Source organism: Psychrobacter sp. PSi21 (assembly GCF_054960615.1).
The window spans coordinates 230,686-346,028 of sequence record NZ_JBHNYR010000001.1 but is presented as its reverse complement, the minus strand read 5'-3'; the positions used below and the strand labels follow the sequence as shown (position 1 = coordinate 346,028).

98 protein-coding genes and 5 tRNA genes (2 of these 103 only partly in view) are annotated in these 115,343 nt (G+C 47.1%); 57 read left to right on the top strand and 46 right to left on the bottom strand.

What is annotated here, in order from left to right; translation table 11 throughout:
• The 6 genes from ACFI32_RS01490 to ACFI32_RS01465 form a co-directional block, all read right to left on the bottom strand.
• Window positions 1-35 (bottom strand) — tRNA-Gln (locus ACFI32_RS01490); it reaches 41 nt to the left of the window's first position.
• Window positions 36-246: 211 nt separating this feature from the next.
• Window positions 247-322 (bottom strand) — tRNA-Gln (locus ACFI32_RS01485).
• 214 nt (window positions 323-536) lie between these two features.
• A complete protein-coding gene (locus tag ACFI32_RS01480) occupies window positions 537-1,022 on the bottom strand; it encodes a hypothetical protein (protein WP_462624716.1) in 486 nt (161 codons plus the stop codon).
• Window positions 1,023-1,099: 77 nt separating this feature from the next.
• Window positions 1,100-2,047: a 4-(cytidine 5'-diphospho)-2-C-methyl-D-erythritol kinase gene (gene ispE / locus ACFI32_RS01475; protein WP_462624715.1), complete on the bottom strand. Its 948-nt coding sequence runs from the start codon at window positions 2,045-2,047 to the stop codon at window positions 1,100-1,102.
• Window positions 2,048-2,160: 113 nt separating this feature from the next.
• A complete protein-coding gene (lolB, locus tag ACFI32_RS01470) occupies window positions 2,161-2,733 on the bottom strand; it encodes a lipoprotein insertase outer membrane protein LolB (protein WP_462624828.1) in 573 nt (190 codons plus the stop codon).
• Window positions 2,734-3,136: 403 nt separating this feature from the next.
• On the bottom strand, window positions 3,137-4,834 hold the full coding sequence (locus tag ACFI32_RS01465; RefSeq protein ID WP_462624714.1) for a tetratricopeptide repeat protein: 1,698 nt from the start codon (window positions 4,832-4,834) through the stop codon (window positions 3,137-3,139).
• A gap of 750 nt (window positions 4,835-5,584) precedes the next feature.
• Here ACFI32_RS01465 and hemA point away from each other — a divergent pair.
• The 5 genes from hemA to ACFI32_RS01440 all read left to right on the top strand — a co-directional run bounded on the left by hemA (window position 5,585) and on the right by ACFI32_RS01440 (window position 12,112).
• On the top strand, window positions 5,585-6,928 hold the full coding sequence (hemA, locus tag ACFI32_RS01460; RefSeq protein ID WP_462624712.1) for a glutamyl-tRNA reductase: 1,344 nt from the start codon (window positions 5,585-5,587) through the stop codon (window positions 6,926-6,928).
• Window positions 6,929-7,272: 344 nt separating this feature from the next.
• Window positions 7,273-8,421 carry an aminotransferase class V-fold PLP-dependent enzyme gene (locus ACFI32_RS01455; RefSeq protein ID WP_462624711.1) on the top strand — a complete coding sequence of 383 codons (1,149 nt, stop codon included), beginning with the start codon at window positions 7,273-7,275 and terminating at the stop codon, window positions 8,419-8,421.
• Between the two features lie 246 nt (window positions 8,422-8,667).
• On the top strand, window positions 8,668-9,105 hold the full coding sequence (locus ACFI32_RS01450) for a YeeE/YedE family protein (RefSeq protein ID WP_462624710.1): 438 nt from the start codon (window positions 8,668-8,670) through the stop codon (window positions 9,103-9,105).
• Window positions 9,106-9,187: 82 nt separating this feature from the next.
• Window positions 9,188-9,607 carry a DUF6691 family protein gene (locus ACFI32_RS01445; RefSeq protein WP_462624709.1) on the top strand — a complete coding sequence of 140 codons (420 nt, stop codon included), beginning with the start codon at window positions 9,188-9,190 and terminating at the stop codon, window positions 9,605-9,607.
• 264 nt (window positions 9,608-9,871) lie between these two features.
• The gene (locus ACFI32_RS01440; protein ID WP_462624708.1) at window positions 9,872-12,112 is read left to right on the top strand and encodes a 2,4-dienoyl-CoA reductase FMN-binding domain-containing protein; all 2,241 of its coding nucleotides are present in this window, start codon (window positions 9,872-9,874) and stop codon (window positions 12,110-12,112) included.
• Between the two features lie 102 nt (window positions 12,113-12,214).
• On the opposite strand, the gene ACFI32_RS01435 is transcribed toward ACFI32_RS01440, so the two are convergent.
• Entirely contained in the window at window positions 12,215-12,607 is a 393-nt protein-coding gene (locus ACFI32_RS01435; protein WP_462624707.1) for a MerR family transcriptional regulator, read from the bottom strand.
• 129 nt (window positions 12,608-12,736) lie between these two features.
• On the opposite strand from ACFI32_RS01435, the gene ACFI32_RS01430 reads away from it, so the two are divergent.
• Entirely contained in the window at window positions 12,737-13,549 is an 813-nt protein-coding gene (locus ACFI32_RS01430) for a sulfite exporter TauE/SafE family protein (RefSeq protein WP_462624706.1), read from the top strand.
• Window positions 13,550-13,791: 242 nt separating this feature from the next.
• Here the strand turns inward: ACFI32_RS01430 and ACFI32_RS01425 are convergent, their stop codons facing one another.
• Both ACFI32_RS01425 and ACFI32_RS01420 read right to left on the bottom strand, forming a co-directional pair.
• Complete coding sequence (locus ACFI32_RS01425; protein ID WP_462624705.1) at window positions 13,792-14,808, bottom strand: lipoate--protein ligase; 1,017 nt, start codon at window positions 14,806-14,808, stop codon at window positions 13,792-13,794.
• Between the two features lie 221 nt (window positions 14,809-15,029).
• The gene (locus ACFI32_RS01420; protein ID WP_462624704.1) at window positions 15,030-15,443 is read right to left on the bottom strand and encodes a hypothetical protein; all 414 of its coding nucleotides are present in this window, start codon (window positions 15,441-15,443) and stop codon (window positions 15,030-15,032) included.
• A gap of 402 nt (window positions 15,444-15,845) precedes the next feature.
• On the opposite strand from ACFI32_RS01420, the gene nemA reads away from it, so the two are divergent.
• On the top strand, window positions 15,846-16,949 hold the full coding sequence (gene nemA / locus ACFI32_RS01415) for an N-ethylmaleimide reductase (RefSeq protein WP_462624703.1): 1,104 nt from the start codon (window positions 15,846-15,848) through the stop codon (window positions 16,947-16,949).
• 111 nt (window positions 16,950-17,060) lie between these two features.
• Here the strand turns inward: nemA and ACFI32_RS01410 are convergent, their stop codons facing one another.
• Entirely contained in the window at window positions 17,061-18,068 is a 1,008-nt protein-coding gene (locus ACFI32_RS01410) for a pirin family protein (RefSeq protein ID WP_462624702.1), read from the bottom strand.
• Between the two features lie 239 nt (window positions 18,069-18,307).
• Window positions 18,308-19,576, bottom strand: a complete 1,269-nt coding sequence (locus tag ACFI32_RS01405) for a BaiN/RdsA family NAD(P)/FAD-dependent oxidoreductase (protein WP_462624701.1) — start codon at window positions 19,574-19,576, stop codon at window positions 18,308-18,310.
• A 536-nt stretch (window positions 19,577-20,112) separates the two neighbouring features.
• On the opposite strand from ACFI32_RS01405, the gene acs reads away from it, so the two are divergent.
• Together acs and ACFI32_RS01395 are read left to right on the top strand one after the other, a co-directional pair.
• Entirely contained in the window at window positions 20,113-22,086 is a 1,974-nt protein-coding gene (gene acs, locus ACFI32_RS01400; RefSeq protein WP_462624700.1) for an acetate--CoA ligase, read from the top strand.
• 436 nt (window positions 22,087-22,522) lie between these two features.
• On the top strand, window positions 22,523-23,800 hold the full coding sequence (locus ACFI32_RS01395) for an NAD(P)/FAD-dependent oxidoreductase (protein ID WP_462624699.1): 1,278 nt from the start codon (window positions 22,523-22,525) through the stop codon (window positions 23,798-23,800).
• Between the two features lie 86 nt (window positions 23,801-23,886).
• On the opposite strand, the gene ACFI32_RS01390 is transcribed toward ACFI32_RS01395, so the two are convergent.
• The gene (locus ACFI32_RS01390; RefSeq protein WP_462624698.1) at window positions 23,887-24,183 is read right to left on the bottom strand and encodes a hypothetical protein; all 297 of its coding nucleotides are present in this window, start codon (window positions 24,181-24,183) and stop codon (window positions 23,887-23,889) included.
• A gap of 645 nt (window positions 24,184-24,828) precedes the next feature.
• Between ACFI32_RS01390 and pgsA the strand changes: the two genes are divergently transcribed.
• On the top strand, window positions 24,829-25,473 hold the full coding sequence (pgsA, locus tag ACFI32_RS01385; RefSeq protein ID WP_462624827.1) for a CDP-diacylglycerol--glycerol-3-phosphate 3-phosphatidyltransferase: 645 nt from the start codon (window positions 24,829-24,831) through the stop codon (window positions 25,471-25,473).
• A gap of 216 nt (window positions 25,474-25,689) precedes the next feature.
• The gene (locus ACFI32_RS01380) at window positions 25,690-26,436 is read left to right on the top strand and encodes a hypothetical protein (RefSeq protein ID WP_462624697.1); all 747 of its coding nucleotides are present in this window, start codon (window positions 25,690-25,692) and stop codon (window positions 26,434-26,436) included.
• 78 nt (window positions 26,437-26,514) lie between these two features.
• Here the strand turns inward: ACFI32_RS01380 and ACFI32_RS01375 are convergent, their stop codons facing one another.
• Window positions 26,515-27,009 (bottom strand): pyridoxamine 5'-phosphate oxidase family protein, encoded by a 495-nt coding sequence (locus ACFI32_RS01375; RefSeq protein WP_462624696.1) that lies wholly within the window; start codon window positions 27,007-27,009, stop codon window positions 26,515-26,517.
• A gap of 102 nt (window positions 27,010-27,111) precedes the next feature.
• The gene (locus ACFI32_RS01370) at window positions 27,112-27,606 is read right to left on the bottom strand and encodes a pyridoxamine 5'-phosphate oxidase family protein (RefSeq protein ID WP_462624695.1); all 495 of its coding nucleotides are present in this window, start codon (window positions 27,604-27,606) and stop codon (window positions 27,112-27,114) included.
• 481 nt (window positions 27,607-28,087) lie between these two features.
• On the opposite strand from ACFI32_RS01370, the gene purL reads away from it, so the two are divergent.
• On the top strand, window positions 28,088-32,080 hold the full coding sequence (gene purL / locus ACFI32_RS01365; protein WP_462624694.1) for a phosphoribosylformylglycinamidine synthase: 3,993 nt from the start codon (window positions 28,088-28,090) through the stop codon (window positions 32,078-32,080).
• Window positions 32,081-32,272: 192 nt separating this feature from the next.
• The gene (locus ACFI32_RS01360; RefSeq protein WP_462624693.1) at window positions 32,273-34,174 is read left to right on the top strand and encodes a P-loop NTPase fold protein; all 1,902 of its coding nucleotides are present in this window, start codon (window positions 32,273-32,275) and stop codon (window positions 34,172-34,174) included.
• Window positions 34,175-34,349: 175 nt separating this feature from the next.
• On the opposite strand, the gene ACFI32_RS01355 is transcribed toward ACFI32_RS01360, so the two are convergent.
• Window positions 34,350-34,970 (bottom strand): glutathione S-transferase family protein, encoded by a 621-nt coding sequence (locus ACFI32_RS01355; protein ID WP_462624692.1) that lies wholly within the window; start codon window positions 34,968-34,970, stop codon window positions 34,350-34,352.
• An 86-nt stretch (window positions 34,971-35,056) separates the two neighbouring features.
• On the opposite strand from ACFI32_RS01355, the gene ACFI32_RS01350 reads away from it, so the two are divergent.
• Window positions 35,057-35,455: an ACT domain-containing protein gene (locus tag ACFI32_RS01350; protein WP_462624691.1), complete on the top strand. Its 399-nt coding sequence runs from the start codon at window positions 35,057-35,059 to the stop codon at window positions 35,453-35,455.
• 3 nt (window positions 35,456-35,458) lie between these two features.
• Here the strand turns inward: ACFI32_RS01350 and ACFI32_RS01345 are convergent, their stop codons facing one another.
• From ACFI32_RS01345 to ACFI32_RS01295, 11 genes are all read right to left on the bottom strand, one after another.
• On the bottom strand, window positions 35,459-36,004 hold the full coding sequence (locus ACFI32_RS01345) for a DinB family protein (protein WP_462624690.1): 546 nt from the start codon (window positions 36,002-36,004) through the stop codon (window positions 35,459-35,461).
• 46 nt (window positions 36,005-36,050) lie between these two features.
• Window positions 36,051-36,926 carry an N-acetylmuramoyl-L-alanine amidase gene (locus tag ACFI32_RS01340; protein ID WP_462624689.1) on the bottom strand — a complete coding sequence of 292 codons (876 nt, stop codon included), beginning with the start codon at window positions 36,924-36,926 and terminating at the stop codon, window positions 36,051-36,053.
• A 161-nt stretch (window positions 36,927-37,087) separates the two neighbouring features.
• Window positions 37,088-37,804 (bottom strand): transglutaminase-like domain-containing protein, encoded by a 717-nt coding sequence (locus ACFI32_RS01335; RefSeq protein ID WP_462624688.1) that lies wholly within the window; start codon window positions 37,802-37,804, stop codon window positions 37,088-37,090.
• A gap of 39 nt (window positions 37,805-37,843) precedes the next feature.
• Window positions 37,844-38,581 carry a helix-turn-helix transcriptional regulator gene (locus ACFI32_RS01330; RefSeq protein WP_462624687.1) on the bottom strand — a complete coding sequence of 246 codons (738 nt, stop codon included), beginning with the start codon at window positions 38,579-38,581 and terminating at the stop codon, window positions 37,844-37,846.
• Window positions 38,582-38,617: 36 nt separating this feature from the next.
• Window positions 38,618-39,355 (bottom strand): MOSC domain-containing protein, encoded by a 738-nt coding sequence (locus tag ACFI32_RS01325; RefSeq protein WP_462624686.1) that lies wholly within the window; start codon window positions 39,353-39,355, stop codon window positions 38,618-38,620.
• A 199-nt stretch (window positions 39,356-39,554) separates the two neighbouring features.
• Window positions 39,555-40,292, bottom strand: coding sequence for an AraC family transcriptional regulator (locus ACFI32_RS01320; protein ID WP_462624685.1), 738 nt, complete (start codon window positions 40,290-40,292; stop codon window positions 39,555-39,557).
• Window positions 40,282-40,731, bottom strand: coding sequence for a carboxymuconolactone decarboxylase family protein (locus tag ACFI32_RS01315; RefSeq protein WP_462624684.1), 450 nt, complete (start codon window positions 40,729-40,731; stop codon window positions 40,282-40,284). Before ACFI32_RS01315 ends, ACFI32_RS01320 begins: the two co-directional genes overlap by 11 nt.
• A 521-nt stretch (window positions 40,732-41,252) precedes the next feature.
• Window positions 41,253-41,648: a ribosome silencing factor gene (rsfS, locus tag ACFI32_RS01310; protein ID WP_462624683.1), complete on the bottom strand. Its 396-nt coding sequence runs from the start codon at window positions 41,646-41,648 to the stop codon at window positions 41,253-41,255.
• Window positions 41,649-41,774: 126 nt separating this feature from the next.
• Window positions 41,775-42,722 carry a nicotinate-nicotinamide nucleotide adenylyltransferase gene (locus ACFI32_RS01305; protein ID WP_462624682.1) on the bottom strand — a complete coding sequence of 316 codons (948 nt, stop codon included), beginning with the start codon at window positions 42,720-42,722 and terminating at the stop codon, window positions 41,775-41,777.
• Between the two features lie 266 nt (window positions 42,723-42,988).
• Complete coding sequence (gene pta / locus ACFI32_RS01300; RefSeq protein ID WP_462624681.1) at window positions 42,989-45,136, bottom strand: phosphate acetyltransferase; 2,148 nt, start codon at window positions 45,134-45,136, stop codon at window positions 42,989-42,991.
• 62 nt (window positions 45,137-45,198) lie between these two features.
• Entirely contained in the window at window positions 45,199-46,431 is a 1,233-nt protein-coding gene (locus ACFI32_RS01295; protein WP_462624679.1) for an acetate/propionate family kinase, read from the bottom strand.
• A gap of 890 nt (window positions 46,432-47,321) precedes the next feature.
• Between ACFI32_RS01295 and ACFI32_RS01290 the strand changes: the two genes are divergently transcribed.
• The 4 genes from ACFI32_RS01290 (at window position 47,322) to ACFI32_RS01275 (ending at window position 51,202) form a co-directional block, all read left to right on the top strand.
• Window positions 47,322-47,612, top strand: a complete 291-nt coding sequence (locus tag ACFI32_RS01290) for an LptM family lipoprotein (protein WP_462624678.1) — start codon at window positions 47,322-47,324, stop codon at window positions 47,610-47,612.
• Window positions 47,613-47,725: 113 nt separating this feature from the next.
• On the top strand, window positions 47,726-49,069 hold the full coding sequence (gene lysA / locus ACFI32_RS01285) for a diaminopimelate decarboxylase (protein WP_462624677.1): 1,344 nt from the start codon (window positions 47,726-47,728) through the stop codon (window positions 49,067-49,069).
• 225 nt (window positions 49,070-49,294) lie between these two features.
• Window positions 49,295-50,188 carry a diaminopimelate epimerase gene (gene dapF, locus ACFI32_RS01280; protein WP_462624676.1) on the top strand — a complete coding sequence of 298 codons (894 nt, stop codon included), beginning with the start codon at window positions 49,295-49,297 and terminating at the stop codon, window positions 50,186-50,188.
• A gap of 60 nt (window positions 50,189-50,248) precedes the next feature.
• Window positions 50,249-51,202 (top strand): tyrosine recombinase XerC, encoded by a 954-nt coding sequence (locus tag ACFI32_RS01275; RefSeq protein WP_462624675.1) that lies wholly within the window; start codon window positions 50,249-50,251, stop codon window positions 51,200-51,202.
• 66 nt (window positions 51,203-51,268) lie between these two features.
• On the opposite strand, the gene ACFI32_RS01270 is transcribed toward ACFI32_RS01275, so the two are convergent.
• On the bottom strand, window positions 51,269-52,144 hold the full coding sequence (locus ACFI32_RS01270) for a nitrilase-related carbon-nitrogen hydrolase (RefSeq protein WP_462624674.1): 876 nt from the start codon (window positions 52,142-52,144) through the stop codon (window positions 51,269-51,271).
• Between the two features lie 298 nt (window positions 52,145-52,442).
• Here ACFI32_RS01270 and rpoN point away from each other — a divergent pair, with 298 nt between their 5' ends.
• On the top strand, window positions 52,443-54,065 hold the full coding sequence (gene rpoN / locus ACFI32_RS01265) for an RNA polymerase factor sigma-54 (protein ID WP_462624673.1): 1,623 nt from the start codon (window positions 52,443-52,445) through the stop codon (window positions 54,063-54,065).
• Between the two features lie 367 nt (window positions 54,066-54,432).
• A complete protein-coding gene (hpf, locus tag ACFI32_RS01260) occupies window positions 54,433-54,807 on the top strand; it encodes a ribosome hibernation-promoting factor, HPF/YfiA family (protein ID WP_462624672.1) in 375 nt (124 codons plus the stop codon).
• Between the two features lie 375 nt (window positions 54,808-55,182).
• Here hpf and thiS read toward each other — a convergent pair whose 3' ends face one another.
• The 4 genes from thiS to ACFI32_RS01240 form a co-directional block, all read right to left on the bottom strand.
• A complete protein-coding gene (gene thiS, locus ACFI32_RS01255; protein ID WP_462624671.1) occupies window positions 55,183-55,383 on the bottom strand; it encodes a sulfur carrier protein ThiS in 201 nt (66 codons plus the stop codon).
• 70 nt (window positions 55,384-55,453) lie between these two features.
• Window positions 55,454-55,825: a DUF423 domain-containing protein gene (locus tag ACFI32_RS01250; protein ID WP_462624670.1), complete on the bottom strand. Its 372-nt coding sequence runs from the start codon at window positions 55,823-55,825 to the stop codon at window positions 55,454-55,456.
• Between the two features lie 74 nt (window positions 55,826-55,899).
• Window positions 55,900-56,790: an RNA polymerase sigma factor RpoH gene (gene rpoH, locus ACFI32_RS01245; protein ID WP_462624826.1), complete on the bottom strand. Its 891-nt coding sequence runs from the start codon at window positions 56,788-56,790 to the stop codon at window positions 55,900-55,902.
• 224 nt (window positions 56,791-57,014) lie between these two features.
• A complete protein-coding gene (locus tag ACFI32_RS01240; protein WP_462624669.1) occupies window positions 57,015-57,488 on the bottom strand; it encodes a sulfurtransferase TusA family protein in 474 nt (157 codons plus the stop codon).
• Between the two features lie 311 nt (window positions 57,489-57,799).
• Here ACFI32_RS01240 and ACFI32_RS01235 point away from each other — a divergent pair, with 311 nt between their 5' ends.
• Window positions 57,800-59,446 (top strand): M48 family metalloprotease, encoded by a 1,647-nt coding sequence (locus ACFI32_RS01235; RefSeq protein WP_462624668.1) that lies wholly within the window; start codon window positions 57,800-57,802, stop codon window positions 59,444-59,446.
• A 51-nt stretch (window positions 59,447-59,497) separates the two neighbouring features.
• On the opposite strand, the gene ACFI32_RS01230 is transcribed toward ACFI32_RS01235, so the two are convergent.
• Together ACFI32_RS01230 and rpsU are read right to left on the bottom strand one after the other, a co-directional pair.
• Complete coding sequence (locus ACFI32_RS01230) at window positions 59,498-59,947, bottom strand: GatB/YqeY domain-containing protein (protein ID WP_462624666.1); 450 nt, start codon at window positions 59,945-59,947, stop codon at window positions 59,498-59,500.
• A gap of 254 nt (window positions 59,948-60,201) precedes the next feature.
• On the bottom strand, window positions 60,202-60,417 hold the full coding sequence (rpsU, locus tag ACFI32_RS01225) for a 30S ribosomal protein S21 (protein WP_199508379.1): 216 nt from the start codon (window positions 60,415-60,417) through the stop codon (window positions 60,202-60,204).
• A 365-nt stretch (window positions 60,418-60,782) separates the two neighbouring features.
• Between rpsU and ACFI32_RS01220 the strand changes: the two genes are divergently transcribed.
• The 4 genes from ACFI32_RS01220 (at window position 60,783) to ACFI32_RS01205 (ending at window position 63,378) form a co-directional block, all read left to right on the top strand.
• Window positions 60,783-61,205, top strand: a complete 423-nt coding sequence (locus ACFI32_RS01220) for a hypothetical protein (RefSeq protein ID WP_462624665.1) — start codon at window positions 60,783-60,785, stop codon at window positions 61,203-61,205.
• 41 nt (window positions 61,206-61,246) lie between these two features.
• Entirely contained in the window at window positions 61,247-61,819 is a 573-nt protein-coding gene (locus ACFI32_RS01215) for a c-type cytochrome (protein ID WP_462624664.1), read from the top strand.
• 124 nt (window positions 61,820-61,943) lie between these two features.
• Window positions 61,944-63,005 (top strand): tRNA (adenosine(37)-N6)-threonylcarbamoyltransferase complex transferase subunit TsaD, encoded by a 1,062-nt coding sequence (gene tsaD / locus ACFI32_RS01210; RefSeq protein WP_462624663.1) that lies wholly within the window; start codon window positions 61,944-61,946, stop codon window positions 63,003-63,005.
• 1 nt (window position 63,006) lies between these two features.
• Entirely contained in the window at window positions 63,007-63,378 is a 372-nt protein-coding gene (locus ACFI32_RS01205) for a CrcB family protein (protein WP_462624662.1), read from the top strand.
• Between the two features lie 142 nt (window positions 63,379-63,520).
• Here the strand turns inward: ACFI32_RS01205 and ACFI32_RS01200 are convergent, their stop codons facing one another.
• The 5 genes from ACFI32_RS01200 to potA all read right to left on the bottom strand — a co-directional run bounded on the left by ACFI32_RS01200 (window position 63,521) and on the right by potA (window position 69,562).
• The gene (locus tag ACFI32_RS01200; protein ID WP_462624661.1) at window positions 63,521-65,398 is read right to left on the bottom strand and encodes a TPR end-of-group domain-containing protein; all 1,878 of its coding nucleotides are present in this window, start codon (window positions 65,396-65,398) and stop codon (window positions 63,521-63,523) included.
• 251 nt (window positions 65,399-65,649) lie between these two features.
• A complete protein-coding gene (locus ACFI32_RS01195) occupies window positions 65,650-66,540 on the bottom strand; it encodes a LysR family transcriptional regulator (RefSeq protein ID WP_462624660.1) in 891 nt (296 codons plus the stop codon).
• An 82-nt stretch (window positions 66,541-66,622) separates the two neighbouring features.
• Window positions 66,623-67,438: a spermidine/putrescine ABC transporter permease PotC gene (potC, locus tag ACFI32_RS01190; RefSeq protein ID WP_462624825.1), complete on the bottom strand. Its 816-nt coding sequence runs from the start codon at window positions 67,436-67,438 to the stop codon at window positions 66,623-66,625.
• A gap of 8 nt (window positions 67,439-67,446) precedes the next feature.
• Window positions 67,447-68,325, bottom strand: coding sequence for a spermidine/putrescine ABC transporter permease PotB (potB, locus tag ACFI32_RS01185; RefSeq protein ID WP_462624659.1), 879 nt, complete (start codon window positions 68,323-68,325; stop codon window positions 67,447-67,449).
• 4 nt (window positions 68,326-68,329) lie between these two features.
• The gene (potA, locus tag ACFI32_RS01180) at window positions 68,330-69,562 is read right to left on the bottom strand and encodes a spermidine/putrescine ABC transporter ATP-binding protein PotA (RefSeq protein WP_462624658.1); all 1,233 of its coding nucleotides are present in this window, start codon (window positions 69,560-69,562) and stop codon (window positions 68,330-68,332) included.
• Between the two features lie 576 nt (window positions 69,563-70,138).
• On the opposite strand from potA, the gene ACFI32_RS01175 reads away from it, so the two are divergent.
• The 3 genes from ACFI32_RS01175 to ACFI32_RS01165 all read left to right on the top strand — a co-directional run bounded on the left by ACFI32_RS01175 (window position 70,139) and on the right by ACFI32_RS01165 (window position 72,698).
• A complete protein-coding gene (locus ACFI32_RS01175; protein WP_462624656.1) occupies window positions 70,139-70,777 on the top strand; it encodes a carbonic anhydrase in 639 nt (212 codons plus the stop codon).
• A 305-nt stretch (window positions 70,778-71,082) separates the two neighbouring features.
• Window positions 71,083-71,649 (top strand): lactoylglutathione lyase, encoded by a 567-nt coding sequence (gloA, locus tag ACFI32_RS01170; protein WP_462624655.1) that lies wholly within the window; start codon window positions 71,083-71,085, stop codon window positions 71,647-71,649.
• Between the two features lie 77 nt (window positions 71,650-71,726).
• Window positions 71,727-72,698, top strand: a complete 972-nt coding sequence (locus tag ACFI32_RS01165; RefSeq protein WP_462624654.1) for a mechanosensitive ion channel family protein — start codon at window positions 71,727-71,729, stop codon at window positions 72,696-72,698.
• Window positions 72,699-72,794: 96 nt separating this feature from the next.
• Here the strand turns inward: ACFI32_RS01165 and ACFI32_RS01160 are convergent, their stop codons facing one another.
• The 3 genes from ACFI32_RS01160 to ribA form a co-directional block, all read right to left on the bottom strand.
• Window positions 72,795-73,262: a c-type cytochrome gene (locus ACFI32_RS01160; RefSeq protein ID WP_462624653.1), complete on the bottom strand. Its 468-nt coding sequence runs from the start codon at window positions 73,260-73,262 to the stop codon at window positions 72,795-72,797.
• Window positions 73,263-73,719: 457 nt separating this feature from the next.
• Window positions 73,720-74,742 carry an oxygen-dependent coproporphyrinogen oxidase gene (gene hemF / locus ACFI32_RS01155; RefSeq protein WP_462624652.1) on the bottom strand — a complete coding sequence of 341 codons (1,023 nt, stop codon included), beginning with the start codon at window positions 74,740-74,742 and terminating at the stop codon, window positions 73,720-73,722.
• A 93-nt stretch (window positions 74,743-74,835) separates the two neighbouring features.
• Window positions 74,836-75,474 (bottom strand): GTP cyclohydrolase II, encoded by a 639-nt coding sequence (gene ribA / locus ACFI32_RS01150; RefSeq protein WP_462624651.1) that lies wholly within the window; start codon window positions 75,472-75,474, stop codon window positions 74,836-74,838.
• Window positions 75,475-75,895: 421 nt separating this feature from the next.
• Between ribA and dxs the strand changes: the two genes are divergently transcribed.
• Together dxs and ACFI32_RS01140 are read left to right on the top strand one after the other, a co-directional pair.
• Entirely contained in the window at window positions 75,896-77,950 is a 2,055-nt protein-coding gene (dxs, locus tag ACFI32_RS01145; RefSeq protein WP_462624650.1) for a 1-deoxy-D-xylulose-5-phosphate synthase, read from the top strand.
• Between the two features lie 283 nt (window positions 77,951-78,233).
• Entirely contained in the window at window positions 78,234-79,061 is an 828-nt protein-coding gene (locus tag ACFI32_RS01140; RefSeq protein WP_462624649.1) for an inositol monophosphatase family protein, read from the top strand.
• Between the two features lie 93 nt (window positions 79,062-79,154).
• On the opposite strand, the gene ACFI32_RS01135 is transcribed toward ACFI32_RS01140, so the two are convergent.
• Together ACFI32_RS01135 and ACFI32_RS01130 are read right to left on the bottom strand one after the other, a co-directional pair.
• Complete coding sequence (locus ACFI32_RS01135) at window positions 79,155-80,558, bottom strand: WS/DGAT/MGAT family O-acyltransferase (RefSeq protein ID WP_462624648.1); 1,404 nt, start codon at window positions 80,556-80,558, stop codon at window positions 79,155-79,157.
• A gap of 146 nt (window positions 80,559-80,704) precedes the next feature.
• Window positions 80,705-81,526, bottom strand: coding sequence for a thiazole synthase (locus tag ACFI32_RS01130; protein WP_462624647.1), 822 nt, complete (start codon window positions 81,524-81,526; stop codon window positions 80,705-80,707).
• On the opposite strand from ACFI32_RS01130, the gene ACFI32_RS01125 reads away from it, so the two are divergent.
• Together ACFI32_RS01125 and gspE are read left to right on the top strand one after the other, a co-directional pair.
• Window positions 81,525-81,671, top strand: a complete 147-nt coding sequence (locus ACFI32_RS01125; RefSeq protein ID WP_462624646.1) for a hypothetical protein — start codon at window positions 81,525-81,527, stop codon at window positions 81,669-81,671. The two genes, ACFI32_RS01130 and ACFI32_RS01125, sit on opposite strands and share 2 nt — an antisense overlap.
• 104 nt (window positions 81,672-81,775) lie before the next feature.
• A complete protein-coding gene (gspE, locus tag ACFI32_RS01120; RefSeq protein WP_462624645.1) occupies window positions 81,776-83,308 on the top strand; it encodes a type II secretion system ATPase GspE in 1,533 nt (510 codons plus the stop codon).
• Window positions 83,309-83,365: 57 nt separating this feature from the next.
• Here gspE and ACFI32_RS01115 read toward each other — a convergent pair whose 3' ends face one another.
• Entirely contained in the window at window positions 83,366-84,064 is a 699-nt protein-coding gene (locus tag ACFI32_RS01115; protein WP_462624644.1) for a DUF4442 domain-containing protein, read from the bottom strand.
• Window positions 84,065-84,340: 276 nt separating this feature from the next.
• Here ACFI32_RS01115 and ACFI32_RS01110 point away from each other — a divergent pair, with 276 nt between their 5' ends.
• The 24 genes from ACFI32_RS01110 (at window position 84,341) to ACFI32_RS00995 (ending at window position 109,922) form a co-directional block, all read left to right on the top strand.
• Window positions 84,341-85,747 carry an McrB family protein gene (locus tag ACFI32_RS01110; protein WP_462624643.1) on the top strand — a complete coding sequence of 469 codons (1,407 nt, stop codon included), beginning with the start codon at window positions 84,341-84,343 and terminating at the stop codon, window positions 85,745-85,747.
• On the top strand, window positions 85,747-87,225 hold the full coding sequence (locus ACFI32_RS01105) for a 5-methylcytosine restriction system specificity protein McrC (protein ID WP_462624642.1): 1,479 nt from the start codon (window positions 85,747-85,749) through the stop codon (window positions 87,223-87,225). The genes ACFI32_RS01110 and ACFI32_RS01105 overlap by 1 nt, the downstream gene beginning before the upstream one ends.
• Window positions 87,226-87,434: 209 nt before the next feature.
• Window positions 87,435-87,511 (top strand) — tRNA-Pro (locus ACFI32_RS01100).
• 93 nt (window positions 87,512-87,604) lie between these two features.
• Window positions 87,605-87,681: transfer RNA gene (locus tag ACFI32_RS01095), tRNA-Arg, on the top strand.
• A 39-nt stretch (window positions 87,682-87,720) separates the two neighbouring features.
• Window positions 87,721-87,796, top strand: a tRNA-His gene (locus ACFI32_RS01090).
• Between the two features lie 293 nt (window positions 87,797-88,089).
• Window positions 88,090-89,025: a helix-turn-helix transcriptional regulator gene (locus ACFI32_RS01085; protein WP_462624641.1), complete on the top strand. Its 936-nt coding sequence runs from the start codon at window positions 88,090-88,092 to the stop codon at window positions 89,023-89,025.
• A gap of 265 nt (window positions 89,026-89,290) precedes the next feature.
• Window positions 89,291-90,199, top strand: coding sequence for a hypothetical protein (locus tag ACFI32_RS01080; RefSeq protein ID WP_462624640.1), 909 nt, complete (start codon window positions 89,291-89,293; stop codon window positions 90,197-90,199).
• A gap of 53 nt (window positions 90,200-90,252) precedes the next feature.
• Entirely contained in the window at window positions 90,253-91,455 is a 1,203-nt protein-coding gene (gspF, locus tag ACFI32_RS01075) for a type II secretion system inner membrane protein GspF (protein WP_462624639.1), read from the top strand.
• Between the two features lie 238 nt (window positions 91,456-91,693).
• Window positions 91,694-92,194 (top strand): type II secretion system major pseudopilin GspG, encoded by a 501-nt coding sequence (gene gspG, locus ACFI32_RS01070; protein WP_462624638.1) that lies wholly within the window; start codon window positions 91,694-91,696, stop codon window positions 92,192-92,194.
• Between the two features lie 200 nt (window positions 92,195-92,394).
• Window positions 92,395-94,701: a protein-disulfide reductase DsbD gene (gene dsbD, locus ACFI32_RS01065; protein ID WP_462624637.1), complete on the top strand. Its 2,307-nt coding sequence runs from the start codon at window positions 92,395-92,397 to the stop codon at window positions 94,699-94,701.
• Between the two features lie 129 nt (window positions 94,702-94,830).
• Window positions 94,831-95,370, top strand: a complete 540-nt coding sequence (locus ACFI32_RS01060; RefSeq protein WP_462624636.1) for a DUF3465 domain-containing protein — start codon at window positions 94,831-94,833, stop codon at window positions 95,368-95,370.
• A 249-nt stretch (window positions 95,371-95,619) separates the two neighbouring features.
• The gene (locus ACFI32_RS01055; RefSeq protein WP_462624635.1) at window positions 95,620-96,996 is read left to right on the top strand and encodes a phospholipase A; all 1,377 of its coding nucleotides are present in this window, start codon (window positions 95,620-95,622) and stop codon (window positions 96,994-96,996) included.
• 76 nt (window positions 96,997-97,072) lie between these two features.
• Window positions 97,073-97,783 carry a ComF family protein gene (locus ACFI32_RS01050; protein WP_462624634.1) on the top strand — a complete coding sequence of 237 codons (711 nt, stop codon included), beginning with the start codon at window positions 97,073-97,075 and terminating at the stop codon, window positions 97,781-97,783.
• Between the two features lie 343 nt (window positions 97,784-98,126).
• Window positions 98,127-98,609 carry a pilus assembly FimT family protein gene (locus tag ACFI32_RS01045; protein ID WP_462624633.1) on the top strand — a complete coding sequence of 161 codons (483 nt, stop codon included), beginning with the start codon at window positions 98,127-98,129 and terminating at the stop codon, window positions 98,607-98,609.
• On the top strand, window positions 98,609-99,169 hold the full coding sequence (pilV, locus tag ACFI32_RS01040; RefSeq protein ID WP_462624632.1) for a type IV pilus modification protein PilV: 561 nt from the start codon (window positions 98,609-98,611) through the stop codon (window positions 99,167-99,169). The genes ACFI32_RS01045 and pilV overlap by 1 nt, the downstream gene beginning before the upstream one ends.
• A complete protein-coding gene (locus ACFI32_RS01035) occupies window positions 99,169-100,149 on the top strand; it encodes a PilW family protein (RefSeq protein ID WP_462624631.1) in 981 nt (326 codons plus the stop codon). Before pilV ends, ACFI32_RS01035 begins: the two co-directional genes overlap by 1 nt.
• Before the next feature lie 33 nt (window positions 100,150-100,182).
• Window positions 100,183-101,043 (top strand): pilus assembly protein PilX, encoded by an 861-nt coding sequence (locus ACFI32_RS01030; protein ID WP_462624630.1) that lies wholly within the window; start codon window positions 100,183-100,185, stop codon window positions 101,041-101,043.
• Between the two features lie 33 nt (window positions 101,044-101,076).
• Entirely contained in the window at window positions 101,077-105,000 is a 3,924-nt protein-coding gene (locus tag ACFI32_RS01025) for a pilus assembly protein (protein ID WP_462624629.1), read from the top strand.
• 18 nt (window positions 105,001-105,018) lie between these two features.
• Window positions 105,019-105,561, top strand: coding sequence for a type IV pilin protein (locus tag ACFI32_RS01020; protein WP_462624628.1), 543 nt, complete (start codon window positions 105,019-105,021; stop codon window positions 105,559-105,561).
• Between the two features lies 1 nt (window position 105,562).
• A complete protein-coding gene (locus ACFI32_RS01015; RefSeq protein WP_462624627.1) occupies window positions 105,563-105,982 on the top strand; it encodes a type IV pilin protein in 420 nt (139 codons plus the stop codon).
• A gap of 391 nt (window positions 105,983-106,373) precedes the next feature.
• Complete coding sequence (locus ACFI32_RS01010; protein ID WP_462624626.1) at window positions 106,374-106,814, top strand: pilin; 441 nt, start codon at window positions 106,374-106,376, stop codon at window positions 106,812-106,814.
• 4 nt (window positions 106,815-106,818) lie between these two features.
• Window positions 106,819-108,102: an O-antigen ligase family protein gene (locus ACFI32_RS01005; protein WP_462624625.1), complete on the top strand. Its 1,284-nt coding sequence runs from the start codon at window positions 106,819-106,821 to the stop codon at window positions 108,100-108,102.
• Between the two features lie 27 nt (window positions 108,103-108,129).
• Window positions 108,130-109,323, top strand: coding sequence for a serine hydrolase domain-containing protein (locus ACFI32_RS01000; RefSeq protein WP_462624624.1), 1,194 nt, complete (start codon window positions 108,130-108,132; stop codon window positions 109,321-109,323).
• 98 nt (window positions 109,324-109,421) lie between these two features.
• A complete protein-coding gene (locus tag ACFI32_RS00995; RefSeq protein ID WP_462624623.1) occupies window positions 109,422-109,922 on the top strand; it encodes a pilin in 501 nt (166 codons plus the stop codon).
• Window positions 109,923-109,987: 65 nt separating this feature from the next.
• On the opposite strand, the gene fdxA is transcribed toward ACFI32_RS00995, so the two are convergent.
• Window positions 109,988-110,311 (bottom strand): ferredoxin FdxA, encoded by a 324-nt coding sequence (fdxA, locus tag ACFI32_RS00990; protein WP_462624622.1) that lies wholly within the window; start codon window positions 110,309-110,311, stop codon window positions 109,988-109,990.
• A gap of 80 nt (window positions 110,312-110,391) precedes the next feature.
• Complete coding sequence (mutS, locus tag ACFI32_RS00985; protein ID WP_462624621.1) at window positions 110,392-113,367, bottom strand: DNA mismatch repair protein MutS; 2,976 nt, start codon at window positions 113,365-113,367, stop codon at window positions 110,392-110,394.
• A gap of 456 nt (window positions 113,368-113,823) precedes the next feature.
• Between mutS and secA the strand changes: the two genes are divergently transcribed.
• A protein-coding gene (gene secA, locus ACFI32_RS00980) for a preprotein translocase subunit SecA (RefSeq protein ID WP_462624620.1) crosses the window boundary here: on the top strand, window positions 113,824-115,343 show its 5' portion. It continues 1,282 nt past the right edge of the window; only the first 1,520 of its 2,802 coding nucleotides appear in the window; its start codon is at window positions 113,824-113,826; its stop codon lies beyond the right edge, outside the window.

The following is a 115,343-nucleotide window of genomic DNA, read 5'->3' as shown; positions in this document are numbered from 1 at the left end:
AAAACCTGATGCCTTACCAACTTGGCTATACCCCTGTAATGTCTAGGCGATCTTGCCTGTGCTGGCTGATAAGAGATATCAACATCACACAGTGCCTATAAACCGTCAAAGTTAGACGGTGTTCCCTAACGGTGTTCGTTGCGAACTATACCGAAACTGGGAGGGTGTTGTCAATTGATATCAGATAAGTAACCTTATAATGCGGTCGCTTATCCTATGATGATCAATAAACACAAACTGAAAATATGGCAGGGGTAGCTGGACTCGAACCAACGGATGTCAGGATCAAAACCTGATGCCTTACCAACTTGGCTATACCCCTATTGTGGCGACCTATTATAAGTAAAATTTCAGATTTTGCAAGCCATTTTTGCTTTTTTCTGGGATTTATTCTTAATTTATCAAGGACGGTATGATTTCGATAGGTATATGGTGAAAGTTGGTGATAAGGATTGATATCTTACTTATATTCTCTTGTAGGGCTATATGAGTGAGCTTGAGACTAGTGTGTCTGGCAAGAGATTTCCAAAATAGTCTTATATGTTCCGAGGAGTAGCGTAAGGCTCCACTGTATGCAACAGCTTGAGCAATGTAGCTAAGAACTCACTTTTCTTTATTTTTGAAGTGATAGTATTATTACCATCAAAAAATTTCCCAAAAAATATCAGATATTCATCTTCTTGGTAAACGTAAAATAGAGATTTGTTAGTAGATAAGTCGTAGAACAAAAAGTTATCTCTCTCACTACTGCTATCGTAAACTCCAGTTTCAGTTTCAGTTTCATAAAAAATATCGTGTAGCTTGCTTAGTGGTGTATTGATCAAGCTTTTATTCAGGTGAAATTCGCCATCAGTAATCAGCTCTATTTCTTTCTTAATATTGTTAACAAGTGGAAACGCATAATAATTATTGTCTTGATAACTGATGTTTACTGAGTTCACAATAATATCCATCACTATGAATGGCTTTTCCATTTCGTGTATTTTAAAAGCAATAGTTTCTGTATTTCCGAGAGTAATCATATTTTGCTCTTAAATGTTTTAGGCTTGGTAGTATTTGCGGCGCTTATCTTTTCACCTATCTATCAAAACTTGCGCTGCTACAAACTCCCCACCACATATCCTGCACAAGGCGCATCGACAATCCACTTTGCCAACAGTGCCTTATCACAGGCAACGCTCGCATCCAACGGCAAGAATACGGCGCTACCAGAGCCGGTCATCCGTGCTGTGCTCATTGCTTGCGTCTCTAGCGCTTGTAAATAATGTAAGGCCTCTGCAACCGCAGGGGCAAGGCTCACCACCACTGGGGTAAAGACATTATGATAGGGCGTGGTGAGCGTTTGTACATAGTCTACGTACTGATTTTGAATAGTATCAATCGACAAAGGAGCGATATCTCGCTGTAGCTTAGGATGGGCGAATAGCTCGGTAGTATTGACATGCGCATCAGGGGTTAAGATTAAATACTGCTGGTCAGGCAGGTCAATGGTAGTCAAATCTTCACCAATGCCCATCGCGATGGCATCTTGTCCAAAGATAAATATAGGCACGTCCGCACCGACCTTTGCACCAATTTTTATCAGCGCATTGCAAGTGAGGTTAAGCTGCCAAAGCTTATTGAGTGCCAGCATAGTTGTTGCGGCGTTGGACGAGCCGCCACCCAAGCCTGCCCCCATTGGCAAATGCTTGTCTAACGTGATAGTGACTGGTGCTAACTGCTTAGGTAGGGCGTCTGACTGTATGGCAAACGCGAGCAATGCGCGCGCCGCCTTAAAGATTAAGTTATCTTCTGTATTAGCTGTGATCGTCTCAGCACCCTCTAGTACCAGTAGCTGATGACAAAGCTGATTGGCATCTAGCTTATTATCTACAGTAGAAATTACGGCATCGTCGCTGAGCGAAAAATGCAAATAATCGCCCCAATCGAGCAGGCGAAATACGGTTTGCAAATCATGATAGCCGTCAGCGCGTTTGCCTGTGATATGCAAAAATAGGTTGATCTTTGCAGGTGAAAGGCGGGTGAGGCGTGCGCTGGCAGTCGTCATACGTGCGGTTGTCCTAAACGTTACTAAAAATATATCATGGAAAAAATGATTTGAAACATCAAATAAGCGCAGCTTGGTGATCTGCGCTGATAAGAAAGTATGACCGCTTATATCTAGCGGTCTTGATGGTTGATGGTCATGACCACTTTTTGCCCTTGCGCTTGTACTGCTTTGATTTTGCTGGGCAGTTTGTCATTGCCTTTGTAGCTGAAACTGCCATGCCACGCCCCATTGACTGAGCTGACCAAACGACCTTGGTCATCGAGCGTTGGGCTGCTGTCTGATGGGGCTGGACGACCAGAAATCCAATAAGGCATCTGTGAGATCGGCGCTTGCCACCCTGTGGCTTTTTGCAATAGTGATTCAGGATCATCAGCGGTGAGCGTGCCTGTTTTTTCACTGACCAGCGTGGCGGTTTGACCATTGTATTCAATGTTGGTTTTGCCGATACCCAGCGCCCCAATCAATTCAATGGCAAAGCGATCATTTTCTTGCGCCCATGCATAAAACGCACTGCCTCCTTGGGCGTTGCTGCCTGTGCTGCTGTCAGCAGGGACAGTGACACCGATCTTACCATTGATGCTAAAGTTATCCAGCTTTTTGGCTTGTACCATATTGCTTGGCGTATTGGTGCTGCTGCCACTGTGCATGGATTGACAGCCACTGAGCACCAGCGCCGCTGCCATAGCACAAGCCGCCACTTTGCTGATATTAAAGGGGTTGATACCAGTGGCTTGTTGTACGTGCGATTGATCCGTTAAGGTCGGATTGCCAGTTGACGATGATTTCATGGGGTGTCCTCAAAAAGATACAGCGGCCAAATTGTTACGGCGGGCAGTGACTATGGATGCTATAGATGCACCGCGCGCGCCTATGGTCAGCCAATAGTGGTTATATATGGTTTTTTATATCAAGGTTATGCGCATTGCCAGAGCTATGTGTGATGACAGCAGTCACCAATAGATTCAGCACACGAGACGCCAACAAGCCACAGCATAGCTTGGTTAGATTACCCGTTGTTTGTTATCCAGTTGCCATTTGTTGCTGGGCGCAATCAATATAGCGATATAGCGAGGGCAGCTGCACTGATTAATACAGCTGCACGCGGTCATTGACATTATGCTGACCAAATGAGAAACGCTGCTGTAAATCGCTCAGTAAGCGGTTCACCTTGGCATTATCGCCCAGCCCTTGATAGGCGCGTAGTAGCAGAGTGCCTGATCGCAAGGTTGGCAGCACGTCATAAGGGGTTTGTAAGTAATCGATGACCTGCGTGTAATCGCCATTATTGAGCGCGTTACTGGCCAAAATATTGAGTGCCTGAAGGTGCAGTTCATTGTCATAACGGGGGTCATCGTAGCGAATATCAATGACTGCTTGTGCCAGTGCTAGACCCTGCGCAGGGTCGCGCTCATTAGCAACCAACAGCTGGGCATAGTCGAGCTGATAGGCAATGTTGCTGGGATCAAGTGCCTGTAGGTGATTGAGCAGCGTGCGCTTGACGACATAGTCTGTTTTGTCATTCAGGAGCTGGACACGAGCAAAGAGGATCATCTCGCTATCAGGATATTTACGGCTGGCTTGAGTCAGTAGGTTTAGCGCTGTGTCCGCACTGTTTTGCTGCCATAAAATATCGGCCTGCATGACATAGGTATCAGGCGCAAATACTTCAAATTGCTGGCGCAGTTTGAGCAACGTGGCAATGGCGGCATCAATATTGTCATCCATCAGCTCAAGTGCAACCACTTTTTGTCGTGCGGTCAGCACCAAGTCCTCTTGCATCACCCCATTCAGGTAGTATTTGGCCTGCGCAAAGCGCTGCTGCCGCTCGGCGCTGATACCCAAATAATAATACGCTTGATCGAGATAGTTCGGGTTTTGTGCCAATGCATTGAGCAACTGATCGGCGCGGCGGTATTCCTCAATGTCTAGACTGACCAAGGCTGCCAGCAAAGTAATTTCAGCATCATCATCGAAGCGCTCATGTGCCTCAATAAGCAACGCCCACGCCTCTTGGCTTTGTTTTAGATCAAGCAAATAGCGAATTTCATATAGGTATAGACTTTTGCTACTGGGGTTACGCAGGCGTGCTTGATTGACATAATTGACCACGGTATCAGCCGGCTCAATTTTGCGCAAGATATCGGCTCTTAAGGTAATAAAGGGCACATAATCAGGCTGACGACTCAGCGCGCGGTCGATATGGAATAAAGCGGCTTCAGGCTCATTAAACTGATATAACAGTCCCGCTTTTAGCACCGATAAGGACGCATTTTGCTGACTGTCAATGGGCTGCAATGCCGCCAAAAGCGCGCGCTGGTCGCTGTCAGTATTGGGGTAAATACCGATTAAAATCTCACTCAGGTCCGCTCTGGGATCATAGCGTAAAATGCGGTTTAGGGTTTTGCCAGCCAGTTCATAGTCGTGCGCTTTTAGTGCCAAATGCGCGACATAAAACCACGCTGGCACGTGGTCAGGATTTTGGTCTTGCCACGTCTTAGCAAACTGTAATGAGCTGTCGACATTCTCATTTTTAAGTGACAGCGTCAGGGCGCGCTCAAATACGGCGGTGGCATCTTCTTTAAATGATTGCTGCTTATAAAGCGTCAATGCCCGCCGAGAATCACCGCGATCGGCGGCAAATTCAGCATCAAGCAGCGCATATAGGCTGGGCTCGTTAGGTTCTAGCACGGACTGCGAGGGTAGGCTGTTGATATCATCAACCGACCCTGCAGGCGTGGTTTCTTCTGTGACGATTACCGTGTTATGGTCATTGTCTCTGGTCAAAAAATTCGTAAAAAAATTGGCATGGGCCGGCATTCCCAGACACAGACAAGCGGCCAACAATAAGATTGGCTTAAAGCGCAGATGACCAACAATGGTCAAAGACAACGCGCATGTGCGATAAGCAGGCAGCTGATCGTCAGATATCGGCGCTGGATGACATAAAGACCCAAGAAAAATCATAAGTAGCGTTCTTTACCCATAAAAAGCATCGGAATCTGCTTATTATAAAAGTGAATAATATCAGTAAACAATGGTACTCATGTTACACAGAATCGAGGTCGCCGTAAGTGATAAAAGCGTGAATAGTAAAGAAAACTAACCCGCCTACCATGAGCGGTAAAGATAACTCGCTCAGTATGGCTCCGTACTGATGATGGCCTATAAGACGCATTTAGCATCAGCATCCACCGATTGAACAGGGCAGTCGCGGTTATGTCGTTGATTTGTGTCGCAGCTGTCCATATACCTGCTATTGCCCCTTACGCGCGCGCCGAGTATTAAATAAACTCAGCAACAGTGATATAATAGCCAGCTTTATATGTGTCATCGCAAGCCAGATCAGGCTTTTTTTATCTGTCGGTAGGTGATCGGTGACGCCTAATAAACAGGGTTGGTGCGGTAAGGTGAATGAACGTACTGACCTGCGCGTATGGCTTTTGGGCCAATCGATGCGGCAGTGATATCTGACTGCTGGGTTCGGATGGGCGCTGGGTCAGCAACAATGAGCGTTATATTTATGGTTAATCAATAATGAGATTAGTGGTCATCGGTGTCAATCATAAAACCGCCCCAGTCGCTCTGCGTGAGCGCTTGGCCTTTGTGGGTGACGATGTGACCGCCGCGCAGCGTCAGCTCAAAGAGTTTACCGATGGCAGCGTTATCGTCTCAACCTGCAATCGCACCGAGATTTATGCCCTCATTCCGCAAGCAGAACACGGCACCCAAGCCCGTGACGCCAAAACCAGTAGCGCCTCAGTCAGCGCCACTACCATGCAGGCATATATCACCCGCATCAAAACATGGTTGGCGACTTTTAAAGGCTTGCCTGCGCATGAGGTTGAGCCTTATCTTTATGTCTATCAAGACACGCATGCATTGACGCACTGGTTACGCGTAGCATCGGGGCTTGACTCTATGATCTTGGGTGAGCCGCAAATCCTTGGTCAAATCAAAAAGTCCGTGCAACTGGCGCAAACCGAACAGGTCCTGAGCAATCAGTTAAGCTGGGTGATAGATCAAATCTTTGCCGCCGCCAAGCGGGTACGTAACGAAACCAACGTCGGCGCACAAGCGGTATCACTGGGCTTTGCCGCCGCCAAACTGGTGACGCAAATCTTTGATGACTTGGCCAGTCGTACCCTACTCGTGGTGGCTGCAGGTGAGATGAACCGCTTGGTGGCGACACACATTGCCGGTCTTGGGGTTGGCCGCATCATCATCTGTAACCGCAACCCTGAGCGCGCCGAAGCGCTCGCCGCTGAGCTGCGCCAACCCAACCGCCGCATCGATGTGCGCCCTTTAAGCGAGCTACCAGACGTACTGGCGGATGCCGATATCGTCAGCAGTTGTAGTGGCAGTATAGACATGCTGATTAATAAAACCATGACCGTACAGGCGCTTAAACGCCGCCGCTATCAGCCAATATTGATGATTGATTTGGCCGTGCCGCGTGATATCGACCCGAGCATCAGCCGCATTGATGATGTGTATTTATATTCCGTCGATGACCTGCAACATGTGATTGCGGGTAATATCGAGCAGCGCCGCCAAGCAGCCGTCGATGCTGAGCTGTTGGTCAGTCACTTGGTGGTCGAGATGGAGCGCAGCTTTCAGGTGCGTCAAGTGGGCAAAGACATTCAGCAATATCGCAGCCGCACCCACAGCCAAGTTGAAGCCATATTGACCGACTCAATCGCCCAGTTTGAGCGCGGCGATGCCAACGCTGAAGAGATCGTTACTGAACTATCACGGCGCTTGACCCAAACCTTGAGCCACGCCCCATCCAAACTGATGCGCAAGGCTGCCCGTGAAGGCGACAGTGAGCTGCTCGACTTTGTGGTGTCAGGGCTACATGATGCTTATCGTCGCCGCTAAGCGCTTGCTGGCTGTGTCTTTGTCTCCAGAGGCGGCGCAAAATATCCTTTAGTTTCGCTGTAGCGCTTTTATAAAGAACAGACTGTATTTACTGCGCCGCCAGCGCTGCGTTTTTTCGCTTAGCCATATCTACTGCTGACAACATTCTCTAGTCACGCTGCGTCCAATTGTCAACCGCTATGATCGGTGCTACTATCAAGCGGTCTGATGGTATTGTTTGGCTGTCTTTAGGCCGTTTTGGTCTGGCTTGATAACAAACATACTCACAATAATAACTGCCGTAGCAGGCGGTCTTTGTCGTCTTTGCTGCTGTCCTATTTATATTAATGAACAAGGAGTGTCTCATGTCCGCCCTACGTCACGATGTCGATCCCGATGGCCTATTAGAATATTCAGTGGTTTATACCGACCGCGCGCTCAATCACATGTCAAAAGTGTTTCAGCAAGTCATGATTGACTTATCGAGCAGTTTAAAATCGGTCTATCAAGCCGATGCGGTGGCCATCGTCCCCGGCTCAGGAACCTATGGTATGGAGGCAGTGGCGCGGCAGCTGGCACAAGAAGCAGACTGCTTGATCATCCGTAATGGTTGGTTTAGCTATCGCTGGACCCAAATTTTGGAAAAAGGGCGCATCGCCAAGTCGACCACCGTACTTACCGCAGACCGCGAGGCAGACGCAGACACGGGTACGCCCAAGCCTTTTGCCCCTGTAGATATCGACGTGGCTGTGGCGAAAATCAAAGAAACCAAACCTGCCGTTGTCTTTGCACCGCACGTAGAAACCTCAGCGGGTCTTATTTTGCCAGACGACTATATCAAAGCGCTAGGCGAGGCTGTGCATAGTGTCGGCGGCTTGTTGGTTATTGATTGTATCGCCTCAGGGTGCGTGTGGCTGGATATGCAAGCGCTTGGCATTGATGTGCTGATCAGTGCGCCACAAAAAGGCTGGAGCAGCACCCCTTGCGCAGGGCTTGTGATGTTAAGCGAGCGCGCCGTTGCTAAAGTAGACAGCACCGAATCGGATAGCTTTAGCCTTGATCTCAAGCAGTGGCTCAACATCATGCGCGCTTATGAAAACGGCGGTCATGCCTACCATGCAACCATGCCCACCGATGCCTTGCGCCAGTTCCGCGATACCGTCAAAGAAGCACAAGCCATTGGTTTTGATACCCTTTGCGAGGCGCAGTGGACGCTGGGTGACCGTATTCGTAGCGTTTGCGATGACAAAGGCATTCAAAGCGTGGCCGCTGATGGCTTTAAAGCGCCTGGCGTGGTGGTGCTTTATACCGACCGTGATGACATGCACAAGGGCAGCGCCTTTGCTGAGCAGGGCATGCAGATTGCCTCTGGTGTGCCACTCAAATGTGGTGAGCCTGAGAGCTTTAAGACCTTCCGTTTAGGGCTGTTCGGCCTTGATAAACTGACCGATGTCGATGGTGCGGTGCAGTGTTTTGAGACCGCATTGACGCACGTGTTAGCACAGTCTAATTAAAATGATGATAAAAAAGACGATCAGGTGAGTGTTGTTTGTTAGCAAGGTCACGAGCCAACGGTTATACTTTTGCTCATCAATGAGCATACTGGTTTAACGATAAAAATACTGAGCAATCACGTTCGGTATTTTTTTACCTATTTATTATACTTTATAATATAATGTATTATTATAAATAGTAAGCAATGATTATGACATTTGAAACATCATAGTCTATTCACAAAGTAGCAGCGCGAGGGTGACAGCATGAGCATACAGATAGACTGGCAAGCGTTTACGCCCATCTCTTTGCTGGGTGGTTTGATATTGGGGGCGGCGACGGTGCTTTTGTTATTGGGTATTGGACGCATCGCGGGTATCAGCGGCATCAGTGCCAGTTTGTTACGACCAAAACGGGTAGAGTGGTGGCAAGTGTTGTTTGTGCTTGGTTTGGTTGTCTCACCACTGCTGTACCAGCTGATACTGCCACTACCGACCGCAAATGTGAGCAGCTCAGTGCCCTTGTTGTTGGCGGCAGGATTAATCGTAGGCTTTGGTACGCGCTTAGGTTCAGGCTGTACCAGTGGTCATGGAATCTGCGGTAACGCAAGGCTATCAAAACGCTCGCTGGTCGCTACCGTGACCTTTATGGTATTTGGCATTCTCACCGTTTATATCGGGCGGCAAGTGCTGGGTTTGATTTAGCAGCGAGCCTATAACAGACGCGATAGAAGTAAAAATAGAAGAGACAAGCACTGACATATAAACGGCACAATAGGGGAGCGTTATGCTAAAAAATATCATTGGTTTGCTGGCAGGGTTGCTATTTGGATGTGGTCTGTTGCTATCAGGCATGACGGATCCTGCTAAAGTGCAAGGGTTTTTGGACATCTTTGGTGCGTGGGATATTTCTTTGGCGCTGGTGATGGGCGGCGGTTTACTGGTGGCCTTTATCGGGGTACAAATCGCCAAACGTCAAAGCAAAAGCTGGATAGGCACACCCATCGATATGCCCACAAAAACCGTCATCAGCAAAAAACTGTTAACAGGGGCGATGTTATTTGGTATCGGTTGGGGATTGGTGGGTATTTGCCCAGGCCCCGCGCTAGTGCTACTGGGTACAGGGCAATGGCAGGCGTTTGTCTTTGTGCCTGCCATGCTGCTTGGGATGCTGATCTACCAATGGCTTGAGCCAAAACTGGGCTGAGACAATCGTGTGATGGTTATTTTCATTTTTTTAAGCTCAGCCAGTTGAAGTGGCCTACTTCGTTACCTTTGCCGCCTCGTGTGCCAACGATTTGACGACCTAACGCTGTCAAAAAAACGTGCTGTTATCATTGGCAAGCTGGCAGAATGAGATAGTGCTCACTCATCAGTCGTTTGTCTACATAGCTGATATTTCAAGCGCTGTGTTACGATAGAACTGATATTCAGTTTTGCTTTTTACCCATTGATGCATAAGGATAATGACATGAGCGCCAGCAAGGATACGACTCCAGAGCAAGCGGCAACCAGCAGTGATAGCAATGATGATAACAACCACCGTAGCAATGACAATCATCACCACCAAAGTAGCCCGCCAGATCGCCGCACGCCAACGCAGATCACGGTGGCCGACGCTGATGCCCCTTATCCGCATCTATTCACCCCGCTGGACTTGGGTTTTACCACCCTAAAAAACCGCGTGATCATGGGCTCGATGCACACAGGGCTTGAAGACCGTTTTTATAACTATGGCAAGCTTGCCGCTTATTTTGCCGAGCGTGCCCGTGGCGGCGTCGCCATGATGATTACAGGCGGTATTTCACCCAATCGCGCAGGCTGGTTGTTGCCTGCTGGCGGCACGATGAATACCAAAGCGGACGTCATCAACCATCAACGCGTCACCCGCGCCGCGCACAAATACGACAGCAAAATCATCATGCAAGTTTTGCATAGTGGTCGCTATGGTTATCATCCGTTTGTGGTGTCTGCCAGCCCGATCAAGTCGCCCATCTCGCCATTTAAGCCGCGTAAGATGAGCGTTAAAAACATCGAGCAAACCATCAAAGACTACGCCCAATCTGCCCGCCTTGCCAAGCAAGCAGGCTATGATGGTGTGGAAATTATGGGTTCTGAAGGCTACTTGCTCAATCAGTTTTTATCACGCCACGTCAACAAACGCAGTGATGCCTATGGCGGCGACATTGAGGGGCGAATGAAGTTTTCCGTTGATGTGGTCAAAGCGGTACGCGAGGCGGCAGGCGAGGACTTTATCATCCTGTTTCGCTTGTCGATGATCGACTTGGTCAAAGATGGCAATACGATGGACGAGGTCATTACGGTCGCCAAAGCACTTGAAGCCGCAGGCGTCACCATCATCAACACCGGTATTGGCTGGCATGAAGCACGCGTGCCGACCATCGTCACCAGTGTCCCGCGCGCCAGCTTTGTTGATTTTACCGCTGAAGTCAAAAAACACGTCAGTATCCCCGTAATGGCGGCCAACCGCATCAACATGCCTGATATGGCTGAGCGCATCTTGGCGGAGGGACAAGCGGACTTGATCCAAATGGCACGGCCATTTTTGGCCGATCCGAACTGGGTGAATAAAGCCAAAAACGATGAGGCCGACCGCATCAATACCTGTATTGCCTGCAACCAAGCCTGCCTTGATCATACCTTTGAGCACAAGCGCTCCACCTGTCTGGTCAACCCACAAGCGTGCTATGAGACAGAACTGGTCTATAAAAAAGCCAAACGTGCCAAAAAAGTCGCCGTCGTCGGTGGAGGGGTCGCAGGCATGTCAGCCGCACATATTGCTGCTAAACGCGGGCATGAAGTCACGCTCTTTGAAGCGCGAGATATCTTGGGCGGACAGTTTAATTACGCCAAAGTCATTCCGGGTAAAGAGGAGTTTTTTGAGACCATTCGTTATTACGTCAATGAGCTCACGCACTTGGGCGTCACCGTCAAGCTCAATACCGAAGTTGATAAAGCCATGCTAGAGGCGGGCGGCTATCATCATGTGATTATCGCCACAGGCGTGGTGCCGCGCAGTTTGGCAGGCAAGCTTGAGGGCGCTGATCTGCCACAAGTCATGAGCTACGCTGAGCTACTCTCGGGTCAAAAATCAGTCGGCGATACCGTCGCTGTCATCGGCGCGGGGGGGATTGGTTTTGATGTCAGTGAATACCTCACCGCGCAGCATGGGCAAGCGCTGGATGAGCTTGGCGCAGCGGTGCTCAAAGACCCAAGCTATCGCCCCTCGCCGCAACCGAACAGCGAATGGCGTGAGGAGTGGGGCGTAACCGATGAGCCTGACTACCAAACCGAAGGCGGCCTGATCAAACCCGAGGGCATTACCCCAAAACGTCAAGTCTATCTCATGCAGCGTACCAAAGGCCGCTTGGGCAAAGGACTGAACAAAACCACAGGCTGGGTACATCGCGCCCATATCAAATCGCACGGCGTCATCCAAGTATCGGGTGTGCAATACGAAAAAATCACCAGTGAAGGTATTTGGATCACCAATTCACAAGGTCAGAGCCAGCTGCTCCGTGTCGATAGCGTGGTCGTTTGCGCGGGTCAAGAGTCAGTCGCCAGTCTAATGCCCAATGTCGGCGATGCACCAGACGCACAGTATCATCTGATCGGCGGCGCAAAACTGGCCGCTGAGCTAGATGCTAAGCGTGCCATTCGTGATGGCGCAGAGGTTGCAGCAGGGATTTAGAAGTTAGATGGACATTAATGATAATAGTGACAAAGCGGCAGGGATATTATTTCCTGCTGTTTTTTTCTGTAATGTGCCACTTGGGCTGTATTTAAGCTTGACTCATCCATTCGTTTTAAGCACTTGTTGGGTGGATTGGTCTAGCAGTTGCCGAAAATTTGAGCATTTAAAATGATCCTGCTTGGGGCAGTGGGCGATGTGTGTCAGAGTATTGCAAATAGCATCAAGTGCTTTAATGGTTTGCTGCAACTCTGCTGTTTTTTGTAGCAAATACTGCCTATCAACCTGTGTTTGCGTCAGCATCTGCTTGATCTCCATCAATGAAAAAGCGTTGTTTTTTAGTAGTACGATCAACTGCAATTTTTGCACGACATCATTGGCAAATACTCTGCGTAAACCATGCCGCCCAGTAGACTGAATCAGTCCTATTTTTTCATAATATCTGAGGGTGGCAGCAGTTAATCCTGTTTGTTTGGCAACTTCTCCGATATCCATAGTAAGACACTCACTTGGTTAGACCATAAAACTGCACTATAAAAAGCACTTGACTTAAAGTTTACTTTAAGTCGTATAATCAAAAAAGTCCAGAATTTATAAATAATTGCAACCAGTAAGGGGCTTATGATGGATATACATATTGTGATCTATGCCATGATGTACATGGGGTTGGGGGCAGTAGTAGGGTTTTTGTCGGGGTTGTTGGGTGTGGGCGGCGGCGGTATCTTAGTGCCGCTGCTGGTATCTATTTTTACCTATCAAGGCATGAGTGATGCCAATATTGTACAGATGGCACTAGGTACATCGTTGGCGTGTTCGCTACCGACTACTGCCACAAGCGCTTATACTCACCATCAGAGAGGCGCGGTGTTATGGCCATTTGTCAAACTTGTCAGTCCAACTTTGATATTTGGATCGGTGCTCGGTATCTTGGTAGCCACCAATATAGAAGGCAAATATTTGGCTTTGCTATTTTCATTGTTTATGGTCATTGTAGCGCTCAAGATGTTTACAAACTGGCAGCCAACACCGCGACCACACCCAAATCTTATGATATCGTCTATCGTAAGTGGATTGGGGATTGGTCTGCTGTCAGCGCTGATTTCTGTTGGAGGGGCATTTGTGACCTTGCTCTATCTAACTTACAACAACATTGAGTTAAAAAAAGCGATCGGTACATCCTCTGCAGTTGGGTTGATCGCAGTCACAGTGGCGACGTTAGGATACCTGTTATCAAGCGACAATCAAATGACTGAACCTTTGAGCTATAGTTTAGGATACGTGTATCTGCCAGCGCTGGGTTTGATTACATTATGCAGTGTGCTGATGGTGCCTATTGGTACGAAAGTCTCACATAGACTGCCAAATAAACAACTAAAACAGATTTTGGGTGTCGTATGTGTGCTGTTGAGTGTTAAGCTATTTTATTCAATGCTATAGATATGATCTATCGCAGTATCACTGTGTTTCTGTTTGTAAAGACTGCTTGAGTAGTTGGTTCTGTACCTGATAAAGAGACGTTATAACAGTGGTTTTTCTAAAGGTTTTATAAGAATAACTATACATAATGTATTACGATTTATAATCTATAAATAGCTTATATAATTCATACATAACCAATATGCAATAGGATAAATCATAGCACATGATATTTTACGTGAAACGCGAGTTTATAGTACGTATTAGCTCACCATCTCCCCACTCAGCCATCTCTTAAAATCCGACACTTGCGCTGCGATATCAGGCTGGGTGCGTTCAAGTGCACTCAGGCAGTTGACGATACTGTTTTTACGGTAAGCCGTGCCAAGTAAGTGCATTTTGAGCGTATCAATCAATTCAACGTTGAGTGCATCAGAAAAGATAACCACATCGGTAATCAGCGCTTGCTTAACGTCTAAGTGCATATCTATCAAACCCCAATCAAAACGCGTCTCAAGGTGATGGCTAAACTCAGGGGTTTTGCCAAAACGCCAGTCCCAGTTTGCCATTTGCTGATAGTAGGCGTTCAGATGCGGCTTTTTGGCAAGGCTGGATTCATCCAGTGCTACCACAGGCACGCTTTGGCCATGATAGTCACAAAATGCCTGAACAATAGCCGCAGATAAGCTATCGTGAGTGATGGTGTCATTGAACGTTGTCAAGTTGGCCACACGAGCGCGTACTGATTTGATGCCTTTTGCCTTCAGTTTTAGCGGGTGTGGATTGAGGTAGTCACCGAGCTTTTGCATATTGGCGTTGACCAATAGCGTACCGTGATGAAAACTACGATTGGCATCGTGTTTAAAGGCGCTGCCTGATATCTTACGTGTCCCTACTTGCATGTCGTTGCGCCCTGACAGCTCAGCATCGATCCCTAGCGACTTTAGGGCGTTAAGGATAATGGTGAAGTTTGCCGCTTGATCGTAGTCGGCTTTGGGAGATAAAAAGGTAAAGTTGGTGTTACCAAGATCGTGAAACACCGCGCCGCCGCCACTTTGTCGCCGTGCTAAAAATACCTCATCTTCCGCCATTTTATCAATTTTGCATTCGACCCACGGATTTTGTGCGCGTCCGATGACCACGGTCTCGCTATTGCGCCACAAAAACAACGTATGTGTGCTTGGCTCGGCGGTCTCACCCAATGTATGAAACAGCCAGTCTTCGGTGGCGAGGTTAAACCAAGGGTTAGTCACATCAGACTTTAAAATACGTAGGGTCATTATTTATTTCTTTCCTAAAGATATTCTGTAGATTGAGGAGGATAGGCAAAGGCTAATATTTTACTGATGAGAGAGCTATGTGTAATAGATGTCTGTTCGGTGCTTTGGAGCTTACCTTGTCAGAAGGTTTTAATGGACATTTACAATAGGCAACACATCAGCGCGAGCTGTCGTTATCAGACGGAGTAACACCCTCAGTTTTATGACGATAAAAAACTTCCTCATTCAGCGCATATTTCCCACTGTGATTTGGTACTCAGATAACACTGCATGACCGTTTTGGCAGACTGCGCATAGGCATCACTGACAATGCGCCCATTGGTTGGCAAGCGATATCTGATGATGGCAGGCTCATCATTGACGGTGGTTGTCCAGCCAGTCATTTCATTACGGTCATTATAGTTTGCACTGGTAGAGGTCGCCATCGTACCAAATCCTGGTAGGGTATAGGTCGCTTGTCTAAACGAATACGTCATCGCGGCACCTTCAGCACCTTCGTATTGACAGTTGAGCCTTTTTTGTAGCTTGTTTTGTTTATAGATATAGCAAGTGGTGGTATCTTCGAATTGACCAACGCCGCAAAATCCTGCCGTGGCGAATGATAGGCTGCCTATCAATAACATCATTTTTTTCATTGCTGCTCCTCAAACAAGGTGATGGTCGTGCTGTGGTTTAACTGGCTCATTGCTCGCATGGCAGGCAACAGAACCTTGCTTCCCAGATAGTAGATATCTAGTGAACAGATGTCAAAATATTTTAAATACAAGTGAGAGGATCGACGTAATCTAAGCACCTGATAATGCGGCTTATGTGAACAAAATTTAAAGTCTAATAAACGGTCTTGGTAGTAACCAATCACAAAGCCAAAAAATAGGCGAGTATTGCTGTATCTGTTTGTAAATACTGCTTGAATAACCTCAGGGGTGCCCTATAAAGGTAAGCGATAAACGTAGATTTACTAATGATAGTATAAGTATTTCTAAACAGAATTTGATAGTACCGACCATAACGACAGACAATAACGAATAGGAAAAATTATGGCACATGATATTTTATTTGAACCCATAGAGATGGGTACTCAAACCCTAAAAAACCGTATCATGATGGCACCATTGACACGTTTGCGTGCGGTTGAGCCAGGCGATATCCCCATCACGTGGGCGGCAGAATATTACTCTCAGCGTGCGGGGGCTGGGTTGGTTATTACCGAAGCGACGCAAATCTCATTTCAAGCAAAAGGCTATGCAGGCGCGCCAGGGCTACATACCCAAGACCAAGTCACCGCATGGAAAGCCATCGTGGACAATGTCCACGCCAAAGGCGGCAAGATCGTTGTACAGTTATGGCACACGGGTCTAGTCGCGCACAAAAGCGTACAACCTGAGCGCCAAGCGCCGATTTCTGCCTCGGCACTTGATACGGGCGCTCGCACCTCGCTGCGTGACAGTGACAATCAAGCGATTCGTGTTGAAGCGACGCCATCACGTGCTGCCAGTGTGGACGAGATTCAGCAGGTGATTGCTGATTTTGCCCATGCAACCAAGTGCGCGCAAGAAGCGGGCTTTGATGGGATTGAGATTCATGGCGCGCATGGCTATTTGCTGCATCAGTTTTGGGTTGCCAATAACAATCAGCGCGATGATCAGTATGGCGGTAGCCGTGACAACCGTGCACGCTTGACCTTAGAGGTGATTGATGCGTGTGTGGAGGCGTGGGACGCTGAGCACGTCGGCATTCGTCTCTCGCCCCTTGGCAAGTTCAATAGTATTGACGCAGGCTACGAGGAAGATGAGAACATTTGGCTGATCGAGCAAATCAATAAGCGCGGTCTGATGTATTTGCATTTATCAGAGCCAGACTGGGCAGGCGGTACGCCATATAGCGACGAGTTCCGTCAGCGTGTGCGCGATGCGTTTGGTCAGCTGATTATTGCGGCAGGTGGCTATGATGCGGACAAAGCGGAAAAAAATGTTAAAGCAGGGTACATTGATGCCGTCGCTTTTGGTCGTGATTACATTGCCAATCCTGATTTGGCTGAGCGTATCCAAAAAGGCGCAACGCTCAATGAGCAGCATCCTGAAAGTTTTTATGGTGGTAGCACGGTCGGCTATACCGATTATCCGTTTATGGCTGACGTGTAAGCCTACCGCCACTCCAGTCATGCCCATGCCGAACAACCACAAAAAAAGCCGTCTGAATCACAGACGGCTTTTTTATGCACTGGCAGCAGCACCCACAAGCATTGTCGGCCTTTATTCACCAAAAATGCCATTATTATAATCATGAAACGTTTGTTTAAGCTCAGCGTCCGTGTTCATCACAAATGGCCCATATCCTGCCACTGGCTCACCGATAGGCTCGCCACTTAACAGTAAAACTTTAATGGATTTGCCTTTTTCGGGCACAAGCTCTGGTGGACAAGTGATGGTCACTTGGTCAGTGACAGCACCATTGTTTGCTTGCGTGCTGTCTCTTACCGCGTCGTTGGAATCGGTGCAGATAGGAGGCTCAAACTGGATCAATTCGCTGGCATGCACCTTGGTATCATTGATTAATACCTCGCCTTCTTGCATCAAAATCAGCAAATTATGGTTATTGGGGACAGTGAGCGTCGTCACTCCAGCAGCCCATAGCTCAACATCCCAGACATTGACAGGGGTAAAGGTATCGGTCAGTCCTGTTTTGTCCTGCCATGTACCTGCAATCAAAGTGACTTTACCGATTGCCATCTCGTTGCTGGCTGGTATGTCATTGCCCATATCAGAGGTGTCAAACAGTGTGATCACTGGCATATCGCTGCGTCTGATGGTTTGGTATTTGGGGTCGGTCAGCTTATGTTTTTTGGGCAAATTGACCCACATCTGCACCATGCTAAACACGCCGCCCTGTTCACCAAAATCTGGCGAGTGAAACTCTTCGTGCAAAATACCGCGCCCTGCGGTCATCCACTGTACATCGCCACCTGACAAGGTGGCATGACCACCTGTCGAATCCACATGACTGATCTCGCCTTGATAGGCGACAGTGACGGTTTCAAAGCCTTTGTGCGGATGAAGACCGATACCGTGCGGCGTGTCATTATAGGTGGGGTTTGGGGCAAAAGTGGTTGGCTCGCCATAATCGAGTAACAAAAAGGGATCGGTATGGGTGTAATCAAATTCAGGCTTGGGACACAAGTGATTGATCACAGTTTTGACATAAAAGCCATCACCAACCCAGTGATTGGGCTCATCGTTATGGACTTTTTTGATTGCACGCATGGGGATTACCTCGCCAGATGACAGCGGTGACATATAACAGTGCCGCGTCATATTAAACATGACTTATGAGCGGCGGCATACAGATATAAACAGATGGACTGACCATCATTACGGTGGTATTCAGTCACCAGATATAGAACAGATGCCGATGGTTGCTAAATATAACAAAAATCGAGTGTAAAAGGGACATCTAATCTGCCTAGTCATCCATACTATTTGGTTTCTTATCGCTGCTGGGCTTAGGCCACGCTGCCGCACACAAAGCCGCTCGCCCATGCCCACTGAAAGTTATAGCCGCCAAGCCAGCCTGTGACATCAAGCACCTCACCGACAAAATAAAGCCCATTTTGCTGTTTACTTTGCATGGTCTTTGAGGAGACTTCGTCAGTACGTACACCGCCACGAGTGACCTCAGCGGTACGGTAGCCTTCAGTACCTGAGGGTTTGAGCTGCCAGTCATTGATTGCTGCACCAAGCATTGCTAGACGCTCATCTTTAATATTGGCAAGCTCAGTGTCCTTGATATCCGCCCACAAATGATCCTGCAAGGCGCTGAGCAATTTTTTTGGCAACGTATTGTCCGTATGATCGGCGAGCACAGTGCGTATCCGCTGTTTTGGATGGGCGCTTTTGTGCGCCAGCAGTAGCGCCGTGACATCGGTATCGGGCAATAGGTTGATATTGATATATTCTCCTGTCTGCCAATAGTTAGATAGCTGCAGCATGGCAGGGCCAGACAACCCGCGATGGGTAAACAATAGCGGCAGACGAAAGGCGATGCGCGCATTACTAGCAACCACAGGGAGACTAATACCTGCCAGTGAGCGAATCAACGCGCCATTATGATCGGTAAAGGTAAAAGGCACCAAGCTTGCATCTGTGGGTATGAGCGTGTGCCCAAACTGCTGCGCCAGCTCATAGCCAAGACCGCTTGCGCCCATCGTGGGAATAGATAAGCCACCTGTTGCTACCACCAGTGACTCGCAGTGGTACTGGGTTTTTGGTGTTTGCGCCGCCTCATTTGTCGCTTCTTTTTTAGATTTGACAGCGGTGGTGGTTAGACAAAATTGATCGCCGCGCTCTGTATTTGCTTGGACACGCTCAATATTGGTACTTAGTTTGATTTGTACGCCAACGGCGCGGCATTCTGCCAGTAGCATGGCGAGAATATCTTGCGCAGAATCATCACAAAACAGCTGTCCATGCTCACGCTCATGATAGGCAATTTGGTGCTGCTCAACCATAGCGATAAACTCCCAGCTGGGATAGCGGCTCAGTGCTGATTTACAAAAATGCGGATTGCTACCGATAAAATGTTCAGGTTCCACAAAGTAATTGGTAAAGTTGCAGCGCCCGCCGCCTGACATCAAAATCTTCTTGCCAGCCTTATTGGCGTGATCCAGTACCAATACTCGTCTGCCGCGCCGTCCTGCAGTCAACGCGCAGTACAGCCCTGAAGCGCCAGCACCAATGATAATGAGGTCGTAACGATTAGGGGGATGATTCATAGCAGATACTCATGGCAGAATAAAGAAAAAAGGGGCACGGTTTGTAGTGCCCAAGAATGCGGGCAAAATAATACACACAGTGCATCTCTTATAAGATGGTAATAGACAGTCTTATCAAGTGGCTATTGTCCACATTTATACCGTGGTTACAAGGGCAAACTCAGTCTTTACTGACAACCCTATCTCTCATCAGTATAAATGGTGGTATTGATCCTTATGCGTGTTGATGAGCAACCCTGCCAATAACCGTCAGCCGCTGCTAAATGCGTAATACTTAAATGTACTCTGGTGATAACGGTATAGTGTTATTGTTGCAATTATAGTGCAGCGTCTTGCATCACCTGTGCTTATTTGTCAAACTACAGTTGAGTTGCTAGCCTTTAAGGAGCAAAGGCTGAGCTAGAAGTAAGGTGTTTATAAGGGCAAGAAGAGACGGCTCAAGGAGTCACCATGATCTGGCTGGTCGTCCCCTCATCTTAGTGCGCACCGCTTATATTTTGTCGCCACAAAGAATCACTAAAAAAAGGAATTTGACCATGACTCAGAAGACTTTTCCCACCCCACCTGAATTTGCAGCCACGGCTAATACCAGTCCTGAGCAATATGCCCAGCAGTATCAATACTCTGTGGCCTCCCATCAGGATAATGATCAATTCTGGGCGCAGCGTGCTGAGCTGATTGATTGGATGAAAAAACCCACTATTATCAGCAATGTCAGTTATGACTTGGATGATTTTCGAATCAAATGGTTTGAAGATGGCGAGCTTAATATCTCCGTCAACTGTTTAGATCGCCATTTAAAAACACAGCCCTATAAGCCTGCCATCATTTGGGAAGGCGACCACCCCTCATTGCACAAAATCATCTCTTTTAAAGAGCTGCATGCTGAGGTATGCCGTTTGGGTAACGCCATGCGCAAGCTGGGCGTTGAGAAGGGTGATCGCGTGACGTTATATATGCCAATGATCCCAGAGGCAATGATAGCCATGCTGGCATGTACGCGTATAGGTGCCGTACATTCTGTGGTTTTTGGTGGGTTTTCAGCTGAAAGCCTAGGCAACCGCATTGTAGACAGTCAGTCCAAATTGGTCATCACTGCTGATGAAGGCATGCGCGGCAACAAGCGTACGCCGCTTAAGGTCAATGTCGATCACGCTTTAGATATGGATGGGACAGACTGCGTCAAAAAAGTCATCGTCGTCCACCGTACAGGCAACTCGATCCCGATGAGTGGTTTTCGTGATGCTTGGTATCACACATTGCTTGCCAGTGAAAAAAAACAGTGCGACCCTGAGCCAATGAATGCTGAAGATCCTCTGTTTTTGCTCTATACCTCAGGCTCTACAGGTAAACCCAAAGGCGTGCTACACACCACAGGCGGTTATATTACTTACGCGCTATCCACCTTTCGTGATGTCTTTGATGTCAAAGAGGATGACGTGTATTGGTGTACGGCCGATGTGGGCTGGATTACAGGGCACACTTACTCGACCTATGCACCGCTAGCGAATGGGACAACGACGGTAATGTTTGAAGGTGTGCCAGAATACCCCACATGGGCGCGGGTCGGTCACATCATTGACAAACACAATATCAGTATTCTATACACAGCGCCGACGGCCATTCGCGCCATGATGAAAGAAGGCAATGCGTTTGTTACGGAGTCTGACCGTTCAAGCTTGCGTCTACTTGGCAGTGTGGGAGAACCCATCAATCCAGAAGCATGGGATTGGTATTACCGTGTGGTCGGTGACAGTCGCTGCCCAATCGTAGACACATGGTGGCAGACTGAAACAGGCGGCATCCTCATGGCGCCGATACCCAATAGCGCGGATTTAAAACCAGGCGCCGCCATGAATCCTATGTACGGCATCACTCCCAATATTGTAGATGAAGATGGTGTTGTTTTAGAGGGTGCGGCTGAAGGCAATTTAATCATCAGTCACAGCTGGCCTGGGCAAATGCGCAGTATCTATAATGATCATAAGCGCTTTTTAGAGACCTATTTTAGTACCTATAAAGGCAGCTATTTTACAGGGGATGGCGCGCAGCGTGATGAGGATGGACACTACTGGATCACAGGCCGCGTTGATGATGTACTCAATGTCTCAGGGCACAGACTAGGCACTGCTGAGATCGAAAGCTCTGTGGTGGCGCATCCAGCAACGGCAGAGGCGGCCATCGTCGGTATGCCGCATGAGATCAGAGGTGAAGGGATCTGCGCCTTTATTATCCTAAAAAACGGCGAAACCGCCAGCGAGGATTTTAAGAAAGCGCTCAATCGACACGTCCGTGCTGAGATTGGCCCCATCGCCAATTTAGATGCCATTTATATTGTTGAAGCTCTGCCCAAGACCCGCTCTGGCAAAATCATGCGCCGTATCCTGCGCAGCCTTGCAGCAGGACAGTATGTGGGACTTGGCGACTTATCCACACTCGCTGACAGCTCCGTTATTAATAAGCTGGTTGATGTGGTCAAAAAAGAGCGCAAAGCCAAGGAGTGTTACTAAGCTTACGTGCAGCCTGTCGGGTCTGCAATGACGTTGGTTATCACCTCGTCACAATAAGCGCCCACTAAAAGTAAGTGACCATAAAGCCATGCTGTTTAAAATAGCATGGCTTTATTTAGGTTTGTCACTATTTAAACGTACCATTATTCAAATTTCTCACGGTAACAGAGTCTAAATAGCAAAGTGTAACTATAGTCAATCCTAAATAAGAAAGGCACGCCTATTATCACGCGCTACTGAAAAAAATTTTCTTGCTTGCCGTGCCTACATTGATAGAGACTTTGAAAAGTATCTCTTAGAAAATGTCTCTTATAAAGTATTGTGAATTTTGATAGATCATTTTTATATTGAACACGCTATATATCATGCATATATTCTATTTATATGTGCATATCTTATTTGTATCAACGCACCATCTAATTTAAGGCCAAACCCCATGAGTAGCCCTACGTATGACCCTACAACCATACCCTCAGCACCTGCTAAAAAACGGCCAGTACCTAATATAGCCATTATTGGCGGTGGACTGACAGGGTTACTAACAGCGACCTTGCTTGAGCGCGCCTTTGCACAGCAGACAGATGTGAGTACACCGTACACGGCCTCTATACTGCCTAACATAACCATTTTTGAGAAATCACGCAGCGTCGGACGCTTAGCGACGCGCTACCGTACCGAGCCGCACAGTCAGCAGCAATGGCAGTGGGCTTTTGGCGCGCAATTTTTTACAGCAAAATCTACTACCTTTAAAACATTCTTAGCACCATGGCTGCAGTCAGGTTTACTGCAGCCATGGCACGCGCAGGTGGTGTCTTTGGTTACGCATACGGCTCAGCCGCCGACACTCATGGCAAAAGAGCAATGGGACAGTGAGCATGCCCGCTATATCAGCACCCCCAAGATGACCAGCTGGGGCCGCAAGCTTGCAGACGAATTGCAGCAAACACGCCTACAGTTTAAAACACGCGTGGCCCCGCTACGCTCGCAAGACATGATTGATGATGGGGACATCGCAAACCCTCATTCAGACGTTACGCCGCAGACAACCTTGTTCGATGAAGCAGGTGCGTATCTGGGCAAGTTCGATTGGGTTATCTGTACTGCACCCAATGGGCAGGCAGCTGAGCTGATGGCAGAGAGCAGTTTTGCGTGTGCTGACGACATTTTGACCGTGCAAATGCAAGCCTGTTATACGCTTATGCTTGGCTGGGATAGTCAGGCCGACATGCCAAAAATGCTGCGCCATGCAGCGGATAATGATGCCTTGCCAGTATGGGATGTGGCCTATATAAACGATGCGGTATTGGATCGCGCCTTTATTGAACATCATAAGCCTGAGCGCACATCACTACTGCCCAGCGTCACCATTCATGCACGCAATGACTGGTCACAAATGCATGTAGATGATGATATAGAAACCGTTAAAGCACAGCTGCTACACGCAGCAAAGCAGGCATTGAATTGGGATGAGGCTACTGAGCCTACTCAAATAGACTGTCATCGCTGGCGTTATGCAGCAACCGTTACAGATAATCAAGACCATACCGCCCAAAAACATGACAGGTCAAATCAGCAAAGCCATCACGGCATATTGATAGATACTAAGCAGCAATGGATTGTCAGCGGTGACTGGTGCGCGCAGGGCAATATCGAAAGCTGCTATCACGCCGCTGCCGATACCGTCCGCACTATTATGGCAGGCTATGCCGTTTGATGTTATCAGGCCACCATAAAGCCAGCGCTGTCTTAGGGTGGCTTTATGTGGTTTTATATACATAATCAATGGTACATGATAAGCGATTATACCGTCATCATGCCTTGGCTATTCATGATCATCATCGCCACGATGCCCAACGCTAAAATCAGTACCAGCGACAGCCAATAACGCTTGAAAGCGCTGCGTTCTGGTAGGCTCAGTTGGTCTTTGCTGGTGACATAAAAAATGATCTGGGTGATCGGTGCCACAAAAAAGCCCAATATCCCGACCAGCACGTTTTGCCGCCCCATAATCATCAGCGTACGAATAAAATACCAAAAAAACATAACATACAGCACAGTGATGATCAGCCCTGTGCCCAGCAGTGCCAAACTATTCATTTTTCCACCTATGGTCAGTCAGCATACCGTCAATATCGCCACACATGTAGTATGGGTATAACCACTGAGTATACGCCTGTAGCAGACAATTATCTATCGTCACGTATGCCCTATTGGTAGTCCGTAATGTAGCAAGTCATAGAGCAGTCAAATAATCTAAGTAGTATAGACAAACCGCAAAAATTTGGACAAAAAAAAGCCCGCAGAGGAGGAGCTGCGGGCGGAGGAAAAGCAATATTTGGTGGCAAAGTTATCGCCTTGTTAGCAAGTCGTAAGTGGCTCATTATCAAATAAAAAATCGACTTATCAGGCGTCTTTACTATGGATTTATAGTAGTATAAAAATGCAGATATGAACAGAAAAAAAAGTCTTTTGTCATCTTTGCTTACATCTTTTAGTGTACAGGTGTACCTATCGATAAAAAAGCCGCCCTATCATAAAAAATATATCGCTAAGGCTACCCAGATGGTGCTGAACTGAGCTAAAAACAGGCTCCACTTATAGGGTGGCCATCGTGTTGGTATTCGATAGCTGTCCACACTTGAATAATACGTAGATGGCATGACCTAGTGCGCGAAAAGTGCTAAGCTAACAGCCATAATTATGTCAATACAAAACTGGGTTACTATGACCGAGAGCTCACGCCTGACTACGCCCAAATCGCAAAGTATTTTTAATTTGCCAAACAACTTGACCATTGCGCGCATTTTGATGATCCCGCTGTTTATTGCCATCGCTTATTGGCCGCCAGCACTGGGTATTGGGATGCCACTGATACCTGATAACGTCATCGCGCGCATGGGTATGAACGAGTTTAGTGACAGCCTACTGCGCCATGTGATATTGACCGCCATTTTTATATTAGCAGCCATCACCGATTGGCTCGATGGCTATTTTGCGCGCAAGATGAACGTCACTTCTGCTTTTGGGCAGTTTTTAGACCCAGTGGCGGACAAGCTGATGGTCGCCGCCGCACTGATTATCTTGGTGCAATGGCATCCCAACATCATCATGGCCATCGCAGCCATTGTCATCATCTCACGAGAAATCGCAGTTTCTGCGCTGCGCGAGTGGATGGCAGAGCTTGGCAATCGTACCAGTGTGGCAGTCTCATACGTGGGCAAACTCAAGACCACCTTTCAAATGATTGCCATTACTGTCCTACTGCTCAATTGGGAGTCGCTTGAGTTGATTGGCTATGCGTTGATGGTGGCAGCGGTGGTGCTGACCTTATGGTCGATGATCATTTATCTAAAAGCAGCATGGCCGTATCTCAAGCAGAGCGGATAATGCCAAAGAACAGTAATCATCTACTGCAAAAAAAGTGTAAAAAAGCGCCAGTAAGCATCATGCTACTGGCGTTTTTTGTTTGATCGTCTTTTCAATCGCGATCCATCATTTTTACACTTTGCCCATTTGATTTATTCATATATACTTGATAATAGTGAACAAAAGACAAACTTTGAAGTTGAATATATGCCATACACATTCAGATTGGAAAAGAAGATGATGTTAGATAAAAAACAGTCGTTGGCAGGTCTCTTTTGTCTGGCGCTATTGACAGGCTGCTCATCAGGAAGCTCGTTGAATGATGCCGCCGCGCCCAGTGTGCAAGAAGAGACGAGCATGAACGACGACGTGGCTGAGTCAGAACGTCTGGGCACAGAGTGGGGCGATGACGTCAGATCGACCGTACATATGGTCGATTTGCGCCGTGTCAGTAGTGAGCCAATTGGACAAATGCAAATAAACTATGCGGCCAAAAGCTACTCAGGACGCGCCATCAATAGCAAATCATTGTTGGCGGGTAAGATTGATTTTTCTGTCGCTGATGATAGGGGTGTTTTGCCGATTTATCGTGATAACCGCCAGTACTATTTACAAGGCCAAAACGGACAAGCGTATCGTTTGATCTATCATAACAACAGTGCCGACACGTATGAGATCGTGGCCAGTGTTGATGGCCTCAATGTCATGAATGGTAGCGCCGCCAGCCGTTATGACAGTGGTTATGTGCTTAACCCCTATTCAGACCTTGTGATTGAAGGCTTTCGTAAGAGTAATAGTAGTGTTGCCTCCTTTATTTTTAGTCAGCCAGATGATGCGTACGCTGCAAATACCAGCCAAGGCTCTATCAATAATACGGGTGTGATTGGTACAGCGATTTATGAGCTCTATGATCCCTCAAAGCCGCAGCCGCGCCAGCCGCAGGCTTATCCAGCAGATAATGGTTATGCCGCGCCGCCACAATAAAGCCGATGATAAAGGCACAAAAAAACGCCAGTCGCATCAGCTACTGGCGTTTTTTTGTGGATCTGGTTAAATGCGCTGTTAAAAGGCGACTGAGCTGTTTTCACCCAAGTCATTGGCTTTTTTGCCATCTTGTACTGCCGCGGCGGTCATTTTAAACATGTTGACGACTGAGCTACCGCTGATCCAGTATTCTGCGCCATGAGGCACTACTTTGATAAGCTGGACGTTGCTGTCATCTTTACCGTGCTCAAAAAAGGCGCTATAAACAGGTGACCATAGCTCGTCGAGCTTGTCTTGATCTTCAACCAACTCAGCTTTGCCAGTGATAGAGACATAGTCTTTATCATCTTGGCTGACATAGGCAAGGTTCACCTGTGACTGCTTTTGAATGTCTTTAACGGTTTCGGTTGTCTTGTCGCCGATAAACCAAATCTCTCTGGCACCAATGCTGGTTTCAGATGTGGTCATTGGGCATGAATGCAAATGGTCTTCAAAGGTACGCGTGGTCATCATGGCGTATTTTACGTCTTTGATGATCTCTTGAATCTTGTCGATATGTTCTTGCTTACTCATGGGTATATCCTTATAGCGTGTTGTTATACATTTTGATGGTTATGTTTGTACCATTGACATAATAATGGCCAGATATGAGCTCTGACCATCGTGTTAACAGTATTACAGCGTGATTGAGAATACTTCGCCCATGTCTTCGGCTGTTTCACCGCTTTGGACGGCAGCTGATGCCATTTTGAACATATTTACTGCGCCATTACCGCTGAGCCAGCACTCTGCACCATGTGGTACCACTTTGATTAATTGTACATCTGGATCTTCTTTACCTTGTTCAAAAAAGGCATTGTCCATGGCTGACCACAACGCTTCTAGCTTGTCTTGGTCGTTGACCAGCTCTGCATTACCTGTAATAGAAACGTAGTCTTTTTCGTCTTGGCTGCCGTAGGTCAGACCGATGTTTGAATTGTCTTGAATGTCTTTGACCACATCAGAATTTTTGTCGCCAATGAACCAAATTTCTCTGGCCGCGAGGCTGGTTTCAATGGTGGTCATCGGCCATGCGTGCACATCACCTCTGGTGTTTACGGTGCTCATCATTGAGTATTTGATGTCTTTGATGACGTCCTGAATTTTTTCGATTTTTTCTTGGTTATTCATCGTTATTATCCCTATTGAGTGTGAATTATGATTTAAAAGTTATTATGCGTGAAAGTACGGGTCATGCCGTGCTGCGTCTTTATAGTTGCAATTGTTATAAGTATCAGTGTGCCTGTGCACCTAAGCCTTTTTATTTATTATAATTATGCAGCGTGCTACTGGTTAGGCTTAGGAGATCATTGCCGCTACTCGTGCTGTTGTTGTTTTTATCGTTATGATTGTTGTTTGAGTGAGCGTGGCATGTCTATGCACTGACTGTAGAATAGCGATGATGGGCGGTCGGTTTATATAGGTTGCCCGTAACGCGATGTGACCGTTTGTAAGGAATACAAGGATTAGGTAAAAAAAGCCATCAACGCAGTGGGTGGCTGGATGCAATTTATTGCCGTTTTTGTCTGATAAATCGGGGTCTTCTTGTTATAATGCGCAAACCATTTACTTAGCATGGCAGTGATGCCTTGATCTTACGGATTATGCCTTTATGATGACCATCGCCGGACAACCGTTTCTCACCGATTTTCAGACGCAGCAACTCATCAGTCAGTTTCAGCAAAAAACCGAGCTCAATGTCAGTCAAATAAATACCCAGCAAGTGTATGTGTTGTCCCGCGAATTGAGCGGTGATGAGCACAAAAAATCCTTGGACTTGTTTGGCCTACAAGCAGCGATTGAGCTTGACACCCCGCAAGACAACCAGCTGCAAGTCATCGTTGCACCGCGCTTTGGTACGATCTCACCATGGGCCAGTAAAGCGACCGATATCTTTAATAATTGTGAAATCAAAATCAACCGCGTTGAGCGTGTGGTGGTTTATACGCTAACGCTTGATAATAAAGTGGCTGACAACAAGTTACCCGCTGCCGCTGAGCAGTTATTGTTTGACCGTATGACCCAAAGCTTGGTCTATGACTTAGATAACGTCAGCAAACTGTTTGATGATGAGCCACCAGCGGCGCTGCATCATATCGACGTGGTCGGACAAGGGCGCAGTGCGCTAGAGTCTGCCAATACCGAGTTCGGCTTTGCGTTGTCCGTTGAAGACATCGACTATCTGATGAATGCCTATGTCAGCGAGCTGGGTCGCAATCCAACCGACGTTGAGCTGATGATGTTTGCACAGGCCAACTCAGAGCATTGCCGTCATAAGATTTTTAATGCCCAGTGGACCGTTGATGGTGAGATGCAGGCAAAATCACTGTTCCAAATGATCAAAAACACCTATCAGTCAAATCCGCAAGGTATCTTGTCAGCCTATAAAGACAATGCTGCGGTGATGGCGGGTTCTGATGGTATGCGTTTTTATCCGATCCCAACCGACGCAATGGATGCCAATGCAATCCATCCCTATAACTTCCACCAAGAAAATATCGATATCTTGATGAAAGTTGAGACGCACAATCATCCAACCGCGATTGCGCCGTATTCAGGTGCAGCAACGGGTTCTGGCGGTGAGATCCGTGACGAAGGCGCAACGGGTCGCGGCGGTAAGCCAAAAGCCGGTCTAGCAGGTTTCCACGTATCACATTTGCATATTCCAGAGCTTAGCGAGAAATGGGAGCAGTCGGGTCAACTGAGTACGCAAGCGTATGGTACGCCAGATCGCATGGCAACCAGCCTTGAGATTATGACCGAAGCGCCACTCGGTAGCGCCAACTTCTCCAACGAGTTTGGTCGTCCAAACCTATGCGGTTACTTCCGCAGCTTCCAGCTAGATACCTCTGCGGCAAAAGACGGCAGCAAGATGCGCGGCTATCATAAGCCCATCATGCTGGCAGGTGGTTACGGCAATATCAAACGCAACCTGATTGAAAAAAATGCGATTACAAAAGGCGATTTGCTTATCGTCCTTGGTGGCCCTGCGATGCAAATCGGTCTGGGCGGCGGTGCGGCGTCGTCTGTCGATAGTGGCGAGCTTGATGAAGGCTTGGACTTTGCCTCAGTACAGCGCGATAACGCTGAAATGGAGCGTCGTTGCCAAGAAGTCATCGATCGCTGCTGGGCACTTGCTGGTGATGACGTAGACGCCAGTAACAACAGTAAAGACGGTAACCCAATCGTCTCCCTACATGATGTCGGGGCAGGTGGTCTATCTAATGCCATGCCAGAGCTGGTCAATGATCATGAAATGGGCGCGCACCTGAACTTACGTAAGATTCCCTCATTAGAAGCAGGCATGTCGCCAATGGCGATCTGGTCAAACGAAGCACAAGAGCGTTATGTGCTGGCGATTCGCCCAGAAAGCAAAGATCAGTTCGATGCGATCTGCGCGCGTGAGCGCTGCCCCTATGCCATCTTGGGTGAGGCGACCGATATCCGTCAGCTGATCGTTGATGATGAGCTATTGGATGAGCAACCAGTCGATATGCCAATGCAAGTCTTGCTCGGCGGTACACCAAAAATGCAGCGCAGCTTTAAGCGTCAAGACAATACATTGCCAGCATTAGAACTTGGCGACGTCAATCTAGCCGAATCAATCACCGATGTATTGCGTCACCCAACCGTGGCGAGCAAATCATTCTTGATCAGCATTGGTGACCGCTCTATCACCGGTATGGTCGTTCGGGATCAGTATGTCGGTCGCTATCAAGTGCCTGTATCAGATTGCGCGGTAACGGCCTCAGGTCTAGTGGCGCTAGATGGTCAGCCGATGACTGGCGAGGCCATGAGTGTCGGTGAGCGTACGCCTGTGGCGCTGATTAATCCAAAAGCCTCTGCACGTCTGGCAGTCGGTGAAGCCATTACCAACATCGCGGGCGCGCGTATCGCTCAGTTGTCAGATATCACCATGTCAGCGAACTGGATGGCTGCATGCGGTGACGATGCGGAAGATGCGGCACTATTCGATGCGGTACATGCCGTCGGCGAAGAGCTGTGCCCAGCACTCGGTATCGCCATCCCCGTCGGTAAAGACTCGTTATCGATGCGTGCCAATTGGAGTGATGAAGAGGGCGCTGATAAATCAGTCGTGTCGCCAATGAGCTTGGTGGTGACGGCGTTTGCGCCTGTCGTTGACGTCGCAAAAACGCTAACCCCTGAGCTTATTAATGGCGACAGCGCGTTCTACCGTATTGACTTATCTAAAGGTAAATTGCGTCTCGGTGGTTCAATCCTAGCGCAAACGCTTAGCCAACTAGGCGATGACTGCCCAGATCTAGCGCAGCCAAGTGATTTGATCGACTTCTTTAACTTCATCCAAGCGGGTAACGCGCAAGGCGTCATCAGCGCCTATCACGATATCGGTGATGGTGGTCTGCTTGCGACCATCGCAGAGATGCAGTTCACCAGCCGTCAGGGTATCAAGCTGTCATTGACTGATGACAACTTACTCGGTCAGCTGTTCAGCGAAGAGCTGGGCGCGGTCATCCAAGTATTGCCAGAAAACGTCGCCGCGCTCATGCAGTTGGCAGAAGAATTTAATGTCAGTGATATGCTCAGCCTCGTCGGTCAAAGCTCAGAAGAAGACAGCCTACTGATCCAAACGCCTTCGCACATGGGTGATGACACCTTACGCTTTAGCCGTACTGAGTTGCAGCAAGCATGGACGCAGGTCAGCTATCAAATCGCGCGTCGCCGTGATAACCCAGCCTGCGTACAGCAAGAGTATGACTTGATTAGCGACGCGAGCCATAAAGGCCTGATCGCTGCGCCAAACTTTGATTTGAATCAAAAAGTGGAAGCGCCATATTTAGCCAGTCGTGACAATAAGCCAAGAGTCGCCATCCTGCGCGAGCAAGGTGTCAATGGTCAGACGGAAATGGCAGCAGGCTTTACCCAAGCTGGCTTTGAAGCGGTCGATGTACACATGAGCGATCTACTCAGTGGTCGTATCAATCTACGTGACTTCGATGGTTTGGTCGCTTGTGGTGGCTTTAGTTATGGTGATGTACTCGGCGCTGGCTCTGGCTGGGCGAACTCTATCTTGTTCCATGACGAGCTACGCATGCAGTTTGTGCGCTTCTTCGCCCGTCCTGATACCTTTAGCTTGGGTGTCTGTAACGGTTGTCAGATGATGGCGCAGTTAAAAGACCTCATCCCAGGTGCAGAAAATTTCCCGCGCTTCGTCGCTAACAAATCAGCACGTTTTGAAGCGCGTACGGTCAATGTCAAAATTGAGCGTACCAAGTCGATCCTGTTCAAAGGTATGCAAGACAGTATCTTACCAATCGCGGTGGCGCATGGTGAAGGCTATGCCACGCTGGACAATACTGAGATCGACGGTATGGCAAACCACGGTCAGCTCGCGATGCGTTATGTCGATAGCCAAGGTCATCCAACCGAGACCTATCCGCTCAATCCAAACGGTTCGCTCGGCGGGGTCACGGGTCTATGTAGCACCGATGGTCGCGTCACTATCATGATGCCGCATCCTGAGCGTAACCTAAAAGCGTATAACCACAGCTGGAAACCAGAGGCGTGGGATGAGGACGGCGCGTGGATGCGTATGTTCCGTAACGCTCGTGCTTGGTTTAGATAGACTAAGTTGGTTTAGAGTATTATCGTAGATATAAAAAAGGTGGGCGTAATGCTCACCTTTTTTGTGTCTGGGGTTTGAGATTTCAAATCAGAGAAGACAGTTTTATCTTATGTTGTAATAAAAATCTGTTACATTACCAAAATCAGTGTATCTATCTATAAACAAATTTTAGAAAAATAAAAAGGGAATTGTATGAGTAATCCAAATCAACACATTGAAGATTTTTTAAAATATTACTTTAAGTTATCTAGCCCACCACAGTATGCTGTTTTGTTAAAGGGTAAGTGGGGTGTTGGTAAAACTTGGTTTTTGAAAGAAATAATGGCAAGTTTGTATAATCCTGATCATCAAGTCAAAACACACTTATATGTGAGTTTATATGGTGTTGCTAGTTTCGAAGAAATAGAAAATGAATTTTTTAGACAGCTTCACCCTGTTTTATCTTCTAAAGGTATGGCTTTAGCAGGAAAAATTGGGAAAGGACTTCTTAAAACTGTATTGAAAATTGATTTGAACGATGATGGTAAAAGTGATGCTAGTGTATCGTCTCAAATACCAGATATTAATTTGCCAGATTATTTATCTAATACAGAAGGTTTAATATTAGTATTCGATGATTTGGAGAGAGCTTCAATGGATCTGGAAAACCTATTAGGCTATATAAACTATTTCGTTGAGCATCAAGGTTATAAGGTGGTGATTGTAGCCAATGAAGATGAGCTAGGTAACAAAGAGAAAACATCTGATGTTAGCTATAAACGTATAAAAGAAAAACTAATCGGTAAAACTTTTGAAATTCAACCTCGTCTTGATTTAGCAGTCAATAACTTTATTAAGGAAATAGAGAATCAGGCTACCCAGAATTTATTCAATAGCAATATAGATCTAATTAAAGACTGTTATAGACGTTCTGGTTACTTAAACTTAAGACATTTGAGACAAGCTTTAATGGACTTTTCGAGACTAGTAGAGTTATTGTCTAACGGAATTAAAGAAGAAAACAAGGTTGTCGAGCATCTTTTAATGATATATCTGATATTTTCTTTTGAGATGAAAAGTGCAAACATGATGCCTATTAATATTAAAGATCTTAGAGGTGCACATATTTCTGCATTATCATCTAAATATAACGGTAACGAAGCTCTAGAAAAAAGTAATAACTTGTATATTTCTTTGAAAGAAAAATATCCAGATTTCGATACATTTGATATGTTGTTAGAAGAGTCTGTGTGGATTGATATATTTGACAAGAGTTTAATAAATAAGGAAAGAATAGAATATTCTTTAAAAAATTCACGTTATTTCCCTGATGAAAATAAACTAGAATGGATACAGTTATGGTATTTTATGCGTCTTGAAGATGAAGAGTTTGATAGTCTGCTAGCTATCGTGAAAGAGCAGTTTCGCGATAAAAAATATGAAGAATTAGGAGAAATAAAGCACGTAACAGGCTTGTTTTTAGAGCTTGTAGAGCGAGATCTTCTAGATATGACCAAAAAAGAAGTTCTCGAAATAGCTAAAAATAATATAGATAATTTAGTTACAGAAGGAAAAGAAATACCACATTTTGACTATGTTAATATTTATGATGATACGCAGACATTTGGATTAGTTTTTCGTAATCAAAACGATAGTAATTTTATAGAGCTATTGGAGTATATGACAGAAGTGTCTAAAAAGCAGGTCTTAGATAATTTACCGGAAATTGCTAAGGAGCTATTGGAAGATATAAAAAGCAAAGGGGATAATTTCCATAAGAAAATATACTATACTGGTTCGGTAACTATTTACCAAGAAGAACCAATTTTAAGATATATAGCACCAAATGAATTCGTAACTGCTTTTGTTGAACTTAAGCCTAATGCAAGAAGAAATATTGCGTTAGTAATTTCATCTAGATATAAGAAAATACATATTCTTGAAATTTTATTATTAGAATTAGATTGGTTACGAAAAGTAGTAGGTTTGTTAGAGGATGAAGCTGAATTTAGGAAAGGTAAAATTAGTGAAGTGCAAATTAGATCTCTTATTAACGAGTGTTTCAATCCTGCTGTCAAATTTTTAGATGAGGCGAGCAATCGTAATATAGATTAAATTAGCTCGCAAGCATTATAAGCAGAAAGCGATTCACTTTCTGCTCCTTTGCTTGATCTTGCTTAGCTTCTGCATTGATTATTGCAGCTTATTTTGTTCATGTTTTTGAACGTCCTTCATGGATTATACTCACTGATATTCTGCACCCTCAATAAAAACCATCCCTACCCGCATACTAAAGCGTCACAAAATTAGGCAAACATTCAATACGCGCAAACCAACGGTGCAGGTTGTGATAGGGTGATAAATCCAATCCACCTTCGTCGGCATTGTGGGTATAAGCATACAAGCTGACGTCTGCCAGACTCACATTGTCACCCAATATGTAGTCGTTGCCGCTGAGCTGCCCATCCATATAGCTGAGAATGTCTTGTGATCTGGCAAACTTCTGATGATATTCGTCCAGTCTACTGGGTATCATGTTTTGGAACTTTTTGATAAAACGAACAGAGGCGATATTGGGTCTAACCTCATTTTGCTCATAGAGTAGCCATTGCCACATTTTGGCATACGCTATATCAGACTTCGGAATCAGTGCCGAATCACGAGCCAAGTATCTGATGATGGCATTGGACTCTAACAGCAGCGTAGGTGGACTGTCAGTGGGCGCATCGTCAGGCTTGATCCGTAGAACGGGCACTTGACCGAGTGGATTGATCTGCAAAAATTCAGGCTGTCGATTTTCCTGCGTTAATATGTCAATCTCGACCCAGTGGTATTCAATGTTTAGCAGCGCGCATGTCAGCCGCGTTTTATAGCTGTTTCCAGAAAATTGATTGCCATATAGGGTATACATCAGTTGTCCTTATCATCATCGCTAAGGGATAATATAGCCCCCATAACCAGTGAGCGCTAGCGCAAAACACATTTAGGAGCAAAAAGATGTCAGGTATCACAGATATAAACGAGCTGCTTGGTTCTATGCAGCCAGCACTGGTTGATGAGTCATTTGTATTTTGTACCGTTAAAGGTCAACTGGCTGACTACTTGGCTTCAGAACCCATCGCGACGTTTAGAGAGTCTGAGGGTCTGACGTTGGTTGTGTCACAAGCGGCGGCGGATCAGGCAGGTTTAGAGTATGAGGGCGTGTTTAGGCAAATCACCTTGACCGTTCATTCAAGCTTGGAGGCGGTGGGGCTTACCGCAGCCGTGTCCACCGCACTTGCAGACCAAGCCATCAGTGCCAATGTGATCGCTGCCTATTATCATGATCATGTTTTTGTGCCTAGCGCGCAAGCAGAACAGGCGTTATCGGTGCTAAAAGCGCTGAGCCATCAATAGATTTTAACCCTCTACATCTGCAATCAACATCAATAAGTCTGTTTCTCCAATATCGATATCCATCTGAGACAGTAGAGTCGTGACTTGACCACGGTGATGGGTTTGATGATTAAAAAAATGCTGTAGCAGCATCGAAAAGGGTTTACTAAAGGTCTTATTTTTGGTGTTTTGGTATGTCAGAGTTTGTAAATAGTCGCGCTCATCTGTTTCTGCAATAAAGCTGATAATCATCTGGTCTAACGCGTGTCTGCTGGCGCTAAAGTGCCATTTATCATCGTATAAAATTTGATTGAGCGTGGCAGGTGCTGGGAAGTCTTTGAGTAATGTTAACGCCCCAAATCCTGATGGATAACTGGGGTGCTGGTTGAGGCGGCTTAGCCAAATTAAGTCACCGACCATGATGTGATTGAGCGTACCCAGTACCGAGCCAAAAAACGCCTTTTTGTCTTCCCATAAGGTGCTATCAGCGACTGTAGAGATACGGTCACAGATTTTTTGATTCATCAGCGCATTGTATGCGGCCATAAGTTCAAAGTGAGGTTTTATCATGATAGTGCTCGTAGACTGAGGGTTGAGACGAGGGATATTATTGATATCAATAAAAATCATCCCGACCCGCATACTTTTTATTGAGCGCCTGCAATATTGCATAGCTTTCCCGATCCATCACCCCAGTTGGCTGCTCGGGGCGAAAGTGCAGCTGAAACGCATAGACGACATCGCGACTGGCTTTATCCCACGTATCAGTATCGTTGATTTGATAGCCGTATTGGCGCAGCGCTTGTTTGATCTCCTGCACGCTGGGCGCGACCAAAGTGCGCCGATTTAGAAACTCGGCTTTGTCCGCCTCGTCATACCACGCGCCGATACCATAATAGAAGTACAGTCGCTCCCACGGGAACTTGGCTCCGGGGTCGATCTTACGCGAGGGAGCCATATCCGAGTGACCGATGATGTTTTTGGGTGAAATGTCATAGCGGGTGGCGATATCTTGTACCAGCTGGGCGACTTTTTTGATTTGTAATTCATCAAAGTCAGCGTAATGCTCGTAAGGATGGTAGTCGAGCGTGCCATCTTTTAGCGCGCCGCGATATTCAGGCTTGATGCCGTTATTGACGATCTCGATACCGATAGAGGTGTCGTTTAATATCGTCCGCCCTGCAAAGCCGCCATCCCCTGCATGCCACGCGCGCTCATTCTCTGGTACGAGGTTATAGATTTTGTCATCGTCATTGTCTAAGACCAGATAGTGCGCGCTGACATTGCCTGTGGTCAAAGTCTGTATCGAGCGCTCATTGTCTGAGACGGTGTAGTGTAGGACGATGGTCTTGATGCGCTGGCTCTTGCCAGTCGATTGATAAGTGTCGCTATCAACGCTGTAGCTTTTGGTGGTGGCGACTGGTGAAGTGGTCGTAACACAGCCAACCAAAGGCAGGGTTAAGCCAAGTGCTAAGAAGATGTTTTTTACCATGAAATGCTTTCTCTGCGAGCTGATGTTAGGGTTATCCCTGCCCTATATAAGCAGTGGGTCACAAAACCAGTTAAGGTATAAGACTTATCGTTGTCTTACACCTTGTTTGGAATAATGCTAGCGATCAGTAATGCCTGTTCAAAAAATGTCTGATTGCCTCGCTATTTGGAGACTTTGATACCATATTGGCGTATCTGCTCAAGGTTGCGATTCATCAAATGTCTGAGTAAATAGCGAAAAGCCCACTTTTTTAGTCCGCGCAAATTGCTACCATACTGCGCATAAAAAGCATCTGGACTATCAAATCGGCCAAAATCATCAGCGATACCCTCAGCTTGAATGTAGGTGCTGCCATTGTCAAACTCATTGGCGGGATTTTGTAAGCATGGCACTGCGACACCATAACCACTAAAGCTTTTTCTATCAGGGTGTGCGCGTTGTACTTGCGTCAAAAACGCTTGATCGATAATAAAACCTTCTACATCAATCCAATCGTCATCCAGCAAAACTTCGACCCAGCTGTGCAGGATACGTTTCGGTGCGAGCGGCATTAAATAGCTTGGAATGGCACCACGCTGCAATTCATTATAGATGGTAAAGCCGTGCAAGCGACAAGGCACATTCAGTGCGCGCAATAAAGCCATAAAAAGCGTGCTTTTGGTATTGCATTGACCATAGCCATCTTTTAATACCTCACTGGCCTCGATGCGATCATGGCGATTGTAGCCGAACTTTATCTCATCACGTACAAAATAGTATACCTCACGCACCGCTTGCTTTTGCGGTAGAGAATGCCAACCACGCTGATCGATGAGTTGTTGAATGCTGGCTTGCTGAAAGTTAAGCATAGCAGTAAGTTTTGTATATTGAATGGTCATGTTGTCCTCCTAGGGTTTCGGACAGTATGAAGACAAAAATCATTCAATAATTGAATAAACTGGCTGCGTTGATCCGAAGCTGTGCAAGAGTTGTTTGCTGGTCATACCAAAGGTGCTTTTGAGTGTGCGGCTAAGATGGGCGCTATCGCTAAACCCTGCTAAATAGGCGGCAGCCGTGGCATTTTGACCGCTTTTAATGGCCTGTAGCGCACAGATGAGACGTCGCCATAATAGGTAGGGACGCCATGCGATGCCGAATTCAGCCTTTATCAAATGCAAAAATCGACTTTCAGATAGCGCCAGCCAGTCTGCAACGTCTTTGGCACGCCATTGGTCAGGCTTCAAACAGCTGCCCTCTAGGCAAGCATCCAATCGTGATAATAGAATGGATAAGCGTACATCTTGACATTGGTAAGGATTGTGCTTGATTGCGGCGATGAGTGTTGGAAACTCGTTGAGCTGCTCAAATAATGAGTCTATTTTGGCATCTGACTGTATGGTCGGCAGTGTTAAGGAATGTTGTCCAGACATCTCATCAATGACTTCACCTAATAGGCTTTCTGGTTCAGCCAGTATCACCCAGCCTGTGGGCATGGTGAGCTGATGTAAGACATTAGGATGAATAATTGTGCTTGTCATCAAGGGTTGATTGTTCAATATGCTCGCTGCACTTGGGAGACAAAGTTGCCACAGCTTGTGCTTATGCAGCTTTGCATCAATGGCATGACCATAAGCGATGACCATACCAGGGGCGAAGTAAGACATAGTGTGTTTCAAGCGCGTGATCCTTTGTGCTGAGTATACATTTGATGTTCAATAGACCCGAATCTTCTTAGCCAGAACCTTTTTCCAACTGTCCTCTAAACATTCAATCTCAAGCCACGGCTCAATAATCTCGGCGTCAAACTTTTCTTTTGAATTAGATAACTGCCAGAGTGTCTCAAGCGTAGCAAACGGGTAGGGACGCTCGACCAAGTACACGGGCACATCCGCCTGAATCATACCATCACGCACCACTTGAAAATACCAGCCTGAGATGCCTTGTTTGCTGATCCATGCCGCGATATTGGGCACTTTGGTAAAGTGACCGATTTGGTCGTTGATTTTGTAGCAGGGGCGGCGTGGCTGGACGATGCGCAGTTGCACGCTGTCCGCGCCGTTAATGTGATCATCGCCATACTGCCCACCATATTGATAAACATCGCCGATACAGACATTCGATTCGTCCATATCAGGCATACCCTCGATGGCTTCGGTGGTGAGGTTTTCGCCGAGTGTGCCGATGCGCACGGTTAAGTCAAACTGCTCATTGATGCGTGCATAGGTGGCTGTTGGCATTTGATGCACGGCTTTGAGTGGGCCACCATGATGCTTACGGTCGGCTTGCTCGTCAGTGGTCAATCCCATAAAGTTAACGGTGACAGGCGCTGCAATGGGCGCTTTGTCAATGGCGCTCATTTCTTCGCGAGTGAATGGCATGGCTTTGCCTGCGCGGACGCAGATTAAGTTGGCGACGTGCATGGGCAGGGTGGGCGACTGGCTGGCAGACATGAGCGTTCCTTATTCACAGCAGGATAAAAAGGCAAGAGACAAGACAACCGTTGTCTAATCGGTAGCTTGATGATAGCAATCTATGGGTAGATTATCTATTTAATCAGGCACTATCATGGCGCGCATACCCACATATCGGCACAAAAACAGACCAGAATACATTTCTGGTCTGTTTACCATGCGGCAAAAATGCATTGGCTCATTTATGAATGAGTTTTTTATATTTGGCAGGCGTTATTTGTAAAATAGCGTTGAACTCATTATTTAAATGCGACTGATCAGTAAAACCACATTCAAGCGCCAGTTGTGCCAAGCTAAGCTTTGGGTTCTCTTTGATAAGTTGTCTGGCTTGTCTGACTCGGTAAATGCGGGAGAGGTGTTTTGCCGTGATGCCACAGGTGCTTTTTACGTAACGCTCTAACTGACGTTTACCTTTTGGACTATTGTCATAGGCGGTATTGAGCGGGGTAAGATTGATGACTTTATGAATGAACTGCTGTGTTTGCTCAATAGTATGATGAGATGCTTTTGGCGCATTGAGGTACGCCGATAGCAAGTCAATGAATGAATCCAAATGAGCGTTTTGATCAAGCGCTTGCGCGATCTTGGTAAGGGTTGTGGGCGCAACGAGCGCGTGTTTCACCTTTTGTAGATGGGCAAGTCCTGCAGGCTTAAATCTGATCCCGCAAAAAACGGTGCCACTGGTAAACGTTATTTTTTTTGATTGTGTTGATATGGTCTGCATAAAGTAGGGCGGTTGCAATCTGTTTCCTGCCAAGTCAAGCTGACCTGAAATTAAAAATATAATCCCTGTCGCACCGTCGCAGGGGAGCCAGCTCTCCCCTGAAAACGGCGCATGAGCAAACCAAATGGCTTGGATATAGTGAGCGATATCGCCTGTTGGATGATAAAGCTCAAGCAACAGTTTATCGTTCATTAAATTCGACGGTAGGTTTAAACATTTTGACCATACGGTTCCAACTATTTATAGCATTAATGGCCACGGTTAGCGTCACTAAACTGTGGGGATCGAACACCTCAGTAAGCGCGAGATAAAAGTCATCATCAATGTCTTGTGATAGGGTCAGTTTTTCGCAAAGTGCTAATGCTGCACGTTCTTGATCATTATACAGAGGCGCATCTTGCCATGCACTAAGGGCAATAATTCGGTTAATGGTTTCGCCGTATGCGAGTGCTTGTGCACTATGCATCGCCAAGCAATAAGCGCACTTATTTAACTGCGACGCTCTTAATTTTACCAGCTCCCAAATGATTAACCCAAAGCTTGACTCTACCTTTTTTTTGATTGGGGCTTCTTGGTTCACCAAGTAGTTAACGAGCTCAGGCTCGATAGTATAGTAATTTGCTCTTTTCATAGTCGCTCCTAATGGATAAATAACTATAAATAAGTATATTGGCGCATCAGTAACAATAATTGGAAAAAATCGACTTTTTATCTTGTTATAGTCAGTTCGATATATTAAGGGTTATAGTTGATTCTAAATAAAACAGAGACATGATATGCCAACGCTGAACTGGTATAAGTTTTTTTTTCTTGCTTGCTGTGCCTTCGCAGACAGAGGCTACGAAAAAATTATTCCAGTCCCGCTGTATCGTCTTTATACTGAACTCACTATACGTACGACTGGTATAAACTTTTCTTGCGTGCTGCTAACACAGCGGCTGCGAAAAATTCATCCCAGTCGCATTGTCTCGGTGCTAAAGTAAATCGACTATATACTACTTTTATAAGCCCATTCATTTACGCTTACATTCAAAATTCATAGATGACAGCGCATCATAGCTGCTGATTATCACCAGCACGCCCAAATATCGGCACAAAAAAAGACCAGATAAATAATCTGGTCTTTTTGGGTTGTACACATTGCTTGCTGGATTAAGGCTGGTGACGGCGGCCTGCTTTTTTCTCACGCGGGGTTGCCACCAACTCAGCGAGGCTTTCTGACGATGACCATAGGCCTTCTAGGTCATAAAATTCGCGTGCTTGCGGGGTCATGACGTGGACGACAACCGCGCCAAGATCGATTAGCGTCCAATCAGAATCGATACCGCCTTCACGGCCAAGTGGCATAAAGCCAGATTGTTTGGCTTCTGCACCAACGCTGTCGGCAAGGGCGCGTACGTGACGCTTTGAGGTACCATCAGCGATGACGATACGTTCCATCACGTCAGTTAGGTCTTCGACATTGAGTACGGTGATGTTTTTGGCTTTCATATCTTCTAGCGTGGTGTTAATGAGTGCTAAACACTCATTCAGTCGTTCGTTACTCATGGTATTGATCATAAATGTTGGTCTCTTACATCGTTAGCAAAAATAAAGGGATACATGGTCATTGGATGGCTGTTCACCTTATGAGTGTCGATAGGTGCTGGACATCATGACGATAATAAGTCGATTTTAACGGAATTGAGCCGCAGAATATAGCTGATGGGCGATAATATATTGATAAACCGTAGGATTCAGTAACGGTAGCATGCGGGTTTGGGCGGATGTCGTCGTACTGGGCAGTGCCAGTAACTGCTGACGGATATCGGTGCTCGATACTGCCATCACTGGGCGCGGGTCGATATAAATGCGTCCTTTGGTGTGGGTTTTCAAGGGGGTGATGGTCTTGTCAGTATGGTTGGTAGGCGGCGCTTTAGGTGCGGTCAGCGCATTGACGCTATCGATCACTTGCTTTGGTAGCGGCGCTGGCAGCTCATCACGCAGCTGATCGATCTCAAGCGTACTGAGCAAACGCGGTACTGGGCTGGCAGGTGTGGTGACTGGCTCAGCAGTGATCGGTTCAGCGCCTGCCATATGCGCGATGTGCTCACTGCGGCTAAACATCCACAAATGGACATAGTCGGTCAGTTGCAAACCATCTTTCCAGCGTGCCAGTGTGCGCGCGCTGTCCATACCCATGATAAAGATTAAGCTGTCCTCTGGGTGCCGCTGGCGTAGCAAACGCATACTATCAATGCTGTAGACAGGCGGTGTTTGCCACAGCTCAAGCTCACAAATCTGTAGCGGCGTTTGCGCGATGGCCAGTTGTAGCATGGCAAAGCGGTGAGCAGCGTCAGTGCTTTGGTCTTTAAACGGTGAGCGCGCATTGGGCAGAAGTGATACCTGTAGTTTGCGCTGCTGTTGCTGTGCGATGGGCAAAAGGCTGTGATAAACGTGCATTGCCATCTGAATGTGACCATCATGAATGGGGTCAAAAGAGCCGCCAAGATAGGCTCGAATGGCAGGCTGGGAAGGGCCCTCTACGCGCTGCTGATCAGGGCTGGCATCAGCACTCACTTTTGTGCTGGCAAGTGACGCTTGGTGGTCTGTCGAGTGGGAGGCGGAGGGCTGTGGTGGCATAAGACTCATGATGATACGGCAATAATAAAAGACAATGACAAAAGGCGGTGATCAAATGCTGAGGGCGTAGACATACGGCTGGCACGACAATGCTTTATATCAGCGCATAGACCTAGTCCCGCCATCATAGCACATGGCATCAGCAAAAATGCCAATAGCCACAGACAAAGTGGCCTTTTTAGCAGACCAAATAGACCCATATACAAAAAAACCGCGCATCACTCAGTGATACGCGGCAGCGAGCATAGCAATCAGACTGTGCGGCTTTAAATGGCGTCGCTTTCGGCTTGAATCGCAGTCAAGGCGATGGTGTAGATGATGTCATCAACCAGTGCGCCGCGCGACAAGTCATTCACAGGCTTGTTAAGACCTTGTAGCATGGGGCCAACGCTGATGACATTGGCACTGCGCTGCACGGCCTTGTAGGTGGTGTTACCCGTGTTAAGGTCAGGGAAGATAAACACGTTGGCTTGACCCGCAACAGGAGAGTCAGGCGCTTTTTGTTTGCCCACACTCATGACAGACGCCGCATCGTATTGTAGCGGCCCATCGACTGCAAGGTTCGGTGCGCGTTCACGGACGATTTCGGTGGCGCGCGTGACTTTTTCGACATCTGCGCCCGCACCTGATGAGCCAGTTGAGTAGCTGATCATGGCCACTTTGGGATCAATCCCAAAGGCCGCCGCCGACTGCGCTGATTGAATGGCAATCTCAGCCAGCTCTTCTGCGCTGGGGTCAGGGTTGATCGCGCAGTCACCGTAGACCACTACTTGCTCAGGCAGCAGCATAAAGAACACTGACGACACAAGCGAATACTGCGGTGCGGTTTTGATCAGCTGAAAAGCGGGGCGTACCGTGTTGGCCGTGGTATGGATAGCACCAGAGACCAGACCATCGACCTCATCCATCTGTAGCATGATGGTGCCAAGAAATACGGTGTCTTTGAGCTGCTCAGCGGCGACCAGCTCCGTGGTTTTACCGTTACGGCGTGCCACCACAGCAGCGATATACTTGTCCATATCTAAGGTATCAGGATCTAAAATTTGCAAGCCTTCAGGCAACGTCAAATCACGGTTCTTGGCCACTTGCTCAACCTCGCTGCGCGGCGCAAGCAAGATGCAGTCGGCGATACCGCGGCTTTGACAAATACAAGCCGCCTCAACAGTACGCGGCTCAGCACCTTCTGGTAGGACAATACGTTTTTTGGCATTTTGGGCTTTTTTAACCACCTGATGGCGAAAGGCAGATGGTGACAGACGCGGCTGATAACCTGTACTGAAGTAATCTTTAATCCAGCTCAAATCAAGATGCGCGGCCACATAGCGGGTCACTTCTTGGGCGCGGTCGATGTCATCACTTGGAATCTCAGCACTCATATGCATGAGGTTTTGCACGGTCTCATAGCTGTCAGTCTCTACGCTCATCACAGGAATACCTGTCTTGAGTGCCGACTGCCACAGCTCAGTCACCGTATCATTAGGCGAAACACCGCCAGTCAACACAAGGCCTGCGAGTGGAATACCGTTGATACAAGCCAGCGCTGCCGCCAAAAGCAAATCGTCACGATCCCCTGGTACCACAATCAAGGTGCCACGTTTAAAGACCTCGTCAACGCGGGCCACTGAACGCGCAGTTAGACTGATATTATTGATGCGGCGTGCTTTTGCTTCGCCAATATTGAGCCACGTGGCATCCAGCTCAGAGGCGATGTCCCACGTACGCGGTACGGATAACGAGTTACTAAATGGTACAACGCCAATCAGACGGAATTGATCGGTATAAAAATGCGGAGAGAAACGCTGTACTTCTTGCATAAAGCCTTCATCTAAACTGACCACCGCTTCTCCAGGGGCCACAGGCTGCGTCTCAAAGGTGTTGGGCACATCATGAACTCGCATCAAGATGCAGCCAAGCGTACGATCGCTGGCAATCCCGCCAAACTCACGCGCATGCACATCAAGCTTATCAGCAAAATACGCAGGTTTGCTGGTATCAACAGTGCTGACAAAAATGACTTTGGCATCCAACGCATGAGCAATCGCGCGGTTGACTTGTGACGCATAAGAGGCTTCAGTGGTCGGCACCAAGCCCTCACAGATCACCACATCGCAATCATCGCCGATGGTATGGTAGTTGACGATCACCTCTTCCATCAAGTCATCAAGATTGCCATCACCAATCATGCGCTCAACGCGCTGGCGGCTGATCGATTGTGGCGGGGTTAAGTTAAATGCATGCATGGTCAGTGCACTGGAGCTATCTAGGCTGTTTTGTTTGTCCAGCGTATCGTCTTGCAAAAAGGGCTTTATAAAGCCGGCTTTGATGCCGTTATAGTCAAAGGCGCGAATCAGACCGAGGGCGGCGGAGGTTACGCCGATACCGCGGCTAATGGGAACCAATAAAATAGTTTGCATGGTGTATCCTACAATTACCGTTTGTGAATCATGTCATCAAGAGGGGTAATACTACAGAGGTATTATATCTCTAGCGCTTGGCGTGTCTCTTGTGCGATTTGGTACTCTTCATCGGTTGGAATGACCCACAGCTCAAGCTTGCTATCGGGCGTATGAAAGCTGCCTTCATTGCCGCCTACGAGTGCCTGATTGTCATCTTGGTCAAAGTTAATATTAAAATGACGCATGACGTCCAAAATCCGTGCCCGCGTGGATGCCGAATTTTCGCCAATCCCGCCAGTAAAGATAATCCCCGTCAGCTCAGGTAGAGCACAGGTGAGCGACGCCAAATACTTGCCCACACGGTAACAGAACATCTCAATCGCCAACTGCGCATCTGTATGGCCTTCGTTGGCAGCCTGCTCGATAGTACGTAAGTCATTGGACAATCCTGAAATACCAAGCAAGCCGCTTTTGTGATTGAGCATATCACTGGTTTCTTCCAAGGTGATCCCAAGCTTACGTTTGAGATGAATGTGCAAGCTGGGGTCAACATCACCGCTACGTGTGCCCATCATCAAGCCCTCAAGCGGTGTGAGCCCCATGCTGGTATCTAAGCTTTTACCATCATAAATGGCCGCCACGGAGCAACCGTTGCCCAAATGTGCCGTTAGCCAGCCATGTGGGCCGCTGCTCTCTATCAGTTTACTGCCGCGATCTGAAACGTAGGCGTGTGAAGTACCGTGAAAGCCGTAGCGACGGATTTTTTCTTCTTCATATAGTGCTTTTGGGATGGGGTAGCGATACGCTACAGGGGGCATGGTTTGGTGAAAGGCCGTATCAAACACCACCACCTGCGGAATCTCAGGATAAATGGCTTCGACGGCTTCGATACCCAGTGCATTGGCACCGTTATGTAGTGGTGCCAAGATTTTGAGACGTTTGACCTCTTCGATGACGTGTTTGTCTACGCGTGCTGCTTCTGAAAACTCGCGACCCCCATGAACCACGCGGTGACCCACCGCAATAAAGTGATATTGCTCAAGCAAGGCCAGAATTTTTTGTAGTGCCAGCTGATGTTGACCGCCAGGAATGGTGATTTCAAGCTTTTCACCATTCAAGGTGGTGTGCTTGATACGGGCGGTGTCCAATCCCAAGTTTTCGGCAAGTCCTGTGATGCGGGTGGCATTGTCTTCGCTGATAAGGGCATATTTGATAGAAGATGAGCCGCAGTTGAGTACCAAGGTGGGGTTAATCAGCTTTGACTTGCCTACATTGCGATCACTAAACGTGGGTTTGCTTACATTGTCATTCATGCTCTGTCCTTAGATGTTTTTATAAGAGGCGTGAATCATAGCGGATTCACACAGGTAGAACAAACAGAAACCAGCCCACGCCCGTTTGGCTTTATTAACCCTAGAGAGGTCAAAAGCACAATGTAAAAAACAAGGGAGCTAATAAGTATCGGTTATCTGCAGCGTCAGGTTGTGTTGACGAGTATAATCATCAGACAACAATCAAGCGCCAGTAACGCCAAACCTATAAGTAGTAGGGTCTGGATACTAGAGTATCGGCGATTAGCCATATACCTCACTCACTATAAGGTTTTATATTATGTTTCGTCAAGTGTAAGTCCTATGGATCATGAGTCAATTTGGTTGATGCTATAAAGGCAGAACATGTCTCAAACCAAATTGTAAGCAAATTTGTCAAATATTGTTCGGCTATGTTTTGGTTGCGTTTTAGCTGCATTTTGGCTGCATTTGGATTGGGATCTTGCCATATCAGACAATATGATCGCGCCCTCATGACATGGTGTATCTTTCACAAAATTATCTGCTAAATCCACTTTTGAGGGCGCACAGTTCTAGAGCGTGTCCCTAATTCAAACATTTATCACTAAATGGGCTAAAAATGGCTAAATCTTTGCCAAACAGCGGGTCAATATCTCGATATTGTCTGTACTATTTTCCTTATTTGCCTGCGACTTATCTCATTTTTATCACCATTTTTAAAATAGGGACACACCCTAGTGATTAATGCTATGATTGAGGCGATACGCCTGATGGCTGTGTTTGACAGTGCTTGATGGATCAGTATGGCTGCCAGCCCCTTGTATGTTAGGGCGTCAGTCAGTAGCCCACGTTTTGGTGGCTTTTTTTTGTCCCCTTATTTTGTAAGGCTGTTTATGGTTATGATCATGCCCATGATACGCGCAACTGCGCGCCGCCACTTATCCTCATTGGGCAGCGTGGCTGTTTGTACGTTGCTGTTTGGCAGCACCGCGCTGTTTGGCTTGACAGGCTGCGGTCAAAAAGGTGCGTTGGTACTGCCCAAACAAGACAGCCAGTCGATGGTGGCAACCGAGCCTACAAGCACTGCTTATCCGCAAGATGCAGCCTTTGAACGGGTCGATGATGATGCTTATCGAAGAGCACGCTATCTTGAGCAGCAGGCGCTGCTGGCCGAGATTGAAGCAGACTCAAACGACTATTAATCCGCCCGACCACGAACCCAAACCTCATTAACAAATGACTGCATGTCTGATGCCTTGGTCATTGAGCCTGAATGACTTAACACTGATAACTTGATTGAATTAGAGAGTAGACTATGAGTAATTGTGAGCAACACACTGTCAGCACGCAAACCGAGCATGGGTTATATATTGATGCCGTGACACTTAGCAAACATCTGCCTGCACTTGATTACCGAAATGGTGCGCTGTACATCGAAGATGTGAGCGTCAATGAGCTGGCTGAGCGCTACGACACGCCTTGCTACGTGTACTCGCAGCAAGCCATATTGGATGCGTATCAGGCTTATAATGATAGTTTTGCTGCTATTGACCATCAGGTTTGTTATGCGGTCAAGGCCAACTCCAATCTTGCAGTATTGGGTGTTTTGGCACAGGCAGGTGCTGGGTTCGATATCGTCTCACGTGGTGAGTTCATGCGGGTGTTGGCCGCAGGTGGTGAGGCCAGCCGCGTGGTCTTTTCAGGCGTGGGCAAAACCCGTGACGATATCGCTTATGCGCTTGAGCAAGGCATTGGCTGTTTTAACGTTGAGTCGATCAGTGAGCTTACGCTGATCAATGATGTGGCCGCGCAGTTGGATAAGCGTGCCCCCATCTCATTACGCGTCAATCCTGACGTGGATGCCAAGACCCATCCTTACATCTCAACAGGGATGAAAGACAACAAATTTGGTATCGTTCATGACAAGGCCGTCGCTGTCTATGAGCAGGCTGCCACGCTATCACATATTGATATCACTGGTATCGACTGCCATATTGGCTCTCAGCTGACCGAGGTTGCGCCATTTATTGCGGCACTGGACAAACTGATTGAGCTGATCCAAAACCTAAAAGACAAAGGCATTACATTAAAGCATGTGGACTTGGGTGGCGGCCTAGGCGTGCGTTATATTGACGAAACCCCAGTGAGTGTCGGCGAATTTGCGGATGCCTTGCTGCCAAAATTAACAGAGCTTGGTTTGACGGTGTTTCTTGAGCCAGGTCGCAGCATGGTCGCCAACGCAGGGCTGCTGTTGACCACAGTCAACGTGCTCAAGCCGACCGAGTACAAAAACTTTGCCATCGTCGATGCTGCGATGAATGATCTGATTCGTCCAGCGCTATATCAAGCGCAAATGGCTGTGATTCCAAGCGTATTGCCCAGTGACGGTCTCAATACTGACGGTACAGCAGCGTGGGATATCGTTGGCGCGATTTGTGAGACCAGTGACTTTTTGGCAAAAGACCGCCTGCTCAGCTTAGCGGTGGGTGATGTACTAGCAGTGACAGGTGCAGGCGCTTATGGCTTTAACATGAGCAGCAACTATAATACTCGTCCGCGCGCTTGTGAGATCATGGTGGCCGCTGATCAACATCAACTGGTTGGCAAGCGTGAGACGGTCGAAGAATTGTACGCCCGTGAGTGCTTGTGGCAAGGCTGATCTGGTACTAGAGCGCGCCGACGCGGATAAAAAAGCCCACTAGGTCTGATAAAAAAGCTAACTGATAAAAAGCGCCCACTGTTGTCATAACGGTGGGTTTTTTATGGCCTGCATTTAGTTGATAGTTGTCCAATAATACGCCAACTTCTGACGCTGATGATTATCATTGCAACATACAGCATGCTACTATAACGCATACATAAAAATAGGATAGGACGTAAGGATATGTTAATAGAATTTACGAAGATGCACGGTCTGGGTAATGATTTTATGGTCATCGATTTGGTGACGCAGCGCCTTGAGCTGACCAAAGAGTTGGTAGAGCTGCTGGGTGATCGTCATTTGGGTATTGGCTTTGATCAGATGCTGGTAGTGGAGCCGCCCATGCGCCCTGATGTGGACTTTAGCTATCGTATTTTTAACACCGATGGTACCGAGGTCGAGCAGTGCGGCAATGGGGCGCGTTGTTTTGCGCGTTTTGTGCAAGCACGCAAATTGTCATTCAAGCAGCGTCTACGTGTCGAAACGGCCAGCGGCATTATCACCTTGACCACCGATCGTTACGGCTGGGTTGAGGTAGATATGGGCAAACCGAAGTTCGATCCTGACGAGATTCCGTTTACCCCAAAAGCCATCACCAAAATCCAAAACACCTATCATATGAATGTGGCAGGCACGCCCGTGCAGCTGTATGTCGCCAACATGGGCAACCCACATGCGGTACTCAAAGTCGATGACGTGCTTGACGCTGATGTCGATACGCTGGGCAAAGCCATTGAGTCACACCCTGCCTTTCCTGATCGCGTCAATGTCGGCTTTATGCAAGTGATGAATCAGCGTCATATCCGTCTGCGCGTTTATGAGCGCGGCGTGGGTGAGACGCAAGCATGTGGTACGGGTGCTTGTGCGGCGGTGGCAGTAGGCATCCGTGAAGGGTGGCTCGATGAAGGCGCTGACGTGCGCGCGCAGTTGTACGGTGGCAGCATGATGGTGCGCTGGCAGCCAGGCTATTCGGTGATGATGACTGGGCCAACCGCATTTGTCTATGAAGGCGTATTCAGTCCTGATGGTTTGATGGCGCAGGCTGGTATCAAACCACACACCGATAGCGAGCATTAAGTCACGAATGTGACCATGCACGCCTCAAGGTCGCTGACAAAATGACAGTAAGGAGCGCTGATGCAAAAAAAGACGGCAACAGAAGCGGATGCGCAGCTACAAGCGTTACTGGTGCCTGTACAGCGCTGGCTTGCCGCACTCGCTCTGCGTCAGCATTCAGCACATACGCTGGCCGCTTATCGTGCAGGTGTGCATCCATTGGCCCTGTTTTTGTGCGGTAAGGGACTGACGTGGACCCGTTGTGATAAGCGGCAGCTGGCACAGCACATCGGTCAGCGTTTGGATGAGGACAAGCTGGCGCTGGCCAGTATGCAGCAAGAGCTGTCTGCTATTCGCCACTTTTATGGCTGGCTGATCGATGAGCAGATCGCCCGCGTCAATCCCACCACAGGCTACAAGCTCAAACGTAGCCCAAGACCGCTACCCAGCATTGCTGATGTGGACTTGCTCACCCAGTTGTTGGATCAAGACACACCTGATACGCCAGCGCAGGCACGGCTATGGCTGCGCGATAAAGCAATGTTTGAGCTGCTTTATGGTAGCGGGCTTAGGGTGGGTGAGTTGGTGGCGCTGGATATGGCGGATGTGGATTTGTCGCTTGGACGTGTGCGGGTGACAGGTAAAGGCAACAAAACGCGCCTTGTCCCTATAGGCACAGCGGCGGTAACGGCGATCAATTGCTATTTGCCGTATCGGCAACTGTGGGTGAAGGGGGAGGATAACGCTTTATTTATCAGTGAAAAATTGGGCACACGCTTATCGACGCGCGCCGTGCAGCAGCGCCTAAAAGTCGCTGCCAAGCGTGCAGGCATCGCCCAAAATCTCTATCCGCATTTGCTGCGGCATTGCTTTGCCTCACACATGCTCTCAGGTAGCGGTGATTTGCGTGCAGTGCAAGAGATGCTGGGGCATAGTGATATCAGGACTACCCAAATCTATACCCACGTCGATTTTGCCCAACTCACTCACGTTTATGACAGTGCTCATCCGCGTGCTACTCGCAATGTTCAGTAGCGCACATATTAAGACCAGCTGGTCTTAATATGTGCGGCGGTGTTGTTTTTTCGCTGGCTTTCGCGCTTAAGCCAGTCGATGACAGTGAAACGTGGGCAACTGCTCGCGCGCTTTGGCTTGCGCGGCGCCATCAAAATCTGCAAGTACCAGATGATAGCCTGCTGCTGCTGCCGTACCCTCAAGCGCGCTGTGCTCATAATGACTGACGATCTTGCCATCATGATTGCTGATGGCGGTATGTCCCCACGTTTGGCGCGTATCGCCTTTTTTATAATGATGTTCGCCACCTTGCGCTGCCCCAATCACCATACATTGGCTATCCAGCGCTCGTGCTTGTAGCAACAGTGACCAATGCGTCTGTCCTGTGAGGTAAGTAAAGGCAGCGGGAGCGCTTAGCATATCCGCCCCCGCTTGACGCAAGCGCTGGGCGAGGGCAGGGAAACGCAAATCAAAACAAACCATCATACCCAACTGATAGGTCACCGCGTCAAGGGCAATGGGCGCCACTACCGTTTGGGTGCCCGGCTCAAAGGTTGCCGCTTCATTATAACTGCCCTGCTTGTCGGCAACGGTCGCCGTAAACAGGTGTATTTTGTCGTAGCGTGCCACCTGTGTGCCATCAGGGGCAAACAGCTGGCTGACTTGACGCAAGCGACCATCAGGGACAATAACCCCATCGGGACGGTACGGGCAGGGCAGTGAGCCGACCAGGACATGTACAGCTTGTGCCTGCGCCGCTCTGGCAAGCTCAGCAGAGAGCGCCTCAAACTGCTCAGCGGTCGCAAACTGCTCGCCCATGCTGCAGCAATTTTCGGGGAGTACCACAAGCTGTGCGCCTTGGCGCTTGGCATCTGCAATCGCTGCGTTGATGGTTGCCAGATTGGCCGCTTGATCTTGCTGGCTGTTTAGTTGGACAGCGGCGACGCGCAGTTGATGACTCATAATTTTCCTCGATAATCTGAATAATGGCAGTGATTAGCATACGATTTGTCTTCAATCTAGGTGCTTTAGCGTTCACTATCTGCCGTGATAAGATTGCTGCTGCTTGCCTTGTTGCGACAAGATATAAATTATCATAGCAACATTGCAGCAAAAAATGCTATCGTCATGTCCTGATAAGCAGCAGACTGATAACAAGTTTGTACAAAAAAAGCAATGTTGCCTCAAAATAATAAGCGCCTGTTACGCACAACTAAGGTGCAGCAGAACCATCATCACAATGGAGTGTAATAACGTCGCCATGAGTATGTCGTTTGGATTGGCCGCCACCCTCAGCACCTCGCAGAAGCTGACCCCGCAGATGCAGCAAGCCATTAAGCTGTTGCAATTGTCTAGTCTTGAGCTGGCGCAAGAAGTGCAAGCAAAACTGGACAGCAATCCGTTGCTTGAGCGTGTGGAAGATGACGAGGGCTATGATGCACCCATAGAGGTAGAGACAGATTTAACGCTTGAGGCGTGGAACCGTGAAGTCTCAGTGGCCAGCACAGAGAGCAGCAGTAGCGCCGCTCAGGAGACGACATATGAGGACAGCAGTGACGCCGTGTTAGATAGCCTCGACAAGCTGCAGCAAACTGGCGTGGACACCGAGGCAACAGACACCGAGCAAAGCGACTTTGACAGCGACACATTTGATAGCAGCAGTTACTCGCAGACCACATCGGCAGCCAGTGGCATGGATCCAGATGAGTTTGACAGCTATCAGGGCGCGACCTGCGCTTGTATTCAAGACCATGTGCGCTGGCAGCTGAACTTTAAGCGGTTATCCGAGACCGATATTTTGATTGCCGATTATCTCATTGACTCAATGAACGATATGGGCTTTGTACAGCTTGACGTTGATGAATTACTGCGCAGCTTTGAGACCATGGCCAGTTTTTATCAGTGGGAAACGCATGTCGAGCGTGAGGAAATCGTCGCGGTACTGCGCATTATCCAGTCTTGTGACCCACTGGGTGTTGGCGCGCGTAACCTAAGCGAGTGTCTCGCCATTCAGCTGGCCAAACTGGATACAAACACCCCTTATCTGGCAGAAGCGCAAGCGCTACTGTCCGCCACCGAGCATTTGGTCAGCAATAACATTAAGGCATTGACCGAGCAAACAGGTCTTGTCCTCTCACAAATTACCCCAGCGCTTGATGTGCTACGTAGCCTAAACCCTGCCCCAGGGCTCGCTTTTGAGCGGCAGCAGCCCGATCATATGCAGCAGCCTGACAGCTATGACATCCCTGACGTGCTGGTATCACCGATACGCCAGCAGGCGGGTGATAACGAGGTAGAAGAGGGCTGGCATGTGCGCCTAAACCCCGACACTTTGCCCAAACTGCGTGTCAATCAAGAATACGCCAATTTGGTCAAGCGCGGTGATGATAGCCCAGACAACCAATATCTGCGCGAAAATCTCACCGATGCGCGCCTATTTATCCGCAGCATTGAAGAGCGAAATCAAAACCTATTGCGTGTCGCCACCAGTATTGTGCGCCGTCAACAGGCTTTTTTGCAGCAAGGGGCAACCGCGATGCAGCCTTTGATTTTAAAGGATATTGCTGAGGAGTTGGAGCTGCACGAGTCCACCGTCTCACGCTTGACCACCAGCAAAAGTATCTTGACCCCGCAAGGCTTGTTTTCTCTCAAGCACTTCTTTTCATCCCATGTCAGCAGTAGTGACGGCGATATTTCATCAACTGCCATCAGTGCCATGATCAAGACGCTGATTACTGAAGAAAATCCCAAAAAGCCGCTTTCTGACAGTCGCATTCAAGCACACCTGCTGGCTGATGGTATTGATATCGCCCGCCGCACCGTCGCCAAATATCGCGAGGCCATGAACATTGGCTCCTCGACGCAGCGCAAACAAAAATATTAGCCCATCGTTTACTGTCGCGTTGACTGATTGAACAAGGTCTATGGCCTTGCTCAATAAGCGGTGCTGTCTGTGGTAATGATTTGTGAATAAAAAATAAAAATTCCTGATTATATATATTTCTGCAAAGAACAGAAGTCATGTTTACATTTGTTTACAATATACTGTATTGCCAGCTGCGCCTTTTCATGACAAATTAGAGACACATCAATAGCAAACGCCAAGCAGTTGATAACTGGTAGTACCGCATAACGACAATATAAAAATCAGAGTTTATCAGACGAATGTGGCGCTATTGATAAGGTCAGGTGACAAGCCTAGGATTGCAGTTCACCTGTTAAGTAAGAGTAATAACTATAAGGACAAAAATATGAATGTTTCTATCAGTGGTCACCATATCAGCGTTACCGATGCCATGGACTCAGCAGTCCGTGAGAAGCTTTCTAAAGTAGAGCGTCATTTTGATCAGATACAAAGTATTCAAGTAATTTTGTCACTAGACAATAGCGGCGCCAGTGACGGCGGTAAGAAGAGCCATAAGGCCGAAGCCATCATGCGCGTATCAGGTCAAGAAATGTTCGTTCAAGCCTGCGACGATGATATGTATAAAGCCATTAATGAAATGGCTGACAAACTTGATAGACAAGTACGCAAATACAAAACCCGTCAAGAGCGCAAAAAAGTACGTAGTGGCGCCCGTTTCGAAGAAATGGACATGGCAGACGATGCACCAGTACCCTCATAAGCACAGTATGTAGATTTTTTCGCTAGGTGGTCATCTGTATGGTCAATGAGTATATATTTATCCTTGATGAGACAAACGATCACCTAATTTCCAATAACCCACAACTGATAAGGACGTATATATTAAAAAGATAAAAGATGTACCGCAGCTGCTGTTATCGCATCACTATCTGATAACAGCGTCCATTAACCAACAGTTAGGGGATTAAAAAGTACACCAGTTAAACCAAACAAGAACCATTTCATTAACCAACTGACAAATGTGTGATTAAATCGTATTTTCCATTAACCAACATTATTGATCAAAATGCAGTTAACCAAACAAAAAAGACCTCAGTATTTGAGGTCTTTTTTTGTTTTACCCGATACCAGCCGCCTAACCGCCGCCAACCGCCTGTACCACTTCGATATTCATCCCATCTATGATGAGCAGTTGCGCAAGCTCGCTTTTGGGTATCAGCTCGCCATCGATTTCGACCGCATAGCGGCCTTTACTGAGGCCCAATTCGTTAATAACCAGCTGCACTGTTTGGTGGGTGGTTTGCAGGGTTCTGCCGTTGACGTTGATCGTACTCATAACTGCTCTTCCTTAATTATTCAAGTCTATTTGTCCATTATAGACAGCGTGTCGTTTGGTTTATTTTGGTTTAACTGGGCAGTGACCCTGCGCGAAAGGCGGTAACGGCCAGCCATAGCCAACCGGCTATCATCAACACGCCACCGATCGGGGTGATCGCACCAAACCAGCGCGGTGCGCCCAGTGTCATGGCAAAAAGACTGCCCGCGAAGATCAGTACCCCAACTTGTAATAACCATGCCGTCAGTGCGCTGGTATAGCCCAGTCGTATTAATATGCCAACCAATAACAGCCCAAGTGCATGGATGAACAAATATAACGTTGCCGTATGCCACCATTCAAGCTGTTGCACACTGACCATGGCTTTTAAGCCGTGCGCACCAAAAGCGCCGAGCGCCACTGCAATCGCCAGATTGAGCGCTGCGATACCAATCCAATTCATCAGAAGCCTACTTTTAATTGCTGAGTTGCCAAACAAAACCACCACTTTTATCCATCATGCGACAGCGTTAATCTTTATTGTACATCATCAGGCAAGATGACACTGTCGATGGTCATGGCTTCACGGATCTTATCCATGGCGTTTTTCTCGATCTGACGTACTCGCTCGGCGGAAATGGAATATACGGCGGCCAACTCATGCAAGGTTGATTTTTGCTCAGCCAACCAGCGCTGCTCAACAATGTCTCGTGACCGGTCATCTAACGTTCCCATCGCTGCAATCAAAGCAGAGGAGTTGTTTTCTTCCCAGTCGGACTCTTCAACCATCTCGGCAGGATCAATACCGTCTTCCAAAAACAGCTGCGGGGCATAGCGACCATCGTCATCATCACTTGATTGGGTCTCAAACGACGCATCATATGAGGTCAAGCGTGATTCCATCTCCAGCACTTGCTTGCGTGTGACGTTGAGGTCTTTGGCAATGGCATCGGCTTCCTCAATGGTCAGCTGATTATTGGTTTTTTTTAGGCTGCGCAGGTTAAAAAACAATTTGCGGTGCGCCTTGGTGGTCGCAACTTTGACAATACGCCAGTTACGAATCACAAACTCATGAATCTCCGCTTTGATCCAATGAACTGCAAAAGACACCAAACGCACGCCTTTATTGGGATCAAAGCGTTTGACCGCTTTCATCAAGCCCAAATTGCCCTCTTGAATCAAGTCCGCTTGCGGCAGACCATAACCTGAATAACTGCGGGCAATATGAATCACAAAGCGCAAATGTGACATCACCAGCAGTCTGGCGGCTTCGACATCGCCGTCATCGTAATAACGGTGCGCCAGTTCTTGCTCTTGGGTCGGCGTTAAAATAGGAATTTGGTGAACGGTATTGATATACGCGCCAAGGTTGACCCCTGGTGCAGACAGATGCGTGGGCATGGCAGGCACCAAATCACGGGTACGCATGTCACCAAGGGTACTGGCATCGTAGGGAGGGCGCTTGGCTGCGGCATCAAGCGCTGCCGTACGTGCCGCATTGGTATCGGTTACCGCGTCGTCAGTGTCGGGCACACTCGGCGCGCTGTCCGAATCAGTAGAAATAGTAGCCATATCTTTGACCTTGATCAAATAAGTGAACAAATACACAGATGAAATATTATTATTATCTTAATTGTAAAGGATAGCGTCGATCAGTTGCTATCGGTTTTGGTAATGATGAAGTGAAATATTGTATCGGATACCTGTGCTGGGCTGTCAGGCATCTCAGGTGTTTTGGTTGCCTCGGTTGCTTGGTTGACTGTGAGCTGCAATGTATCAGCGCTGCCTATTTTATGAGTTTGTTGACAAAAGGCATGGATATCGGCGCGCGAGTTGGGATCAGTGGTGAGCACATAAAGCGACTCACCAGCTGCGATAGTACGTAGCGCGACTTTGGTTTTTAGCAGCGGCATGGGGCAGGCAAGACCACGCCCATCAACCAGACCACGTAGGATGAGCGCAGATTTGATATGCTCACTTGTGTTGTCTACTAGGCGCGCGCATGCTACGGGCAGCAAGGCCAAATGCGCGTTCATCGCAATTTGTACCGCATCAGGTAAGGTCGTGTCGACAGCCACATAATAAGGTGAAGACGTGATAGCAGGTGAAGCGTGATCAGCTGACATAGATGAATACCTTACGATAAAAATAAAACTTGTAGCGTGCGTATCAGCGAGCTGTCACAGCACTATGCTGACTAAGATAGAAGCGACACACGACGCGATAATCAAGCCCCTTATTATAACAAATCTTGCCCCAATCATGATGGCTCATTATCAACGGTAGGCGCAATTAAGTGTGCAATGTTGCACGAAGGTGACACCTGCTTAGACATTGGTAGTGCACAGAAGATGGGCATTGACGCTGCCAAGCCAAGCTCGTATAGTCGAAGTCAGCTCTATTTTTTGTTTTGATATCATCAGTATAGGATACCGCTGTGCGCCTGCCCACTCGTTTAATTTCGTTTCATGTTGCCAATAAGGCTGCTGTGTCTCTGGCTCGGCCACGCCATGTGCGTTTGCTGATGTGCAGTGCGATGGTCAGTGGTATGGCCAGCTATAGTCACGCCTTACCATTGTCTGCAAGCGCTGATCCCTATACTCATTCAAGCTCGCCGTATGGCTCGTGGCAACAGCATGATGCTAAAGATTTATCATTGCCCAGTCTACAAGGGCAGGGACTGAGCTTTGCCGATCAATACCAAAACAAGCTGATGGGCGAATGGGCGCTACAAAATCTCAACGGCCACATCAACATGGAGCATGACCCATGGATCAATGAGACGCTCAAAGAGATGACGTGGCGGCTCAATGCCCAAGCCCGTCAGCAAGCCCCGCTGGCACTGGTCATTATCGACAACCCCAGTATCAATGCCTTTGCCGCGCCAGGTGGGGTAATCGGTCTCAATACAGGTACCATCTTAGCCGCCAGTAGCATGGATGAGCTGGCCAGTGTGGTGGCGCACGAAGTGGCGCACGTCAGTCAGCGCCATTATGAGCATGGTGCCGACGAGCGCCGCCAAGCCATGATGATGCAAATCGGCGGGATGCTGGCAGCCATTGCTGCCTCTGCCGTCGATGGTGATGCCGCGGCTGCTGTGATGATGGGCAGCCAGACCGCCGCTATGAACAGCAGCATGGCGTTTAGTCGCAGTAACGAGCGTGAAGCTGACCGCGTGGGTATGCAAATCATGACCCAAGCAGGCTATGATCCGCGTGCCATGCCACGGTTTTTTGCGACCATGAATCAACAAAACCAGCTCAACCAAGTTAACAACCAGTTTTTACCCAGCTTTGTACGCTCGCATCCACTCAGTAGTGAGCGCTTAAGTGATGCTCAAAGTCGGGCGCAGCGTTTTGCGACGTTGCCGCTCAGCCAGCAGCAGCGCCATCAAGCCTTGTTTGATCTACTTTACTGGCGCGTACAGGTCACGGGCAAAAACGTGTCACACACGGCGCTTACTGCTGCTGCCAAAAACAGTATCGGTGCCAAAATGGCACTGATGTCATGGTATGCTCAGCATCAGCGCTTTGCAGATGCCACTGATATTATGGCTGAGATTGAGGCACTGCCTAGCGCAAAACGTCAAGCACTTGAGCCGCTACTGTCTATCACACGCAGCCAAGTACTTAGTGAACAAAACAAATGGACAGAGGCGGCCGAGATACTCGCACGTCAGCAGCGCCTATATCCTGAGCGCCGTGACCTACGATTGTATTTATCAGACGCGTTGACCAACAGCAACCAACCGACCAAAGCACAAGCGCTACTCAAACCGCTCACCCAGCAGCAGCACAGTGATCGCTATGCGTGGCAGGGCTTGCAATTGGCCAATGAAAAAATCGCCAAAACCACGGATATGCCGCAGCTGGCCAATATCGCCACTATCAATGCGCTGCGCTATCGCAGCCAAGACCAGCTGTGGAACGGCCGCTATGACGCCGCGCTCACCTCATTGACACAGGCCAAGCAGCTGACGGAGCAACTGCAGGCGCAAAGCCAAAGCAGCAGCGCCAGACCACTGCTTGCCAGTATCGCCAAAGAAATTGCAGACGTAAAAACCGCCAAAGACTATAAGCCTTAGGCGGTTGATACGCATACGAGCGCAGCTCTAGCGGGGTTATGACAAAACCAACTAGCCTTGTAGGCCGCTTTTAACCAGCTTTGAGATCACAGCAGGATCAGCGCGTCCGGCGGTTTTGGCTTTGAGCGCCCCCATCACACTACCCATATCACGCATTGAGATCGCGCCTTGGGCGGCAATCTCAGCATTGACCAATGCAGCCAGTTCTGCCTCATCCATCTGCTTGGGCATGAACTCGTTGATGATGTCAATCTCAAACTGCTCTTTAGTCGCCAAATCGTCACGGCCATTTTCTGTAAAAATAGCCAATGACTCTTGGCGCTGCTTGAGCTGCTTTTGCAATACTTCGAGCACATCCGTATCGTTCAGCTCTATTTGGCGATCAATCTCGATTTGCTTGACGACTGACTGTACGTTGCGTAAGACTTTGACGCGCTCAAGCTCACGCGCTTTCATTGACGTTTTGATTTGATCAGATAGGTTTTGTTTAAGTTCGCTCATGACCGTTATGGTTCCTTTTTCTATTGAGAGATCACGCTAAAATACTGCTAAAAAGTGTAGCACAAAAAACGCCACTGATATCAATGGATAGCAGTGGCGCTGGTATAGAGCAGAGTATCTTCTAGGTTTGCCAAAGGTTATATGGATACTGCCACATAGGGCATTGATCATAATAAGGGCAAACGAATCAGTAGCACTTTGGTCAGCAAGCGCGTAGGCACGCCATCAAAGTGGAAAACTAAACGCTAAGGCGATTAGTACTTACGCGTGGTACGGATGGTATCACGTTGTAATTTTTTCTTGTAACGCTTAACGGCAGCGGCTTTTTTGCGCTTACGCTCTTGCGTTGGTTTTTCATAAAATTCACGCTTACGTACGTCTGATAGAACGCCGGCTTTTTCACAAGCACGCTTGAAACGACGGATAGCGATATCAACTGGTTCGTTTTCTTTAACCTTAACTGCAGGCATGAAGGCTCCTTATGAGGATGAGATAACAAGGGCATTAGCTTGGCTGTGTATTAGTATTTAGCCATGATGTCTCAAATCACAGGCATCAGCTCAAACTAGGATTATCTTGCGCAGGTAGCACAAGGGCAAGTATTTTACTTAAAAATTTCAATAAAGTCAAAGCCTTTCCTGTGTTTATCGCCATATTTTATCAAAATAGCAGGCTATATTACGGTTATTGCCTTGATGGCTATCAAAAAGGATGGCGTTTTTCAGCCAAAATCCCCTACTGTCTATAACGTTTTAGGTTGACTTTATGCTATTATAATCGCCATCTAGTAGTGGGCAGTTTCATGCTTTTGGGTCAATTTTTTGAGGATATTTGGATGAAAAAGACAGTAGTAAACATGGCGCTATGGGCAACACTAGCAGCAACTGCAGGGTTTGGTATCAGTGCGTGCGGTGGTCATGAAGAAGGCGGTGAGCATGGCGAAGTAATGGCCGTTGATATGGTTGATGAAGCGGCTGAGCTGGCACGTGCCAATGCGCCTGAAGCCGAAGACATGGGCTTTGAAGAGAGCTCGGCAACCGCAGTAGCCAACGATGCGACAGCAGCAGACGAAGCTGGTGCGACTGAAAGCGAAGCGGTAAGCGTTGAGCAAGAAATCACTGGTGATGCGGCTGAAGCCAGCGCTGATGATAACGCTACGATGGCTGACGACAATGCCGAAGCCGAAGCGAGTGCGGATGCTGAAGCAGACATGGCAGAGGCAGAAATGCCAGTAGCGGACGAGAGCGCAGCGCAATAAGACGCTTGTTGAAAGACGCCTATTGAGATAGGGGACAGATTATGATGCACACGCGATATCAATGGTTAGTGGTTATGGCGATCGGTAGTGGCTTGCTGACCGCCTGTGGTGAGACACCTGAAACGAGCTTACCGCCCGCATCGGAATCTAGCGAGACCAGCACAAGCAGCGCTGCGGCCGTTGAACCAGCGGTTGATGACGCGGTCACTGAACCCGCCACAGCGCCTGCAGCGACGCCAGCCAAAGAGGCAGAGACAGCAGACATGCCCACAGATGCCGAGCCCGCCGTCAGTCCATCTCCAGCAGAGGCCACTGGCGATAGCAGTACTGAGACGGCAGACGCCAGCCTTGATGCAAACCAAGCGCCGCTTGCAGCGGATGCTGGTGCAACGCTATATAACAAGCAGTGCAAAGTCTGTCATGACAGTGGGCTGCTAAACGCCCCCAAATTTGGTGACAAGGCCGCATGGGCGCCGCGTCTTACTAAAGGCAAAGAAACCTTATATCTACACTCCGCAAAAGGCTTTAATAAAATGCCAGCACAAGTGAACGCTGATGTTAGCGAAGCACAAGTGCATGCGGCGGTAGATTATATGATCGACGCTGCCAGCTGATATTTGTGATTGAAATTTGCTAAACTGACCGTCATTGTAAGTCGCAGTGACGGTTTTTTTTGGCTAAAAAAGGACATATCACACACTGTGACCATCACGCTATCGACGACATAAAGGCAAAAGCATGAAAGTATTGGGTTTAGAGACCTCTTGTGATGAGACGGGGCTGGCGATTTTTGATAGTGAGCAAATGGGTACCGACAACCAAGGCCTACTCGGACAAGTGCTGTACTCGCAGATTGAGCTACATGCGGTATACGGCGGTGTGGTGCCTGAGCTGGCCAGTCGTGATCATATTCGCAAGCTGGTGCCGCTATTGCATGAGCTGCTGGATCAATGCAGTATCGACAAACAAGATATCGATGCGATTGCTTATACCAAAGGGCCTGGTTTGATTGGGGCGCTGATGACGGGTGCGTTATTTGGCCGCAGCTTGGCTTATGGCCTAGGCATTCCTGCCATTGGTATTCATCATATGGAGGGGCACTTACTGGCGCCGCTGATGGAAGCCAATCCGCCAGCCTTTCCCTTTGTCTCACTGCTGGTATCTGGTGGTCATACTTTGCTGATTGCCGCGCATGGCGTGGGACAATATGAAATTTTGGGCGAATCTATTGATGACGCGGCAGGGGAGTGCTTTGACAAAGCCGCAAAAATGCTGGGATTGCCATATCCTGGTGGGCCAAACATTGCCAAACTTGCCGAAACTGGCAATCCTGATGCTTACTCATTGCCAAGACCGATGCTGCATCGCGGCTTGGACTTTTCGTTCAGTGGAATGAAAACTGCGGTACACAATCTGATTAAAGACACCGAAGGCTCAGGCGTGGATAGTGATCCACAAGTACGCGCTGATATCGCTGCAAGTTTTCAGCATGCGGTGGTCGACACCTTGGTCAAAAAATGCGTCAAAGCGCTCAAGCAGGTCAAAATGAGCCGTTTGGTCATTGCAGGCGGGGTCAGTGCCAACACCCATTTACGTCAAACGCTCGAAGCGCAATTGACAAAAATCAATGCCACTGTCCACTATGCGCCGCCCGCGCTGTGTACCGATAACGGCGCGATGATCGCCTATGCAGGCTACCAGCGTTTGCAGGCTGATCAAGCCGATGATCTGGCCGTCAGCTGTGTCCCGCGTTGGCCGATGACCGAGCTGCCACCGATTACCAGTGGCCAAGGTGCTTAGGGTGCAGTGGCTTGCGATAGGGCTTGGCGCGGCACTGGGTGCTTGTATACGCGCATGGCTGGCGCGCTTTAATCCGATACACAGCTGGATACCGCTTGGGACTTTGGGCGCAAACATACTGGGCGGACTTTTGATCGGATTGGCGCTGGTATGGTTTGAGCGTGTGGGTGCAGGGCTACATGCCAACGTCAAGCTGTTTGTGATCACAGGATTTTTGGGCGGACTGACGACCTTTAGCACCTTTAGCGCTGAGGTGTTTGGTTTTATCAATGCAGGAAAAGTGCTGGCAGGACTGGGGTTGATCGGTCTGCATGTCGGCTTGACGTTGATGGCGACCGCGATTGGCTTTTATATCTTTAAAAGTGTACTTTGAGCTTTTATCGATATCACTTGCTCAATTAGTGGTCTGATTTAAGTAGTGACCGACATACAGTCTGTTTTAAATGGTCTGTTAATGAGCTAAAAAGGTAAGATGACTGGTTTCGTTGGGGTATACCTTTTAAACAATAACTGTTTTATTCATCAATCATCGACAAAAATTGTTGAAACTCCATACGTGCAGAAATGCTCCTAAAATCCTGATCATTAATAACTTGTTCTTTACTAGGTAAATAGCCTGTTTGTTCAGATAATTTTAAGTACTTAATCGCTTCTTCAACATCATTTTCTAACCCGGCTATACACGCCCTGTTATATGACATCTCGCCCAAAAATTCAGGATATTTCGCTAAAAATTCGTAGAATTTTTCTTTTGCTGCAGCTAGTTGATCGTTAAGTTGTTGTTTATCCGCTTGATAGTGTCGAACATACATACTCAAGATGCTTTTAGCAGTGCCAGCTTTTGGGTTTATTAACAATGCTTGGTACAACATTTTTTTGGCGATCTCATAATATTGTCCCGCTTGGTTTGAGTCTGTGTAGCTGACAATATCTGCAAATGTACCTGCGTCTAAGCCACCATTGAACATTAGGTGTGACAGTCCTTTGATAATCGGCACCTTTAACTGATTCTCAAATTTTAATACCGGCGTATTACGCTGCAATAGTTCATCACCAAATTTTTCCCTGCTGATTATTAATAAGTCTGCTAGTTCTGATAACCAACGTAGATAGATTGCCATGCATTTATCTTTATCAGCAAACTCGTTTTTAAGATAAATATCTAATAGACGTAGCGTATATTCTGTATAGCAAGTAATTGCATAGTTAAGTTTATGATCAAAAGAGTTAATATCATCAATCGCCATCATGGTGCTATAGGAATTAATCGCAACTTGCCAATGATTCATGATAGCTAGTAAATACTGCTGACAAAAGCGCGGCTCATCACTATTATCGTCTTTCTTTATAAGCAGAGTGGCGGTACTATCGGCAAGATTGGCTAATCGGTATAGGTTATTGCATATTAGTAATTTGATTTGGTCGGGTTCATCATCAGTGAGTAATGCTTGCCTAGCGTAATTCACGCCTTGCTGATAATAACTGATGGCATCAAGTTGCGCCTGATATTTTTCATCTTGATCGGTAAAACGTAAATTATCAACGGCACCTGCTTTAGCAAAATATTGTTGCCCCAAGATAATCGCATTATTTTTTTCAATAAATTCTGTGTTTAATTGCTGTAGCTGTGTTGGAGTAATAGGTCTGATTTCAAACCACGGTTTTTTGAGTAAGGCATTTAACTGGACTAACTCAGACATATCTTTATAACGACCTAAACTATAATCATTTAGTTCAATATAAATTGATTCATTCCCCTCAAAATAATGGATATAACTTACGTTATTAAGAAGATTAGCTACAGCTTGAGGTTGATTACTTAATTCAGAAAGCTCACCTTTCGGGCAGTAATCTTCTAGACACGCCACAAACTCTGCCATCATTTCATCGCCATTAAAGGCTAAATAATTATTATTAAAAGGAGTAATAGTTTGCCCATAGATTTGTCCAAAGTATTTTTGGGCGCCGTTTATCCAAACCGCATATAAATCTGTTTCCTCATCAAGAAGTGGAATCATGTCATATTGATTAATACCCGATACCATCATAAATTCGACAACGTCTTCGTCCGTTAATGGCAGGGTCAATAGTTGTTCAAAGGATTCTAGGGTTTCACCTGTTCTTTGCTCATAGAAGTTTTCAAGTTTTTGAATTACATCTTCCAAGCCATATCCTGCAAAGATATCAAATGAGCCAAATGTTTCGCCATATTGTATATTTTGTTCAACTGCCTGATACTCACGATAAGTGTCACTTAATAGTTCTTCGAGTCTATTTTGTGCTTGTTCTTTGCTATCAAAAATTTCATCAATGGTGATACTATCGGGTTTTTCCGTAAAAAAATAATTGTCGTAAGGATAAGAGATTGCACGGATGGCGTATTTTTGGCTCATAGATTGATTCCAATATTATTTGATTGTTGTAAGCTTAGAACGGCTTACTTTGATAGAGAATACCCCATATTCTGTGCCACTTCTCAGAAAGTACACTGCAATTATTTAGGTAACTCGAACCATTGCTATCACTATCCCATAGCCTAGTGTTCAAGTCCTCATTAGGGTACCATCATTTCTCCCAGCGCCTACCACAACGTAAGAAAGCGGACAGTATTTTATAACCAAAAAATGTAATAAGCAGTAGAGCATTAAACTGGCTTTACGATCCCTTCCAATAAATTGGCAAACCCCTGCATATACGCCGTATCTTGACTAGAAGTACGCGTTGCTGCATACAGCTGACAATGCACACCATCGCCTAGTGGTCGTGAGACCACCCAGCCCTTTTTCTCATATTCGGCCACTACCCAATCAGGCAGCGCGGCCACGCCGCGTTCACTAGCAACCAGCTGGATCAGCATCGCGGTCAGCTCTGTGGTGCGCATTTTTTTAAACGACGCCTGCGCTGGGGTCATAAAGTTGGCAATGATGTCCAGCCGTTTGGCCTCTACTGGATAGGCAATTAAGGTCTCATCGGTTAAGTCGTCAGGACAAATCACGTCACAAGCGGCCAAGCGGTGCAGCGGCGAGAGTACCAAGCGGCTTTCATATTCAAAAAGCGGTTGATAACTGAGCCCGTCTATCGGTAAGTTGCTGGTGGTGATAAGCAGGTCAATATCGCCCTCTAACAGCAAATGATGCGGCTCAGGCTCAAAGCCAGTGGCAAAATCCAGCTCCACATCCGACCACTCACGGCGATAGTGATTGAGTATGGGCATCAGCCAATCAAAACAGCTGTGGCACTCTGAGGCCAGCCGCAATCGGCCTGCTTGACCGTAGGCGAGACGTTTGAGATTGGCTTTGGTGCGGCCCACTTGCGGCAGAACGTTGTCTGCCAGTGCCAGCACGATTTTGCCCGCTGGGGTAAAGGTCAATGGGCGGGTACGGCGATTGACCAGACTGATGTCGTAGTAATTTTCCAGCTCTTTGAGCTGATGCGACACCGCTGATGCCGTCACATGTAGCTCTTCGGCAGCCGCAGCCAACGAGCCATGAGCGCGTAGCGCCGTTAAAGTATTTAAGTGACGAAGTTCAAGCATAAGATCAACAAGCCGCAAGCTGAAAAAAATTCATTATAAGGAATATGGCGCGGCTTTTCACGGAAAACCTCTGTAGCCGCTATTAGCGCCGCCGAAGCAGCCACTGCGAGATGACCACAAGAAGCAAGGAGGCGACCAGCAGCAGCGTGCCAATGGCGTTAACCTCAGGCTTTAGACCCACGCGCACCATTGAATAAATACGCAGCGGTAAAATCTCATAGCTGGGGCCAGTGACAAAGGTAGAGACCACCACATCATCAAGCGATAGGGTAAAGGCAAGCAGCCACCCTGCCATCACCGCAGGAAAAATGACAGGGACCAAAACCGTACGCACCATGGTGGACTCAGTCGCGCCCAAATCGCGCGCCGCTTCCATCAAGCGCTCATCCAAGCTGCTCATCCGCGCAAATACGGTAATGACCACAAACGGTAAGCAAAAGGTGATGTGTGCCAGTAGCAATGAGACAAACCCAAGCTGCATACCGATCAATAAAAACAGCGCCAATAGTGAGATGGCAAGCACAATCTCAGGCGACATCATCAGCACAAACAATAGACCGCTGAGCAACCCTTTGCCGCGAAAGTCATAGCGATGCAGCGCAAGGGCAGTCAAGGTGCCGATCAAAGTCGACACAGTGGCAGCGACCAAGCCAAGGACGATTGAATGCCAAAGGGCATCCAGCATCGCTTGGTTGTTCATCAGTGCCTCGTACCATTTGAGGCTAAAGCCGCCCCAATTGTAGCCGATTTTGGATTTATTGAACGACATCACCACCAGCACGATGATGGGGATATACAGCAGCGCATAAATCAGTGCCAAATAACTGCGCGCAGCCAGACGGCCAAAGGAAAACGACCGTGTTTTGGACGTGGTTTTCGTCGCTGATTTTGAGGTCATTGCGGTCATTATGCCACCTCATTAAAGTCAGTTTTGCCAATACGGCGACTACTGGCGCGGTAGGCGAGCAATAATATCGCCATCGCCACCGTTAATAGCACACTCGCAGCCGCGCCAAACGGCCAATCGCGTGCATCCAAAAATTGATTTTTGATGATATTGCCCACGAGTAGGTTGCGTGAGCCGCCCAAAATATCAGCGACATAAAACATGCCCATTGCAGGGAGCAGTACCAGCAGGACACCTGAAATGATACCGGGCGTGGTCAATGGCAACACCACATGCCAAAAGGTCTGCGGCCTGCTTGCGCCCAAATCTTGTGAGGCCAGCAGCATGTCACCGCGCAAATCAGTAAACACCGCATATAGCGGCAGTACCATAAATGGAAACAGCAGATAGGTGAGTCCTGCAATCACTGCCCCTTGGGTGTACAAAATATCAATCGGCGCATCAATAAGGCCCATCGCGAGTAACGACTTATTAATCAGGCCATTGTTGGCAAACAGCAACTTGAGCGCATAGGTGCGCACCAGTGAGTTGGTCCAAAAGGGCAAAATCAGCAGCAGCATTAAAAGCGGTTGCCAGCGCGCTTTGGCCTTGGATATCAGCCACGCAAACGGATAACCAAACAGCAAACAAATCGCCGTGGTTAATGATGCCATCCATAATGAATGCAAAAACACATCAAAATATAGCGGATCGAGCATACGATAATAGCTGCCCAAACTGACAGGCAAACTGATAAAGTCACTGCTGTCACGGGTTAAAAAGCTAACCGCGATTACCAGTATATTAGGCAGTAAGGCAAAGATGAGTAGCCAGCCCCAAATCAGCCACAGTGTGGCGGTACGAAACGGACTTTTATTGCTTAAATTTGCACGCGCCATCAGCTCATACCCTTATCTTGCTGCGCTGTATCTCGCGCGGCGAGTCTTGCTCAGGCAGCAGCCACTCCCAGCCATCGACCCACGACACTTTGACCCGCTCGCCAAGCTTATAATCGAAGCTTGGGTCTTCTTCATCAAAAAATTCTGACGCTTTGATCACATGACCATTGTCCAGCTCAATGATAGAGTCCAGCGTGCTGCCTTTATAGTTACTTTCAATAATCCGCCCCAGCAGTCCCGCATGCGCGTCATCATCGGCTTCATAAATACGTAAATCCTCAGGCCGTAGCAGCAAGTTGACCGTATCGCCGACCTGCACGTTTTTTGCGAATTCATGACGGCGCAAATTGCGCAGCGCGGTAGGCGCCTCCTGCGAGTCTGCCTCACAAACTGACACTTCAATACGGCCATTGGTCACTTTGCCATTGCGATCGGGCTGATCGGGATAGACGCCATGTACGGTGGCTTTAAATAAGTTGGTCTCACCGATAAATTCCGCGGTAAACAAGTTGGCAGGGGTTTCATAAATCTGAATGGGCGTGCCAATTTGTTGAAACCTACCATCTTTCATCACTGCGATGCGATCGGACATCGACAGCGCCTCCTCTTGATCGTGGGTGACAAACACAAAGGTAATGCCCAGCTCGCGTTGCAAACGTTTAAGCTCAGACTGCATTTGTAGGCGCAACTTGTAATCTAACGCCGATAATGGCTCATCAAGCAGCAAGATTTTAGGGCGGTTGATGACTGCGCGGGCGATGGCGACTCGCTGCTGCTGACCGCCTGATAGATCTTGCGGTTTGCGATTGGCCAAATGCTCAAGTTGCACCATCGCCAGCATCTCGCTGACCCGCGTTTGAATCGCTGCCTTGGGGACTTTTTTAAGCTTCAGGCCGTAGGCGACGTTTTGTGCCACCGTCATATGCGGAAACAGCGCATATTGCTGAAACACGGTATTTACAGGGCGCTTGTCCGCCGAGAGCCCCGCCATTTGCACGCCCTCCAAAAATATGGCCCCAGCGGTTGGCTGCTCAAAACCCGCAATCAAGCGCAGCAAAGTGGTCTTGCCGCAGCCTGATGGCCCAAGCAAGGTCAAAAACTCGCCTTGCTTGATAGTTAAATTGATATCGGTCAGCACCTCAGCAGCGCCGTAGCTTTTTTTAAGCCCTGTCACTTGCAGCAGCACATCCGCCGCTTTGGCATCTGCAGCAGGCACGCTTGATGTCGAGTCAGTCATGGCATAAGTTCCTAAGAGACAATGGTAAATACACAGCAATCGCTAGCGTTTGGCAGGTTCGTTTGGTTTGGGATAAGGTCAATCGGCGATAAACCCTAGACGTGCGTCAAGGCGTGCATATCGGTATGTGGTTAGTGGTATGGCAAGTAACAAGCAAGTAAAAATCAAGACGGTCTACCTTATGAATGTGTCACATTATAACAAACCAGCAGCCCGTCGCCACCAGCGCTTGGTATTGGTTGTGCAGCAGTGCCAGTGACAGTCGGCAATGAAATCAAAAAAGGCAGATCATTTAGAATGGAAAAACAGACGTTAAAAAAATAGGTTTGAGCAATTAACAGGTTAAAAGTACCGCTCAGCCGATGGCATGTATGATGATATATTGGGTTTGTGTAGACTGGATGATATCTCGATGCACGCGGTATTAATAACGGTTAGCACGTGCGCGCCATAACAATTTTTATCATGTTGGCAGGCAGATTGCTATACAATCATTTCATAGCAGATAGGCGTGTTGTTGCGTTTATACTTGCCATCCCATTCGCTTTTACAGTAGTTACTATTAAAGGATATGTCATGACAAATCAGACTCGCCCTGTGACAGGTCAAGAGGCACTGGCCATGCTCAAAGAAGGCAATGAGCGCTATGTTGACAGCTTGACCAGCTCTGATCAGCTGATGCAAAAACGCCCAGAGCTGGTCAGCAAACAAGATCCGATGGCGATCATTTTGGGCTGCTCAGACGCCCGTGTCCCTGTTGAAATCGTCTTTGACCAAGGCTTGGGTGACTTGTTTGTCATTCGCGTGGCAGGCAATATCGTCGCACCTTCGCAAATTGGATCGGTCGAGTTTGCGGCCGAAACTTTTGGCACCAAACTGGTCGTCGTACTGGGGCACTCACATTGCGGCGCAGTGACCGCGTGCGTTGAGACCTTGATCAACCCTGAGCAAAACTACTCACCCAACTTGCAGTCTATTGTTGATCGCATTCGCCCAAGCGTTTATAACTTGCATGAGCTGGCGACCGCCAATGGCCATGACGTTGACGCAGACGAGTTGGTTGATCGCTCTATCCGTGCCAATGTGCGCATGTCAGTCAGTCAGCTCAAACATGGATCGCGCATCTTAGAAGACTTGACCAGCAATGGTCAGCTGCTGATTGTCGGCGCAGAATACGACCTAAAAACAGGCAAAGTACGCTTTTTAGATACTTAAGCATCACTGACATGGCATGACTTTTACAACGCTGTTGTCATCCATAGGACGCTATAAAAAGAGAGTTACTGATCCAAAAAACAGCCGTTTGCCCGATTGCAAGCGGCTGTTTTGATTGCTGGCTATCAATATCATGTCGCAGAACCCTCCAAGCTGCGCCACATCAAACCGGCTTGAATCGGCGCGCCTTTACAAAACGACAGTCTTACTGGCTTATTTTTTTATTATTATGAGGTAATCAGACCGCACTGCCTTGCATCGGTGCGGCTGCGCTACATATTCACTCATTTATTATAAGGATAATCATGTCTGACACTCATACCAATAACGTCACCACTATCGAACAACCAAAAAACAGTCTCAGCGCTGCTGGCGTTCAACCGATAGCAGCCAATACTGAAAACTTCATCTTTAACCACACCATGCTGCGCGTCAAAGACCCAGAAAAGTCGTTAGCATTTTATACTGGCGTACTGGGCATGACCTTGCTGGCGGTCAAAAAATATCCTGATATGGCATTTGACTTGTACTTCTTGGCCAAACTGACTGAAGAAGAGCGTGACCATTTGCCAGCTGGCGATGACCTAAACGTCTATGCGTTTAGCCAACGTGGTATCTTGGAGCTGACCCACAACTACGGTACTGAAGACAAAGAAGACTTTAGCTATCATGACGGTAACGCTGAGCCGCAAGGCTTTGGTCATATTTGCTTTAGTGTGCCTGACTTGGATGCGGCAGTGGCTTGGTTCGATGACAACAATGTCACCTTTAAAAAACGTCCAGAAGAGGGCAGCATGAAAAACATCGCCTTTATCAAAGACGTCGATGGCTACTGGATCGAAATTGTCCAAGCGGGTCTGATGTCAAAATAAAGCATCACCGACGCTGAATCGACTGTGCGGCTTACCCAACCGCACGTCATGACCATCACTATAGGAGCACCCTTTTTATGCCCATCCCCAATGCAGACAGCATTTCAGAAAAGATCGACGGTGGGGTAACTATTTATCAACAGGTAGTGGACACCACCAAAGACTTGGCCAGCAATTTTATTGATCGAATTCCCTATTTTGTGGCCGCGCTGATTGTGGTTGGTCTCTTTTGGCTGTTATCGATCGCCTTTAAAAAGATGGTACATAAAATTTTGGGATCACGTGTACGTCACCAAAATTTGGTCAAGGTGTTTCAGCGTGTGGGCGGGGCGCTCATTTTATTTATCGGTTTTATGATCGCCATGGTCATTGCCATTCCAGGCTTTACTCCCGCTAAGTTGATTGGCGCGCTGGGTATTGGTTCTGTGGCGATTGGTTTTGCGTTTAAAGATATTTTTCAGAACCTATTATCAGGTATTTTATTACTGCTCTCAGAGCCATTTCGTATTGGCGATCAGATCATCTCAGGCGATTATGAAGGCACCGTTGAGGACATCAAAATTCGTGCGACCACCATCAAAACTTATGATGGTCGGCAGGTGGTGATCCCGAACTCGGAGCTGTATACCTCTGCGCTTACGGTCAACACGGCTTATAAACAGCGTCGTCTGCAAGTGGCAGTCGGTATCGGTTATGATGACGATATCGAAGGCGCTAAAGCGGAAATCATCAAGGCATTAGAGCATTCTGATAGCGTCTCACGTATCCAAACCCCAAGCGTGATTGCCACAGGGTTTGGTGGCTCATCGATTGACTTGATGGTGCGCTGGTTTATCGATGATGGCACGCAGGCGAATAAAGTCGCTTCGATTCATGAGGTGATTGTCGAGATTAAGCGGGCACTAGATGCCGCTGGCGTGAACATTCCGTTCCCCATTCGTACGCTTGATCTCAGTGATGCGTCCGTCAATGCCGTGGTTGAAAAACTACAAGCAAAGACAACCGATCACGATACCAAAACACCAGAGAACAGCGGTAATGACTCGTAATATAGCGACTTAAATCACACTCAGGCCACAAAAAAACCGCCATTCTCAATCAGAGTATGGCGGTTTTCTCATGCTATAAAAGCAAAGGTTCAAGTATTATTTTTCGGCGCGGTATTCTGTGTGGCACGACTTACAAGAGGCACCCACATCACCAAAGGCAGGCTGGACATCAGCAGCACTGGTCGCGTTTTGTGCTGCGCTGTTGAGCTCAGCAGTGGCTTGTTTGAACTTATCGATTTCGGCATTAAAACCGTCGCCATCGCTCCACACTGCTTCAGCCGCACCGCCAACCGCATTTTTATCCGCAAAGTGACTCCACGGGCTATCAGCATCATCTGCCAAAAATGCCGCTTGCTCCTTGAACATATCAGCATCAAATGTATCGGGTGCCTTTATCATGCCGCCCATGATACCCATGGCATCACCCCAACCTTTCATGATGTCTTCACGCGCTTTAAGGTCAGGACTTTCGGGGCTGCTACAGGCACTGAGGCCTAGCGCGGCGGTCACCAAGGCGACACTGATGAGAGATTTGGCGGTGCGTCTGCGGTTAAGCTGTGACATAGCTATGAACTCCTTATTCATTATATGATCTATCATGACTTTGGTAATAGTGACTGAATACCCATGTCAAGGTGGGTAAAAGGTGGTTAAGTACAACAAATAAACCAGTAATACGGAAACGGGTCAGCATTTGCACGGTTTTTTTTGGCTACTGCGATAGGCGTATGACTGATAATGTAACGGTGATGACGCGCAGTTGGGTAGCAGGTTTACGTACTGTTTTGTAAGCGCTGAGTTACCAACTAGGGACGCGCCTTAGTGGCCAGCACTGGGTCATACGCAGCGCCGTGCGATACTGTGACGACTGGCGACAAATGTCATTATCAAAAGCGCGGCAAATAAAAAGCCAGCGATCATCGCTGACTTTAATGACTGACATGTTAAGATCAGACAGTTAATGCACACCGCTACTGTTACGTGTGGTTACGAAACGCGCATTTGTTTATTATTATGCCAGTCATGAGGCCAAAGTCAACCAGTCACGCGGTTTGAGATAGTAATCGGTCAGCTCAAACTCAGGCGTGCCCTCGGCTGGTTCAAAGCGATAATGCCAGCTGGCAAGCGGCGGCATACTGACCAAAATTGACTCAATGCGGCCGTTGCTTTGTAGGCCAAAGAGCGTACCACGGTCATAAACCAGATTGTACTCGACATAGCGGCCACGGCGGTACAACTGGAACTCGCGCTGCGCCTCGGTATACGGTACATTTTTGCGCTGCTCAAAGATGGGAAGGATACCGTCAAGGTAGCCTTGACCCACCGCCTGCATAAAGTCAAAGCAGGTTTCAAAGTCCCAGCCGCGGCTTTCGGTGTTGACATCATCATAGAACAGACCACCAATACCGCGCTGCTCATCGCGGTGACGCAGATGAAAATATTCATCACACCACTGCTTGAAGTCAGGATAGATGTTGTCACCAAACGGCACGCACAGGTCATGACACACCTGATGCCAGTGCACACAATCGGCCAGCACTGGATAAAATGGCGTCAAATCAAAACCGCCACCAAACCACCAAATCGGTGCTTTGCCTTCTGCTTCAGCGACGAACAAACGCACATTGGCATGGCTGGTTGGGACATTGGGGTTTTTAGGGTGTACCACCAGTGACACGCCCATCGCTTGGGCGCGGCGACCGGCAATATCAGGGTGGCGGGCAGTGGCTGAGGCGGGCAAGTTATGGACATGGATATGACTGAACATCACTCCTGCTTTTTCGATCACCGCACCGTCTGCAAGGACGCAAGATCGACCGCCGCCGCCTTCTTCACGCTGCCACTCATCAGCGACAAATACCGCCTCGCCGCCGCCGTCTTTTTCTTGCGCCTCTAACGCTTGGCAAATACGCGCTTGCAAGTCGAGCAAAAACGTCCGTACACGTTGCAAATCGGTATCGTTTGGCGTGATGGCGTCGTCATTGTTATTGTGATTATTATTGTGGCTGTGCTGGTCGATGGGGTTGTCGTGAAAGGTGCTCATAAAAGTGCCTGTCATAAGTGAATAAAGGGGAAGTGTGACTGGGCGTGTCCCTATTTAAAAAGTGGTGATCAGCGTTTGAATGAAGAACACACCCTAAAACTCAGGGTCCAATAAATGACCCATACGATCACGTTTGGTCGCCAAATAGCTGGCGTTCATATCATTGACGCCCACCAGTAATGGTACACGCGCCGCGACATGAATGCCATGCGCGCTCAGATAAGCCAGCTTATCAGGGTTATTGGTGATCAAGCGCACCTCGTCTACGCCCACATGTGCCAGCATCGGTTGACACATATCGTAGGTGCGCGCATCTGCAGGCAGACCTAGCATCAAGTTGGCATCAAGGGTATCATGGCCTTGGTCTTGCAGCGCATAAGCGCGGATTTTGTTGGTCAAACCAATGCCGCGACCTTCTTGGCGCAGATACAAGATCGCGCCGCATCCAGCTTCTTGGATGGCGTGCATAGCGGCGTTGAGCTGAGGGCCGCAGTCACATTTTAGCGAGCTGAACGCATCACCTGTGAGGCATTCAGAATGGATGCGTACCAGTGGAATAGGCGGCTTATCGTAAGCTGTATCGCTATCGCTCAGAACCATTGGCGGTTTGACCATAGGCAAGCCGACGGTAAGCATCACATGCTCTTCTCCCGCCTCGTTCTCAAATACATGAAGATCAAACTCGCCATGGCGAGTGGGCAGTTTGGCGCTGGTGATAAATTGATATGACATTAATGTCCTGCAAAGGCTGATGATCGGCGCTTAGATGAGATGATAACAGCCATGTCGAGACAGCTGTGTTGTTATCGTAGTAAAAATACTGTAACCGTGATGATAATCGCATTTGCGCGAAAAACACACAAAGTTCACAGACTACGCACGATGATTGAAGCGACAGTTAAAAAAAAATGCTATTATGCCATACTATTTTAACGGATACAGTGACAAGTCTTTGCCTTACATTACTGTATCGTCACTTATGCATAGTGGCGGCGCGGTGGCGTATATCGTGACGGACGACCTGATTAGAACAACGGCGCCAAACTGGGCGCCACTTTTAACAGATGTCTTTGTGGCCTTATCGAGAGATCATGACGCAAAACGCTATGATTAACAGCAACTTGTCAGTAGATTGGTAGGTATCGTAAGATTTATGCAGCAATCAACTCATTCCTCACAGTCTTGGTCGTCACCCCCATCGTCATCAGTTACCGAGTCTACTGAATCGCTATCTGACCTGCAACAGACGTACTCAGTGTTGCCGCGTACGCGTCCGCAGACGCCGCTGCTCGATACCATCGATGTGCCATCTGATCTCTCAGCGCTCAGTGCTGAGCAACTGATCCCCTTGGCCGATGAGCTGCGTTTGTTTTTGCTATATTCAGTCGGCCAAAGCGGTGGTCATTTTGGTGCCAACTTGGGCGTGATTGAGTTGACCATTGCGCTGCACTATCTGCTAGATACCCCTGAAGATCAGATCGTTTGGGACGTGGGTCATCAAGCCTATGCGCATAAGGCGTTAACAGGTCGCCGCGAGCGTTTGGGGAGTATTCGTGCCAAAGAGGGTCTGACCGCATTCCCTGAGCGCGCCGAATCCGTGTACGATACCTTTGGCGTGGGTCACTCCTCGACGGCCATTTCAGCAGGTTTGGGCATGAGTCTGGCACTGCGCTATCAAGGCCGACCTCAAACCGTGGCCTGCGTGATTGGTGATGGGGCGATGACAGGTGGCATGGCGTTTGAGGCGATGAATGACGCGGTGCAGCAAGATGCTGATTTGCTGGTCATTTTAAATGACAATGACATGTCCATTTCTTGCTCAATCGGCGGGTTTTCGCGCCATTTGGCGATGCTGTGGGAGTCGGGTTATCAGGTTGATATCAGCGATAAAGGCGCGCCCGTATTGCGTCGTCGTCCTGATATGCGCGGTTTTGATCGCCGCAAGCGTCACACCGAGCAGCGCGCCGTACCTCAGTTAGAAGACAACTTATTCAAAGCGATCGGCTTTACTTATTTTGGCCCTTTTGATGGCCATAATATCCCTGAGTTGCTACGTGTGCTCAGCCTTGCCAAATCGGTTAAAGGCCCAGTACTGGTACACATTTATACCACCAAAGGCAAGGGTTTTGCGCCTGCAGAAGCCGATCCTGTTGGCTATCATGCCATTGGTAAGTTACCTGCTGATGACAGCGCTGCGCCAGCTGCGCCCAAGCAAAAACCTGCCCTCAAATACTCGCAAGTATTCGGTCAGTTTTTGTGCGACAAGGCCGCCACTGATGACCAACTGCTGGCCATCACCCCAGCGATGGAAGAAGGCTCGGGCATGATCGAATTTGCCCAGCAGTTTCCGACCCGTTTTTTTGATGTGGCCATTGCTGAGCAGCATGCGGTGACGCTAGCAGGCGGCATGGCCACGCAAGGCGTCAAACCCATTGTGGCGATTTACTCAACGTTTTTGCAGCGCGGCTATGACCAGCTGATTCATGATATCGCTCTGCAAGACCTTGATGTGATGTTCGCCATTGACCGTGCAGGTTTGGTTGGTGAAGATGGCGCGACCCATGCTGGGGTATTTGATTTTGCCTTTTTGCGCTGCGTGCCCAATATGTTGGTCGCTGCGCCAAAGGATGAAAACGAATGCTATCAGCTGCTCAATACTTGCTACGATCATAAAGGCAGTACGGCGGTACGCTACCCACGTGGTACAGGTGTGGGCGCACCGATCAGTCGTCCCGCGCAGCATTATCCCATCGGTAAGGCGGTGATCGAATCGACGCTTGGCGCTGAGTCCGCCACCAAAAAAGTCGCGCTATTGGCGTTTGGCACTATGGTGGCTGCGGCGCAGCAAGCAGCAACGGCGCTGACGGATAGCCAAGCAGCGGGCTATATAGCAGATTGCCACATACAAGTGGTCAATATGCGCTGGGTCAAACCACTGGACACTGAATTGTTAGAAACATTACTGACGCAAGGCATCACGCATCTGGTGACTTTGGAAGAACATGTGGTGATGGGCGGCGCGGGTAGCGCGGTCAATGAGTATTTGCTCAACGAGTCGCCACGTTTCCAAGCGCAGCCAGTACGCATTACCAACATCGGTATTCCTGATCGCTTTATCGCCCACGGGTCACCTGCTGAGCAGTTGGCAGATTGCGGCCTTGATGTCGCAGGTGTGGTCGCGCGTGTGCAGCAAATGCTGAGCGCATAATGATGGTTTAGAGATATGACTTCATTAACGTTATTGGTTAATGAATGAGAAAAAACGCCTGCTTGCCGTAGGTGCTGACTGTTTCACAACTTGGGTAGTAAGCGTGGCGGCATCTTTGGTGCCGCTTTGGGCTTTTTATGCTATGTTGGGCGCAGTCTTATAATTGGTAGGGTGAGGTCTGGCAGTCTTCATCATCGCAACGACGCGTGACACGACCGCTCATGGGTGTGTCATCACTGGTTTTATTCCTTTATTTTTTATTCATCAAGCAGATAGGTTATTTATGGAACCCATGGTAGTCATCGCAGCACGTGCTGCTGAAAAAGTTGGTACTGAGATTTTACACGCACATCAAAACCGCCATAAAATCGAGCTGGATATTGAGTCTAAAGGCATTGATGGCTTGGTGACGCGTATTGATCGCTTCAGCGAAGAGCTGACCATCGCCACGCTCAAAAGCAGCTACCCAAACCATTCATTCTTGGGTGAAGAGTTCGGTATGCAAGAAGGTGTGGGTGAAGATGCCGACTGGTGCTGGATCATCGATCCACTTGATGGCACCAAAAACTTCGTTCATGGCGTACCGCAGTTTTGTGTATCGATTGCGGTACAGCACAAAGGCGTTACCCAGCACGGCGTGGTCTATGACCCTGTCCGTGACGAGATGTTTTCAGCCAGCCGCGGTAAAGGCGCACGTTTGAACCAGCGCCGTATCAGCGTCAGTGAGCGCAAAACTCTTGATGGCGGCCTATTTACCACAGGTCATCCACTAGAGCGTCGCCGTAATGGCGAGGTGATCTCCTATGCCAAAGAGCATTTTGAAAGCTTGCAAAAGGTATGTGAAGCAGGCGGCCAAGTACGCCGTTTGGGCTCTGCGGCATTAGATTTGTGCTACGTGGCTGCTGGCCGTCTTGATGGTTACTTTGAGATGTCTATCAAGCCTTGGGACATCGCAGCAGGTGAGTTGATCGTTAGTGAAGCGCGCGGTGTGGTGGTTGATCACAAAGGCGCGCACGATTCAATGACCAGCGGCTCTATCTTTGCTTGTAACATCAAACTGCTCAAGCCATTGATGCAAGTGGTTGTCCCTGCATGGGGTGATGCGTTATAAGTGATCTGCCATTAAAATAGCAGTAAGTTATGACATAAAAAAAGCTGATCCTCAATGGGGTCAGCTTTTTTTATGTTGGTAATAAGGTGCTGGCTAGGGCGTATTGTTGTCGCCGATTTTTTGTACGCCGCGATCACCACTTATTTGCTCAAGCACGTTCAGCTCTTCTTCTAACAGCGTCAGCATGTCTTGTACGTGAGGTAAAATCTTGCTACAGGCAGTGATGCCAAATTCAATTTTATCCAAATAGCTGGCAAGGGTGATGTTCATCGCTTGACCATTAAACACCACCGACGCAGGGTAGAGTGCGCTCATTTGGGCACCGTTCCAGTATAGTGGTTTTTTGGATCCCGGTACGTTGGAGATGATCAGGTTAAAGGCTTGAGTTTTGGGGAACAGACCTGTCAACAAATTAAAGCCTTCCCACGCATAGGCAATGGCGCTGTAGTTGATGACCTGTGCTTGGTTCATACGCCCAAAGCGGCGCTTGCCATAGTTCATGCTGCCATGAATCAGTTCCAAGCGAGCCAGTGGATCGTCTAAATGGGTGCCAAGATTGGCCAGTAAAAAGGAGACTTGGTTGCCGTTGGCGCTATCGTCACGGCGCAGTGATATGGGTACAAAAGCGATCAGCGGTTTGCGCGGCAAAGCATCCATCGCCAAGAGATAGCGGCGCAGTGCCCCTGCACACACGGCCAGCACCACATCGTTAACACTAACGTCCAGCGCGGCACTGACATTCCGAAAGCGTTGTAACTCATACGACTGTGTGGCCACGCGCCGTGAGGCTGAAATACGTTGGTTCAATACACTGCGCGGCGCATCAAGGGTGCTGACATGATTGTCATCACGAAAGTTCTTAAAGGTATCGATCAGCTCACGGCAGACAGGTTTGATGGTGCCGAGCTGTTCTTTGACAATACGGCGCACTGAGCGGTCGCTGGGTATCAGCGCATCGACTTGATTGCGATGACGCGTCATGAGTGACCATACAGGCAGGCTCATCGGCTCATCAGGCGATTGTGACAGCGACTTTTGGATCAGGCGCATTGCCGCAATACCATCAACCAGCGAATGATGAATCTTAAAATACAAGGCAAAACGCTCAGGTTTGTCGTCGCTTTCAGCACGGATACCTTCGATGACATGACACTCCCACAGAGGCATGGCGCGATCAAGCAAGCGGCCATGTTCTTTTGACACATACATCAGCAGCTCGCGCACCAAGGCTGGCCGAGGCAGTGCCACATGACGGAAATGATGCTCAACATCGAAGTCTTCGTCTTGTTTCCAAAACAACAAATGCTCTAGCACCTGATTAAAAGGAAAGCTGGGCGGCACATCTGAGGTTTGCATTTGGCGCACCAACTGACCAACAAAGTCGCTGCTTTCGGCACCTTCTGGCAACTCAAATAAAAACAAGCCACCCACATGCATCGGCTGTTTGCGCGATTCAAGAAGTAAAAATAACTGATCAACAGCCGTCAACAATCGCATGGCATATCCTTGTCTATCAATAAACTGCGCGTTAAGGACAGCCAGCAATGCGGCGCGCCCATAGGTACAGCGGTTGGGTTAAGTGTGGCGGCTAATCGAAATCACCCACATCAGTGACGATAATGAGTCACTCAAAACGTGCGTGCTTACTGAAAAAAGTAGCCGGTTTGTGGCGAGCTGGCTTGCGCCATTTTGCGCATCGGCATACGCCCTGCCAAAAATGCCTCGCGTCCCGCCCAAACGGCATGTTTCATCGCATGCGCCATCAATACTGGGTTTTGGGCATGGGCGATGGCTGAATTCATCAGCACCCCATCACAGCCGAGCTCCATGGCAATAGCGGCATCTGAAGCCGTACCCACACCAGCATCGACCAAGACAGGCACGTTGGCGTTTTCGATAATCAAGCTGAGCGTGTGGCGGTTTAGCAAACCAAGGCCTGAGCCAATCAAGCTGCCAAGCGGCATGATGGCCACGCAGCCCATACTCTCTAGCTCTTGTGCAACGATGGGATCATCTGAGGTATACACCATGACTTCAAAGCCATCATCAATGAGCACTTGCGCCGCTTTTAGGGTTTCGGTCACATTGGGGTAGAGGCTTTTTTCATCGCCCAATACTTCGAGTTTAACCAAATTATGCCCGTCAAGCAGTTCGCGTGCAAGCTTGCAGGTACGGATGGCGGAGTCAGCATCAAAGCAGCCAGCGGTGTTGGGCAAAATGGTATATTTGTCTGGTGAGATGACATCAAGTAAGTTTGGCTCATCGCGGTGCTGACCGATGTTGGTACGGCGAATGGCGACGGTGACAATTTCCGCTTGTGATGCGGCAATGGCGTTGCCCGTTTCGGTCATGTCTTTGTATTTTCCCGTACCGACCAGCAGCCTAGATGAAAACGTACGACTACCAACGGTAAATGTGTCTTGGCTAAGTGGCGTGTGCTCAGGGGCGGCGGTATGACTGGTCATGACTGATATCCTAATAGCGGGAGGCAATAAAAGATCGCGCGAGAAAACAAAACAACATAAGCAAATAAGAGGGCATGAATCAAACGCGCAAAATACAAATGGCGCGAAAGCCTTGCTTATGGCACAAAACAAAATGTTATTATAACAAACTCATGCGCGCTTACTTGCACTCTTTACCCAGTTTAACCATTTAACCGTGCGCCCTTTTTACTGTTATTTTTTATTCTTATTATTCATCAGGTGGTGTTTATGATGCAGTTGCCCTATAGCTTTGCCAAGCGTCATCAGCTTTTGGTTATACCGTCGCCTGATATGACCCAGCCGCCGACCATTATCCTGACCAAGGCTACGCCATTATCTGCGATCAATGAAACCGTACGTTTTTTGCAGCAACAAGGCGCGCGCGGCATCCCAAACTATGAGAGCATCAGTAGCGAGACGTTTGAGAAGCGCATGGCCGCGGCTTACGCAGGCAACACGGGTGAGTCGCAGCATATTGCTGCTGGTCTTGAAGACCATCCCGATTTGGACAGCTTGGCCGATAGCGTCCCCGAAACCGAAGACTTGATGGACAGTCAGGATGATGCGCCCATCATTCGTCTGATTAACGCGCTGCTCTCTGAAGCCATTCGCCTAAATGCCTCTGATATTCATATTGAAACCTTTGAGCGGCGCTTGGTGGTGCGTTTTCGTGTCGATGGTGAACTCAAAGAAATCATCAGCCCTAAGCGGCAACTGGCCTCGTTATTGGTGTCACGTATCAAAGTTATGGCCAAGCTTGATATTGCCGAAAAGCGCGTGCCGCAAGATGGGCGCATCAGCTTGCGCTTGGCAGGGCGTGAGGTCGATGTGCGGGTGTCTACCTTGCCCTCCAGCTTTGGCGAGCGTGTGGTAATGCGTCTACTCGATAAGCAAGCGGGACACCTCAACATGACCTATCTTGGCTTGTCGGACAATGATTACCGTGAACTGAAACGTCTGATTCATCGTCCGCATGGCATCATCTTGGTGACAGGGCCGACCGGTTCGGGTAAAACCACCACCCTTTATGCAGCGCTTACTGATCTCAACGACCAAACCCGCAATATCTTAACCGCTGAAGATCCGATCGAATTCCAGCTTGATGGTATCGGACAAACGCAGGTTAATAACAAAGTCGATATGACCTTTGCCAAAAGCCTGCGCGCCATGCTGCGTCAAGATCCGGATGTGGTGATGGTCGGTGAGATTCGTGACCTTGAGACCGCAGAGATTGCCGTCCAAGCCTCATTGACTGGGCATTTGGTGCTCTCTACCTTGCACACCAACACTGCCATCGGTGCGGTCACACGTTTGCAAGACATGGGCGTAGAGCCGTTTTTATTGTCGTCATCGCTGATCGGTGTGGTGGCGCAGCGACTGGTCAGAACTTTATGCAGCCATTGTCACACGTGGCAGGTAGCGGACAGCGAGCAGGCCAAACTGTTTGATGAAATTGGCATCAATAATCATGCTGGAGCAGCGTCGATCAAGCTGCCCAAACCGGTTGGCTGTGACAAATGCAATCAGTCTGGCTTTAAGGGTCGTACCGCGATATATGAGGTCGTGCCTGTTGATGATGCGCTGCGGCGTATGATTCATGGCAACGCCGCAGAATACGAGCTAGAAAGCTATGCGCGGCAAAAAACACCTTCCATTCGCGCTGATGGTTTGCGCAAAGTCATCGCAGGCAGCACCACGTTGGAAGAGGTGCTGCGCGTGACCAAAGAGAGCGCAGCGACAGAGGATATGCTGATCGATTAAGCGCTACAGCTAACGGTTCATTTATGATGGCTCACTGATGATCATGAAAACCGATCGTTAAGCGTCTGCAGTATCAGTTGATGTATTGGTGATTTGCTTTGATTGATTGCCCGCGCGGCGTGCATCCAGTTCGGCTTTAGGAATCCATGCCCACGTCATCTCCACGGTGATCGGTGCGCGCTCACTGTCTGAATCGCGATCCTCAATCACGCACGGAATCACCATTTCACCTTTTGGGGTATTGATAATCTCTAAGCGCTGCTCATCAGATAGGGTGGCGACGGCTGCTACCTGTCCTTTTTGTAGCGGACGATAAAAATCCACCGAATACGATTTGATCAGTAGTATCCGATCGGCGGGTAGGTTGACGCCCAGAATAAAGCCTGTGGCAGTCTCAGCAAGCAAGGTAACAGCGACGGCGTGGATTGAGCCAATGTGGTTGCGTATGTTTTTGTTATTATCTAAGCTCACCACCACTTGATTTGGCTCAACGGTCTCGTAATATAGGCCAGTGGTGCCAACATAGGGCACGATTTTGCCAAAGGTTTTGGACAGTAGACTTGCGCGGGTGCTGGCAGGCAGGTATTTGGTCACGGCCAGCATTTTGGTCAAGCGGTTGCTGACAGGCTTGAATGCGGTGGTCTCGTAAATATGGCTTTCGGTATCAGCGTTACGGGTGCTATCAGTATTCTCAATACTGTCTACATTGGTATTGGTATTGCGTTTGATGGGCAGCTTGCTCAATAGACCTGACATACGACTTTCCTTAAGTGAAATAATATCCGTTATATGATGCTAACTCGATGATAGTTATTGGTATTTTAGAAAAAACAATGGCAATAAAACTGAGTGAATCATCTATGTTAGCATTAAGCAGCGCTATATTGTCATCATTATCATAGATGCAGCGGTTCATGATGTCGCGCCCACATCCGCTCAAAAAAGCGCCTGAGTTGCCTGACGGTTGCATGATTATGGGCAGCCACTTTTTTGTGCCTTTTGCTATTACTGAATATCACTACTGAGTGTTTTATGCCTGATATGCCGACTTCTCCGACAAATGTGATTTACACTGGTGTGGCTGGCACGGGTAAAACTTATCAGCTGCTACAGATCGCGGCGCAATATACCGACCAGTTGCCTATTTATGATCCCGACGTCATACTAAAACAGGTACTACAAAACTTGAGCTGGCGCGAGGTGATTTGTCTGATATTCTTAGACTTGCAGCAGGAGTTGGTGCGTGTCCCTGAAATACTTGCGCATGACTTTTTTGTGGCCAAAGCGGCGCACAACGAGCGTGACAAAAATTTAAGTAACACGGCATGGTCTGTGCTCCAAATGCACAGCGCCCGTGACTCACAAACCGTCGAGTACAGCAAGCGCGCCAATCAAGCCTATTTTGATAAAGACGAAAGTGGCGCCTGGTACTTGCTGCCTGAGAGCCATGAGTTACTGACCGAGCTTGCCGAGCAGCTGATCGAGTTACGCCACGCCCAGCGCTCACACCAGCCACTACAGTACCAGCGCTATAGCATGGTCAGCTTTCATCAAGCCTATGGTTATGAAGAATTTGTTGAAGGCATTCGCCCTATCGTTAATGATAAGGCAGGCGATAAGCAAAGTGGTACAGAGGGCGCACTGCGCTATGGTATCCAAGATGGGGCTTTTTTGCAGCTGTGCCAGCGCGCCGCCAAAGACCCTGCCCAGCGCTATGCCATGCTGATTGATGAAATTAATCGCGCCAATGTGTCACGGGTGTTTGGTGAGCTGCTGAGCCTGATTGAGCCTGACAAACGAGCAGAACAGCCCAATGCCATGCAGGTACAGCTGGCTTATTCCAGCCGTGCCTTTAGCGTGCCCGCCAATGTTGATATTTATGCCACCATGAATACCCAAGATCATTCACTAGCGCCGCTGGATATGGCGCTACGTCGCCGCTTTGCCTTTGTTGAGTGTCCGCCGCGACCTGAGCTGCTGCCCATATTGACGGTTGATGTAGCAGATAAGGTGGCACAAGGAAGTGATATCGATTTGGGCAAGCTACTGGCTGGTCTCAATCACCGTATCGCTCAGATACTTGGCGTTGAGATGCAGCTCGGACATGCGTTTTTTATGTCTGTACAGAGTCTGACGCAGCTACGGCGCGTGTTGGTGACGCAAGTCATTCCGCAGTTGGCACAAGCGTCCAGTGGGCAAGTGGCCGTATTGCAGTATTTGTTTTGTGATGAGCAGCAGCCTGCGGAGCAGCAGTTTGTGCAGGATAGTCATGCTCAGCAGCGGCCAACACATGGCCAGCCGAGCTTTGCCGACCAGTCATCCTTGTTGCCGCAGACGGCGATGTTTGGACAAAATATGGGCGGCTATGTGATAAATATTGACCTGCTTTCAGGTACGGGCGTCTTTACTGAGCCAACCGTCTATCAGCGCTTATACTGATGGTTCAACTGAACATGCAGGTAATGCACACAGCCACCGCGCCCACCTTTTTAGAGCAAAAAGACAGTACCACCGAGCGCGGTATCATGAGCGTGTTTGAGCATCAGCGTTTATCCTGTCATGACTTTGCGCAGGCGACTGATTTTACGTGGCTACTGACAAAAGAGTTGCCAGTATTTACCAGCAAATACCAGCGCGGTCAGTGGCAGCTGAAAGTCGGGCACTATATCGGTATCATCATGCTGCCAAGCGGCATCGCACTTGAGATCCTGCCCAAGCCCGTAGCAGGTACGGCGCAGACTGCCCATCGAAGCCACACAGACATTTTGCAAACTCGCCACTGGGTGCAGCACATGCTCAGTGATTTGATGCAACATGCCAGTAAAGCGCCACACAACACGCATTTTCATCAGCTGAGTCGGCCACTGACGCCGTGGTCTCAGCATACGCCGCCGTTGTCTCAGTGGTTGGCTGAGCAGTTTTTGCAGTACCTGATTCACTATCGGCCAGCCGAGCATTACGTGTCACAAACTCAGCAGCAGGGCACAGTGCAAGGCAAGCTGCTCATCAAGCAGCAGCTTCAGCAACACGCACATCAGCCGCATAAATTTGTCTGCGAAATCAATCAGCGCAGTACGGACATGCTCAGCAATCGGATGATGAAGACGGCCTTGGTATTACTCACACCGCTGTTGTTGTCATCGGCACACACAGCACTGATGGCCACGCATTTGGCACGCTGGCACCATTTATCTGTGCTGACCCTCCATGAGTATCAGCGTCTTGATGATACCTATGCTCGTGCCAAACATCAGCTACATGCTCAGCCTTTGGTGGGACAGCAAAAGCAAGCTGCTGAGCAACTGCTTGATATGGCCTATTGGTTGCTACAAATGCAGCGACCGCACGTGCCTACAGGTAATGGTATTGCACCGCCTGCGCTATCAATGAACAATCACAAACAGCCCTTGCAGCTGTGTATGTTAATCGATATGAACCAAGCATTTGAGCAGTGGGCCAGCCTGCGTATTGCAGCGCAGTTTGAGGCGAATGTCGATGCACCGCACTGCTATGACCCCGTATATCAGCCGCGTGATGTGTGGCTACAAGATGATGCAGGGCAGACCTATTTGTCTGTCCAGCCTGATGTCGTGATCTATAAAGTGCCGCAGCGCGGTGATACACCGCTCGACGGTATGGTACCAGCTGCGCGCCGTCACTGTAGCCATGTGATTGATCTCAAATGGAAGCATTTGCCGCGACCAACGGCCATCAGCGCCAGTGATATTTATCAGTTGATCAGCTATGCGCAGGCATATCAAGCCGCTGCTGCATGGCTGGTTTATCCAACCCTAGATAAAAAAGCGCCGCCCATTGCCTTGCAATCAGCCACTACGCGCACTGACAAGCTGCAAGCAGCGCTATGGTTGATGCCATTTAATGTCTTAACAGGTACGCTCAATCAAGTGGGTTCATGACTACTGTAGAGTACATTATTGGGCCTTCACCTGCCCGAAATAAGAAAATCTCGTAAAAAACGCCAAATTTATAAAATAATTAAAAATAGGTGTTGACAGAATAAGGATTACGCATTAATATGTGCACCTCGATAGCGAGGAACATTAACCAGTTAGCGGCATCGCCAACAACGCGTTAATCAACAAATTATCGAGACGATAGAGTACATCGGAGTGTGGCGCAGTTTGGTAGCGCATCTGGTTTGGGACCAGAGGGTCGTAGGTTCGAATCCTATCACTCCGACCATCTATTACAAGAGCCTTACAGGCTTTTTTTTATGTATAATCGTTTGGTTTATGATATAATAGACCAGATATTTTATATAAAAAGCCCATAAGAGCGCCTGTAGCTCAGTTGGATAGAGCACCTGCCTTCTAAGTAGGTGGTCGCAGGTTCGAGCCCTGCCAGGCGCACCATTTAGCCTGCACTTTTTGCCTTCCTTGGCAGTAATTATGGCGGTTGTAGCTCAGTTGGTAGAGCCCCGGGTTGTGATCTCGGTTGTCGTGGGTTCGAGTCCCATCAGTCGCCCCAATTTATTATCTCTTTCTTTTATCATTCTCTGATAATTATCTTACTTTCTTTTTATATCCTACAAAATTTCAATGATACTTGCCTATAAGGCAATTTTTTTGTGTCTAAATTTTATGAAAGTGTGGATAAAAAACCAATATTCACAGACAGTTTGGAGTCTGTTAAGATGTGTTTAGCGTATGTATCTTTTTAACTGTAGTCCATAATCAGCGATTTAGCTTGTATCGTGTCTAGTAGGTGGTTTATGTTTCTAGGCTTGGTTTATTTGCGTCACCTTGTTGAGGAATTGAGTAATGGATGCACTGAGCATGCTATTGGAAAACGTGCATTTATGCGATACCAAATACTATAGCTTAAATGGTGCGGGCAACTGGTCTTATTCTATCACCAGAAAAGACACTATCTTATTTTATCTTGTGATGTCAGGCAGTTTTTGTATCAACGTTGGTAACAATTCGCGCAAAGCGCATGCTGGCGATATGATCATGATTCCCAATGCTTACCAGCATGTCTGCTATGCCCTAGATCACCACGGCAACGATGCCCAGCCACTAGATGACAGATTATTAAGCGCCACCAGCCATATTGTCAACCTTAATGACAGTAAGGTATATGATTCGTGCTTGATTTTGATTGAATGCCGCTATGATAAAGAGATGATCAGACCATTATTATCAGTATTGCCATCAATATTGCCTGAGCATGAAGATCAGCCAGAAAGCCGATTTGAGGTGCTGGATGTGGGTTTTAAGCTATTGAGACTAGAGTCAAGCTACGATCGTATGGGTAGAACAGCGGTGATCAATCATTGGGCAAGCATCATGATGATTGAGTGTTTGCGTACCTATATTGAAAGTCTGCCTGAAGCCACAGACAACTGGTTACAAGCAATGAAAGACCCATATCTGGCCAAGGCATTGACGGTCATGCATGATGCCCCCGATCAAAATTGGACGATTCATAAGCTGGCTGAGGTGGCCGGTATGTCACGTTCAAGCTTTGCCCAGCGTTTTAAAGACACGGTTGGTATGCCGCCGCTAACCTATTTGATTGATTATCGGCTGCGTTTGGCGGCGCGCTATTTGCGTCTGCAACAAAACAGTATCAGTCGCATCAGCGAGCTGGTAGGTTATGCCTCAGATTCGACGTTTAGCCAAGCTTTCAAGCGAGTATATGGCGTCTCACCCAAGGCTTATCGCCAGCAGTATCAAAACAAGCGCATTGCTTAGCCCCATATAAGATTAGTCATACCCGATACCAATACCTATAAGACAGAAGACAGCCAATAGAGTTTATAAAACCAGCTTTGTACTCACGCAGCGTTAAAGATAAACAAGTCTTTAGCGCTATTTTTTTGTTTGTCTGTCAAGCACCGATCGTGATTTTGGTGACAGTAAAGCTGACAACTCAGATGCCTTCAGATACTATATAATGGTAAATTGTCTGATCATTATTCGCGCTCAGACGACATTTATTCTCTGCTGGTGATGGTATATGATGACCCAACCGACCTTGACACCTACTGCTATGACGAGCACGCTTTCAGACATCAGCAAAGCCGAGCTGATCGCGTTATTTACAGCGCCGTTTGTGCTTCATACCACTGAAGCAAGCGAACCGAGCATTGCTGAGCATCGCTTGGCGCTCTACCGCGCTCAGCACGAGCGCACGCGCCAGCTGTATGCCGCTTCAAGCAGTACCCGACCCACTTATCTGGTACAAACGCTAAAAACACAGTTTGCTGAGTATCAGCAGTATCAGTTGTCGCAGCAGCTTGATAAGCGCGGCTTGATCGATACCGCACCGCTTGAGCGTTTATGGCAGCAGCTGCATGTGGTCGATGACATCATCGCTGATATCGTGCATCATATGCCTGCGCAGCAGCCAGCAGGTTGGCAGTTTATGACCCAAGATGGCCACAACCCGTTGCAACTGCCCACCGTCGGCAAGCTCAAACACCCAAAGCCGGTTCAGGATCAACACAGTCTGACCAGTTATGTACTGGGACACTTCGGGGTGAGTAGCTTCACCTATGATCGCGGTTATTATATTGGTCATGTGGTGGGCTATTTGTTTGGGTGCTATTACTGCGCCCATCTGTCAGTGAGCTACGGTGTGACCGCCCTTGGCACCCAAGTCGTCAGCAACTATGATTATGCCAGCCTTGAGACGCCATATATGGTGCGCTTGCTGCAAGGTTTAGATGGCTATTGTAAAAAACGTATTTATCAGTTGGCCGTGATTTGTGCGCGCTTGAGCGTTTATGCAACAGACAAGCGTATTGAAAAAATGCTCATCGCTGAGGTCAATGATTTTGATAAAAAATTACAGCAGCAGCATTTGGACGTGTTGTTGTTACAAGGCATCATGCCTGATAGCAGTGATTCTACGCCGCTGTTTTAAATGGCGAATGACCTCCCTTTATCGATGAGATTGACCTGAGGATATAGGCTGCTATGACCGCTTATCACTACAAAGCGCTTGATGATCATGGCGCGGTGCAAAAAGGACTGCTGGAAGGGGACTCGGCGCGTCAAGTACGCCAGCTACTGCGTGATAAGCAGTGGACACCGATGGAGGTTAGCGCGGTCAACGACCAAGTGGGTCGCACGAGTAGCCGTTACAGAAAACCTTCTGCCTATGAGCTGGCACTGCTGACCCGCCAGATGTCAGTGTTGCTGGCTGCGGGTATTCCGCTTGAAGAGACCTTATCTGCGGTCGCCAAGCAATCACCAAAAACCCACATCAAATCGCTCATGCTGGCGGTGCGCTCGCATGTGTTAGAGGGCTTGAGTCTGGCGCGGGCACTGCAGCAAGCCGCCAGCTTTCCGCCACTATATATTGCCACTATTGCTGCTGGTGAAAAGTCAGGTCATTTGGATTTGATCCTAAATCAGCTGGCTGACTACACCGAAAACCGCTTTGCGCTACAAAAGAAAATCCAAGGGGCGATGGTCTATCCGATCGTGCTGATGCTCATGGCCATTGCTGTTATTATGGGGCTGATGAGCTTTGTGGTGCCCAAAATTGTCAAAGTCTTTGAGCAGTCAGACCAAGCGCTGCCCTGGATTACCCAAGTGGTGCTGGTCATGTCCAACACCATTACGCAGTGGTGGTGGTTGATGCTACTGGTACTAGCGGCTGGCGCGTTTTTGTTCTACCGTTTTGCCCAAACCCAAGCGGGCAAGTTGACCATTGACAGCACGGTACTCAAGCTGCCAATTTTGGCGCGTTTGTCTAAAGGTCTGAATGCGGCGCGCTTTGCCAGTACGCTGTCGATATTGGTACGCTCAGGAGTGCCGCTGATTGAGGCGCTACACATTGGCGCGGCAGTGACCACCAACCTACATATTCAGCAAACCATCTTAAGCGCTGCCGATCGGGTCACCGAGGGTGCCAGTTTGTCCAGTCAGTTGGAGAAGTCGCCTTATTTTCCGCCGATGATGGTACAAATGATCAAAAGTGGCGAAAATTCAGGTGAGCTTGAAAACATGCTCAGCCGCGCCGCCAACATGCAAGAGGCTGAGGCGACCAACTTTATCAGCACTTTATTATCGCTGCTTGAGCCGCTGATGTTGGTATTGATGGGTGTGGTGGTGATGATCATCGTGATGGCAGTGATGCTACCGATTGTGAATATGAATGATTTGGCGGGCTAGTGGTCGTGGCTATAACCAATCACTAATAAAGCAACAACAATCGCGTAGTGGTACCTCAGTACACTGTGAGATTAGGCGATAGGACAGATGGCAAATGATAGCCAACTAAAGACTACCAATGTGGTTTAATGCTGCATAATAATCGATGTGCAATGGTAGATAAATGCAAAATCATGGTCTATAGTGACATTCATTTGAGCCATTTAAGCATTCACCTTTAACAATGATGATAGGTATTATGACAACACGCAATAACAGCCCATTGACACTGTCCGCAACACCGACCACGCCTGCAACAACCGATTCGGCAGCAGTACCATTCCGTTCTAGTCAATCTGGTTTTACGTTGATTGAGATTATGGTGGTCATCGTCATTTTAGCGCTCTTGGCAGGTCTGGTGGTGCCAAAAGTGGTGGGACAAGGTGATAAGGCTCGGGTCAAAACCACAGAAACGGCCCTGTCTACCGTTTCCAACGCATTGGACATGTACAAAGTGGATAACTCACGTTACCCAACGACAGCGCAAGGGCTCGATGCCTTGACCACGCCGCCCGCTGACGCCAAAAACTATCCTGAAGGCGGTTATATCAAAGGTGGCTACCCCACAGACGGCTGGGAAAATGAGCTGCAATACGTGGCCCCAGGCAGCGAAGGTCGTCCTTACGACTTATTTTCTTTGGGCGCTGACGGTCAGCAAGGCGGCGAAGGTCAAGATGCAGACCTTTACGCACAGCTATAAGCGCCTTATGTAACCTCCGTTTTGCTCATCCTCACGCATATTGCCATCATCAACCAATCACAAGTATTGGTTGATGTTTTTTTACTCCCGCTTTTTTGTCATTCTAGCGATTATTATTGTCCTGATAGCGGCGTCCTATACCGCTGCGATGCCATAGCCCTGTATATAGGCTGAATATTAGCAATCAAAGGTAGCCCATCATGACCATTCAGACGTTCGCATCTTCTCGTTCTGTAACACAAGCCCGCGCTGCAAAGCCGTCGTCTTTAGCAATGCTTGTGATTATGGGCGCTTCTGTTTTGGCGCTGCCCACGTCACCCAGTCATGCTGAAGGGTTGGGTGACTTATTTGGCAATGACCAAAGCAGCAGCCAGTCAAAATTTTTGCCCGTTGATGAAGCCTTTCAGGTCAGTAGCAGCACCAAGTCCGTCACTGCTGGCACACGCTTGGCCATCAACTTTGACATCACATCTGGGCATTATGTTTATAAAGACCGTATCAAGCTGACGTTGCCTGAGGGGGTAACGGCGACACCGTTTAATTTTAGCCAAACGCCGCAGTCTATTGATGATCCTCAGTTTGGCCGCGTACCCGTTTTTGATCAACCCAACATGGTCGCCACTACCACCTTGAGCAGTAGCAGTGGCAAACGTATCGACAATGCCGCGTTGACCATCGGCTGGCAAGGCTGCGCCAAAGCAGGTCTATGCTATCCGCCTGAGAACATCAATACCACCGTTAGTATTGCAGCAACGCCTGCAGCCAGTACCGCACCTACCAGTAGCGGTAATAATAAAGCGGATGCCCCTAAAGCAACAGCACCAAAAGTTACTTCTGACACGACATCAAAACCCGTGCCTGCCTCAACTGCCAACAGCGCTTCGGCTACGAGCAAAAACGATAATGCAGCAGCACCTGCCGCCAATAACACAGCAAATAACAGCGCAGCCGCGAACCCTCAACAAAGCAGCAATGTGGTAAATGCGGCAAATGTGAGTGCCAGTGATATAAGCGCGGCGGCAGACTCAGAAACAACCGCAGCGGTGCAAGACCAAGACAGCACTGATCTGACAGACGATGAGATGGCCATGCAAACAGCAGCCGAAAATCAGATTGCTGATAGCGCCATGCTTGACCCAAACGCTGACCCTAATACCACGAGCATGGCCGCCGCTAATATCAGCAGCGCTGATGCAGTAAATAACAAGGTGGCTTCAGGCAGCCCAGACAATGCCGCATTGGTTGATCAAGATCCATTTGGCCTTGCCGCCCATCCGTGGTTGGCCTTAGCGCTGTTATTTTTAGCTGGGCTCGGTTTGGCATTGACGCCTTGCGTATTGCCAATGCTGCCGATTGTGGCCAATATTGTTGCACGGCAGCAGCATCCAACTGCCAAAAAAGGCGTGATTTTGACCACCAGTTACGCTGTTGGCGTTGCGATTGCCTATGGTCTGCTGGGCGCGCTAATCGCTGTATTTGGTGAGTCATTGGGTATCATTGGCTGGCTACAAAACCCAATTATTTTGATCAGTTTTGCCATCGTCTTTGTACTGCTGGCGTTATATATGCTGGGCTTGTTTAGTATTCGTCTACCGCGTGCCATCAGTAGCAAGATGCAGGGACTGAGTCAAACCGGTGACAGCAAGTTGGGCAGCGCTGGCGGCAGCTTGATCGCTGGCTTTTTATCGGCACTGGTGGTATCACCTTGTGTCTCGGCACCGCTCTTTGGCGCGCTGCTGGCCGTTTCGACCATTGGTAATCCATTGCTTGGATTTGCCGCGCTGTTTATGCTGGGTTTTGGTTTATCTGCGCCGCTGATTTTGATTGGAGCGACACAAGGCAAAATTATGCCCAAGGCAGGTCTATGGATGGACTGGGTCAAGCAGGGTTTTGCACTGCTGTTATTTGCTGTCGCTCTCTTATTGATTGAGCGCGTGTTTTTCTCGCCTGTGATGCTGCTGGTATGGGCAGTCTGGTTTATGGTCGTGGCCACATGGGCGTGGCACTGGATAGGTCGCGGACGCATGCTCACCCAAGCGTTAGGTTTGATTGCAGGTATTTGGGCGGCTTGTTTAGTGGTCGGTGCTGCACTTGGCAATGACGATAGTTTGCATCCATTGGCATCTTTGAGCGCCGCGCCGATGCTGGCAGCGTCGGCAGATGGTAATCGTACTACCGACCAGTACATCACCACCTTGGCACAGCTGGATGCCATTACTGCTGCCAATCCCAATGTGTTGGTAGACTTGACGGCTGACTGGTGCGTCGAATGCCGTATTATGGACAAAAACCTGTTCCATAACCGTCCTGCCCAAATGCAAAATTGGCAGTTGGTGCGCTTGGACATCACTGATACCACGCCAGAATCAAAAGCCATTTTGGCACGTTATCAATTGTTTGGACCACCAGCCTTGCTGTATTATCAAAACGGCCAGTTGGTCACTCAGCAAGTAGGCGAGATCGGCCGTGATCAGTTTGAGCAGACGTTGACGCAGCTCAACCAATAGCATCTGTGCACAGATGGTAATACAAGCTTGAATCGATAAAATGTTTAATATGGGTCAGTACTTTGATAAAGTGACTGGCTCATTTTTTATTGCAGTATAGGGTTGTTTATTAATGAAGGAAGGTGAGGCATGATGATTAAGAGTTTTATGTTTGGGATACTGACAGCATCTGTGCTGCTTGTTGCATGTCAGCCCAATAGTGATACGTCCTCAGACAGCCGCAAGAGTCATAATAATACCGCGATGACTGAAGCAGAGGCGATGAATATTGCACCGAGTTACGTTGACTATAGTGCAACTAACAAGCAGGCGACTACACCTCGCTGTCAAAATGACGCTATTGTTACTGCTTTTCAGGAGCAGCAATCAGATCGCCAAGTCTGGGGGTGTGGTACCATCATCAAGGCGCTTCCTGATGACAATACGGGCAGTCGACATCAAAAAATCTTAATTACCCTCACAAACACCCACCCCGAGCAGACCTTACTACTGGTGCACAATATCGACATTGCACCGCGCGTGGCCAACATCTCAAAGGGTACCCCCATTCGTTTTTACGGTGAGTATGTATATAACGATAAAGGCGGCTTGGTACACTGGACGCACCATGATCCTGCAGCACGGCATCAACACGGCTGGATTGAAAGTGGCGGCCTACGCTATGAATGACTTTTTCTAAGAAAGGTTTTTTGTCAAATATCAAGTTTTAAGTGCAGATATTAAGTCACTAAAAAGCTAGTATAGTGGCGCTATTTTCATTACAATTAAGTAACAATGCCTAAAAATTGGTGCAATAACCCTGCGCAGTTTTTTACTCGCACATACCTCGTATTTTTCATGTTGATTGTCATTTCAGCTACTATCATTGCCACTATCGATAATCTGCCGGCCGCGATGCCAATCAGATAAAGGACAGCCATGTTTGCCCCTACTATTAGCACGCGCCGCCGTGCCCATTCGCCGCGTATCGCAACGCCTTTGAGTATCGCCATCAGCGTGGTGTTTGGTGGCTTTGCAGTTACTGCTCAAGCAGCACCTGCGAAAAGTGAAGCCTCAAACACCGAGTCACCGCAGCTCATTTATGCACGTCTACAAAATCCTGACACCACCATTGATGAAGATCGTTTAGTGAGTGACGACGTGGTGGCGCAAAAAACACGCTTGTTTTTTGAATGCACGCAAGTACAAACTGATGCAGCTCGATTGGCCTGTTTTGACAAAGTTTCTCAGCAAGGAGAAACCCCAAGCTATACTGGTAGCAAGCAGCCGCTAGATTTGGCAAAGACCATCAAAAGTACCTTTACAGGCAGTCCACAAGTGGTATTGGCTGATGGTACAACACGCACAGCCAATGCTGCGCTGAGTGACAACGATAAAGGAAGTGAGCCTGTAGTCGCCACATCAGCAGATAGCACTAAAGATGAAACACAAATACTCACCGATATTGGCGTAACCAAAAGTGAGGTGGAACAATATACTCCACTTAGCTTGGCTTATGACTTGGACAAAAACAGTGAGCGTGGTACATGGTCAGCCCGCCCGCACCGCCCAATGTATTTGCTGCCGCTGTTTTATAGCGTTGATCCCAATCGTGATCCCAGTACGCCCAGTCAAGAAGCCGTCGAGTTCACCTCCAATGATATGCGCAGTACCGAGCTAAAACTGCAAGTGTCTATCAAGACCAAAGTCGCCGAAGATCTATTCGATACTAATGCGGACATGTGGTTTGGCTATACACAGCAATCACACTGGCAGGTCTATAACGAGGACAACTCGCGTCCGTTTCGCGCCACAGACTATGAGCCTGAGATTTTTATCACTCAGCCTGTAACAGCCAACCTACCTTTTGGTGGCCGTTTGCGCATGCTTGGTGTGGGCGCATCGCATCATTCAAATGGTCAGTCTGATCCTCTGTCACGCTCATGGAATCGTCTGTATGTGATGGGCGGCGCAGAGTGGGGCAAATTTGCCATCGTGCCACGTTTATGGACACGTATCAATACAGAGAGCAACAGTGATAAAGACGATAACCCAGATATCGAGGACTTCATGGGCTATGGTGACGTGACTTTCTTGTATGACTTGCCCAATGAGCAAAGTCTGAGTGGTACACTGCGCTACAACACCAAAACAGATAAAGGCGCGGCGCAAATCGACTATATCTACCCGCTGTCAAATAATGTCAATGGCTACTTACAGGTGTTCCATGGTTATGGTGAGTCTATCATTGATTACAATCATGAAAACACCGCTATTGGTGTTGGCGTGATGCTTAACGACTGGAAAGGCTTGTAAGCTTTTATTAATCCAATACCAATCATCGCCGCTTATGTATCGACCACGGTTTGTTCCGTATCAGACAGGTTTGTGGTTGACAGCGTATATAGATGGTCGCTGTCAGCTTTGCCGCATGGCGCGCCGCCAGCAAACCATGCTTGGCTGGCGCGCTCTGCTGGACACTGAGGTTTGCTGGTTATGCGAGGCTTGTCATCAGTACATATTTTGGCTGCCCCAGCCCTTTTATGTAGATACTGCATCAGGTGAGGCGCTGTCCATTCAGCCTGCCACTTATTACGATTATCCCATCCGCCAAGCAATCGCCGCATTCAAGCATCACGAAGACCTGACCAAGCTGCCCTTACTCATCCATGTACTGCGCCAACTCCCGCGTCCAAAAGGCTGTCATGCGCACAACAGCGTCATTATATCCATGCCAACGACCAACAAGCGTTTAATCAAGCGCGGTTTTGATCCTGTGACTATTTTGTCTGCCCATCTCTCCAAGCATTGGCAAATACCGCTTTGGTATGGTGTGCAGCGTATCGATGACACCATCAGTCAGCAAGGACTAAGCCGTAGTGAACGTCTGACCAACCTCAATAATGCCTTTATGCTTACCACACCGCCACCTGCCAAGCAACTACTGTTATTTGATGACGTCGCAACCACAGGTGCTAGCTTGCAAGCGCTCGCCAATACCTTCTATACCTCTTTATCCAATAGCTCCTCTGTAAGCCGTGAAATGATGCAACACCCTATTAGCGCCTATGCGCTCGCACATGGTAGCCATCATTCGAGCTAATCTATTTTAATTGTCCAACCGTTCTTGATAACAATCAGCGTTATAGTCTGACTTAAACACTATTTTTATGTATACTAAACATAGTGATATTGTTACTGGGTTTTGTATACCTGAAATTATAAGAATAATGAGACATAGTCAATCAGAATATTGATTGATGTCTACATATATCAGAGATTTAAGAGTGGTAAACGACTATTTAGATGGTATCTAAGTTAATAATTGTGGAATGAAAATTGCAATAATTACTATGATAAATTCTTTTTTTTCAATGTCTTAGCAGATTTTTTGGCATAATTTATAAATAAAATACAATCAGATATTATTGTAATAGGATACTGATGTGAATATAACCACATACGACTTATCGCGCTCATGCCACAGATATCATCAGGGTTTTACCTTAGTTGAATTGATGGTGACAATGTCGATTCTTGCGATTGTTGTCGGTATTGCTGCACCGAACATCAGTACTCAGCTTGCCAATCAGCGAGTCAAATCAACTGCAGCTACGGTTGAGAGTATATTAAGAGAGGCTAAAGCAGAGAGTATCATAAGACGGAACGATATATCTTTTAGTTATGATGAAAACAGTAATCCAAAGATGGTTGTTCTTAGGGGAGATGATGGTGTAGTCATATCAACTTACAGTTACGATGTGAAGAGTATAATAAAAGGTACGGTCCCTACCGTTTTCCGACCGAATAAATCAGTAGATGCATCCGCAGTTTACACTGTTTGTGATAGTAATCCCAATGTGGCACCTAGGCAGATCAGTATTAACTCATTGGCCAATATTAGTAATAAACAGGGAGGGAACTGTTAATGATTCAGCATCAAAGAGGTTTTGGCCTCATTGAAGTTTTAGTTGCATTATTATTGTTGGCAGTGGCTATTTTAGGGTTTGCTGCTATGCAAATGACTTCGGTGCAAGCAACAGATGAAAGTTTGATGCGTACCCGCGCGCTTGCAGTGATGAGAGGCGCAGCCGAAATGCTACGTACAAACCAAAACAGTATCAGTAATTTCAAAACGGCAGTGAATGGAACAGCTACAACAATAACTGTTGATGATGTTGCTATAACCAAAGATAGCTGTATAAAAAATACAACTACTGAGCCTACTGCTACGGACAGTTGCACTATTGCTCAATTAGCTACGCGAGATGGCTTATTAGTGAATTCATATGCGCTTACAAATGGATTATCTATAGGCTTAGTACCTAATGGGTGTCCAGGAACATTAGACAATCAAGTGCGCCAATGCTTTGTTGCCAGTTGGGGTGATACGACGCTTGATCTGGATAATGATAATGATAAGGCTTGTGCCAACGCCAATGGAACTTATAAAAATAGTGCTGAGTGTTTTATCATGGAGGCATACTGATGATATCTAAGAGAAGGTACCCATTAACCTACTTCAATCAAGCAGGTTTTACTTTGATTGAGCTAATGATTTCATTGGTGCTAGGCCTACTCATTTCAGCTGCTGTTATTCAGATATACCTGATAAATGTTCGAACCAGTAGTATCCAAAAGAGTGGTAGTGAATTACAAGAGGCCGGAGTATTTGGGTTACAACAGCTAGAACAGAAGCTAAGAATAGCAAATTTAGGAAACCCTACGACGCAAATCAACGATACAACAGTCAATGGCGGTGTTGTATTGACAGGGAACAATATTGACGTCACGCCTTATGACGATACTGATTATTTAACTAGGCGCGCAGGCGATAGCAAAAATGGTGATGAAGACGGTTGGACTGGTATCTCTAACACAGAGGTTGCTAGTGACCAATTGACTATTCAGTATATAAACGTTACTGGCAATCCAATGAATGATTGCGAAGGCTCTACTGTTGCTGTAAACGACATTGTTATTGAACGTTATTTCTTGAGAGTTTCAAGTGATAATAGTAGTACAACTGATGTTAAGGACTTGGTGCTAGCGTGTGATGCTGGGCGAGTAGCTACAGGTGGTGGGATACAGTTAATTAATCCATTATCAGATGAGCGTAACTTTGGTCAAGCAGGTCAAGAATTTATCCCAAATGTGGATCAGTTTAAAGTTTTGTTGGGCACGCAGTCAGTAACAGCACCAACCGCAGGACAGGTTATGTATCTTCCCAGTAGTGCGTATTTAGCGATAAGTTCTACTAAGCCTGCAATAATGGCACTCAAAGTTGGAATAATAGTTCATGGTAGCACTCCTACTATAGGCAGTACTGATCAAACATCTTTTAAGCTATTAGGCGAAAGTAATAACTTGAACACAGACAATACCCGCAGCAAGCAAGTACGGATGACCTATGAGTCTACAGTTATATTGAGAAATGCACGGGTGGTCAACGTGAGTACTGGCTTATGACCATAAGATTAAGATTCTACTAGGAAGACTAAAATGATGAACTACCGCGACTTACTATACTCAAAAAGCAAATGTGTCAAAATAGACTTGACATATCGCAGCACTGAGCAGGGAGCAGTATTGATAGTGGTACTCTTGTTTTTAGTACTTATTATGTTGGCTGGTGCAATAGCAGTGAAGCAGAGTAATACTGATCTTAAAATGGCAACAGGTGATCAGATAAACACCGTGATATTGCAGTCATCAGACAGTGCCAATCAGAAACTAGAGTCGATGTTAAATGATAGCGATGGCTCTCCCGGAACTGAGCATCGTGATGTGATCAGTGCTACGGGCATATTTGGTCACTTTATACTAAATGAAGAAAACACAACAAATGAGTTTATATACTGTTTTAATCCTCGTACAAAAAAATATTTCGCGACTAATGCGACGGTACTGACAGAAGATGGAAAATATTGGAGTAACACAAATAATGGGACATGTGATTACACGAAGGCAGAGGACTATACCAGTGCTCGACAAACCGTCATGACCCAAATGAGTGTTACAACAACACCAATACAAGGAGCTGATCCATTTAGTCATGTGGTTATTGGTAAAGAAATTCAAGATAAAACCAGTAAAAGATATCGATTTGATCTTCGTGCAACATCTGCCTTACCAGCATATAGCGCACCCAAAGTGGATAGTGATAACTGCTTTGAAAAAACCAGTATTGAAGCTAATGTAAAAAAAGATGGCATTTCATTGAACGATTGTATGAAAGAAGCTAAAACACCCAGTAAAATGCTATATGAGCAAGTAGATGTAGAGAACGTCTCCTCATCTACGGTATGCATCCCCTTTGGTAAAGGTAAAGGATCATCTTGTGCTCTTTCAACCAAGCCGTAGAGCATTTGCTTACCTAATATAAGGATAGACGTTATGAAGCAACTTAATAAGGCAACGCCATCTGATCGAGGAAATGGTTTGAAACTAAAGTACTTGGTTATTGTGATGGCATCAGTTATCTCAATACCTGTAGCACAGGCAGATGTAGCGAAAAAGCAAATTGGCGATCTAGAAATTTATAAAGCTGCTGAAGGTGGCAAAGTCATCATTACCATGATGCTTGATACATCAGGTAGTATGGACGCTGGTTATTCGACAAGTGCGTGTGATCTACCCCCAGGAGTCTCTTCTCAAGGAGTAGAAACAGAGCTATCAGCAACCGTCCCTCAGTACACCAGAAGATACTGTAAAACTCAATCTAGTACTAGTAGTAATAGAACCTATTTTTATCGCTATCAAGCCTCAAGTGATAAGTGGTATCGATGTGGCGCGGCTGATGGATCGGGTTCAAGCACGTATGGTTCAAGTGTTTGCAATGCAAAAAGTGATGGCCCCTCTTCAATTTATGATTTCCAATATATTAGCACGAACAATCAGAATGTTTATTACGCCTATAAAGAGAGTAAAGATTATATTAAGGAATATGACCGTTTGACGCGGCTCAAGGATGCTATCTTCACTTTGATGGACAGTAACAAGTTAGATGCTGATAAAGTAAAGATTGGTATTGGTCAGTTCTCCACGCAAAGTAACAGCTCTAACAGCTATAAATATCCTGATGGCAGAAGTGGCAAAATTTTAGTACCAGCTGCATTATTAGACCAAACTCAGAAAAATGCTATTAAAACAGCAGTGGCTGGTTTAATAGGAAGAAATGGAACACCAACGGCTAACGCGTATGCAGAAGCTGGTGCCTATATGTTAGGAACAAACACGCTTTATTCTTCGAGTTCTACCTATAGTGGCTTTGATGATTCTGTATCTAGCTCTAAAACCAATGGTAACTATATTAGTCCATTGTCATCCTCATCTTCTACCGCGACATGTGATGGCAGAGGTATATACTTTTTGACAGATGGCAATCCAAATAGTGCTCCTAATCCTAAGGCGCTCATGGATGTTGCTTTAGGAGCTAAAGGTGCTACATTTAGCATACCATCAGATACGCTGCCAAGTGGTAGTGAAAACAATAACGGTATGCCTCAAGTAGGTGCGTTTGCTAGAGCGTTGCGAAATCCAGCACAAAACCCATTGAATCTAGATATTTTGACAGCAGTAGTAGGGTTCGGTTCAGTCTTTGATGTTGATAGAGATGCAGATGCTGATAAACCAGAGAAGGATAGGGTGATTCGTAAGTTATCTTATGTAGACTCAAAAGGAACTCAAAAAACAAGAGAGTTTTATAATTGTGAAAAAATCTCAAATAAAGATGCAAAGAATGCCTGTAACTGGGGAGAAAAGTCACATCCTTCGTTACCTAATGTAGGCGGGTTCGGTGAAGGTGGGTTTTATTCTGCCCAGTCTACCGATGATGTCGTAACGAGTATTACAACTTTTGTTAGCGATCTAAATCAAACGTTGCCTTCAACCCCGTCTGGTACTATCAGTGTGCCTGATGATCCTTATCGTCCCGATAGTCAGCTTGCATTTGCATATTATCCTATTTTACAGCCCAAAGTTGCTGATAACGCGGTTATTTGGGAAGGTAATATGAAGAAATATAGCCTAAATGAAGGTACCTTATATGGAAAAGATAATAATAAACTATTTAAAAATATCGCAGGAGAGCTAAATAAGAATACACAAGACTTATGGTCAGATAAAGACTATGTTGGTGCGAATGATAAGGTGGAGTCAGGCGGGTTTTATGCCCAGTTGAATACGCCCGATACAGGGGTTGAGTCAGTTAGAACATTATATGTAGAGGACTTTAGCGCTTCAAATGATCAGAGACCTGTTTTAAGAAAAGTATCCGTCAACAGTAATGGAAAATTCACTTTAGATGGCACCATATTATCTGACACAAACAATTTTAAAGATACTGCAACTTATTCTGAAGCAGTTTTGAGAAAGTTATTGAACTTCTTAGGTTTTGATGTCCTTGATACATCAAAAAAAGTTAGTGAAATGACTCTTAGTATTGAAAATGCTTCAGGGCCCATCAAAGTCGTTGGGGCAACTCTACATTCGAAACCTGCTTCAGTTTCCTATTCTGCTGAACTTGATTCCGAAGGTAGAGTTACCGACAACCGCGATGATTATGTATTATTTGGTTCCTCAGAAGGTGGACTGCATCTAGTAAACACAGATAACTATAGTAACGCTAATGATGGAGGGAAAGAAAAGTTCGTTATCATCCCTCGAGAGATGCTAAAAAATCCTAGCAAATCAGATGCGCTCATAAAAAATCAGAAGAAGGGTGCAATCGGTATCCCAAACTTCGGTATTGATGCGCCTTGGCTTGTAGATGCTGACTACAAGTACAACATAAATGCTAGCAGAGTGACTGTAGGTGGAGGGGTTTTCGCTTATGGTGGACTGCGCATGGGCGGTGAAGCTTTCTATGGTGTGGACATTACTGATAGTAATGCCCCAGGTATGATGTTTACCATTACGCCATCCACATCAGGCTTTAGCCGTATGGGCCAAATATGGTCGAAGCCGACGAAAGCCAAAATTAAAACTACAACCAGTGATACAGATGAGGGAACCGACGTTTTAATATTCGGCGGTGGCTATGATATGTGTTACGAGAATGAAGATTTCCAAGTTGGTGTTACCGATGTAGAACTTGGTGCTTGCTCTAATAAATCTTCTGCCAAAGGAAATGCAGTATATATTATCAATGCCAAAACAGGCGCCTTGATCTGGTCTGCATCAGGTGATAGTGGCGCAACAAAAACGGTTACTGCGATGAAAAACAGCGTTGTCGCTGGTATAACGACTTTAGACAGAAATAATGATGGTTATATGGATCATATTTATTTCGCAGACTTAGGTGGTCAGATATTCCGTGCTGATTTTACCAACGCTGGTTTCGTCAAACCAGTAGCATCAGGAAAAAGCTCACCTGAATCAAGCTTTAGTAATGTAGGTGTGACTCGTATACTCAAAAATACGTATACATCCAATGATGAGCGTAAGTATGCTTATCGTTTTTATGAGCGTCCAGTTGTGAGCTTTTATAGCAACCCTAAGACCAATAGTTTGTTTGCACTGGTTAATGCTATTTCTGGTGATCGTAGCTCGCCTCTGTCTAAAATGCGTGATAGCACAAATCATGCTAATAGACTATACGGTATTATAGATAATGCTGTTACTCAGCCTAATAATAGGTTTTATACTGGTGGCAGCAATAGCATAGTAGACCTGACTGACAGTAGCTTAGCCCAGCTACCCATAGCGATGGGTGTTGCCTCATCAGCAGGATATAGCAATGGGCAGAAGGATAAGACCATTAGCGAGATGCAGAGCACAACCACGCAGTCCGCACAGTATCAAGGATGGTATTATCCATTAACTCGCTTTGATGGTTATGACAATGTTAGATACACCAAAGGTATCGGGAAATCTGAAGTTATCGATAGTTTTTTGTATACTACAGTTTACAATCCAGATATGAGCTATGGTGCTACAGATTCTTGTACTGCACAAATCGTTGGTGGTTCAGAACGTCAGCTTTACTGCTTACCTTATGGAATATGCAGAGAGTCCAGATCTAAAAATGGAACAGCAGGTTTCGTACGTGCAGGTAAAGGTATTCAGGAGCTGACATTAGGTCCACGCAGCTCGAAGCTATCAAACCAGAAACTCCTTATTGGTACACAAACATTGAATGAGCGTGCTGAGAACAGAGTGGAGTTTGGACTTACTGGTGATAAGAGTACCTATAGCCAAATTGATGACGCACAAAATCTAACTCAAACTGATCAAATCCTAAGTGATGGCTCTGCACCAGCGCTTATACACAAGGAACGCTTCACTTTACAGCCAAGAACATGGTACGAAGTAGAATGATAAGGTGATTGAATAAGTATGAATATAATACAAAGACAGTCAGGTTTCACCCTTATTGAGCTGATGACCGTAGTTATTATAATAGCTGTACTAGCTGCGGTTGCCATACCATCATATCGTCAGTATGTGGTACGTAACAGTGAATCGCAAGTACAGGCTCATTTAAAGAAGCTAGAAACAGAGTTGAATCGATGGCGTGCCACAGCATTGACCTATAAAGGCTTTAAACCAAAAAAACTAACAAATATCGGTGCCGTAAGCTATGATTATGATGAAACTGATAATAAGACCATATATACTCCGGCTGGTAGTGATAACACAAACTATCGCTATAAAATTACTCTTGTAGATGGTAATACAGGTAATAGTCTAGTATCTGCATCAAATAGCTATTCTACTGTAGGGAACTCTTGGCGTATGTTGGCTGAACCTAACAATACAGGTATCACCAAAGATGCCAGTATTATAATGACCAGTAGCACGGGTACTCAATGCAAAAGTAAAGATACAACTGTTACAGCCACATCTACTGATTGCGGCATAGGACAAACAGGATGGTAACATGATGCAGGCTAGTAGTAGGAATCACGGGTTTACCCTTGCTGAGATGGTTACTGTAGTGGGTATTATCGGAATACTTGCCGCAATTGCGTACCCCAACTATCAGCGGTACGTAATGGAGACCAAACGTACTGACATGATGAGTGAAATGCAAAATATTGCCATACAGATCGAAAGTCGCAAACTAGCTCAAGGGAGTTATAATGCTAATACCCTAACAGGACTTGGTGGTGATTATCCAAAGCAAGGAGCCGCTCTATATACAGTAACTTTCACCCCACAACCGATAACGAGAGCGTGGACGATAATAGCTACGCCAAAGGTTGATCAACAAATGGCGAACGATGGCAATCTGACATTAAACTTTCAAGGCATCAGATGTCGAAATAATGTTTGTGGCGTAGGAGATGAATGGAGGTAAGGCACTTCTGTCAAGTTTTGTCTGTCCGTAGATAGGAACTGCAGAGGAAACTGACAAAAATAGTCACGCTAAAACCTGGTTTGTCCTTACAAGGTTAAGAACTGACAATTTTAAGTAACTACTTTGTAATATTAGTAACTATTTAGTTTCATATTTTGCGTAATGTTGTTTTTGGTGTGGCAGTCCACCTAAAAAACGTGCCAGATTTATGTCTTATAAAGGTTAATACAACATTTTTTAAGATTTTAATAAAAAGTTGGCATAAGAACTGCAACATTATAAGTAAGATGATTAGATATAAAATATCTGATAGTTAATCTACAAACTTATAACGCAGATAGTGATACGTCAATGTGATGGCCTATCGCTCTATTATACCCAAGGAGTTCTTATGAACGCTCAAAAAGGTTTTACCCTAATCGAACTAATGATCGTTATCGCCATTATCGGTATTCTAGCGGCGATCGCTATTCCCCAGTACCAGAACTATATCGCTAAGTCACAAGTTAGCCGTGTCATGAGTGAAGTGGGCTCAATGAGAACTGCTAGCGAAACCTGCTTGAATGATGGCATCGATGCAAGCGATTGCGACTTTGGCTGGACCAATAGTAACCTACTAGGTGCCGCTACTAATCAACTACAAGGTGATGCTCTAGTTGCTACTTTTGGAGCAGCTGGTGAGAACAGTACTTTAGTAGCTACATTCGGTGGTAATGCTGCTACAGCTATTGATGCTAAAACTTTGACATGGACGCGCTCTGGCGAAGGTTCATGGACATGTTCTACTACTGTTGATGCTAAGTATAAGCCAGCTGGCTGTTCTGGTAGCTAATACTATGTTACGTGTTATAGATACTTTAAAAAATAAAGAGCTATTAATAGCTCTTTATTTTTTTTTATTTATTGTTGGTTTATCTTTAGGTGTCTCATCTAGATTTTATAATGAGTTTAGAGTTTTACAGATTTTGATACTAATTTTCTTTGGTGTAAATCAAATTTATACCAAGAAGGTTCTTGTTTCTAAAATAGATTTGTATTTATTTATATTTATATTATTTGGGCTTTTTTATTGGAGTAATTATTATTATTTATTGTGTGATGTAATTTTATTTTACTTGATATATAAAAATATATATATTATTCAATACAATAAGTTTTTTACAAAATTTATTTTGTACTCAAGTTTTTATATATTTCTTCTATTACCCATATCTATAGCTGACTATATATCTTCAGGAACTTATTATCCTATATGGTATCCTATGCCATGGAATATTAGGATATATGACAGTTATTTTTTAGTGTTAATGATGTTTGCTACTTGGTTCTACATAGAGGATGAGAATAAAAAGTATAATTTTGTAAATCTTATTTTTATATTTATAGCGCTTTTGGCGGTACTATTAGATGGAGGTCGTTCAGTATTACTTAGTTTCACTATTTTTTGCTTTGTAATGGGCTTCTATTTTAATAAAGTAAGATACAAACTATTATCTGTATATATGGCTTCTTGGCTTTCATACGGTATTATTATTTGTCTAATGAGTCTAAACCAAGATGATGTGTATATAAAAATAGCTAGAAATACATCAGGTGGTAGATCTGAATTATGGCTTAATGCCATAAATAGCTGGGTCAATAACCCGATAATGGGTAGTGGGTTTTATCAGCTAGACAAATTTAATTATTTGTCTGCTCATCCTCATAATATATTTGTTCAATTCTTAACTGAAACAGGCTTAATAGGGTTTGTTTTTCTTATAATATTTTTTATATCGTTCATTATCCAGATTGATCGCAGTTCAAGAAAAAAATATTTTGCTTTAGCAAGTATGCTCGCTGTACTTATAGATTTCTCCTTGTCTGGATCATATATATATCCAATAACTCAAATGATATTTTTATGGCTATTTGTTTTCTTGATAAATAAAAATAATAATATAGAAATCTATAATAAAAACAAAAGAGAGTATGGTTTTTTATTTTGGATGTCTTTTGTTTTATTAGGATGCTGTATAATTCTATATGGAGGGTTGTTTTTTAATACTAATATGCTGCCAGCTGATGATAAATTAGTAACGCCTCCTAGGTTTTGGGATTATGGATATCGCATGTTTTAGCATACTCAATAGTTGAAAGAGAGAATTATGTTTAAAAATATTGGTATATGGGATATTTTACAAGTAACTGTATTAATATTAGTAGTTTTAATTTTTAGCTATTACTATTCAAATAATCAGGCCCGCAATCAGCTCTGGTTAAAAACATATCCTGTTAGAGCGGAACTATCTGTGCATCAAATTAGCTGTAGTGATGATGCTCCTAAATGGCTGAGCGATGTCTTGAAACATCAAGTGAATCAAAACAATGCACCATCCAATCAGATCGCCTATATAGATCCAAAAGGAAGATTACACCATTGCGAGAACGGTTACGTTGGTCAATATCCTATTATCTCAAATACTGTAAAAGAAAATACTCGCTATCGTTATGCCAGTATTACTAAATTATGGACAGCAGATACGATTTTAGACTTAGTAAAAGGAAATAAGCTATCGTTAGATACTAAACTCTCTGAAGTTTTAACTGAGATCGATAAACCAAAAGACGAGCGTGTTAGTGATATTACTATCCGTCAATTATTGACTCATCGCGCAGGCTTTGACCGCTATAGTATATTTGGTAATGATATGTTTGGTATTGGGAAAGATATTTGTCCCAATCATTTAGATGAGTTAAATACGATCGAACTAAATTTTGAGCCTGATAGCAAGACCAGCTATTCTAATTTAGGTTATTGTTTACTTGGTGCAGTAATTAGTCGATTGGATAGTGGTATGCCCTACAATCAAGTGATAGCTGAGAAATATAATTTTGAGAATACTACGTTGCAGTTTGTTTCGAACTCTCGTATTGTAAATGAAGTAGACTATAACTACATAGAGACAGGACTAACTGGTCATTCAGATATTTATACAGCATTTGATTATGATGATTTGGCATCAGTCGCAGGTTTGTCAGGCAATGCCATAGATTTGGTCCGTCAAGTCCATATGATGGCAAATAAAACTCAACCCAATATTTTGACTATAGATGCTCCATCGCATTGCCATTTACAGAAGTTTTCAGAGTGTTATGGCTACGCTATGCAACCTTATCAACCTAGTGAGAATATGGTAAAAACTTACTATCGTAGCGGTAATCTATTAGGTCTTTCATCATGGGTGGCAGCCAGCGATAACGGCAGCGTGGTGGCATTATTGAGTAATGGTACGCCAGATGATGTTAAAACAGATGGTAACCAGTTACAGAAGCTGCTCTATAAATTTATGAATCCATAAATATTATAGTCTGCTCTATAAATTTATGAATCCATAAATATTATAGTCTGCTATATGTATTTCAAATCATAAAATACATTTAGAGTAAGAGGTGCATCATGAGACACAAATGTATCTATAGATCTGCTCAACAATCGGGTTTTACTTTGATAGAGCTCGGTATCGCTATTGCAATTATTGGTATCTTAGCTGCTATCGCAATATCTCAATATCAGGTATACCTAGGTAGATCGCAGAGTGTGCGGGTAATCAATGAGTTAGGGCAATTGCGCATAAATATAGAAGAGTGTATACAAACAGGTACTACTATTATTGGTCGCGAGCCAATTGAATGTAATCCACATGCGCCTGCTTCTACATTACTTGTAGGTAACTCACAAGTTGGTACAATATTACCTGCTGGTATGGGTGTTGCCCAAGTAACCGACCCGCTCACATTGACGACTAATATAATGGGAGTATTATCAGACAAAGCCATGCCTATACTATCCGGTAAGAAAGTCATATGGGCACGTGCGATAGAGGGGTCTTGGTATTGTATTAGTAGTATCGAAGCAAAGTATTTACCTAAATATTGCCAACATGATGCAAGTATTTGACTTAGATTTCAAAAAAGCCACCTAATAGGCGGCTTTTTTATAGACTTACTACTAACTAATAAATCCTACTTCTCTAAATACTGCAATTTTCCTTCAGCGCCATCCCATTTTTCTGCTTCTGGCATTTTGTCTTTCATCTCAGTGATGTTTGGCCATTTTTGTGCCAGCTCTTCGTTTAGCTCGATAAAGACTTCTTGGTCTTTTGGCACTTCGTCTTCTGAGAAGATGGCATTGGCAGGGCACTCAGGCTCGCAAAGGGCACAGTCGATGCACTCATCTGGATCGATAACGAGAAAGTTAGGGCCTTCATAAAAGCAGTCCACAGGGCAGACTTCTACACAATCGGTGTATTTGCAAAGGATGCAGTTATCTGTAACGACAAAGGTCATAGGGATGTCTACCTGTTGTTGATGTGGCTGATAAAAATAAAATGTATTTTAGCGCTTTTGTGTCGATTTAACAAATATCTTTAGGATTTAATGTGGGCTTTGAGTTCATAAAGGATGTCATGGGCTTGTTTGGGCGTGAGACCGTCTGGATCGATATCAGTTAACTGGTCATGTAGGCTAAGCATTTGATTTTGCTTTTGATTGTCTACATAGTCATGCCGCGGCGCTTCTACAATATCATCGAGATGTTTAGTCTCTTGACTATCAGCGGATTCGCTTTTGTCCGCGAGTGAATTAGCTAAGTCGATTTTGTCATGATTGAGCACTGCGCTGTGGTTAGGCAAAGTACGGTTTAAATATTGCTTGGCCTCTTCGAGCACGGCTGCTGGGATGCCTGCCATTTTTGCCACATGTAGTCCAAAGCTGGAGCTGGCGGCGCCATCGCTGATTTTGTGTAGTAAGAGCAACTGACCGTCAATGTCACTGGCGGCAACATGGACGTTACGAATATCGTCACTTACTTTTCCCAATTGCGTCAGCTCAAAGTAATGGGTGGCAAATAATGTCAGGCCGCCAATCGCTACTAGACGCTTGACGCAGGCATGAGCAATGGCGAGTCCATCAGTGGTGGCGGTGCCGCGTCCGACCTCATCCATCAGTACCAGTGATTTTTCAGTAGCCAGGTTTAAGATAGTCGCAGTTTCGATCATCTCGACCATGAAGGTAGATTTGCCGCCTGCGAGGTCATCGGCAGAGCCAATACGGGTGAAGATACGATCAATATCACCAATATGTGCGTGTTTGGCAGGGACGAAGCTACCACAATGGGCAAGGAGCACGATCAGTGCCGTTTGACGCATATAAGTGGATTTACCGCCCATGTTTGGTCCTGTGATCATCAATAATCGTTCAGGATGCGCGCCGCTACCAAGTACGCAGTCATTAGCGACAAAGTCATGGCGGCTGCTACTGGTCTGATGGCCGCTTGAGGTGTGCGTACGATCCAGCACGGCTTCAACGACAGCGTGCCGTCCCGCCTGAATATCAAGGCTAGGAGGTGCTTGGTGCTGCGAAAACAAATCGCCATTTTTTGACGACATTACTGTGGGAGATGCCTCAGCAGCAGTCATGACAGGGCGCTGCCAGTCGTAGGTTATGGCAAGGTATGCCCAATTGCTCAGTACATCAAGCTGTGCAATAGCGGCACTAAACTGCTGTAGCTGCGGCAGATGAGTGCTAAGCGTGGTCAGCAGTTCTTGGTACAGCTGTTTTTCACGGGCCAGTGCTAGTGTTTGGGCGCTGAGATATTCGCCCTCGAGCGTTTTTAACTCATCGGTGATAAAGCGCTCGCTGTTTTTGAGCGTTTGCCTGCGGATAAAGTGACTGGGTGCATTTTTGGCCTGTACTTTTGGCAACTCAAAATAAAACCCACTGACCTTATTAAAGCCAACTTTTAGACTGGGCAACTGGTGTGCTTTGCGCGCACGCTCGGCCATGTCATCTAATGTGGTTTGGATATTGTCATGCAGGTGGGTGAGACGATCAAAAGTCTCATCAAAGCCAGTGGCCAACATGCCACCATCACGAATATGCGCTGGTGGTTCAGGGACAATCGCGCGCTCAATGTGATCGGCTACTTGCTGTACTTCAGGCAGCTGGTCGGGCAGCTGCTGCATCAATATGGCCAGCAATCCTGCGTCATCAGGATGAATGTCAGCTTGGGTTAAGCGAGTGGTCAGTTGCTGACTGCTATTGATGGCATCAGCCAGTTTGCGTAGGTCGCGCGGCTTGGCACTCATCAAGGCAATACGGCTACTGATGCGCTCGATATCACCGATACTGTGCAATATCTCGCGCAGATCATCGACTAGTGTATTGTTTGCTGAGTTATCAGCCTTTGGTAGTAGGTGACTGATGGCGTCTAAACGCTGATTGATACGATCGTGCTGACGTAATGGGCGCTTCATTTGTTGTAGCAGCAGTCGCCGACCCATAGGCGTGTGGCAATGGTTGAGTACCGATATCAAAGAGGTACCATTACTGCTGACAGGACTGAATAGCTCAAGATTTTGTTGGCTACTGGCGTCGATAATCAAATAGTCATCATTGTACTCAACAAGCAATTGATTGACCTGTGGCACGTGGCGCTGCTGGGTTTGCTGTGCGTAATGAATCAAAGCAGCACAGCTACTTTGTGCCAGTACGCTCTCGGCGATACCCAAACCGTCCAAACGCTGAACGTCAAACTGCTGACAAAGTGTTGCCGCCGCATGCTCACGGTGAAAATCGCTGGCTGCTACCTCAATGATGGGGCAGTCTAGTGTACTACGTAGCCATAGCAGCCATGTTTCGGGCAAGGCTTCACTGACGATACATTCACTAGGGGCAAAGCGCGCCAGCACAGTCAGTATCTCAGATTGTAGCGCGTCGCTATCGTCATAAGCGGCTTGTACACTTTGGGTGGTCAATGTCCCAGCGGCGAGGTTAAGCTGGCTGATGGCCGCTTGCATGGGCTGGTGGCTGTTGCCCTTAGGAATACTGATATCTAGCGCGGCAACGGTGGGCGTGTGGTTGGGTGCAATAAGCGCATCGTCGGTGATGGTGCCTGCTGTCAGGGTTCTCACCACTTCACGGCGCATGATACCGCCCGTTGCAGGCTTGCTCGCAGTAGCGGTATTTTTTTGGTTGTTATCGTCAGCAGTCGCTGGGGCGTCCTCGACCTGTTCGCAAACCACCACCGTTTGCCCTGCCGCAATCAGCCGTGCCATATAACTGTCTGCAGCATGAAAGGGTACTCCCGCCATGGCAATCGTTTGCCCAGTTTTGTCCGTACCGCGGCGTGTCAGCGTGATGTCGAGCAATTCTGCTGCTTTTTTGGCATCTTCAAAAAACAGCTCATAAAAGTCTCCCATACGGTAAAACAATAACGCATTGGGATACTTCGCTTTCATGGTCAGATACTGCCGCATCATTGGGGTGTGGTGCGCCAAATCGTAATTGACTGCGCCGATGGTCAACAAGGTGGTGTCAGTAGTGTCGTTATAAGATTGGGTCATACACGGTCTCAAAGGTTTCATAACAAAAAGTAGGGTGCGCAACGATCAGACAGTGCCATCAATAAGTAGCGATATACTCGCATTGGTGGGTAGCTATTGCCAGACCCGTATTCATGTGATGGCTGGTCGTTTTAGCGTAGAGATGGCGTATTGTCGCCATGATAGCGCTGGATTTTAAGAAAATGTCGTTTGCACCCGATAGGCAGCAGCGGCTGCAAGACACTGGGTTGTCTAAAAAAGCAGGTTTGGGTGACAAAAGTGTCCCTATTTTAACATGAGCCATCACGCTTTGGCGGCGGTAAATATCTACAAACTGCCCTTGTATCCATTAGCGTGATAACCATATATAATAACGGCACACTTAATTGGGTGATACTTAGTCGAGTAATAACTGGGCGGCAGGCGAGCCTATCATGACTTCGCTGATTATCGAATATTTCCATAGGTTAAAAAATTATGTTATCAAAGATTGTAGGCAGTGTGGTTGGCACCAAAAATGACCGTGAACTTAAGCGCATGCGCAAAGTGGTCGCCAAAATCAATGCGCAAGAGGCCAGCGTGCAGGCTTTATCTGACGAGCAGTTGAAAGAAAAGACCGAATCGTTCAAAGCGCGTTTTCAAAACGGTGAAAGCCTCGACTCATTACTGCCTGAAGCCTTTGCTGTTTGCCGCGAAGCCTCATTGCGCGTTACTGGCATGCGTCACTATGATGTGCAGCTGATCGGTGGTATCACCTTGCACGAAGGCAAAATCGCTGAGATGAAAACTGGTGAGGGTAAAACCCTAATGGCAACGCTTGCCATCTATCTCAATGCCGTAAGCGGCAAAGGGGTACACGTGGTCACCGTCAACGACTACTTGGCGGCGCGTGATGCTGAGCTGAACCGTCCATTGTTTGACTTTTTGGGATTGACCGTTGGGGTCATTTACTCGCAGCAGCCGCCGCAAGATAAAGTCAACGCCTATCAAGCCGACATCACGTATGGTACCAACAATGAATACGGCTTCGACTATTTGCGCGACAACATGGTATTTAGCTTAAAAGAGAAAAAACAGCGCCCACTTAACTTTTGTATCATCGATGAAATTGACTCCATTTTGATTGATGAAGCACGTACGCCACTGATCATCTCAGGTCAAGCCGAAGACTCATCACGCATGTATGCGCTGATCAACACCATCATTCCGCGCCTGATTCGCTCAAAAGATGAAGAAGCCAATAAGAACAATGAAGATGAAGATTTTTGGATTGATGAAAAAAATCGTCAAATCGAAATCAGCGAAAAAGGCTACGAGAAAATCGAAGGCTTTTTAACAGAAGTTGGCGAGCTTGGTGAGCAAGAAAGTTTATACAGCCCAAGTCGCCTGCCCCTACTGGCGCACGTGCAAGCTGCCATTCGTGCCCATCATATTTTTGTTAAAAACGTCCACTACATCGTCAATGACGGCGAAGTGATCATCGTTGATGAAAACACAGGTCGTACCATGCCTGGTCGCCGCTGGTCAGAAGGCTTGCATCAAGCCGTCGAAGCCAAAGAAAGCGTCGATATTCAAGCCGAAAACCAAACCCTAGCGACGACCACGTTCCAGAATTTCTTCCGTCTATATGACAAACTGTCTGGCATGACCGGTACGGCGGATACCGAAGCGGCAGAATTCAAATCAACTTATGATTTGGACGTTATCGTTATTCCAACGCACAAACCTATCGCCCGTATCGACATGGACGATCAGATTTTCTTGACCAAGCTGGGCAAGTACAAAGGTATCATACGCGAGATCAAAGAGATTCAAGCGAAGGGTGCGCCCGTATTGGTGGGTACTGCGACCATTGAAGCGTCAGAAGAGTTGTCGTATTTGCTTGATCAAGAAGGCATCAAGCACAATGTCCTAAACGCCAAGCAGCATGAGCGTGAAGCCGACATTATCGCGCAGGCAGGTAGCCCAAAAGCGGTCACCATCGCCACCAACATGGC

Bases quoted from the DNA above. Each gene is read 5' to 3' on its own strand.
- ispE (WP_462624715.1), bottom strand. From the start codon at position 2,047: ATGACGACTGCCAGCGCACGCCTCACCCGCCTTTCACCTGCAAAGATC.
- ACFI32_RS01140 (WP_462624649.1), top strand. From the start codon at position 78,234: ATGGAACCCATGGTAGTCATCGCAGCACGTGCTGCTGAAAAAGTTGGT.
- ACFI32_RS01230 (WP_462624666.1), bottom strand. From the start codon at position 59,947: ATGAGCGAACTTAAACAAAACCTATCTGATCAAATCAAAACGTCAATG.
- ACFI32_RS01220 (WP_462624665.1), top strand. From the start codon at position 60,783: ATGAAAAAGACAGTAGTAAACATGGCGCTATGGGCAACACTAGCAGCA.
- hemA (WP_462624712.1), top strand. From the start codon at position 5,585: ATGAGATTAGTGGTCATCGGTGTCAATCATAAAACCGCCCCAGTCGCT.
- ACFI32_RS01195 (WP_462624660.1), bottom strand. From the start codon at position 66,540: ATGCTTGAACTTCGTCACTTAAATACTTTAACGGCGCTACGCGCTCAT.
- ACFI32_RS01325 (WP_462624686.1), bottom strand. From the start codon at position 39,355: ATGTCTGCCAGCCAGTCGCCCACCCTGCCCATGCACGTCGCCAACTTA.
- pilV (WP_462624632.1), top strand. From the start codon at position 98,609: ATGATTCAGCATCAAAGAGGTTTTGGCCTCATTGAAGTTTTAGTTGCA.
- ACFI32_RS01030 (WP_462624630.1), top strand. From the start codon at position 100,183: ATGATGAACTACCGCGACTTACTATACTCAAAAAGCAAATGTGTCAAA.
- ACFI32_RS01395 (WP_462624699.1), top strand. From the start codon at position 22,523: ATGAGTAGCCCTACGTATGACCCTACAACCATACCCTCAGCACCTGCT.
- lysA (WP_462624677.1), top strand. From the start codon at position 47,726: ATGAGTAATTGTGAGCAACACACTGTCAGCACGCAAACCGAGCATGGG.
- lolB (WP_462624828.1), bottom strand. From the start codon at position 2,733: ATGGCAGCGGCGCTGGTGCTCAGTGGCTGTCAATCCATGCACAGTGGC.
- dapF (WP_462624676.1), top strand. From the start codon at position 49,295: ATGTTAATAGAATTTACGAAGATGCACGGTCTGGGTAATGATTTTATG.
- ACFI32_RS01105 (WP_462624642.1), top strand. From the start codon at position 85,747: ATGGTTCAACTGAACATGCAGGTAATGCACACAGCCACCGCGCCCACC.
- ACFI32_RS01430 (WP_462624706.1), top strand. From the start codon at position 12,737: ATGGATATACATATTGTGATCTATGCCATGATGTACATGGGGTTGGGG.
- ACFI32_RS01275 (WP_462624675.1), top strand. From the start codon at position 50,249: ATGCAAAAAAAGACGGCAACAGAAGCGGATGCGCAGCTACAAGCGTTA.
- ACFI32_RS01320 (WP_462624685.1), bottom strand. From the start codon at position 40,292: ATGAACGATAAACTGTTGCTTGAGCTTTATCATCCAACAGGCGATATC.
- ACFI32_RS01455 (WP_462624711.1), top strand. From the start codon at position 7,273: ATGTCCGCCCTACGTCACGATGTCGATCCCGATGGCCTATTAGAATAT.
- ACFI32_RS01010 (WP_462624626.1), top strand. From the start codon at position 106,374: ATGAACGCTCAAAAAGGTTTTACCCTAATCGAACTAATGATCGTTATC.
- ACFI32_RS01435 (WP_462624707.1), bottom strand. From the start codon at position 12,607: ATGGATATCGGAGAAGTTGCCAAACAAACAGGATTAACTGCTGCCACC.
- ACFI32_RS01175 (WP_462624656.1), top strand. From the start codon at position 70,139: ATGACAAATCAGACTCGCCCTGTGACAGGTCAAGAGGCACTGGCCATG.
- ACFI32_RS01080 (WP_462624640.1), top strand. From the start codon at position 89,291: ATGATGACCCAACCGACCTTGACACCTACTGCTATGACGAGCACGCTT.
- ACFI32_RS01200 (WP_462624661.1), bottom strand. From the start codon at position 65,398: ATGAGCCAAAAATACGCCATCCGTGCAATCTCTTATCCTTACGACAAT.
- dxs (WP_462624650.1), top strand. From the start codon at position 75,896: ATGCAGCAATCAACTCATTCCTCACAGTCTTGGTCGTCACCCCCATCG.
- ACFI32_RS01305 (WP_462624682.1), bottom strand. From the start codon at position 42,722: ATGCCACCACAGCCCTCCGCCTCCCACTCGACAGACCACCAAGCGTCA.
- ACFI32_RS01160 (WP_462624653.1), bottom strand. From the start codon at position 73,262: ATGTCACAGCTTAACCGCAGACGCACCGCCAAATCTCTCATCAGTGTC.
- potC (WP_462624825.1), bottom strand. From the start codon at position 67,438: ATGACCTCAAAATCAGCGACGAAAACCACGTCCAAAACACGGTCGTTT.
- ribA (WP_462624651.1), bottom strand. From the start codon at position 75,474: ATGTCATATCAATTTATCACCAGCGCCAAACTGCCCACTCGCCATGGC.
- ACFI32_RS01360 (WP_462624693.1), top strand. From the start codon at position 32,273: ATGAGTAATCCAAATCAACACATTGAAGATTTTTTAAAATATTACTTT.
- rpoH (WP_462624826.1), bottom strand. From the start codon at position 56,790: ATGCGTACCCGTGATTTGGTGCCTGCCATGCCCACGCATCTGTCTGCA.
- ACFI32_RS01035 (WP_462624631.1), top strand. From the start codon at position 99,169: ATGATATCTAAGAGAAGGTACCCATTAACCTACTTCAATCAAGCAGGT.
- ACFI32_RS01420 (WP_462624704.1), bottom strand. From the start codon at position 15,443: ATGAAAAAAATGATGTTATTGATAGGCAGCCTATCATTCGCCACGGCA.
- rsfS (WP_462624683.1), bottom strand. From the start codon at position 41,648: ATGAGTAACGAACGACTGAATGAGTGTTTAGCACTCATTAACACCACG.
- ACFI32_RS01445 (WP_462624709.1), top strand. From the start codon at position 9,188: ATGCTAAAAAATATCATTGGTTTGCTGGCAGGGTTGCTATTTGGATGT.
- thiS (WP_462624671.1), bottom strand. From the start codon at position 55,383: ATGAGTACGATCAACGTCAACGGCAGAACCCTGCAAACCACCCACCAA.
- ACFI32_RS01110 (WP_462624643.1), top strand. From the start codon at position 84,341: ATGCCTGATATGCCGACTTCTCCGACAAATGTGATTTACACTGGTGTG.
- ACFI32_RS01295 (WP_462624679.1), bottom strand. From the start codon at position 46,431: ATGAATGACAATGTAAGCAAACCCACGTTTAGTGATCGCAATGTAGGC.
- ACFI32_RS01290 (WP_462624678.1), top strand. From the start codon at position 47,322: ATGATACGCGCAACTGCGCGCCGCCACTTATCCTCATTGGGCAGCGTG.
- ACFI32_RS01270 (WP_462624674.1), bottom strand. From the start codon at position 52,144: ATGAGTCATCAACTGCGCGTCGCCGCTGTCCAACTAAACAGCCAGCAA.
- ACFI32_RS01020 (WP_462624628.1), top strand. From the start codon at position 105,019: ATGAATATAATACAAAGACAGTCAGGTTTCACCCTTATTGAGCTGATG.
- purL (WP_462624694.1), top strand. From the start codon at position 28,088: ATGATGACCATCGCCGGACAACCGTTTCTCACCGATTTTCAGACGCAG.
- ACFI32_RS01165 (WP_462624654.1), top strand. From the start codon at position 71,727: ATGCCCATCCCCAATGCAGACAGCATTTCAGAAAAGATCGACGGTGGG.
- ACFI32_RS01450 (WP_462624710.1), top strand. From the start codon at position 8,668: ATGAGCATACAGATAGACTGGCAAGCGTTTACGCCCATCTCTTTGCTG.
- rpoN (WP_462624673.1), top strand. From the start codon at position 52,443: ATGAGTATGTCGTTTGGATTGGCCGCCACCCTCAGCACCTCGCAGAAG.
- pta (WP_462624681.1), bottom strand. From the start codon at position 45,136: ATGCAAACTATTTTATTGGTTCCCATTAGCCGCGGTATCGGCGTAACC.
- ACFI32_RS01055 (WP_462624635.1), top strand. From the start codon at position 95,620: ATGTTTGCCCCTACTATTAGCACGCGCCGCCGTGCCCATTCGCCGCGT.
- ACFI32_RS01440 (WP_462624708.1), top strand. From the start codon at position 9,872: ATGAGCGCCAGCAAGGATACGACTCCAGAGCAAGCGGCAACCAGCAGT.
- potA (WP_462624658.1), bottom strand. From the start codon at position 69,562: ATGACTGACTCGACATCAAGCGTGCCTGCTGCAGATGCCAAAGCGGCG.
- tsaD (WP_462624663.1), top strand. From the start codon at position 61,944: ATGAAAGTATTGGGTTTAGAGACCTCTTGTGATGAGACGGGGCTGGCG.
- ACFI32_RS01085 (WP_462624641.1), top strand. From the start codon at position 88,090: ATGGATGCACTGAGCATGCTATTGGAAAACGTGCATTTATGCGATACC.
- ACFI32_RS01000 (WP_462624624.1), top strand. From the start codon at position 108,130: ATGTTTAAAAATATTGGTATATGGGATATTTTACAAGTAACTGTATTA.
- hpf (WP_462624672.1), top strand. From the start codon at position 54,433: ATGAATGTTTCTATCAGTGGTCACCATATCAGCGTTACCGATGCCATG.
- ACFI32_RS01060 (WP_462624636.1), top strand. From the start codon at position 94,831: ATGATGATTAAGAGTTTTATGTTTGGGATACTGACAGCATCTGTGCTG.
- ACFI32_RS01025 (WP_462624629.1), top strand. From the start codon at position 101,077: ATGAAGCAACTTAATAAGGCAACGCCATCTGATCGAGGAAATGGTTTG.
- rpsU (WP_199508379.1), bottom strand. From the start codon at position 60,417: ATGCCTGCAGTTAAGGTTAAAGAAAACGAACCAGTTGATATCGCTATC.
- ACFI32_RS01370 (WP_462624695.1), bottom strand. From the start codon at position 27,606: ATGAATAACCAAGAAAAAATCGAAAAAATTCAGGACGTCATCAAAGAC.
- ACFI32_RS01135 (WP_462624648.1), bottom strand. From the start codon at position 80,558: ATGCGATTGTTGACGGCTGTTGATCAGTTATTTTTACTTCTTGAATCG.
- ACFI32_RS01380 (WP_462624697.1), top strand. From the start codon at position 25,690: ATGATGTTAGATAAAAAACAGTCGTTGGCAGGTCTCTTTTGTCTGGCG.
- ACFI32_RS01130 (WP_462624647.1), bottom strand. From the start codon at position 81,526: ATGACCAGTCATACCGCCGCCCCTGAGCACACGCCACTTAGCCAAGAC.
- gspE (WP_462624645.1), top strand. From the start codon at position 81,776: ATGATGCAGTTGCCCTATAGCTTTGCCAAGCGTCATCAGCTTTTGGTT.
- ACFI32_RS01115 (WP_462624644.1), bottom strand. From the start codon at position 84,064: ATGTCAGGTCTATTGAGCAAGCTGCCCATCAAACGCAATACCAATACC.
- ACFI32_RS01125 (WP_462624646.1), top strand. From the start codon at position 81,525: ATGACTGATATCCTAATAGCGGGAGGCAATAAAAGATCGCGCGAGAAA.
- ACFI32_RS01350 (WP_462624691.1), top strand. From the start codon at position 35,057: ATGTCAGGTATCACAGATATAAACGAGCTGCTTGGTTCTATGCAGCCA.
- ACFI32_RS01425 (WP_462624705.1), bottom strand. From the start codon at position 14,808: ATGACCCTACGTATTTTAAAGTCTGATGTGACTAACCCTTGGTTTAAC.
- ACFI32_RS01375 (WP_462624696.1), bottom strand. From the start codon at position 27,009: ATGAGTAAGCAAGAACATATCGACAAGATTCAAGAGATCATCAAAGAC.
- ACFI32_RS01015 (WP_462624627.1), top strand. From the start codon at position 105,563: ATGATGCAGGCTAGTAGTAGGAATCACGGGTTTACCCTTGCTGAGATG.
- dsbD (WP_462624637.1), top strand. From the start codon at position 92,395: ATGACCATTCAGACGTTCGCATCTTCTCGTTCTGTAACACAAGCCCGC.
- acs (WP_462624700.1), top strand. From the start codon at position 20,113: ATGACTCAGAAGACTTTTCCCACCCCACCTGAATTTGCAGCCACGGCT.
- gspG (WP_462624638.1), top strand. From the start codon at position 91,694: ATGACAACACGCAATAACAGCCCATTGACACTGTCCGCAACACCGACC.
- ACFI32_RS01410 (WP_462624702.1), bottom strand. From the start codon at position 18,068: ATGCGTGCAATCAAAAAAGTCCATAACGATGAGCCCAATCACTGGGTT.
- ACFI32_RS01315 (WP_462624684.1), bottom strand. From the start codon at position 40,731: ATGAAAAGAGCAAATTACTATACTATCGAGCCTGAGCTCGTTAACTAC.
- mutS (WP_462624621.1), bottom strand. From the start codon at position 113,367: ATGACCCAATCTTATAACGACACTACTGACACCACCTTGTTGACCATC.
- ACFI32_RS01250 (WP_462624670.1), bottom strand. From the start codon at position 55,825: ATGAATTGGATTGGTATCGCAGCGCTCAATCTGGCGATTGCAGTGGCG.
- nemA (WP_462624703.1), top strand. From the start codon at position 15,846: ATGGCACATGATATTTTATTTGAACCCATAGAGATGGGTACTCAAACC.
- fdxA (WP_462624622.1), bottom strand. From the start codon at position 110,311: ATGACCTTTGTCGTTACAGATAACTGCATCCTTTGCAAATACACCGAT.
- ACFI32_RS01345 (WP_462624690.1), bottom strand. From the start codon at position 36,004: ATGATAAAACCTCACTTTGAACTTATGGCCGCATACAATGCGCTGATG.
- gloA (WP_462624655.1), top strand. From the start codon at position 71,083: ATGTCTGACACTCATACCAATAACGTCACCACTATCGAACAACCAAAA.
- ACFI32_RS01005 (WP_462624625.1), top strand. From the start codon at position 106,819: ATGTTACGTGTTATAGATACTTTAAAAAATAAAGAGCTATTAATAGCT.
- ACFI32_RS01240 (WP_462624669.1), bottom strand. From the start codon at position 57,488: ATGTCAGCTGATCACGCTTCACCTGCTATCACGTCTTCACCTTATTAT.
- ACFI32_RS01340 (WP_462624689.1), bottom strand. From the start codon at position 36,926: ATGGTAAAAAACATCTTCTTAGCACTTGGCTTAACCCTGCCTTTGGTT.
- ACFI32_RS01355 (WP_462624692.1), bottom strand. From the start codon at position 34,970: ATGTATACCCTATATGGCAATCAATTTTCTGGAAACAGCTATAAAACG.
- ACFI32_RS01215 (WP_462624664.1), top strand. From the start codon at position 61,247: ATGATGCACACGCGATATCAATGGTTAGTGGTTATGGCGATCGGTAGT.
- ACFI32_RS01480 (WP_462624716.1), bottom strand. From the start codon at position 1,022: ATGATTACTCTCGGAAATACAGAAACTATTGCTTTTAAAATACACGAA.
- ACFI32_RS00995 (WP_462624623.1), top strand. From the start codon at position 109,422: ATGAGACACAAATGTATCTATAGATCTGCTCAACAATCGGGTTTTACT.
- ACFI32_RS01405 (WP_462624701.1), bottom strand. From the start codon at position 19,576: ATGAATCATCCCCCTAATCGTTACGACCTCATTATCATTGGTGCTGGC.
- gspF (WP_462624639.1), top strand. From the start codon at position 90,253: ATGACCGCTTATCACTACAAAGCGCTTGATGATCATGGCGCGGTGCAA.
- ACFI32_RS01335 (WP_462624688.1), bottom strand. From the start codon at position 37,804: ATGACCATTCAATATACAAAACTTACTGCTATGCTTAACTTTCAGCAA.
- hemF (WP_462624652.1), bottom strand. From the start codon at position 74,742: ATGAGCACCTTTCACGACAACCCCATCGACCAGCACAGCCACAATAAT.
- ACFI32_RS01390 (WP_462624698.1), bottom strand. From the start codon at position 24,183: ATGAATAGTTTGGCACTGCTGGGCACAGGGCTGATCATCACTGTGCTG.
- potB (WP_462624659.1), bottom strand. From the start codon at position 68,325: ATGGCGCGTGCAAATTTAAGCAATAAAAGTCCGTTTCGTACCGCCACA.